This window comes from Limnohabitans sp. Rim28 (genome assembly GCF_000293865.2).
Classification (GTDB): domain Bacteria; phylum Pseudomonadota; class Gammaproteobacteria; order Burkholderiales; family Burkholderiaceae_C; genus Limnohabitans_A.
Genome location: NZ_ALKN02000002.1, coordinates 113,064 through 228,101 on the forward strand (window position 1 = coordinate 113,064; position 115,038 = coordinate 228,101).

The window sequence follows — 115,038 nt, forward strand, 5'->3', positions numbered from 1 at the left end:
CGCTTTGGCCCTGGCCGACCGCCACGCCAAGGGCGGCTGCGAGCTGTTTGTGTTCCATGCCGACGCAGCGCACACCCTGGTGGCCCTGAACAATGGTCTTCCCGTCCCGGGTTTCGACATCATTGGCCTCAAAAGCGAGATCAAATCGGCCATCCAACTGTTTCGGGACATCAAAAAAGAAGAATCCATTCGCATCGTGGGCAATGTGAACTGGCTGGAAGGGATGGAACCGCTGTCACCCAACCAGGCCTTTGCGGATTGCCCAGCACATGTCTGCATCCAGCCGATGAACCGCTGGAAAACCGTGTCGCTTCAAATCGGGCTGATCGGATTCGTCGTTTTGATGGGTGTTGGCGCATACAGCCTGTACCAGGACCAAGCACCAGCACCCGTGGCCAATGCCATGCCCGAAGATCCCAACCTGAGCTATGAACGCGATTTGAGCCAGGCATTGCTGCGTACCGCACCCACGGGATCGGCCATGATGCAGCAATGGACCGCCACCATCCAGTCCCTGCCGGTGACGCTGGGTGGCTGGACGCTGAAAACCGTCAAATGCCGTGCAGATGCCTGCAAGTCCGACTGGAAGCGCCACCACGGCAGCTACGCGGATTTCAGCCATGCGGCCCAGATGGCGCTGGGCGTGTCTGCCTTTGAGACATCCGGCAAAGACCTCGAGGACCCTGTGGTCTCGGTCATGCATGCGCTCCATCCCGTCAAGTCTGAACGCCTTCAAAGGCCCACACTGCCGCACGTCGACCAGGCTCAGCGATCGCTAGGCACCTTGTTACAAGACCTGCTCTTGCTGGGCGCACGCAAAGCCGTCTTGAGCGAATTCAAACTGTTTGGATCGAGTACCGCGGTGCCGGTAAAAAACCTGCGCGCGCCAGTTTTGGTGGCCGAATTCAAGCTGGAAGCCGATCTGTGGTTGCTCGATGAAATCGACTTGCCCCATTACGTCGTCCCCGAGGGCATGGAACTTCAAGTTTTGATTGACGGCTCCTCAGGAAAAAAAGAGGCTCACTATGGTTCATTCATCTTATCGGGGGCTGTTTATGCCAACGCAGTCCCCCATTGACAACACCCGCCAGGCGATCGCTGCGGCGGCCCTTTTGCTGTGCATGCTGACGCCCGCCTGGGCCACCAACAGCGACATGTCACCGGCGCGCGCGGGACCCGACATCGGCGCTGCTGACACCGCTGCGACCCATCTGCGCATCTCGGATTTGGTGATGAAGGAGAAGAAAAGTCGCGAACTCGAACTCCAGCGCAAATTGCCCATGACCGGCCCCACGACGCCCGTGGCAGGCCCCAGAGCCAACGACAGCCCGGGCCTGAAACGCGATTCAAACCGTCCTGTTATCTGGTCCTTGACGGGCGCAGCGGGCAGCTACCAGGCCGAGGTCGTTTGGCAAAATCGTCTGCTTGTCGTGTCTTCCGATCAGGCCAGTGTCCCGCAGTTGGGGACACTGGAATACATGGATGAAACCGGGATTTACATCCGTCCGGGGCGCAGGCATCGGCTGAACAAGGCCTGGCTGGACGCTGACGGCTTGCTGGTCCTGTCATCGCCGCGCGAGGGTCAGGCCGCCCCCATCCTGGTAGAGGTGCCCACCAACATCTCACTTGTACGCCCTGCATTGCTCAACGCGGCCCATCTGCCCAGCGCCATGCCGGTGAGCCTGCCAGCGAAACCCTTGGCAAGCCAGCCTGTCCCCTGGGTTTTGGCTTCGGGTGAAGCGATATCCGGCAATGTCGACCTCAGCCCGCCGAAAAAATTGGACCTGCAGCCCCCGATGAGCGCTCCTGCAGCGGCCGCAGCCCTGCCTCTCAAAAGCCCCACTGCTGGCCAAAACAGCAGCAAATAAATCCGGGAATGCACGCCCATGAATGATCTCGACAAGCTTTCCAACAGCGATCAGGTCCGGCACCTTTGGCGCTTGTCCGATGTCCCTGAGCACAGCGAAGTGCTGACATCGCTGGAGACAGAGTATCCAGGCGGCGCGCCCACCTCGACCGCGCCAGAAACCGTTTGCATTGCCAATGCGGCCAAAGAAGTATTTCTGATCTCGACGCCAGCCGCCTTGCATGGCCCCTTGTGGTTTCACAAATTTGCGCTCATCCAAAAGGCCGGCTTCACCTACGCTGACTGCCTGACGGCCGAACCCGATGTGCTGGAAATGCTGGCCCTGGGCATTCATGCGCAAGGACAACAAGCCAAAAAAGACCAGGCCGAGGATGCGCGTGTCAAATCGAGTCTGGTGAACGAGTCCGGGCCCCTGTCGTGGTTCAAGAAAATGATCGCCACCTGCCACGAAATGGGGGCCAGCGACATCCATTTCGAAGTACGGGACAGCAGCACGCGCATCCGCGTGCGCCACGATGGCGTCATGCGGCACGTCATGAGCATCCCCAGCAACGTCGTGCTCGACGGCTTGTCCGCCAGTTTCACCGTCCTTGCCGAAGAGCGCTCGCGCTCCGAGGTGGCCTTCAATGCACAGGCTGCACAGGCCTGCATGATCCCTTTGACCTTTGACGCAGAGAACATCAATTTGCGCTACCAAAGTCATCCGGTGGTGAGCGGCGTCGATGTCACCCTCAGGATCCTCAAAACATCCGTCAGCACGAAATCCGAATTGATGACGCTGGACAAACTGGGCTATACCCCACAACAGGTGGAGTTGCTGGAACTGGCCAGTGGTTCAGCCAATGGTGGCGTCTTTGTTTCGGGCGTCACAGGCTCAGGTAAAACCACGACGCTCAACGCCATGCTTCGCGCGATTGCCACGGAGGGCATTCGCAAGGTCATCTCCATCGAAGATCCTGTGGAGTATGTGGTCCCGGGGGTTTCGCACTTTTCGATTCAAAGGCAGTCCAACAGCGACACGGGCAAAAATCCTTTTTTGGGTGCCATGCTGGCATTTCTGCGCATGGACCCCGATGTCGGCATGGTGGGTGAAGTCAGGGACAATGTTTCAGCACAAATTGTGCAAGCAGCGATCCAGACCGGACACAAGATCTTCTCCACTGTCCATGCCACGTCTGCGCTGGGCATCGTCTCTCGCCTGAACTCGCAGGCCATTGCCCTGCCCCGGGACACCCTGTGCGGACCCGAATTCATTTCTGCGCTGGTCTACCAGGTCCTGGTCCCCAAAAACTGCCCGGCCTGCAGCCGACCCGCCACACAGGTCATGAAGCCCGCCGAACTGGCACCCTATGCAGAATTTTTCGATCTGAACATGGACGCCCTGATGTGTGCCAGCGATGGCGGCTGCCCCCTGTGCCGGGTCAAGGGTCTGGACTACAACGGCAGTCTGCGCGCCGGCGTCAAAGGGGTCAAAGTGGGGGCAGAGGTGATTGTTCCCGATGAGCCCCTGCTGCAACTGCTGTCGGCAGGCAAGGACATTGAAGCCAGAAACCACTGGCGCAGCCAACGCACCGCCCGATTTGACGATGCCGACACCTTGGGCAAGGAGGCTTGGGGACATGTGCTTTATGACATGTCCAGAGGACTCATCGACCCGTTCTATTTTGAAAAAATCTTTGGTCGACCCAGCCTGTTCAGGCAGGCCGCCCGAATACGCGCCTGAGGTGTGATGTGCCATGAACACGCTCGGCCTGTCCCTGATCGACTCACTTCGCCTGTGGTCTGCACGCCGCAGCCTCCGGCGAGAGCGGAGTGCTTTTTATTTCGACCTTGCCAGCACCTTGGCAGATCGGGTGCCACTGTTTTCAACCTTCCGCAAATACGAGTCGCGTGCCAGACGTCGCGCGCCCCATATGGCCGTGGTTTACCTGCACATGGCGCGTTCGATCCAACAGGGCTCGCTGGCCGATGCACTGGAAGGTGTGGCCAGTTCCATGGAAAGGATTGTGCTGGATGCCGTCCAGACCGGCGGCGATGAAAGCATGGCCAGAGGCCTGGCGTTCTTGTCTGAAACCGTGGACAAAACAGAACGCATGCAGGACGCCGTGCGCAAGGCCGTCACCTACCCGGTGCTGTTGCTGATTGTTTTTTCGCTGATGTTGGTCGGTTTTTCGAAATTTGCAGTTCCGGTCCTGGTCGAACTCATACCGCCGCAAAACTGGCCCCCCATGGGCCAGGTCTTGTATGCCCTCACCCAGTTCATCGAGCACTTTGGGTTGTTGGCCCTGGTGGTCGTGCTGGGCGCCATCGCCGCTTTCTTGTGGTCATTGCCCAACTGGTCGGGACCCTCACGTGTGCGTGCAGACACGCGCGTGCCTTATTCGATTTACAGGGATTACCAGGGGGCCATCCTGATCCTGGCACTGTCGTCTTTGATGCAAGCCCAGGTCTCCTTGCATGCTTCACTGGAACGCGCCCTGCGTTACAGCAATCCGTGGATGCGCTGGCACCTGCAATGGATTCTCAAGCGTTTGGCCAAAGGCGACTCACGGGCCTTTGGCACGGCTTTCCAAACCGGGCTGCTCTCGCCCAATCTGGAAGACCGCGTGCAGGACGCCTCCGAACGTTCAGACCCGGTGGCTGCCTTTGTGCGCATTGGCAACAGTTCGGTCGACCTGACGGTCAGAGATCTGGAGCGTTCGGCCAGGGTGCTCAACATGGTGCTTCTGGGCATCTGTGGGGTGCTGCTGGCCATCATGATGATCGGGTTTTTCTCCACCGCGTTCTCGCTTGAAAATTCGCTGCGGGAAAGCACAAGCCAATCGGTCGGGCGCTGAATCGGGCGTCTGAAATCAACCATGAATTCCAACCAAAACCCCCACGAATCCCGCATCTCCAAACCCCGTTGCGCCAACGCTGCGCCGAACAACCGGGGGTTTACGCTGTTCGAAATGAGCATTGTGGTGGCACTGGCCACGACCGCCATCGTGCTCAGCCTGCAGTACTACAGAAAGCAGGCGCTGATCGATCAGGCCCATATCCTCGCGCAGCAGTACAAAAAGCTCAACGCAGCGATCGGAACCTACATGACGGTCTACTACTATGAGCTGCGCAATCTGCCAGCGCAATGCAGCATCCTGGCCTTGCGGGAAGGCAGCGCACCCACGCAATCCCCCCCGACACAAGCTTGCAGCCTGACACTGCCGCAGCTGGACGATCAGCTGGCACAGATCCCCAACGCGCTTGGCTTCAAGCTCGCCAATGCGCTGCAACCGACGCTGGCAGAACTTGTCGGTCTGGGCATCCTGAGCAAGGAAACCTCGGACATCCCGCCGTTTCCGCACCACAACACCGTCTACAACGCCCAACGCGAATTTGAACGCTACCGCTTTGCCTTCCTGATCGACCATGCCTGCGTGGGCGCGCCGCGCATCCCCTTGCCAGACAATCTGCCGCCCTGCGCTGACACCAACCAGGACTTGCGCTCACTGGTTTTCAACACCCAACCCTATTTCGGACTCAATGCCGGACATGCCGCGCAGCATGCCCATTTGATGGGTGAGGTGATGGTCAAGGCCGGCGCAGACGCGGCCATGACCACCAGCGCCACCCCGCTCCCGGGTGAGCTCTATGGCCATCGGGCCTCTTGGCAATTGAGAAACCCGATTCGCAGCCGCACAGATCAAGGCAAGGATCAAGGAACTGATCAAGACAAAGATCCAAGCAAGGACCGAGGCATGTTCAACATGGTGGCGATGATGAACGGCTTCGGCGCTTCGGGCTTTTTGCAGTTCACGCGCCGCGATGGCTCTTTGTGGCCGACCGACCACTGGAATTTCAACAAGAAAAATCTGCACGATGTGGCCCGCCTGGAATCTGCAGAAGGCGACTTCGGCGACAAGCTGGCCATTCCCTACAAGGTGCTGGGCACCTCGTGTGCGACCGACAGAAAGGCAGAAGAGATCAACCCAAAGGAGGGCATCAACGGCAAACTGGATGGCATTGCATTTGACCGTGCAGCCAAAGCCATGCTGATCTGCGACAACGGCAAATGGTTGCACAGCCGCGGCAAAGGCGCTGCGAATTGGGAGGACTACATTGACGTCATGATCAAGGCCGATCATGACGACCTTGGGATGAAGTTCAGCTGGACTGTGACCTCACCCGAAGCCGCGACACGGCCTACAAAAACAGCATTCAACATCCCAACAGACTCCGATGAGTGGAAAACCACCTCCGGGTTTCATGTGAACACAGGCCTCGATCCCGGCCAGTGGGGCATGCCCTTGGTCCTTGAAGCCAACACCCGTGGCCAGCGAAAAATGATAGAGGACAGCTGGTGCCACTACTCGATGGGGCTGGTGGAAACCGCCAGTTTGGGGGGTGCATTGGTCGGCGTCGTTGTCGGGGTAGGCACCTATGGTGTTGTCACCAGCCTAGGGGTTTTCAGTGGCGGCGGGGGCATCGGCGGCGGCGGAGGCCTTGTGGCCACGGCCGGCCTGGGTCTTTCTCAGAACTGGTGCGTGGACAAAAACCGGCAATGGACCCCCATCGCCCAAAAGCCCGAGCACCAGCTGAGCGTTGATCCCACCAGCAAAAGCTGGATTTTGCGCAGCGACATGCACAAGGGCGGCGTTCTGACCGTCCGCTTTCACAAGCTGTATCAGTGAGGCTCGGCAAGGCATAAAATAGTGTCCGCGCTGCAAAACACCCTGGCGCCGCCGCTGATCCCGGTTGGGTACCGATGCTTGTTTTTTTCAATGGAACACCCCATGTCTTTGTTTTCCGCCGTCGAAATGGCCCCCCGCGACCCCATCCTGGGTCTGAACGAACAATTCAATGCCGACACCAACCCCAACAAGGTGAACTTGGGCGTCGGCGTGTACTTCGACGACAACGGCAAACTGCCCCTGCTTCAATGTGTGCAGGCGGCTGAAAAAACCATGATGGCCACCCCGTCAGCCCGTGGTTACTTGCCGATCGACGGCATCGTGGCCTATGACAACGCCGTCAAGGCGCTGGTGTTTGGTGCTGACTCCGATGTGGTGAAGTCTGGCCGCGTCTCCACCGTGCAGGCCATCGGCGGCACAGGTGGGCTGAAGATCGGCGCCGACTTCCTGAAGAAGGTCAGCCCCCAAGCCAAAGTGCTGATTTCCGACCCCAGCTGGGAAAACCACCGCGCCATCTTTGTGAATGCCGGTTTTGAAGTCGATACCTATGCCTACTACGACGCCGAAAAACGGGGCGTCAACTTCGAGGGCATGCTGGCCAGCCTCAACGCGGCAGCCCCCGGCACCATCGTGGTGCTGCACGCCTGCTGCCACAACCCGACCGGCTACGACATCACCGCCGCCCAATGGCAACAAGTGATTGCCGTGGTCAAGGCCAAAGGTCTGACGGCCTTCCTGGACATGGCCTACCAAGGCTTTGGCCATGGCATCGCCGAAGATGGTGCGGTGATCGGCCAATTCGTGGCCGCAGGCCTCAACATTTTTGTATCCACCTCTTTTTCTAAGAGCTTCAGCCTGTACGGCGAGCGCGTGGGCGCCCTGTCGGTGGTGGCCAACGACAAAGAAGAAGCCTCGCGCGTGCTGAGCCAGCTCAAAATCGCGATCCGCACCAACTACTCCAACCCACCCATCCACGGTGGCGCGGTGGTGGCGGCTGTGTTGAACAACCCTGAGCTGCGCGCCCAGTGGGAAAGCGAACTGGCCGAAATGCGTGTGCGCATCAAGGCCATGCGCCAAAAACTGGTGGACAGCCTCAAAGCCGCTGGTGTTCAGCAGGACATGAGTTTCATCACCACCCAGATTGGCATGTTCAGCTATTCGGGCCTGACCAAAGACCAAATGGTGCGCCTGCGCAGTGAGTTCGGGGTTTACGGCACCGATACCGGCCGCATGTGCGTGGCAGCGCTCAACAGCAAAAACATCGATTACGTCTGCGCGGCCATCGCCAAAGTGGTCTGAGTTGACGCCCATCAAGTCTGACTTTCAGCTTGAGACCGCCCCAGACGGGGCGGTTTCTTTTTGGTCGGTCCGGGATGTGACTGTTGATTAGGGTGCGAACTCAAAAAATACCCCAGGGTCTCCTGTAGTATTGCTGCACCGCATCATTTTGTTGCAAGGAAAACTGTCAAATGCTTTACCAGATCTTCGAAACGCAACGCTCGATCATGGAACCTTTTTCCGATCTGGCACAAGCAGCGGCCAAGCTGTACAGCAACCCCTTGAACCCCATGGCGCAAACGCCTTTGGCCCAACGTGTGTCGGCGGGTTACGCCCTGATGCACCGCCTGGGCAAAGACTATGAAAAGCCCGAATTTGGCATCAAGACCGTGAAGGTCAATCGGGTCGACGTGGCCATCCACGAGCGCATTGAGATCGACAAGCCTTTTTGCGAGTTGCGCCGTTTCAAGCGCTTTTCCGACGATCCAGCCACCTTGACCCTGCTCAAAAGCCAGCCGGTCGTGTTGATCGTGGCCCCCTTGTCGGGCCACTACGCCACCTTGCTGCGCGACACCGTCAAAACCATGCTGCAAGACCACAAGGTCTACATCACCGACTGGAAAAATGCCCGCTTGGTGCCTTTGTCGGATGGTGAGTTCCACTTGGACGACTACATCAACTACGTGCAAGAGTTCATTCGCCACCTGCAAGCCACCTATGGCCATTGCCATGTGGTCAGCGTTTGTCAGCCTACGGTGCCGGTGTTGGCCGCCGTGTCCCTGATGGCCAGCCGTGGCGAGAAGACCCCGCTGACCATGACCATGATGGGCGGCCCCATCGACGCGCGCAAGTCACCCACCTCGGTCAACAACCTGGCCACCAACAAGAGTTTTGAGTGGTTTGAGAACAACGTGATTTACCGTGTTCCGGCCAACTTCCCAGGTGCAGGTCGCCGTGTGTACCCGGGCTTTTTGCAGTACACCGGCTTTGTGGCCATGAACCCCGACCGCCACGCCAACAGCCACTATGACTTCTTCAAAGACCTGATCAAGGGTGACGACGCCAGCGCCGAAGCCCACCGCAAGTTCTACGACGAGTACAACGCCGTTTTGGACATGGACGCCGATTACTACCTGGAAACCATCCAGACGGTGTTTCAGGACTTCAAACTGGTCAACGGCACTTGGGACGTCAAAGGCGTAGACGGCAAGGTCGAGCGTGTTCGCCCACAAGACATCCGGGGCACTGCGCTGATGACGGTCGAAGGCGAGCTGGACGACATTTCTGGCTCTGGGCAAACCCGTGCAGCCCAAGACCTGTGCAGTGGTGTGCCCGCCAGTGAGCGCCAGCACTTGGAAGTTGAAGGCGCGGGTCACTACGGGATCTTCAGTGGCCGCCGCTGGCGCGACATGGTTTACCCACAACTGGTCAAGTTCATCTTGAACCATGTGCCCAAAACGGCCCCCAAAGCGCCTGCGATCGTTCAGCCCAAGGCCGTCGTCAAAACTGCAGCAAAGACCGCAAAAAAGACCCTCGCAAAGGCCGCGCCAAAAACCGTCGCCAAGCCTGTCGCCAAACCCAAAGCGCCCGTGAAAGCGGTGGCGGTCACCAAGCCTAAAGCGTCGGTCAAAACAGCCTGGGTTCAGCCCGGCAAAAAAGCATAAGCTTCATGCCCGCTTTGCCCCAAACAGCGCCTGAGAACCAGGCGCTTTTTCTATTGCTGAACGATGCGCTGCCCCAAACCCAGTGCACACGTTGTGGCTATCCGGATTGCGCTGCCTATGCCCGCGCCATGGCCCAAGGACAGGCGGCCATCAACCAATGTCCGCCGGGCGGTCAAGAAGGCATTGAACGTCTGGCTGCGCTCACAGGTCGGCCCGTTTTGCCACTCAACCCCGAGCACGGCACAGAAGGCCCACGCCACGTGGCCATCATCGACGAGGCCTGGTGCATCGGCTGCACGCTGTGCATCAAGGCCTGCCCAACCGATGCGATTTTGGGGGCCAACAAACTGATGCACACGGTGATTGAACCTTGGTGCACAGGCTGCGAGCTGTGCATTCCGGTGTGCCCGGTGGACTGCATTGCGCTGGAGAACGTGACGGACACGCGCACAGGCTGGGCCGCCTGGTCTGCACCAGCGGCACAGACCTCACGCGCGCGCTATGCATCACGTCAGAAACGGCTGGTGCGAGAAGAGGCCGTCCAACAAGCCCGGCTGATCACCGAGGCCGAACACACCTTGGCCGACTTGACTGCCCACACCAAGGGCGCAGACAAGGCGCCCGAAATGGACCGCAAGCGGACCATCATCGAAGCAGCGCTGGCCAAAGCCAAAGCCCGCCAGACGGGAGCCTGACGGGCTTTTGTGGAGACGACATCAGAGCCAAGGCTCTGAGCCTCATTCCTTCAGTGCGACGTTGCAGCCAAAGCAGCAAATGCTTGGACCACCTCTGGCGGCGCCTGCACCAACTCGATCAACACGCCCTCACCGCCAATCGGGAATTCATCGCTGGCCTTGGGGTGCAAAAACGTGATGTCAAACCCGGCCGCGCCCTTGCGGATGCCACCGGGTGCAAAGCGCACGCCTTGCGCCGTGAGCCACGCCACCGCCACGGGCAGATCATCGATCCACAGACCGATGTGGTTCAGCGGCGTGGTGTGCACGGCGGGCTTTTTCTCGGGGTCCAGCGGCTGCATCAGATCGACCTCGACCTTGAAGGGGCCGGTGCCGATGGCGCAAATGTCTTCGTCCACGTTCTCACGTTCGCTTTTAAACGTGCCGGTCACTTCCAGGCCAAACATGTCCACCCAGAGTTTTTGCAGACGGGACTTGTCAGGCCCGCCGATGGCGATTTGCTGAACGCCCAGCACTTTGAAGGGGCGGTCCATTTATTCGAACTCCACGATCATCTGGTCCACCGTGAGCGACTCGCCTTTGGCGGCCACCACCTTCTTGACCACGCCATCGGCAGCGGCAAACAAAACGTTTTCCATCTTCATGGCTTCGATCACGGCCACACGCTCGCCCGCTTGCACCTTTTGGCCGGGTGTCACCGCGACGTCCACCAGCAAACCAGGCATAGGCGACAACACAAATTTGCTCAAATCGGGTGGCGCCTTGTAAGGCATGAGCTGGTGCAACTCCGCCATGCGAGGCGACATCACCAGCGCTTCAATGCGCGTACCGTTGTGCTGAACTTGCAAAGCCAAAGGATTTTTCAAAGTGCCACGCTCAACCTGAGCGGTGAAGGGCTTGCCATTGCAAGTGCCCACAATGCGGATATCGTTCAAACGCGAGTTGCTGGCAATGGCATAGGTTTTGCCATTCACCGCGATGCGTGCTTCACCGTGCTTGCCCACGAATTCATCGACATGCACGGGCACATAACGGTTCTTGCCCTCTTTGCCCAACTCCACCACGGCATAGTCTTGACCCACTTGCACGTCGTAGCCCGGCAACTGGCCACTCAAGCCTGCAGCGCGCTCGCGTGACTTGCGGCGCACAAAGGCCGCCAAAGCCGCCAAGAAGTCGTGGTCGTCATGCGGCACGTCTTCGGCTCGGAAGCCCTGGCTGTACTGTTCGGCGATGAAGCCGGTGTTGAAATCACCCGACACAAAACGCGGGTGCGCCAACAAGGCCGCTTGGAACGGGATGTTGGAGCTGATGCCGCGAATCACAAAACCGTTCAAGGCTTCGCGCATCTTGGCAATCGCCTCATTGCGGTCTTTGCCGTGCACGATGAGCTTGGCGATCATCGAGTCGTAAAACATCGGGATCTCGCCACCGTCTTGCACACCGGTGTCCACGCGCACGCCATACAGGTCTTGAACATTGCCCTGGAACATGGTTTGCGTGGGCGTCTGGAAACGCACCAAACGTCCGGTAGACGGCAGGAAATTGCGGAACGGGTCTTCAGCGTTGATTCGGCATTCGATAGACCAGCCATTTCGCTTCACATCGGCTTGGCCAAAAGCCAGTTTCTCCCCAGCAGCGACGCGGATCATCTGCTCCACCAAGTCGAGGCCCGTGATGGCTTCGGTCACCGGGTGCTCGACCTGCAAGCGGGTGTTCATCTCCAGGAAATAAAAGCTTTGGTCCTTACCGACCACAAACTCCACCGTGCCGGCCGACTGGTATTTCACCGCCTTGGCCAGTTGCACCGCCTGCTCGCCCATGGCTTTGCGGGTGGCCTCGGAGATGAAAGGCGACGGGGCTTCCTCGATCACCTTTTGGTGACGGCGCTGAATCGAGCACTCGCGCTCGTTCAGGTACACCACGTTGCCGTGGCTGTCGCCCAGCACCTGGATTTCGATGTGCCGCGGCTCCTCAACGAACTTCTCGATGAACACGCGGTCATCGCCAAAGCTGTTGCGTGCTTCGTTGCGGCAGGAGGTGAAGCCTTCGAAGGCTTCCTTGTCATTGAAAGCCACGCGCAGGCCTTTGCCACCACCGCCCGCCGACGCCTTGATCATCACGGGGTAACCGATGCCTTTGGCGATTTCGACAGCCTTGTCGGCGGTTTCAATCGCATCGTTCACGCCGGGAATGCAGTTCACACCCGCAGCACCCGCCAGTTTTTTGGACTCGATCTTGTCGCCCATGGCGGCAATCGAGAAGTGACGTGGGCCAATGAAAGCGATGCCCTCGTCCTCGCAGCGCTTGGAGAACTCGGCGTTCTCGCTCAAGAAACCATAGCCGGGGTGAATGGCTTGGGCGCCGGTCGCCTTGGCTGCCGCGATGATTTTGTCGGCCACGAGATAAGACTCGCGCGATGGCGCGGGGCCAATCAACACGGCCTCGTCGGCCAATTGCACATGGCGGGCTTCTTTGTCGGCTTCGGAGTACACCGCCACGGTTTGGATGCCCATCTTGTGGGCGGTGGCGATGACGCGGCAAGCAATCTCACCACGGTTGGCAATCAGAATTTTGGTAAACATGTTCTTCTTCTCCTTCGGGCTTACAGCGGAATGTTCCCGTGCTTGCGCCATGGGTTGTCGAGTTTTTTGTCTTTGAGCATCACCAAGGAACGGCAGATGCGTTTGCGTGTTTCGTGCGGTTGAATCACGTCGTCGATGAAGCCGCGAGCACCCGCCACAAAGGGGTTGGCAAAACGGGCTTTGTATTCGGCTTCTTTGGCGGCCAGCTTTTCCGGGTCGCCCTTGTCTTCACGGAAGATGATTTCTACCGCGCCCTTGGCACCCATGACCGCGATTTCGGCGTTCGGCCAAGCGAAGTTGACATCGCCGCGCAGGTGCTTGGAGGCCATCACGTCGTACGCACCACCATAGGCTTTGCGGGTGATGACCGTGATTTTCGGCACGGTGCATTCGGCATAGGCGTAGAGCAACTTGGCGCCGTGCTTGATGATGCCGCCATATTCTTGTGAGGTGCCAGGCATGAAGCCGGGCACATCCACAAAAGTGACCACGGGGATGTTGAACGCGTCGCAAAAACGCACAAAACGGGCAGCCTTGATGGAGCTCTTGATGTCCAAGCAGCCGGCCAAAACCAGCGGCTGGTTGGCCACAATGCCCACGGTTTGACCTTCCATGCGGGCAAAGCCGATCAGGATGTTTTTGGCGTAGTCGGGTTGCAACTCAAAGAAGTCGCCATCGTCCACGGTTTTGACGATGAGTTCCTTCATGTCATAGGCTTTGTTGGGGTTCTCGGGCACCAAGGTGTCGAGGCTCATGTCCATGCGGCCTGATGGGTCACCGCTGGCGCGCACCGGCGCTTTTTCGCGGTTGTTGAGCGGCAGGTAGTTGTACAGGCGGCGCAGCATGAGCAGCGCTTCCACATCGTTCTCGAACGCCATGTCGGCCACACCGCTCTTGGTGGTGTGCGTCAGGGCGCCGCCCAGCTCTTCGGCCGTCACTTCTTCGTGCGTCACGGTCTTGACCACTTCGGGACCGGTCACAAACATGTAAGACGTGTCTTTGACCATGAAGATGAAGTCGGTGAGCGCTGGCGAATACACCGCACCACCGGCTGAAGGCCCCATGATCATGCTGATCTGCGGCACCACGCCACTGGCCATGACGTTGCGCTGGAACACGTCGGCATATCCGCCCAAGGACGCAACGCCTTCTTGAATACGCGCACCACCCGAGTCGTTCAAGCCGATCACAGGCGCGCCGACCTTCATGGCTTGGTCCATGACTTTGCAAATTTTCTCGGCGTGTGTCTCGGACAAAGCGCCGCCATAGACGGTGAAGTCTTGGCTGTACACAAAAACCAAACGGCCATTGATCATCCCGTAGCCGGTGACCACGCCATCGCCGGGAATCTTGTTGTCCTGCATGCCAAAGTCGGTGCAGCGGTGCTCGACGAACATGTCCCACTCTTCAAAGGTGCCTTCGTCCAGCAGCACTTCGATGCGCTCACGGGCGGTGAGCTTGCCTTTGGCGTGCTGCGCGTCGATGCGCTTTTGCCCGCCGCCCAAGCGTGCCGCTGCGCGCTTTTTTTCCAGTTGTTCAATGATGTCTTGCATGGTGGCTCTCTCTTTTCTTCAGGAAGATGGACGAATTAACCCTGCGCCTCAACTTTTCGATTCATAGGCGCTGAGCAATTGACGGGCAGCCGTCGAAGCGGCCACTTGACCCGCTGCGACTTGTTGGCTGAGTTGGGGCAGTAACGTTTGCACACGCGGTTGCGCCCGAAAGTTGTGTTTGAGCCCGGCGTCGATGCGCTCCCACATCCACGACAGGGCTTGTTGTTGACGGCGCAGGGCCAAACGCCCGTTGGACGTTTGCAGACCTCGGAACTCGCTGACTGCAGCCCAAAAACCATCGACGCCCTGACCCAGCAAAGCACTGAGCTGCACCACTTTGGGGTGCCACTGCGTGGTATCGGCGTGCGCATGGCCTGAGCCGCCGTGCATACCGAGAAGCTGCAAGGCGCTGGTGATTTGAAGCTCGGCGCGGGTGGCTGCGATGGCGTCGATGTCGGCCTTGTTGATCACCACCAGATCGGCGATCTCCATCACGCCTTTTTTGATGGCCTGCAAATCGTCGCCCGCATTGGGCAGTTGCATGAGCACAAACATGTCGGTCATGTTGGCCACGGCGGTTTCGCTTTGGCCCACGCCCACCGTCTCGACGATCACCACGTCATAGCCTGCCGCTTCGCAGACCAGCATGGACTCGCGGGTTTTTTCGGCCACGCCGCCCAATGTGCCGCTGCTCGGACTGGGACGGATGTAGGCGCGTTCGTGCACGCTGAGCAATTCCATGCGGGTCTTGTCGCCCAGAATCGAGCCGCCCGACACGGTGCTGGACGGGTCGACTGCCAACACCGCCACACGGTGGCCTTGGCCAATCAGGGACAAGCCCAGCGCCTCGATGAAGGTGGACTTGCCCACGCCCGGCACGCCGCTGATACCGAGCCGGAATGCATGGCCCGTGTACGGCAGCATGGCCGTGAGCAAGTCGTCGGCCAAGGCGCGGTGGTCGGTGCGGGTGGATTCGAGCAGCGTGATGGCTTTGGCCATGGCACGGCGCTGCCCGGCAGCGTTGCCGTGCAACAAGCCGTCGAGCAACTGCGGAGGGTTCACCCGATGGCCTTTTTGATCTGCTCCAGCACATCCTTGGCGCTGACCGGAATCGGGGTGCCGGGGCCGTAGATGCCTTTGACGCCCGCTTCGTACAGCATGTCGTAGTCCTGGCGAGGAATCACACCGCCCACGAACACGATGATGTCGTCAGCGCCCTGTTTTTTCAGCTCGGCAATGATGGCGGGTACCAAGGTTTTGTGGCCAGCGGCCAAGGTGCTCACGCCCACAGCGTGCACGTCGTTTTCAATCGCCTGGCGAGCGCACTCTTCGGGGGTCTGGAACAGCGGGCCCATGTCCACGTCGTAACCCAGATCGGCAAACGCAGTGGCCACCACTTTGGCCCCACGGTCGTGGCCATCTTGGCCGAGTTTGGAGATCATCACGCGGGGGCGGCGACCCTGCGCGTCGGCAAAGGCGGCGATGTCGGCCTTGAGCTGGTTCCAGTATTCCATGGTGTCTCCCACGTTTTCGCCGTCGTCATAAGCCGCGGCGTAAACGCCTGTGACCTTTTGCGTGTCGGCCCGGTGGCGGCCAAAAGCCTTTTCGAGCGCGTCTGAAATTTCACCCACCGTGGCGCGCAAGCGCACCGCCCGAATCGACAAGTCCAGCAGATTGCCTTGGCCCGATTCGGCCGAAGCGCTCAAAGCGTCCAACGCGGCTTGCACCTTGGCGCTGTCGCGGGTGGCGCGGATCTGGGTCAAGCGCTCGATCTGGCCGTCACGCACTTTGACGTTGTCAATCGACAAGGTCTCGATCGGGTCTTCCTTGGCCAGCTTGTATTTGTTCACGCCCACGATGACGTCTTTGCCCGAATCGATGCGCGCCTGCTTTTCAGCCGCAGCCGCTTCGATTTTGAGCTTGGCCCAGCCGCTGCCCACGGCTTTGGTCATGCCGCCCATGGCTTCAACTTCTTCGATGATGGCCCAAGCCTTGTCGGCCATCTCTTGGGTCAGGCTCTCCATCATGTAGCTGCCAGCCCAGGGGTCAATCACGTTCGTGATGTGGGTCTCTTCCTGGATGATGAGCTGCGTGTTGCGGGCGATGCGCGAGCTGAATTCGGTGGGCAAGGCGATCGCCTCGTCAAACGAATTGGTGTGCAGCGACTGCGTACCGCCAAACACCGCCGCCATGGCTTCGATGGTGGTGCGCACCACGTTGTTGTAGGGGTCTTGCTCGGTGAGCGACCAGCCAGACGTTTGGCTGTGCGTGCGCAGCATCAGGCTCTTGGGGTTTTGGGCATTGAAGCCCTTCATGATGCGGCACCACAGCAGGCGCGCTGCGCGCATCTTGGCGATCTCCAGATAGAAGTTCATGCCCACCGCCCAGAAAAAGGACAGGCGACCGGCGAACTCGTCCACATCCATGCCCTTGGCAATGGCGGTCTTCACATACTCCTTGCCGTCGGCCAGGGTGAAGGCCATCTCGAGCGCTTGGTTGGCGCCCGCTTCTTGCATGTGGTAGCCCGAGATCGAGATCGAATTGAACTTCGGCATGTTTTTGGCCGTGTATTCGATGATGTCACCGATGATCTTCATCGACGGCTCGGGCGGGTAGATGTAGGTGTTGCGCACCATGAACTCTTTCAGAATGTCGTTCTGAATCGTTCCCGACAGCTTGTCTTGCGACACGCCCTGCTCTTCGGCCGCCACCACGTAGCCGGCCAGCACGGGCAATACCGCACCGTTCATGGTCATGGACACGCTGACCTTGTCCAGCGGGATTTGGTCAAACAAGATCTTCATGTCCTCGACCGAGTCGATCGCCACGCCGGCCTTGCCGACGTCGCCCGTCACACGCGGATGGTCGGAGTCGTAGCCCCGGTGCGTGGCCAAGTCAAACGCGACCGACACACCCTGCCCGCCTGCAGCCAGCGCCTTGCGGTAAAACGCGTTGGATTCTTCGGCCGTTGAAAAACCAGCGTACTGGCGGATGGTCCAGGGGCGCACCGCGTACATGGTGGCTTGTGGGCCGCGCAAAAAGGGCTCAAAGCCCGGCAAGGTATTGGCGTAAGGCAGCTTGGCGGTGTCTTCGGCGGTGTACAGGGGCTTGACGACAATGCCGTCGGGCGTCTTCCAGTTCAGGGCGTTCACATCGCCACCGGGGGCGGATTTGACCGCTGCTTTTTGCCAAGCTTCCAGATTGGAGGCGTTGAATTCAAAGGATTTAGACGTCATGGCGCTGTGCTTTCGGGTCAAAGATGGCTGTGCCGGATTTTGGCAGCTTGCGGCTGCCTACCGGCTTACAGGTACCGTGATTCATAATTATTGATGCAGAATATTTTAACCGGCTTACAATTCAGCATCTGAAACGCCTGAAATACCTTTCGACCACGCTTATAGACCAGTTCTCTGATTCGCACCCCACACAGCCATGTCCGCACTGTCCCTCGCCCCCCGCGCCCTGTACGAAGAAGTTGCCGAACTGTTGCGGCAGCGAATTTTTGCGCGCGAACTGGAGCCCGGCAGTTGGATCGACGAGTTGCGCATCGCAGAAGCCCTGGGCATCAGCCGCACCCCGCTGCGCGAAGCCCTCAAGGTGTTGGCCGCCGAAGGCTTGGTGACCATGAAGGTGCGCCGGGGCGCTTATGTGACCGAAGTCAGCGACAAAGACCTGCGCGATGTTTATCACTTGCTGGCCTTGATGGAATCAGACGCCGCCCGCGTGGTGGCGCAAAACGCCAGCGCCGAGCAGATGGCTCAGATCAGCGCCTTGCACCAAGAGCTGGAAAAAGCCACCCATGACCGCGACCGTTTCTTCGAAATCAACGAAGCTTTTCACATGTTGCTGCTGGAATTGGCCGACAACCGCTGGCGCGACCAGATGGTGGCCGACTTGCGCAAGGTGATGAAACTCAACCGCCACAGCTCCTTGTTCAAAGAAGGTCGCATTGAGCAGTCCCTGTCAGAGCACCGCGCCATCGTTCAAGCCTTGACCGAGCGCCAAGCCGAGCAGGCGGCAGAGCGCATGTCGGCCCACTTCATGAACGGCCTGCAGGCAGCCCAGTAAGCGATCCACCTCAACAGGCTTGCACACCCTGGGTCGCTGTCAGCAGATCAGCCCGCCTCCCGCATCGCTTTGCCCAAACCTTCCGCGCCCTTGGCCAGCAGGGTGTCGGCGGCGTTCAGGCGATCCCGCGTCTCACGGTTTTGGCTGAGCTTGGCCTTGCCCTCGATGCGTTGGATCTGCACCTGAACGCCGACCACCGCCTTGAGCATCTGGGCCATGTAATCGGGCGGCGAATCGCCCATCTTCCAGGGGCGGGGCTCGGAAGCCTCATGTTCACGGGTCAGCCGTGCCACGACGCCACGGACAAACTTTTCCTCGTCCATCACCGTCAGCCGGCCATGGACATGCACAACTTCGTAATTCCAGGTGGGCACCTGCCGGTGGGTTTCATGCTTGCTGGGATACCAGTTGGGCGAGATGTAGCTCTCGTTGCCGCGAAAGATGACCAGCACATCCGCACCGTCCTGGCATTCCTGCCAGACAGGATTGGCGCGGGCCACATGCGCCGTCAGCAACCCATGCGCACCCTGGCTGGGGTCAAACTCAAAGGGAATGTGGTTGGCGTCCAAGCCGTCGGGCCCCAGCGTGACCAATGCGCCCAGGGGGTGTTCCCGGATGATCGTGTGGAGATCTTGCGGATTTTGGATGAGGAAATGGGCGGGGATGTACATCGGGTCGGCTCAAATGGTGAATCGGCAGAGGGCAGCATCTTGCCATCGAATCTCAGTCGGTGACCACTGCACCCCGCGCCAGCGCAGCGCGGGCCAAAGCCCAGACTTCACGCGGCGGCAAGGGTTTGAGCTTGTGGTCGCTCCAGACCTGACGCCACAAACGCCCACCGCGTTGCCCGTGGTACAGGCCCAACATGTGACGGGCAATGGCGTACCAAGGGCAGCCGTCTTCGGCAAAGGCGCGTTCCATGTAGGCCACCATGGCCTCCTCCACCGCTTCGCGGCTCGGCGCTTCGTAGACATCGCCGTAAAAAGTGGCGTCCCAGCTGCCCAATAACCAAGGGTTGTAATACGCCTCGCGCCCGACCATCACGCCGTCGGCGTGCTGCAGATGCTGCGAGATCTCTTGGTTGGTTTTGATGCCGCCATTCACGACGATCAGCAGCCCTGGAAAGTCTTTTTTGAGTTGGTAAGCCAGTTCGTAACGCAGGGGTGGGATTTCGCGGTTTTCTTTGGGCGAGAGGCCATCGAGCCAAGCGTTTCGGGCGTGCACGATGAACACCTTGCAACCGGCTTCGCTCACCGTGCCCACAAAGTCGCGCACAAAGTCGTAGCTCTCGATGCGGTCAATGCCGATGCGGTGCTTCACGGTCACCGGCACGTCCACCACATCAAGCATGGCTTTTACGCCGTCGCCCACGGTGCGCGGCTCATTCATCAGGCAAGCGCCAAATGCGCCGCGCTGCACACGGTCCGACGGGCAACCACAGTTGAGGTTGATCTCGTCGTAACCCCACTCTTGACCCAGCTTGGCCGCGTGGGCCAAATCGGCCGCATCGCTGCCGCCCAGTTGCAGGGCCACGGGGTGCTCTTCTGCATTGAAGCGCAGGTGCCGCTGCACGCTGCCGTGGCGCAAAGCACCCGTGGTCACCATCTCGGTGTAAAGCAAGGTGTGGCGGGTCAGCAGGCGGTGGAAAAACCGGCAATGGCGGTCGGTCCAATCCATCATGGGCGCCACAGAAAGACGCCAGCGTTGGGGTTCGGGGAAATGCATGGGGTTGATTATCCTTGCCTGGCTGCGGGCTTGAAAACACAGCGTATCCACCCATTTCAACTGGGCGTTTCATCAAAACGGGTCTTGAGCCTGACAATGACTGCTTGAGCAAGGAGAAATCGAGATGGGTGATGCAACGATGTGGTGGGTATTGACCGGTGTCTTGGTGGTGCTGGAGTTGGTGACCGGCACTTTTTATTTGCTGATGCTGGCCTTGGGCGCCGCAGCTGGCGCCTTGGTGGCCATGGCAGGTCTCGGCCTGAACACACAATTGGTGACCGCCGCCATTGTGGGCGGCTTGGGGGCTGTACTGCTGGGCCAATGGCGTCAACGACAAACCACCACGCCACAAGAAGCCCAAGACCAGCATCTGGACCTGGGTGCGACTGTGCAGGTCGATGCTTGGGATGCGCAAGGCACAGCGCAAGTCAAACACCGGGGTGCTGCGTAGACCGCCGTGCTGGCTCCAGGTCAGATCGCCGTACCCGGCATTTACCGCATCCAGACCATGGCGGGCAACCGCTTGGTTCTGGAAAAAATCTGAGCACAGAATTCTCAACATCAATCAGGGAGATCAATCATGGAAATCGCTGCCGTCCTCGTGATCATCGCGGTCTTGTTCATCGTCAAGACCGTCAAGGTGGTCCCTCAACAAGAAGCCTGGGTGGTCGAAAGGTTGGGCAAATTCCACGCGAGTCTGGCCCCTGGCCTCAACTTCGTGGTGCCCTTTGTGGACAACGTGATCCAGAAACACAGCCTGAAAGAAATTCCGCTGGATGTGCCCAGCCAGATCTGCATCACGCGTGACAACACGCAGCTGCAGGTCGACGGTATCTTGTACTTTCAAGTCACCGACCCCAAGCTGGCCAGTTACGGCTCGTCCAACTACATCGTGGCGGTGACGCAACTGGCCCAAACCAGCCTGCGCAGCGTGATCGGCAAGCTGGAGCTGGACAAGACCTTTGAAGAGCGCGACATCATCAACGCCCAAGTGGTCCATGCGATCGACGAAGCGGCGCTCAACTGGGGCGTGAAAGTGCTGCGTTACGAGATCAAGGACCTGACACCACCCAAAGAAATCTTGCTGGCCATGCAGTCCCAAATCACGGCCGAGCGTGAAAAGCGTGCCCTGATCGCGGCCTCCGAGGGCCGCCGTCAGGAACAAATCAACATCGCCACGGGCGAGCGCGAGGCCTTCATTGCCCGCTCTGAGGGTGAAAAGCAAGCCGCCATCAACAAGGCCCAAGGCGATGCCGCCGCCATCACCGAAATGGCCAATGCCACGGCGCAGGCGATTGAGCGGATTGCCCTCGCCATCCGACAACCTGGCGGCGAACAAGCCGTGCAACTGAAAGTGGCCGAACAAGCGGTGCAGGCCTATGCCAAGGTGGCGCAAGACGCCAAGACCACGCTGATCGTGCCGGGCAATATGACCGAGGTCTCGGGCCTGATCGCCTCGGCCATGCAGATGGTGAGCACCGGCAAACAAGCAAGCAGCTGATCGCAGCTTTACAGACGCAAAAAACCCGCCAAGGCGGGCTTTTTGGGGGGTGCTGCTTGCGCATCAACCCATGTGCAAACCGCCGTTGACGGCAAAGTCAGCGCCGGTGGTGTAACTGCCGTCTTCGCTGGCCATCCAAGCGATGATGGAAGCGATCTCACTCGGCTTGCCCAAGCGCTTGACCGGCACGGTGGCCACGATCTTTTCCAAAACGTCAGGACGGATGGCGTTGACCATGTCGGTGCCGATGTAGCCAGGCGACACGGTGTTCACCGTCACGCCTTTGGTGGCCATCTCTTGGGCCAAAGCCATTGAGAAACCGTGCATACCGGCTTTGGCGGCCGAGTAATTGGTCTGACCGGCTTGGCCTTTTTCGCCGTTGACCGAGCTGATGTTGATGATGCGGCCCCAGCCTTTTTCGACCATGTCGGCAACCACTTGCTTGGTCACGTTGAACATGGAGTCCAAGTTGGTGTTCATCACGGCTTGCCAGTCTTCACGCGTCATCTTCAGGAACATGCGGTCCTTGGTGATGCCAGCATTGTTCACCAGCACATCAATGCTGCCATGTTCGGCTTTGGCCTTGGCAAAGGCTTCGACGGTGGAGTCCCAGTCGCCCACGTTGCCGACCGAGGCGTAAAAGGTGAAGCCCAAGGCTTTTTGCTCGTCCAGCCATTTGGTGAAGTCACGGGTCGGGCCGCAACCGGCGATGACCTTGAAGCCTTCTTGGTGAAGGCGCTGGCAAATCGCGGTACCGATACCGCCCATGCCACCTGTGACGTACGCTACTTTTTGACTCATGGCTGTCTCCTTTTGTGTGTGATGAAAAAACGATTAAACGCGCTCGATGGCCAGGGAAACGCCCATGCCACCCCCGATGCACAGTGCAGCCAAGCCCTTTTGGGCCTGGGTACGCTGCATTTCGTGCAGCAAGGTCACCAAAATGCGGCATCCAGACGCGCCGATGGGGTGACCGATGGCGATGGCCCCGCCGTTGACGTTGACCTTGGCCGGATCGATGTCCAGCGCCTGGTTCACGGCGCAAGCTTGCGCGGCGAAGGCTTCGTTGAGTTCGAACAGGTCAACATCTTGGGCTTTCCAACCCGCACGGGCCAGCGCTTTTTGCGAAGCCGGCACCGGGCCCATGCCCATGGTGGCCGGGTCGAGGCCGCTGGTGCCGAAAGCCACAATGCGCGCCAAGGGTTTGAGGCCCAAGGCAGCGGCCTTCTTGGCCGACATGACCAGCACAGCGGCAGCGCCATCGTTGATGCCCGAGGCGTTGCCCGCCGTCACGCTGCCCGCCTTGTCAAAGGCTGGGCGCAAACCGGCCAACACTTCCACGGTGGTTTTCTTGTTGATGAACTCGTCGGTGTTGAACACCAGCGCATCGCCCTTGCGCTGAGGGATCAGCACGTCGACGATTTCGTCCTTGAATTTGCCCGCGTCTTGCGCGGCAGAGGCTTTGCGCTGGCTGCCTGCGGCCAGGGCGTCTTGCATGTCACGGGTGATGCCATGGGCCTTCGCCACGTTTTCGGCGGTGATGCCCATGTGGTACTGGTTGTACACATCCCACAGGCCATCCACGATCATGGTGTCGGTCATTTTCCAGTCGCCCATGCGCTGGCCGTCGCGGCTGCCATTCAAAACGTGTGGGCTGGCGCTCATGTTTTCTTGGCCACCAGCGATCACGATGTCGCTGTCACCCCATGCCACCGCTTGCGCGGCCAACATCACGGCCTTGAGGCCCGAGCCGCACACGGCGTTGATGGTCAGGGCCGGGGTTTCTTTGGCCACACCGGCTTTCATCATGGCTTGGCGGGCGGGGTTTTGACCCACGCCTGCGGCCAGAACCTGGCCCATGATGACCTCACCAATGGCGTCCACGGGCAAACCGCTGCGCTCCAACAAACCCTTGATGACGATGCTGCCCAACTCGGTGGCGGGGGTTTTGGCGAGCGTGCCACCAAATTTGCCCACGGCTGTGCGAGCGGCTGCGACGATGACGATGTCTTCCATTTTTGTCTCCAGTAAAAATCAATCAGGCTTTGGCTTTGACGTAGCGGCCGGGGGCTGCTTCGATGGCCTTGTATTTCGCGGCTTTGCCATAGGTTTTGGGGGCGGCAATTTGTTTGCCCGCATGACCCTTGAGCCAGTTGGACCAATCGGTCCACCAGCTGCCGGGCACCTCTTTGGCGCTGCCAATCCAGTCGTTCACATCGGCCGGGAACTTGCTGCCTTCGCTCAACCAGTGGCTGCGCTTTTGGGCCGCAGGCGGGTTGATGACACCGGCAATGTGACCCGAGGCGCCCATGACAAAACGCTTTTTGCCAGGCAGCACTTGCGTGCTGGCATAAGCGCCGCCAATGGGCACGATGTGGTCTTCGCGTGAGCCGTAGATGTAGACCGGCATGTCAACCTTGCCCAGATCAATGGCCTCGCCGCAAACTCTGACCTTGCCGGGTTGGACCAAGTTGTTTTCGAGGTAGGTGTTGCGCAGGTACCAAGCGTAGAAAGGGCCTGGCAAGTTGGTCGAGTCGCTGTTCCAGTACAACAGGTCAAACGGCGGCGGTGTCTCGCCCTTGAGGTAGTTGCCCACCACATAGTTCCAAACCAGATCGTTGGGGCGCAAAAAGCTGAAGGTGGAGGCCAGGTCTTGGCCTTTGAGCAAACCGCCTTGGCCCATTTGCTGCTCGCGGAACTTGACGAAGTTCTCGTCAATGAACACATCCAGAATGCCGGTGTCGATGAAGTTGATCAGCGTGGTGAGAAAGGTGGCGCTGGCCACAGGTTTTTCACCCCTTGCAGCCAACACGGCCAAGGCGGTCGACAAGATGGTGCCGCCCACGCAAAAGCCCAAAGCATTGATCTTGGGTGCGCCCGTGATGGCCTGCACCGTGTGGATGGCCTCAATGGCGGCGTGCTCGATGTAGTCGTCCCAGGTCTTTTGCGCCATCGACTCGTCAGGGTTGCGCCAGCTCACCACAAAGGTGCGGTGGCCTTGGCTGACCGCATACCGGATGAGCGAGTTGGTCGGCTGCAGGTCCAGGATGTAAAACTTGTTGATGCAGGGTGGCACCAACAAAAATGGCTTTTCGTAGACCTTGGCGGTGAGTGGTTTGTATTCGATGAGCTGGAAAAACGCGTTCTCAAAAACGACCGCACCTTCGGTGGTGGCGACGTTTTTGCCCACTTCAAACAGGCTCTCGTCGGTCATGGACACATGGCCCTGTTGCATGTCGTGCATCAGGTTTTGCACGCCTTTGGCAATGCTCTCGCCCTGGGTTTCGATGGCTTTCTTTTGCGCCTCTGCGTTGAAGGCCAAGAAATTGCTGGGCGCGGCGGCCGCCACCCATTGCTCAATGCCAAAGCGGATTCGGGTACGGGTTTTCTCGTCGGCATCGACCGCGTCGGCCAAACCCATGAGGGTGCGGGCGTTGAGCAAATAGCTTGCAGCATTGAAAGCGGCCATCGGGTTGGAGGCCCAGGCCTCACCCGAAAAACGGCGGTCCTTCACTTGGAGGCTGTTTTGCAGACTTTGATTCCACAAATCAGAAGCGTCTTTGAAGTACTGTGCTTGAAGGTCTTGCAGCTTTTGAGGTGAAAACTTGACCATGGGCGTTGCCTCTGGCCCAGATTTCAAGCCCCCTAAGTCGATGGTCTGAAAATGCCGCATGGCTTCACCCCAACTTTTCGTGAGCTGGCTTTGAAAACCTTCACCCATTTGGGACCAAAATTCCGGGGTAGCAGCGCTCATGACAGGTCTCCTGAATCCACATATTTGTGTAATCTATGGAACAGAGTATCTTTCAATTTGATGTCACCTAAATTACAACTGGAAAAAAGATGTACTTGATCGTCATTGCTTGGCTTTATGTCACTTTGCTGATGGCCTTGGCCGAAGCTTTCAGTTCACAGGGCAGCGTCCTGGGCGCCATCATCACTTTTGTGCTCTATGGCCTTTTACCGATGGGCTTGGTGGTTTACCTGATGGGAACCCCATTGCGGCGCAAAGCGATCCGAAAATCCGAACAATTGGCCCGGGATGCGTACGAGGCCTCCAAGACGCCAGTCGGCTCAAGCCCCCAACCAGATGCAGGCGGCCATGCGACCGCTTTGCCCGAGAGCACGGCTGTCCCTGCGGTGAGAAAAGAAGAGTTGCGGCTGTGAAACAGTGCACCAAACAGGTGCCCCATCATTGCCGTGAACATGTCGAACACCCAAGGCCTGCAAACGCAGGCGGGCCAAACCCGCCAAATTGGCCTTGAACTGGCCATTCGACTGCGCTTCAAACATCGACCGAATCGCTGCCGAACCGTCGTCAAAGGCGTGCAGGACGTCTGCCCCGACCTCAAAAGCATCTGGACCGATGCACGGCCCCAACCAAGCCATCACATGGGACACATCACAGCCGGCCTGGGACAAGTCCGAGATCAGGGTCTCCAGAACACCTTGGCCTTGTGGTCCTGCCAAACCCCGCCAGCCCGCATGGGCTGCAGCCACCCACTGGCCTTTGGCATCACACAGCAGCACCGGCAAACAATCGGCCACCATGATGGCGCAAGCCACCTGTGTCCCTTGGGTCCAGCAGGCATCGGCCACCGAACCATCCGGGCTGGCACCGGACAGATGGACGGAATGGACGCCATGCACTTGTTTTAAAAAAACGGGGCGCCTGCCCAACAAGTGCGTCAAATGATCCCGGTTGGCTTGAACATGTGCGGGCACATCACCGACGTGGTCACCCAAGTTCATGCTGTTCCACGGTGCTGCTGATGCCCCTGCCTCGCGGTTGGTCATGACCGCTTGGACGCGGTCGGGCGCTGGCCAATTCGGCCTTATCCAACGGGCAGGAAAATGGTTCATCTGGAAAATCATAAGGCCAGCGCCGCCGAAAAATCTGGTTTTATTGTGTAATTGCCCAATGAGTCACATTGCCCAAGCTGATGCGCCTGAGCTGCCTTGGATCGCCGAGGGGGAGGCCCTGCCCTGCCCAGACAGGGCTTGGGGTGCGAACGCACCCGCTCCAGGCTTGCTGGCTGCGGGCGCTGATTTGTCTGCGGCCCGACTGCTGGAGGCTTACAGCCAGGGTATTTTTCCGTGGTTCAGTGAAGGCCAACCTGTGCTTTGGTGGAGTCCAGATCCCCGCATGGTATTGATGACCTCTCAATTTCGTCTGCACCGGTCCTTGCGCAAATCTTTGCAGCGCTGGACCTTGACCCCCGGATTTGAACTCTGCTTTGACCGAGATTTTCCGCAAGTGATTCGACAATGCGCGGCCTCTGCCCGCCATGGCCAAAAGGGCACGTGGATCGTGCCCCAGATGGTCGAAGCTTACGAGGCACTTCATCAAAAAGGTTGGGCCCACAGCAGTGAAGTCTGGCATCAGGGCCATCTGGTGGCAGGTCTTTACTTTGTCAATTTAGGGCAAGCCGTCTTTGGCGAATCCATGTTCACCACCATCACGGACGGCTCCAAAATGGCCTTGGCCAATTTGGTGAGCGCCTGTCTGCAAAATGGTGTGCATGCCATCGACTGCCAACAAAACACCGGGCACTTGGCATCACTGGGCGCTCAGGAAATGCCGCGTAGCCACTTTTTGGCTGAGGTTCAACAAGCGCTTGATGGGCCGGCCATCGATTGGCGATCTCAGACCTTGAATTGGCAAACCCTCCAGTCTTTGAAAGGTTGTCAGTGACCCACCTCAAAGATTTACCGCTTCAAGCCCTGCAGTTTTATGCCACGGCCCCCTATGCCTGCAGTTACCTGCCAGAACGCTCGGCTCGTTCCCAAGTGGCGACACCCAGCCACCTGATTCAAAACGAGGTCTATTCAGATTTGGTCTCTCAAGGCTTTCGCCGAAGTGGACTGTTCACATACAGGCCCTACTGCGATGGTTGCCAAGCCTGCCAGCCCCTGCGTGTCCTGGTGTCTGACTTCAAGCCCGACCGCAGTCAACGCCGTGCAGCACTGGCCCACCAAAATTTGCGTGCCCGGGTCTTGGACTTGCATTTCAATGATGAACATTACGCGCTGTATTTGAACTACCAGAACTCGCGCCACCCAGGCGGCGGCATGGACCACGACAGCATTGACCAATACAGCCAGTTTTTGCTGCAAAGCCGCGTCAACTCCCGCATCGTTGAATTCAGAGAGCCCGACGAAGGTGAGCACTTGGGTACGCTCAAGATGGTCAGCATCGTAGACGTCCTCAACAATGGCTTGTCTGCGGTGTACACCTTCTACGACCCGGATGCAAAGGCCAGCTATGGCACTTTCGGGGTTCTGTGGCAGATTCAACAAGCCGTCCAACTGGGCTTGGATTATGTCTACCTCGGTTACTGGATTGAAGACAGCCCCAAAATGAACTACAAGTCTCGGTTCAAGCCCAGCGAGCTGCTGATCAAGGGGGAATGGATACCCATGGCTTGACGTCCTGCACACTGTGCCGAGCTTGTAAAACTTGCGTAATTTCACAGTGTAAAATTATGGTGCATCTGAAGTACACGATGAAAAAAGACCCAGCGCTCACCTCCACGCCCACCATTCAGGTCATTGAACGCATGTTCACCCTGATCGATGTTTTGGCGTCCCGGGAAGAGGCCATCTCACTCAAAGAGATCAGCCAAAAAACAGGTCTCCACCCTTCAACAGCCCACCGCATTCTGAATGACTTGGCCTCAGGCCGATTTGTTGACCGTCCGGAAGCTGGCAGCTACCGCTTGGGCATCCGCTTGCTGGAACTGGGCAATTTGGTCAAAGGTCGTTTGAATGTCCGAGACGCAGCCTTGACCCCCATGCGTGAGTTGCACAAGTTGATCCAACAACCCGTCAATTTGAGCATGCGCCAAGGCGATGAAATCGTGTACATCGAACGCGCCTACAGCGAACGCTCTGGCATGCAGGTGGTGCGCGCCATCGGGGGGCGAGCGCCCTTGCACCTGACCTCGGTGGGCAAGCTTTTTTTGGCGGCCGATGACCCCTTGCGCGTGCGATCGTATGCCGCTCGCACGGGCTTGTCTGGCCAAACGCGCAACAGCATCACGCAGTTGCAAGTCCTGGAAAGAGAGCTGACACGGGTGAAACAGTCGGGTTTTGCGCGCGACAACGAGGAACTGGAGTTGGGCGTTCGGTGCATTGCAGCCGGCATTTACGACGACCAAGGCAAGCTTTTGGCAGGCTTGTCCATCTCGGCCCCGGCCGACCGACTGGACGAAAGCTGGTTACCCAAATTGCAGGAAACTGCAAGGGCCATTTCCAGCACCTTGGGTTATCCCATCGCGCCCTGAGAAAAGCGCTGACCAAGGGTCAGGCAGACGGCAAGCCCCAGTCGGCTTCAGCCCGGCAAATATTGACGTGGAAGCGACTGACCTGAATGCAGGGGCGGCTTGCTTTCCAGCCAGTTGCGAACCCGTTCAGCATCACCCAAGCGGCTGAGTTTGCCGGCCGAATCCAGAAAAACCATGATCAGCTTTCGGCCCGATACCTGGGTTTGCATGACCAAACAGCGGCCAGCTTCTGAGATGTACCCGGTTTTTTGTAAGCCGATGTCCCAAGCCGGATTCTTGACCAAACGGTTGGTGTTGTTGTACTGCAAAGTGCGGCGTCCCACTTCGACTTCACGGCCATGAGAAGTTGACAACTCACGCAGCATGGACTCTTTGTAAGCCACCGAAACCAACACCGCCAAATCGCTGGCGCTGGATTGGTTGCGGCTCGACAAGCCAGTGGGTTCCACATAGCGCGTGTCTTTCATGCCCAATTGCTTGGCGCGCATGTTCATGCGGTCGACAAAGTGATCCATGCCGCCTGGGAAAGTGCGTCCCAAGGCATTGGCCGCACGGTTTTCACTGGACATGAGAGACAGGTGCATCAAATCGCCCCGACTCAGAACGGTGCCCACCGCCAAACGTGAAGAACTGCCTTTTTCGGTGTCCACATCGTCTTGTGTGATTCTGATCGGCTCGTCCATGGAGAGCTTGGACTCGGCAATCACCAAGCCTGTCATCAGCTTGGTCAAAGAGGCGATGGGCAAAACCGCCTGGTCGTTTTTGCGGTACAACACCTCGTGGGTGTCTTGGTCAACCACCAGCGCCACACTGGAGTGCAGATCCAGCGCGTCCGATGTGGCGTGCAAACCTGCCATTTGTCCAAAAGAAGCACGAACTGGACGCGCTTGCTGTGCACTGTTGAGGTTGCTGCGCTCAAGGCGCGCCTGTTTGACTGCAGACGGGGCATTTTTGGCCGACTTGCCGGCTGACTTGTTGGCCGATGGTTGGGCCCCTGGCGCCTTGGCTCTTTGCACCGAACTGTTTTTAGATGCTGTGCTCTTGGCTTTGGCTTTGGGGTTGTCTTGGACCTTGGATTTGGCGGTTTGACCCTTGTTCACCGCCGCAGGCTTGTCTTTTTTCTTTGAAGATGAATCCGCCGATTTTTGGGCTGTTTGGCCAGATTGGGCGTGCACCTGGGTGGCCGACAAACCCAGCGACAACAGCACCATCAACAGCATGGCACCAAAACTCGGCTTAACGCGCATTTCGGCAAAGTTTGAAAGGAGAGCGGTGTTCAATGGCGCATCCTGTGAGTTCGTTGTGCGGTTCAAAGGCTGTAGTGTATACAAATAAAAAAGTCACGCAAGAACAATAACTTGCGTGACTTTATTGAAGCCAAGTGATACTTACAAAGAACTCAATTAACCTTGGGCCGCCACCCGATCGGCCTTGCTTTGCAGTTTATTGAGCGCACTCAAGTAGGCTTTGGCTGAGGCCACCACGATGTCCGGGTCAGACCCCACGCCATTGACCACTCGGCCACTGTTTTGCAAGCGAACGGTCACTTCGCCTTGACTCTCGGTGGACCCGCTGATGGCATTGACGGAATAAAGCACCATTTCAGCACCGCTTTTGACTTGCGACTCGATCGCTTTGAGAGAGGCGTCCACGGGTCCGTTGCCATCGGATTCGCTGCGTACCTCTTTGCCCGCAATGGTGAAAACCACCGCAGCATGGGGCCGTTCGCCCGTTTCGCTGCGCTGCGACATCGACACAAAGCCATATTGCTCTTTTTCTGTGGTCACACTTTCATCGCTGACCAAGGCCAGGATGTCTTCGTCAAATATCTCACTCTTGCGGTCGGCCAATTCCTTGAATTTGGCAAAGGCGTTGTTGATTTCGGTTTCGCTGTCCAGCGTGACGCCCAAATCTTGCAAGCGCTGCTTGAAGGCATTGCGCCCGCTGAGCTTGCCCAAGACGATCTTGTTGGTGGTCCAGCCCACGTCTTCTGCACGCATGATTTCATAGGTGTCGCGCGCCTTGAGCACACCATCTTGGTGAATGCCCGAGGCATGGGCAAAAGCGTTGGCGCCGACGACGGCCTTGTTGGGCTGCACCACAAAACCGGTGGTCTGACTGACCATCCGGCTGGCAGCCACGATGTGGCTGGTGTCAATGCCGATGTCGAGGCCAAAGTAATCGCGGCGTGTTTTGACCGCCATGACCACTTCTTCGAGCGAACAATTGCCCGCACGTTCGCCCAAGCCGTTGATGGTGCACTCCACCTGGCGTGCGCCGCCGATCTTCACACCGGCCAGGGAGTTGGCCACCGCCATGCCCAAATCGTTGTGGCAATGCACGGACCAAATGGCTTTGTCCGAATTGGGGATGCGCTCGCGCAAGGTGCGGATGAACTCACCGTACAACTCGGGCACGGCATAGCCCACCGTGTCGGGCACGTTGATGGTGGTGGCACCCTCGGCGATCACGGCTTCGAGCACGCGGCACAAAAAGTCCATCTCGCTGCGGTAACCGTCTTCCGGGCTGAACTCGACATCACCCACCAAATTGCGGGCAAAACGCACCGACTGCTTGGCCTGCTCAAACACCTGATCGGGTGTCATGCGCAGCTTCTTCTCCATGTGCAAGGGCGACGTGGCAATGAAGGTGTGAATACGGCCGCTGTTGGCGCCCTTCAGGGCTTCTGCAGCTCGCGCAATGTCCCGGTCGTTGGCGCGGGACAAAGAACAGATGGTGGAATCTTTGATGGCATCGGCAATGCTTTTGACCGCCTCGAAATCACCGTTGGAGCTGGCTGCAAAACCGGCTTCGATCACGTCCACGCGCAGACGCTCCAGCTGGCGTGCAATGCGCAGCTTTTCGTCACGGGTCATGGAGGCCCCCGGCGATTGCTCGCCGTCGCGCAAAGTGGTGTCGAAAATAATCAGTTTGTCAGTCATGTTCACTCCTGGTCAAAAACCCGCAAGTCCAAGCAAAAATGCAAAAGGCCCGATGCGGATGGCATTCGGGCCTTTTGGGAAAATGTTTGCGTGCGCTACACATCCCGCCCGTGAGGCGCTAGCAGTAGTGCAAACAAAGAAAAATTCATACAAATACTTTAGCACAGTTCAAAACCCCAACTGTCCTGCAGCGGACATCACTGATGCAAGCCGCGCTCATCCGGCTCATCGGTCGAGGTACTGATCATGCTGGTGGGCTGGCCTTTGGCTTTGCGCCAGATATAAAGGACATAGCCACTCAGTCCATAGGCCACAAACAAACCAAACAAGATTGTTGGTGGATCGATGTTCACGGCCGCAATGCCCAATGCCACCAAAACCAAGGTCGCAAACGGCACACTTTTTTTCATGTGCATGTCCTTGAAACTGTAAAAAGGCACATTCGTCACCATGGACAAACCGGCAAACAGACAGACCGAAAACATGCCCCAAGACACAGCCTTGGGTGACACAGCGTTTTCAAACATGATCCAGACAAAGCCCATCACCAAAGCCGCTGCTGCAGGCGACGGCAAGCCCTGAAAATACCGTTTATCGACCACACCGGTGTTCACGTTGAAGCGGGCCAAACGCAGTGCAGCACAGGCGCAATAGACAAAGGCCGCAATCCAGCCCCATCGGCCCAACTCTTGGAGGGTCCAGACATAGGCAATCAACGCAGGCGCTGCGCCAAAAGACACCATGTCGGACAGTGAGTCCATTTGCTCGCCAAACGCGCTTTGGGTGTTGGTCATGCGGGCCACGCGACCGTCCAAACTGTCGAGCACCATGGCACTGAAGATGCCCACTGTCGCCAATTCAAAACGGCCATTGATGGCCATGACGATGGCGTAAAAACCAGCAAAGAGCGCCGCCAAAGTGATCATATTGGGCAGCATGTAGATGCCCTTCGAGGGCTTGCGCACAGGCGCCAGAACCTCGGAGTCTTCTGCGACTGCGTTTGCGTTGGTTTTACTCATCGTCCATTCCTGTTTTGGTTTGTTGGCGCCATCCCTGTCAGTCAAGTTTAAGGCAGACCGAGCGCCCAAGAAAAAGGCCACCCAAGTGGCCTTTTCCAATCTTGCCCAAGTGGCCGATCAGTTGCGTGTCTTGTCGACCAGCTTGTTCTTGGCAATCCAAGGCATCATGGCGCGCAGTTGGGCGCCCACGACTTCGATGGAGTGCTCGGAAGTCAAGCGACGACGCGCGGTCATGCTGGGGTAGTTGGTCTTGCCTTCCAAGATGAACATTTTGGCGTATTCACCCGTCTGGATGCGCTTCAAGGCATTGCGCATGGCGACGCGCGACTCCTCGTTGATCACCTCAGGACCTGTCACGTACTCACCGTACTCGGCGTTGTTCGAGATCGAGTAGTTCATGTTGCCGATGCCGCCTTCGTAGATCAGGTCCACGATCAGCTTGAGTTCGTGCAAGCACTCGAAGTAAGCCATTTCAGGGGCGTAACCGGCTTCCACCAAGGTCTCGTAACCCATCTTGATCAGCTCAACCGCACCACCACACAGAACAGCTTGCTCGCCGAACAAGTCGGTCTCAGTCTCTTCTTTGAAGTTGGTTTCGATGATGCCGGCTTTGCCGCCACCGTTGGCCATGGCGTAGCTCAAGGCCAAAGCGCGGGCCTTGCCGCTCTTGTCTTGGTGAATCGCGACCAGGTGGGGCACGCCGCCGCCTTGGGTGTAGGTGTTGCGCACGGTGTGGCCAGGGGCCTTGGGGGCCACCATCCACACGTCCAGATCTTCGCGGGGCACAACTTGGTTGTAGTGCACGTTGAAGCCGTGGGCGAATGCCAACGAAGCGCCTTGTTTGATGTGAGGGGCCACGTTGTTGTTGTAGACCTCGGCGATCATTTCGTCGGGCAACAAGATCATGACCACGTCAGCGGCTTTGACCGCATCGTTGACTTCCATCACGGTGAGACCGGCTTTGCCGACTTTGTCCCAAGAGGCGCCGCCTTTGCGCAGACCGACCACCACTTTGACGCCGCTGTCGTTCAGGTTCTGAGCGTGGGCGTGGCCTTGTGAGCCGTAACCAAGAATGGCAACAGTCTTGCCCTTGATGACGCTCAAATCACAATCTTTGTCGTAAAAAACTTTCACAGGGTTCTCCTTAGGAATAAACAGTTTCAAGAGTTGAGTTTAGACGCGCAAGATGCGCTCGCCGCGCCCGATACCGCACGCACCCGTGCGCACGGTCTCCAAAATGGCACTGCGGTCGATCGCCTCCAAAAAGGCGTCGTTCTTCGATTGGTCACCGGTGAGCTCAATCGTGTAGCTCTTGTCGGTGACATCAATCACACGGCCACGGAAGATGTCGGCCATGCGTTTCATTTCTTCGCGCTCCTTACCCACGGCGCGCACTTTGACGAGCATCAGCTCGCGTTCGGTGTAAGCGCCTTCGGTCAGGTCGACCACCTTGACCACCTCGATCAGGCGGTTCAGATGCTTGGTGATCTGCTCAATGACATCATCCGAACCCGTGGTCTGGACGGTCATGCGCGACAGGCTGGGGTCTTCGGTCGGGGCCACGGTCAAGGACTCGATGTTGTAGCCGCGGGCCGAAAACAGCCCCACCACGCGGGACAAGGCGCCCGCTTCGTTTTCAATCAATACAGCGATGATGTGTTTCATGTGTGATTCCTCTTTTCGCCGCCCTCCCCTGCGCACGGTAATGCGCAGGCTTGGCGGGCAATAGATTCGTCCAGTGGGATTAATTAAAGATCTTCAGCGCCCATCAGCATCTCGGTGATGCCTTTGCCTGCCTTGACCATGGGGAACACGTTTTCAGTCGGGTCCGTACGGATGTCCAAGAAAACCGTGCGGTCCTTGAGCCTGCGTGCTTCGCGCAAAGCAGGCTCCACATCCTCTGGCTTTTCCACCAAAATGCCGACGTGGCCATAGGCTTCGGCCAACTTCACGAAGTTGGGCAAAGCATCCATGTAGCTGTGGCTGTAACGACCGGAGTAATCAATCTCCTGCCACTGTCGCACCATGCCCAAGTAACCGTTGTTCAGGGCAACAACTTTGATGGGCGTGTTGTATTGCAGGCAGGTCGAGAGCTCTTGGATGCACATCTGCACCGAGCCTTCACCCGTCACGCAATAGACCTCGCTGTCGGGCTTGGCCAGCTTGATGCCCATGGCATAAGGAATACCCACGCCCATGGTGCCCAGACCGCCGGAGTTGATCCAGCGGCGCGGCTCGTTGAACTTGTAATACTGGGCGGCCCACATCTGGTGCTGGCCCACATCGGAGGTGATGTACGCGTCAGCATCCTTGGTCATGTCCCACAAGGTCTCGATGACCTTTTGCGGCTTGATGACCAGGCTGTTGTCGCTGTCGTACTTCATGCAATCGCGGCTGCGCCAGCCTTCGACGGTTTCCCACCACTGTGCCAGCGCCTGGCTGTCAGGCTTGAGACCGGATTCCCGGATCATGCCCATCAGCTCGATCAACACGTCTTTGACATCGCCTACGATCGGCACGTCGACCTTGACGCGCTTGGAAATGCTGGAGGGGTCAATGTCGATGTGAATGATCTTGCGTTCGTTTTGCGCGAAGTGCTTGGGGTTGCCAATGACGCGGTCGTCAAAGCGGGCCCCCACGGCCAACAAAACGTCGCAGTTTTGCATGGCGTTGTTGGCCTCCAGCGTGCCGTGCATGCCCAGCATCCCCAGAAAACGCCGGTCATTGGCCGGAAACGCGCCCAAACCCATCAAGGTGTTGGTGACCGGGAAGTTCAACATGTCCACCAGCGCCCGCAACTCGGGGCTGGCGTTGCTCAGCAACACACCGCCGCCGGTGTAGATGTAGGGGCGCTTGGCCGACATCAACAGCTGCATGGCCTTGCGGATCTGACCGCCATGACCCTTGCGCACCGGGTTGTACGAGCGCATCTCGACCTTGTCGGGGTAGCCGTTGAACATCACTTTGTTGAACGACACGTCCTTGGGCACGTCCACCACCACCGGGCCGGGGCGGCCGGTGCGCGCAATGTGGAAGGCCTTTTTCATGACCTCGGCCATGTCCTTGGCGTCTTTGACCAAGAAGTTGTGCTTGACGATGGGGCGTGTAATGCCCACGGTGTCGCATTCCTGGAAGGCATCGAGGCCAATGGCCGCAGTGGGCACCTGACCACTGATGATGACCATGGGAATGCTGTCCATGTAGGCGGTGGCGATGCCGGTGACGGCATTGGTCAGTCCGGGTCCGGAAGTGACCAGAGCCACACCCACCTCACCCGTGGCACGGGCATAGCCATCGGCCGCGTGCACAGCGGCTTGTTCGTGGCGCACCAGCACGTGCTGAATGGTTTCTTGTTTGTAAAAAGCGTCGTAGATGTGGAGCACGGCCCCACCGGGGTAGCCCCAAACAAACTGAACGTTTTCGGCCTGCAGTGCTTTGACCAAAATTTCAGCCCCACGCAGCTCTTGACCAGAGGAAGCGACGGACGCAGCGGATGCCATTTCGGCTTTATTGATTTCCATATATTCAACCTTTGTGAATTTCTCTAACGAAAAACCTTGGGTGCCCCTGGGCGCGACTCTTGTGAAGTGGCTTTGGGACTTGAGACCACAGACATGGGCACCAAACTGTAAAAGTGCCGGACGGTGATCCGTTTGCTTTTTTTCAATTGCAACCCGCGATTATCGCACTGTTATGAAGCAGACGAACCTTTCCGATTCGCGGGTCACTTGTCGATGCCATAATCTAAGGCACCTTTGGGGTGCGCCAACCCGCCCCCAAAGCCCCATCACCAAAGGACACAGCATCGCTGTTCAACAAGTTGGCCTCGGATCTAGAACTGTCTGACTTTCTGAAAAGCGCGGAGAAAAAGGCTTTCAAAAGAGCCTGTTACCACGTCCGGGATGAAGAAGCGGCCTTGGACATTGTCCAGGACAGCATGATCAAGTTGTGCACCAACTATGCGGACAAGCCCCTGTCCGAAATCCCCCTGTTGTTTCAGAGGATTTTGTCCAATACTGTTCTGGACTGGTTCCGACGCCGAAAGACGCGCAACGCCCTGTTTTCAAACCGGGATGACTTTGAAAACGACGAAAGTCCCGGTCACTTTGAGTCTATTGAGGTCCTGCCAGGGGACACCGACTTACCATCCCAGCAAAGCGCTGAATCGATGGTGTCTGGCATGCAAACCGTTGCACAAATAGAAAAGGCCGTCATGAATTTGCCTGCTCGTCAACGAGAAGCCTTCCTCCTGCGTTATTGGGAGGAACTGGATGTGTCTGAAACCGCTGCAGTGATGGGGTGCTCTGAGGGCAGCGTCAAAACCCATTGCTCCCGCGCCATTTTGGCACTGAATAAAACCTTGTCAGACCAAGGCATGAAGCTATGAAAAACCCCATCACCCACACTGCAGACATGGACCTTTGGGGCCACAATTTCACTCAGCAACTGGACTTGGCCACCCAAAACATGGGCCACGACATCAGCGAGCGCCTGCGGATTGCCCGTGTCCGGGCCCTTGAGTCTCGCCCCGCCCCCATGCGTTTGATGCGTTACCGCACAGCACTTCAGACCCATGGTTCGCTCTCGAGTCCCGGCGATGAAGGTTTGAACCTGTGGCGCATCCTCGCCTCTGCCTTGCCCTTGGTGGCACTGGTCATGGGCCTCATTTTGGTGCAAGCCGTCCAGCAAGAACTCACGGAATCCGACATTGCCTCCATTGACTCTGCACTTTTGCTGGACGACCTGCCCCCCGACGCCTACACCGACCCGGGCTTTCTGCAATTCCTGAAAGTCCAACTGGTCCAGCCTGGCCGACATGATTGAACGGGTCTTGCACCGGCTGGGTTCTGCCATACAGCCGCCCTCCTCTTCCCCCCAGCGGCCCCAGCTGTGGCTGTGTGGCTGCTTGGCTTGGGGCTTGGTGCTGGCTGGCTTGCCTGCGCTGGCACAAAACCCTTCGTCCAACGCCTCCGCATCGGCCCCTGCAACGGAAACGGTCAGAGCTGACACCAGCACCCCAGCGCCGACAGCGCCCCGCACAGAACCCTCTATGGCGACTGAACAGCGCGCAGCGCCAGCGCCAGACCAACCGGCTGAAGAATCTCGTGCCTGGGCCTCGTTGAGCAAAAGACAAAAACAAGCCTTGCTGCCCCTGAACAACAAATGGGACGAGTTGACCCCCCAGCAAAAACAAAAATGGTTGATCTTGGCACGGGGCTTCTACCAGCTGAGCGACCCAGAACAAATGGTTTTGCACGCGCGCATGCGGGATTGGGCCGCACTCAGCCCACGCCAACGCAGCCTGGCGCGCTTCAACTTCAACACCACCCAGTCCTTGTCCATTGAAGACAAACGCGCGCAGTGGGAGGCCTATCAGCTATTGTCAGAGGCTGAAAAAGACAAACTCAGCACCGGCATCAAGCCCCCCTTGAAAAGTGGTGCGCGCAGCACAGCCCCACCCCATAAGCGTCTGGTGAAACCACCTGCCTTGCCGGCCGAAGGCAGCCGCATTTTCCAAACCATAGCGCCCCGCCAGCCGGTTCACCCCAAAACCCTGCTGCCGCAACCCGCTGACGTCACATCCAAATCTTCATGAGCCCGCGCAAGCCTGCCACCTCCAAGCCCGACGCCACGGCCCCCACACCCCGAGTTAGCAAGCCCCTTCAAGCGCCCTCTCTCAAGCGGCGCATGGCTTGCTGGTTGTATGAAGGCATGCTGCTATTCGGGGTCGTCTTCATTGCGGGTTATCTGTTCAGCAGCCTGAGTCAGACCCGCCACGCCTTGGACAACCGCCCTGGCCTGCAGGCCTTCCTTTTTTTGGTGCTGGGCATTTACTTCACCTGGTTTTGGCACCGGGGCCAAACCCTGGCCATGAAAACCTGGCACGTCAAAGTCGTCAGTGCGCAAGGTTTGCCCCTGAGCCAAAGGCGCGCCTTGCTGCGCTACGTGTTGAGCTGGATGTGGTTTTTGCCTCCCCTGCTGCTGACCATCCCTTTGGGTTTGCCTCCTGGCTCGATCGGTTTGCTCATCTTTGTCTGGATATTTGTATGGGCCTGGCTCAGCCGCTTTCATCCCCAGCGCCAGTTCTGGCACGACGCTTGGGCGGGCACCCGATTGGTTTCAGCCCTCTGAAAAGCCCATGAACCCGCCTCTTTCACCCCAAGCAAACCCGCCCGCTTTTTCGCTCTGCGTCTATTGCGGCTCCAAACCCGGCAAACACGCTGAGTTTGCGCAAATCGCAGTACAAGTGGGCACCTGGATCGGCGCGCACGGTGGACAACTGGTCTATGGCGGCGGGCGCAACGGCCTGATGGGCCTGGTGGCCGAGGCCACCATGGCGGCAGGCGGCACGGTGGTCGGCATCATCCCCACCGCCTTGGTCGAAAAAGAGTGGGCCCACCACGGTTGCACCGAGCTGCATGTGGTGGACACCATGCACGAACGCAAACGCTTGATGGCAGACAAGGCCGACGCCTTTTTGGCCTTGCCCGGCGGTATAGGCACGTTTGAAGAATTGTTTGAGGTCTGGACCTGGCGACAGTTGGGATACCACGACAAGCCCGTGGGCATCTTGAACAGCTTGGGCTATTACGACGGCTTGATGGCCTTCATCGGCCAAGTGCTGGACCAAGGCTTCATGGCCGACTGGCAAACCGAACTGATCACGCTGGGCACCGAGCCCGAAGCGCTGCTGCAAAGCTTGGTGCAAAAAGCGGGCTTTTCACCCCGCGCCAACGTTGAGCTGATTTGAGCCACTGACAAAAGCGCGGTGGCTTTAGCACCACCCTCATCGAATGCCCCAAGCAGGCCTTCGCATCAAGGCCCTACATTCAACCGATCAGATCGCGGTTTCGTCCTGCTCGCCAGTGCGGATGCGCACCACGCGCTCGACCGAGGTCACAAAAATCTTGCCGTCACCGATCTTGCCGGTACGTGCCGCCTTGATGATGGCGTCCACGCAGCTGTCCACATCGTCGTTTTTCACGACCACTTCAACCTTCACTTTGGGCAGAAAGTCGACCACGTACTCGGCACCACGGTACAACTCGGTGTGGCCTTTTTGGCGACCAAAACCCTTGACTTCGGTCACTGTCAAACCGGTCACACCGCATTCAGCCAAAGCTTCGCGGACTTCTTCCAGTTTGAAAGGTTTGATGACGGCGGTGATCTGCTTCATGAGAAAAATCCTGAAAAGAGTGATTAGGCGCGAAACTTGTTGGTCATAGGATAACGCCAATCCTTGCCAAAACTTCGGTGCGTCACGCGAATGCCCACAGGGGATTGGCGGCGTTTGTACTCGTTGAGCTTGATCAGGCGGGTCACTTTTTCCACATCGGCCCGCTCAAAGCCGTCGGCAATCAGCGCTTCCACACCCTCATCGTTTTCCATGTAACGCTGGATGATCGCGTCCAGCACCTCGTACGCAGGCAAGCTGTCCTGGTCTTTTTGGTCCGGGCGCAGCTCGGCGCTGGGCGGGCGGGTGATGATGCGCTCGGGGATCGGCTGGCTGCCCGTGCCATAAGGGTCATTCAGGTTGCGCCAGCGGGCCAGGTCAAACACGCGGGTTTTGACCACGTCCTTGATGACCGCAAAACCGCCCGCCATGTCGCCATACAGCGTGCAATAACCGGTGGCCATCTCGCTCTTGTTGCCGGTGGTCAACACAATGGCCCCGGTCTTGTTGGACAGCGCCATGAGCAAGGTGCCGCGAATGCGGGCCTGGATGTTCTCTTCGGTGGTGTCTTCTTTCAGGCCCTCAAACTGGGCCGACAGCGCCTGTTTGAAGCCGTCAAACAGCGGCGCGATCGAGATCTCGTCATAACGCACGTTCAATCGCTTGACCATGTCACGCGAATCGATCCAGCTGATGTCGGCCGTGTAAGGTGAGGGCATCATCACCGCGTGGATCTTGTCGGCCCCGATCGCGTCCACCGCAATCGCCAGCACCAGCGCCGAATCGATGCCGCCCGACAAGCCCAAAATCGCGCCCTTGAAACCGTTTTTGCCCAAATAGTCGCGCACGCCCAGGACCAGCGCGTCCCACAGCTCGGCATCGGCACTGGCCAAAGGCACCAAGGCATCGGCTGCCGCGGTCAGTGCCACGCCATTCGGTCCCACCGCTGCCTGCACCGCCAAATCGGCTTCGCGGAAGCCCTCGGCCCGCGCCACGGGTTCGCCCTGGGCATTGAGCGCAAACGAGCGTCCTTCAAAAATCACCTCGTCCTGGCCGCCCACCAAATGCGCATAAATCAAGGGCAAACCCACGTCGCTCACGCGTTCGCGCATGCGCTGCTCGCGTTCAGGGCCCTTGCCGGCATGGAAAGGCGAGGCGTTCAGCACCGCCAGCAGCTGTGCGCCCGCGTCGCGCGCCAGGCGGGCTGGCTCGTCAAACCAGGCGTCTTCGCAAATGAGCAAGCCCACACGCACGCCTTCGACCTCGAACACACCCACGCCATGGCCGGGCGTGAAATAACGGCGCTCGTCAAAGACTTGGTAGTTGGGCAGCTCGCGCTTGTCGTAAGCACAGACCACCTGCCCCTCGCACAGCACGCTGGCGCGGTTGTGGCGGCGTGTCACCGCCACGCTGCGGGTGCGCAGACCACCGCCTTCGGGGTGGCCCACCACCACATGCAAACCTTTTAACCCAGCCAGTTCGCGGGCCACTGTTTTCAGGGCATCATCGCAGGCGTCAATGAAGGCGGGGCGCAGCAACAAGTCTTCGGCCGCATAGCCGCAAATCGACAGCTCGGGCGTCAGCACCAGGCGCGCACCCTCGGCATGTGCCCGGGTGGCGAAGTCGATGATCTTGCGGGCATTGCCCGGCATGTCACCGACGACAAAGTTGAGCTGGGCCACACGAATTTGGAGAGTCATACAGGTGCTGGAAAATGTGAGCTTGAATTATGTCACCCGGGTGCAAGACGACCTGGGCGCCATCGCGCCTGAAGCCTGGGACGGCTTGCTCGCCCGGCAGGACGCCCCATCCCCCTTCATGCAGCATGCCTATTTGTCGGTCATGCAGACCAGCCAATCGGCCGCCCCTGAGACCGGCTGGACGCTGCAGGTCATCAGCCTGTGGCGCGGCACCCCGCAAGGCGATGTGTTGGCCGCCGCCTGTCCGCTGTACATCAAGACCCATTCGCGCGGCGAATACGTGTTTGACCACGCCTGGGCCGACGCCTACCAGCGCCACGGCCTCGACTATTACCCCAAAGCCCTGGTTGCCCCGCCCTTCACCCCCGTGCCTGGCAGCCGCTTGCTGGCCGAATCTGAAGCTGCCCGCCAGGCCCTGCTGGCCGCCTTGCTGGACATTTGCCAAACCCACAACATCCCTTCGCTGCACATTTTGTTTGGCAGCCCGAACGACCTGCAGGCCTGCGAACAAGCCGGATTGCTGCAGCGCGACCAAGTGCAGTTCCATTGGCAAAACCAGGGTTGGCAGGACTTCGATGACTTTTTAGCCAGCCTGACGCAAGAAAAGCGCAAAAAAATCCGGCAAGAACGCCGCAAAGTGCAGGAGGCGGGCGTGACGTTTCGCGCCGTGCGCGGCCCCGACATGACGGACGGCGACTGGGCCCTGCTGCTGCGCTGCTACCAGCAAACCTATTGGGAACACGGCAACCCGCCCTACCTGACCCCGGCATTTTTTGAGGCCATGCGCAAGGACATGGCGGCCAACTGGCTGCTGTTTGTGGCCGAACACGCGGGCCAGCCCATCGGCATCAGCCTGATCGGCCTGCACCTGGACGCCCAAGGCCAGCCCGAAGTGGCCTATGGCCGCTATTGGGGGGCCCTTGCCCGGGTGGACTGCCTGCACTTTGAAGCTTGCTACTACCAGCCCATCGAATGGTGCATACAGCACGGCCTCCAGCGTTTTGAAGGCGGCGCACAGGGCGAACACAAAATGGCCCGCGCCCTGCTGCCCACCCCGACGCACAGCGCCCACTGGCTGGCGCACCCGGCGTTTTCTGAGGCCGTTGCGCGGTTTCTGGAGCGGGAAAAAGCGGGGGTGGAGAACTATCTTGAAGCGCTCAACCAGCACTCACCGCTGAAGCAAGCCAAGCAGCCTGCCAAGGCCACCTGGCCCAGTCTGTAAGCGGCACCTTCAGGTCCGACACCTGCCCCCAGCCCTACAGACACATTCTGTCGTTTCGACTTGGCCACTGGTTTGTCTCACCTCAGCGAGCCAATCACTGCGGTTTTTTTAGGGACTGGAACAGCCGCCCCCAGCGATGGGCAACACACTGACGAGTGCCGTGGCCACATAGGGAGCGGGTACCTCAGCGGTGATGGGGACGTTGCTGGCGGCGAATTGGAGCACCAGCACAGTGGGACTTGTGACCACAGGGGTGATCAAAGCCAGATTGCGGGTTTCATGCCCTGAGAGAGAGGCCTCTGGCCCTTGAATCACACGCCAACTGTAAAAGTTGATTTGCGCGTTCAGTTCGAGGCCCTGCGCGCTCAACAACAGCGGAACACCAGAATTGCAAATAGACGCCTGCGGTTGAATGCGCAGTTGGGTGGTGTTTGGCCCTTGAATGAGTGAATCGATGGGCACCGGGTTGGGTTGTACCCGCAAGGTGCGCTGGTAACTCACTTGTTGCCCAGCTTCGTTCAGTCCTGCCAACTGCAGACGGTACAGGGCGTCGGTTTTCACATCTTGTTCGGAGTAAACGAACACGCTGCATTCCCAAGTGCTGCCGCCAGAACCTCCAGGCGATGAACTGGTGGCGGGTGTTGGGGCCACCCTGTCGTTTTTGACAGCACTGGCGCAATCGGCATTGAGCAGCACCAAAACCGGTTGATCAGGCGACAAAGGCGTGATGGACCAGGACATGCTTTCCAAGCGGTACTTGACGCTTTCAAGTGTGCCTTGAACAGCGGTGGACTCGCGTGCCGTGAGGACCACTTCGGACCCACTGTTGGCCGAAATGCTGCCACCACCCTCTCCACCGCAAGCCAGCAGCATGATGGCAGCTGCAATGGTGCTGAACGCCCTCAGCGCAAGGGGTGTTGGATGGTGGCGTGACTGGAAGCTTGTAAACGCTTGGCTCATCAACGGTTCGCTTTCTGAAAAAGATGCGGTGGCAGACCCGGGCAAGCCATGGTCTTCTTTGGCATCACTTTTGTCAGTGCGCGTGCGCACATTGCCAAACCCCTCAAAACAGCAGTGCGGGGGTCAGTGATGGCATTCACGCCACAACGGCGACATCACCCCGTTCAAAGCACTTGACTGTCCATGCATCAAAAAACGCCTGCGCGGCGCAAACCGGGCAGGCGTTGTGGGGATGTCAACGGCCTCCATCAGAAGCCGTTGAGCCAGGCGCTCAAGCCTTTTTGTAGTTGGCGATGCCGTCCATCAGTTCTTTGGCGGCAGACTCGACGCCTTCCCAGCCCTTGACCTTGACCCACTTGCCTTTTTCGAGGTCTTTGTAGTGCTCAAAGAAATGGGCGATTTGCTTGAGTTGCAGTTCGTGCACATCGGCCAGGGCCTTGATGTTGGCGTAGATGGGCAGGATTTTTTCGGTGGGCACGGCCAAAATTTTGCCGTCCATGCCACCTTCGTCTTCCATCAGCAAGATGCCAATGGCACGGCACGACACCACCACGCCTGGAGGCAGTGGGAAGGGAGTCATGACCAACACGTCGACCGGGTCGCCGTCACCGGCGATGGTCTGGGGCACGTAGCCGTAGTTGGTGGGGTAGTGCATGGCGGTGCCCATGAAGCGGTCCACAAACAAGGCGCCGGACTCTTTGTCCACTTCGTACTTCACAGGGTCGGAGTTCATCGGGATTTCGATGATGACGTTGAATGCATCGGGCACTTTGCTGCCGGGGGTGACTTTGTTCAGGGACATGGTGTCTGCTTTAAAAAGTGAAGAAAAATCGTCAATCCTAGGGATTAACCCCGATTTTACTTTCACCGGGCTTTCGAAATCCAAGGTGTTTTGGCCCAGCCCACAGCGCGGCCCCCAGCGCGGCCGCCAACTCGGCCCACCCTGGCGTGCGCCCATGGCCCGCCGAGCGGGGCCAACCCATCACCTGTCTCTTGCGTGATTTCCAAGGCAGCCCCACGGCCGACAATGGCGGCATGCAACACAACTTCATTGCCAACCAATCGACGCCCGCCCTGGCCGGGCAGACCCTCGACGTGATCGATCCGTCTGACGGGCAGGTGTTTGATCAAATCCCGCGCAGCCAGGCGGTCGACATCGACCAAGCGGTTCAAGCTGCACGGTCTGCTTTCAACGGACCGTGGGGTCGGCTCACGGGCGTGGAACGCGGTCGTTTGCTGATGGCCTTGTCGCGCAAAGTGACCGAACATGCCACGGAGCTGGCCAGCCTGGAGCAACGCGACTGCGGCAAGCCCACCCGCCAGGCGGCCGCCGATGCCGTGGCGCTGGCGCGGTATTTCGAGTTTTATGCCGGGGCCTGCGACAAGCTGCACGGCGAGACCCTGCCCTATCAAAACGGCTACAGCGTGCTGACTTGGCGCGAGCCGCATGGTGTGACGGGCCATGTGATCCCTTGGAACTACCCGATGCAAATTTTTGGGCGCAGCGTGGGTGGTGCTCTGGCTGCTGGCAACGCCTGCGTGGTCAAACCCGCCGAAGACGCCTGCCTGAGCCTGATCCGCGTGGCGCAGCTGGCGGCCGAGGTGGGGTTTCCGCCGGGGGCCATCAACATCGTCACCGGCTACGGCCACGAGGTGGGCGACGCCCTGGCCCGCCACCCCGGCATTGACCACATCAGCTTCACGGGCAGCCCCCGCGTCGGGACATTGATCCAGCAAGTGGCCGCCGAGCGGCATTGCCCGGTCACGCTGGAGCTGGGTGGCAAAAGTCCGCAGATCATTTTTGACGATGCCGACCTGGACGCGGCCATTCCGGTGGTGGTCAACGCCATCGTGCAAAACGCTGGCCAGACCTGCAGCGCGGGCTCACGCGTCTTGATACAGCAAGGCATTTACGAGCCAATGCTCAAGCGCCTGGGAGAAGCTTTTGGCCGCCTGCAAGTGGGCTCTGCCGCCATGAATCTGGACCTGGGACCTTTGATCCGCGCCAGCCAGTTGGAGCGGGTCACCGGCTTTTTGGACCAGGCCCGCGCCGACGGCATCGCCACCGTGGCCCAAGGGCAAATTGCGGCGGGCGTGCCTGCGGGCGGTTTTTACCAGGCCCCCACTTTGCTGCGCGATGTGCCGGTGATGCACCGCTTGGCGCAAGAAGAAGTCTTTGGCCCGGTGCTGTCGGCCATGGCCTTCAAAGACGAGGACCACGCCGTCGAATTGGCCAATGCCACCGAGTTCGGGCTGGTGGCGGGCATCTGGACGCGCGACGGCGGGCGGCAGTTCCGCATGGCCAAGCGTGTGCGCAGCGGCCAAGTGTTCATCAACAACTACGGCGCAGCCGGCGGGGTAGAGCTGCCCTTTGGGGGTGTCAAGTCTTCGGGTTATGGCCGCGAAAAGGGCCTGGAAGCGCTGCTGGGCTTCACCACCCTCAAAACGGTGGCGATTGCGCACGGTTGATGTGCGGCTGAGCCCCCATAACCACCCTTGACCATGCTGCCTCATGGGAGAGACAGCTCGGGCACAATCGCTGGCTATGTCTGAACGCGTTATTCCGCTGGTTGACCAGCGCCATCCCAGCTTGCCTTTGCCCACAGTCTTGGCGGGCCAAGACTTGAGCAACTTGCCGCTGGACGGGTTGCGCCGCCCGCTGACCGATTTGCGCATCAGCGTGACCGACCGTTGCAACTTCAGGTGCAGTTACTGCATGCCCAAAGAAGTCTTTGACAAAGACTATGCCTACTTGCCGCACAGCCACCTGCTGAGCTTTGAAGAAATCACGCGCATTGCCACCGTTTTCGTGGGCCGGGGCGTGCGCAAAATTCGCCTGACGGGCGGTGAACCACTGCTGCGCAAGAACATCGAAATCCTGATCGAGCAACTGGCCGCGCTGCGCACTCCCGACGGCCAGCCGCTGGATTTGACGCTGACCACCAACGGTTCGCTGCTGGCGCGCAAGGCGCAAAGCCTGAAAGACGCCGGGCTGCAACGCGTGACCGTGAGCCTGGACGGGCTGGACGACGCCGTTTTCCGGCAGATGAACGATGTGGACTTTCCGGTGGCCGATGTGCTGGACGGGATCGAGGCTGCACAAGCGGCGGGCCTGGGGCCCATCAAAGTGAACATGGTGGTCAAGCGTGGCACCAACGAGCACGAAATTTTGGCCATGGCCCGGCATTTCCGGGGCACGGGCATCGTGCTGCGCTTCATCGAATACATGGACGTGGGCGCGACCAACGGCTGGTGCATGGACGAGGTGTTGCCCAGCGCCGAAGTGGTGCGCCGGCTGCATGCCGAGCTGCCGCTGGTGCAACTGGACCCGGCTGCCCCCGGCGAGACCGCCGAGCGCTGGGGTTATGCCAACGCCCAAGGCGAGCATGACCCGTCGCTGGGCGAGATCGGCGTGATCAGCAGCGTGACCCAAGCGTTTTGCGGCGACTGCAACCGCGCCCGCCTGTCCACCGAAGGCCGCCTGTACCTGTGCCTGTTTGCCAGCCAAGGCTATGACTTGCGGCAGTTGTTGCGCGACCCGGCGCAAAGCGACCACACGCTGGCCGCCACGGTGGACGCCATCTGGCGCGGACGGACTGACCAATATTCGGTGCTGCGCAGCCTGCGCGGCCCCGACACCGCCAACGGCCCCGGCCGCCGGGTGGAAATGAGCTACATCGGAGGCTGAACGCCATGAACCACCACGCACCGGGCATCACCGGCCTCATCCTCGCAGGTGGGCGCGGCTCCCGCATGGGCGGCACCGACAAGGGTTTGCAAAACTTCCACGGTCTGCCCTTGGCTTTGCAAACCTTGATGCGCTTGCAGGTGCAAAGCCTGCCCCTGCAAGAGGTGATGATCAACGCCAACCGCAACTTGGCGGCCTATGAATCGCTGGGTGTGTCCGTTTGGCCTGACAGCATCGACGGTTTTGCGGGTCCTTTGGCGGGCTTCCTCACGGGTCTGGAACGCTGCGAAACGCCGCTCTTGCTCACCGTGCCTTGCGACTCGCCACTGTTTCCGCTCGATTTGGTGGAGCGCTTGGTGCAAGCGCTGCAAGACCAAGACGCCGACCTGGCCATGGCCGCCGCCCCCGAAGCCGATGGCACGGTGCGCCCCCAACCGGTGTTTTGCTTGCTCAAGCTGGATTTGCTCGAAAGTCTGGTCAAGTTCACCCAAAGCGGCGGCCGCAAGATTGATGCTTGGACCGCACAACACCGCTGCGCGATCGTGCCCTTTGACCTGCCTGGCGACAGCCCGCATGCTTTTTCCAACGCCAACACACTGGCCGAATTGCAGCAACTCGAATCCCTTTGAAACGTGCCGCACGGCAGCGCCGTGCCCCATCGCCATTGCCACAGCCATGACCACCCCAGCCCTGTCCATTGATCAGATCGCCGAACGCCTGCAAGGCTATGACCCACAGGCCTTGTCGGCCAGCCAGGTCAACGCGTTTTTGGCCCAATTGGTGCAGCCCGTGCGCGAACAAGACACCGTGCCGCTGATGCACGCCCACGGCCGCATCCTGGCGCAAGACGTGGTCTCGCCCATCAGCGTGCCGCCGCATGACAACTCGGCCATGGACGGCTATGCCCTGCGCGGGACTGAACTGCAAGCCGGACAAGTGACGCACTTCAAGGTCGTGGGCACCGCCTTCGCTGGCGCCGCTTGGCCAGGCACGGTGCAAGCAGGTGAATGCGTGCGCATCATGACCGGGGCCATCATGCCCACAGGCTTGGACACCGTGGCACCCCAAGAACTGGTGCAAGTGGATGGCGACACCGTGCGCATCCCGCAAGGCTTGCTGCAAGCCGGCGACAACCGCCGCCTTTTGGGAGAAGACCTGATGGCGGGCCATGCCGCCTTATCGGCCGGGACTCGTTTAACGCCCGCTGCCTGCGGCCTGCTGGCCAGCCTGGGACTGCCCACAGTCACCGTTTGGCGCCGACCCAAAGTGGCTTACTTTTCAACCGGCGACGAAATCCTGAGCTTGGGCGAAGCGCCCCGCGAAGGCGCGGTGTACGACAGCAACCGCTACACCGTGGCGGGCCTGGTGCAGGCGCTGGGTTGTGAGCTGATCGACATGGGTGTGGTGCGCGACGACCCCGCGGCTTTGGAGCAGGCTTTTAGAGATGCCGCCGTGCAGGCCGACGCCATCATCACCAGCGGCGGCGTGAGCGTGGGTGAAGCTGATCACACCAAGGCCATGATGAAAAAACTGGGCGATGTGGCGTTTTGGCGCATCGCCATGCGCCCCGGCCGCCCCATGGCGGTAGGCCGCATCACGCAGGGCGATCGCTCGGCCGTGCTGTTTGGCTTGCCGGGTAACCCGGTGGCGGTGATGGTGACCTTTGCGGCCTTTGTGCGCCCCGCCCTGCAGCAGCTCATGGGCTGGCAAGCACCGCAATTGCCCCTGCTCAAGGCCAAAAGCACCGAGGCCTTGCGCAAAAAACCCGGCCGCACCGAATACCAGCGTGGCGTTGTCAGCACCAACCCAGCAGGCCAGTTGCAAGTCAGCATCACCGGCAACCAGGGCTCGGGTGTGCTCAGCTCCATGGTGCAAGCCAACGGCCTGATCGTGCTGGGCCACGCCCAGGGCAACGTGGCTGTGGGGGATGAGGTCGATGTGATGATGTTTGACGGGCACCTGTGAACGGTGCCCTTGCTCACAACAAAAAAGCGGCCCAGGCCGCTTTTTTGTTAAGTAGCCGTGGCTTCACACCACACGCTCCAAAGTCGCTCAATGCGCTGCCGCTTCGTGTGGCGTGTCGTGCGCCACCGATTTGTTGGGGCCGGGCACCGACTTGCGGGCCAACAACGAATACATGGTGGGCACCACAAAAATGGCCAACAGCGTGCCCAAACTCATGCCGCCCACAATCACCCAACCAATTTGCGTGCGGCTCTCGGCACCCGCACCGGTGGCCAGCGCCAGCGGCACGGCGCCGAGCACCATGGCGCCAGTGGTCATCAAGATGGGCCGCAGTCGCTGGGCAGAAGCCTTGATCAAAGCCGCTTGCATCACCATGCCCTGCTCGCGCAACTGGTTGGTGAACTCCACAATCAAAATGCCATGCTTGGTGATCAAACCCACCAGGGTGATCAGGCCGATTTGGGAATACACATTGAGCGAGCCACCCGTGTACTTGAGCGCCAGCAGCGCACCGATCATGGACAGGGGCACCGACAGCATGATCACAAAGGGATCGATGAAGCTCTCAAACTGCGCCGCCAGCACCAAAAAGATGAACAGCAGCGCCAAGACAAACACAATGACCAAGGCCCCTTGCGAGTTTTTGAATTCGCGCGAGGTGCCGTTCAGCTCGGTGGTGTAGCCCGGCTTGAGAACCTTGGCAGCGGTGGTGTCCATGAAGTTCAGCGCCTCGCCCAAGGAGTAATCCGGCGACAAGTTGGCCGTGATGGTCACCGAGCGGCGTTGACCAAAATGGTTCAACTCACGCGGGGCCACACTTTCGCGCACTTTGACCAAGCTGGACAAGGGCACCATGGTGTCGTTGCGGCCCCGCACCTGAATCACGTCGATGTCATCGGGCGTGTTGCGGGCCGAAGGCAGGGTTTGCACAATCACGTCGTACTGTTCGGCATCGCGCTTGTAGCGCGTGACCACGCGACCCCCAAGCATGGTTTCAATGGTTCGTGCCACCACATCCACACTCACGCCCAACTCAGCGGCCTTGGTGCGGTCCACCTCGACCCGCAGCTCGGGTTTGTTCAGACGCAAGTCCACATCGGGTGACAGGATGCCTGGGTTTTTGGCAATTTCATCCATCATCTGACGTGCGATCGCGTTCAAATTCTGGTAACTGTCCGAGGTCTGGATCACAAAGTTGAGGGGCCGTTCGCGAAAGCCCTGCCCCAAAGAGGGCGGCGTGATGGGGAACGCATTGATGCCCGGCAGGCCGTTGAACTTGGCACCCAACTCACGTGCGATTTCGAGCGTCGTGCGCTGCCGTTCGTCCCAGTCCACGGCGCGGTACACCACGGTGCCTTGACCGACGGTGGGGTTGCCCAAGTTGGCAAAAATGCGGTCAAACTCGGGGTACGCTTGACCCATCTTTTCGAGCGATTTGGCGTAGCGATCGGTGTACTCCAGGGTCGAGCCATCCGGGGCATTGATGGTGGCCAAAATCGTCCCTCGGTCCTCCAAGGGGGACAGCTCTTGCTTCATGGTGGGGTAAATCACGCCAATGCCAATGCCCGAGGCCAGCATGACCAACACCACCACCCAACGCGCACGGCTCAAAATCAGGGTCAGCAAACGCTCATAAGCCGAAGACAGGCCCGTCAGCCACTTTTCCATCGAACGGTCGAACCAGCCGGGGTTGGGGTTGTGCCTGAGAAATTTGGAACTGAGCATGGGCGCCAAGGTCAGCGCCACAAAACCCGAAACAATCACAGCGCCCGCCAAGGCCAGCGCAAACTCGCCAAACAACTTGCCCGTGCGCCCCGGCGTGAAAGCCAGAGGGGCGAACACAGCCGCCAGCGTCATGGTCATGGCAATGACGGCAAAGCTGATTTCACGCACACCCTTGATGGCGGCAGAAAACGGGTCCAGGCCTTCTTCAATGTGCCGGTAAATGTTTTCCAGCACCACAATCGCGTCGTCCACCACCAAACCAATGGCCAAAACCAGCGCCAGCAAGGTCAAGGTGTTGATGGTGAAGCCCGCCAAAGCCATCATGGCGAAAGCGCCGATCAAACTGACGGGGATGGTGATGATGGGGATGATCGAAGCGCGGAAGGTGCGCAAAAAGACAAAGATCACCAAGGCCACCAAGACCACCGCTTCCGCAATGGTGTTGAACACGCTTTTGATCGACCGGTCAATGAAAACCGAGTTGTCGTTGGCGATGTTGATGACCATGTCACCCGGCAAGTCCGCCTTGAGCTTGGGAATCATCTCGCGCACGCCCGCTGACAACTCCAAGGGGTTGGCCGTGGCTTGACGGATGACACCCGCTGAGATGGCCGATTGACCGTTCAAGCGAACGGTACTGCGGTCGCTGGCCGCGCCTTCGCGAACTTGGGCCACATCCCGCAGCTTGACCGAAAACCCGTTGATGTTTCGGATCACGATGTCACCGAATTGCCCTGCACGGTTCAGATCGGTTTGCGCAGAAACGCTGAATTCTCGGGTGGACGATTCGATCCGGCCCGCTGGCAGCTCCAGATTGTTGCGGCGGATGGCGTCCTCGACATCTTGTGGCGTCAATTTGTAGGACGACAGGCGTGCATGGTCCAAAGACACCAGCATGGCGTATTTGCGCTCACCAAAAATGCGCACATCGGCCACGCCCGTCACGGTTTGCAAGCGCGGCTTGACCACACGGTTGACCAAATCGTTGATCTGCAAGGCATCCAGGGTGTCGCTGGAAAATGCCAACCAGATCACAGGGAATGCGTCAGCCTCCACTTTGGCGATGACGGGCTCTTCCACCGTTTGAGGCAATCGGTTACGCACACGCGCCGTGCGGTCACGCACTTCAGCGGCTGCCGTGTCGGCGTCTTTTTCGAGGCGAAAACGCACGGTGATTTGCGATTGTTCGGCTCGGCTGATGGAGGTGATGACGTCCACCGCGTCAATGCCGGCAATCGAGTCTTCGAGGGGCTTGGTGACTTGGGATTCGACCACTTCTGCAGAAGCGCCGACATACCGCGTGGTGACCGTGACGGTGGGCTCATCGATCTTGGGGTACTCGCGCAGTGACAGACTTTTGAAGCTGACCGCGCCAATCAGCACAATCAACATCGACATGACCACGGCCAATACAGGCCGCCGGATGGAAACTTCAGCGAGTTGCATCTGCGCCCCTCAGGCAAGGGTTCGGACCCGCCATGTCGGCGTTCTTGCCAGGACCTTGACCAGGCTTGCCAGCACCCCCTGGGCGTTGCCCCATTGGGCTGGCACCAGCACCAGCACCAGCGCCTGGACGTGGGCCTTGGGCACCCGCGGCGGCTGGCGCAGCACCCGGGCCACCTGCACCGGGGCCACCTGCACCGGGACCACCTGCACCGGGCGGACCACCAGCGGGTCTGCCCCCACCGGGTTGAGACAAGTCAACCACCCGAACCACAGTGCCATCTTTTTGCAAACGCTGGTGACCGGCTGTGACCACGGTGTCACCTGCCGACAAACCTTCGAGAATTTCCACCTTGCCGGGCAAACGCAAGCCCACTTTGACCACGACGCGTTCCGACACTTTGACATCGGGCTTGTCGCCTGCAACGATCTTGACCACAAAAGTACGACCCCCTTGCGGAATGATGGCTTCTTCTGGAATGACCAGCGCGTTTTCGCGCGAACCGAACACCGCATTGACGCGGGCAAACATGCCCGGGCGCAGTTGCTGCTGGCGGTTGTCAATGCAACCGCGCACGCCCACCGAGCGTCCGTTGGCATCGATCAAAGGGTCCACCGCCTGAATGATGGCGCTGAAGGGTCGGCCTGGCAGGGCATCAACGGTCAGCTGGGCTTTTTGACCGGCACGGATCTTGGCCTGAAAACGCTCGGGCAGCCTGAAATCGAGCAACACGGCGTCGATGTCCTCGACGTTGACCATGTCCGCGCCGTCTTTCAGGTAATCACCCACGTTGATTTGTTTGAGGCCGGTGATGCCATCAAAAGGCGCCAGCACCTGCAAACGTTGCAAGGTGGCTTGCGCCAAAGAGAGCTTGGCGCGCGAGACCTCCAGCGCCGCACTGCTTTCATCCAAAGACCGTTGGCTGATGAAGTTTTGAGCCACCAAATCCTGGTTGCGTTTGTGGTTGGCCTCGGTGATGGACAGCTCTGCGCGGGCTTGGGCCAGCTGGGCCTGTGGCAGCTGGTCGTCAAACTGCACCATCAACTGGCCCTTGCGCACCCGCTGGCCATCGTTGAAGAAAATTTGTTTCACGCGTCCGCCGACTTCGGGGCGCAGCATCACCCCTTGCCTTGAACGCAAACTGCCCACCGCTTGGGTCTCGTCCACCAAGGTCATGCTCTCGACCTTGGCCACCTCAACCGAAGTGGGGCGTGCGGGTCCACCACCTGCCGCAGGCCCGGCGCCCGGCGCAGCGGACGCAGTGGCTGTCTTGCCAGCTTCAGCATCTGGGGCCTTGTTTTGCCACCACCAAGCGGCTCCAGACGCCATGGAAATGCCCAAAATTGCCAAAACTGTGTATTTCTTTTTGTAAGCCATTCGAATCTCTCTCAAATTGCAAGCCGCAAGACCGTGCCAATGTAACAGCGCAAAGGCAATTTCCCTACTGTTGGTGGGGGGTTGTTGGGCGGTCTTGGGGGGACCAGGCTGCGCCAACAGACCCTCGACTTAGGCCGTGCTGGAGCGCCCCAAAGCTTTGTCTACGCCTTGATTGGCCAAGGCGTCGGCCCGCTCATTGCCAGGATCGCCGTTGTGGCCTTTGACCCAGCGCCAATCGATGCGGTGTCCCGAAGACGACACCACGGCGTCGAGTTTTTGCCACAAATCGGCATTTTTGACCGGTTGTTTGGCTGCGGTGCGCCAGCCCCGCGCTTTCCAGCCGTGGATCCACTCGGTGATGCCTTTGCGCACGTACTCGCTGTCTAAATAGAGCGTCACCTGGCAAGGCCGCTTGAGCGCGGACAGGCCTTCAATGACCGCCATCATTTCCATCCGGTTGTTGGTGGTGTTCAGCTCGCCGCCAAACAACTCTTGAACATGCTGGCCCGATTGGAGCCGAACCCCCCATCCCCCTGGGCCAGGGTTGCCTTTGCAGGCGCCATCGGTGTGAATTTCAACGGAGGTCAAATGCGGTCTTTCTCGGTCAAAGGTCGGCTGACCAGGTTGTCGGAACGGGCAACGGGCGCGGTTGCGACAGCGGGCGATCGTACCGTGCGCCAAGCCCTGGATGGCAAAAGTCGGCCAGCAGGTACGCGCTTGGTGGCCAACAACAGGTAGACCCCACCAAAAATGGGCCACCAGCGCTCGCCAGCGGTTTCCATCCAAAGCCATCGCTGCATCCAAGCCTCGGTGGCGAATGCCGGTGTCCACCCCCCAAAGCGGCTGACTTGAACTTCAAACCCCAACAAACGCAGCCAGTCGCGCAGGCGCCGGTATCCGATGAGGGGCTGCGCCGGGTTGGACAAGATGCGGCGTTGGCCACCCCGCGTTCGACGCCAACCCCAAGCACTCATGGGATTCAGGCCCGTGATCAACACCTGCCCCTCGGGAATCAACACCCGCTCGACTTCACGCAAACAGGCGTGCGGGTCGGCCGAGCGCTCCAGCGTGTGGGGCAAGACCACCAGATCCAGGCTGTCGGCCTGCCAAGGCCAAGAGCGGCTGTCCAACCACACATCGGGGTTGAACCCCGCAGGTGGGACTGTGCTGGACCATTCGAACTCCGCGCAGGCTTGCCAGCGGTGGGGCATGCGATTTTGGCGCAAGGCTTGCAGCTCGGGCCAGCCCAACTGCACCGCGTGGTAGCCAAAGACGTCGGCCAACAACTGGTCGGTTTGGGCTTGCTCCCAAGCCAACAAGCGTGAAGCCACCGGCTGACCCAAAGAGGCCAACCAAGCGGTCGTGGGGTCTTGGCTTTCTATAATGAAAGGCTCCATGAAACTCATAGCCCTGCCCGCTTTCGCAGACAACTACATTTGGTTGTTGCACACAGACCGACATGCCCTGGTGGTCGATCCTGGCGACAGTGCGCCTGTGCTGGCTTGGATGCAAGAACATCCAAGGGTGGAATTGGACACGATTCTAGTCACGCACCACCATGCCGACCACACGGGTGGCTTGTTGGCCTTGGTGGCTCAAACAGGTGCGCGCGTGTTGGGTCCGGCTTTGGAAAAAATGCCGGTGGCCTCGCAAGGCCTTCAGCAAGGCGACCGCTTCGATTGGCAAGGCTTGGGTTTTGACACGCTGGAAGTGCCTGGACACACCTTGGGACACCTGGCTTTTTGGGCCCAGCCACACCAGCAAGACCCGATCCTTTTTTGTGGTGATACCTTGTTTTCAGGGGGATGCGGTCGCTTGTTTGAAGGCACACCGGCCCAAATGTTGGACTCATTGGACCGGTTGGCCGCGTTGCCGGGCGACACCCGGGTGTGTTGCGCCCACGAATACACCTTGTCCAATCTACGCTTCGCACTGACGGTCGAACCCGACAACGCCGCATTGCGATCTCATTTTTCGTGGTGCACCCGGCAACGCGAACAAGACTTGCCGACGCTGCCGGTGGCGCTGCACACCGAACGTGCCATCAATCCTTTCTTGCGCAGCCGTGAGCCTGCTGTCGCCGCTGCCGTGCACCAGCAAGACCCTCTGGCTTTGGACGATGTGTCCACCTTTGCGGCTCTGCGCCAATGGAAAAATATTTTTCGATGAACTTGTTTTCCTTCACTTTTGCCAGCATCTCCCGCCTCCACGGGAGCTTGTTGTTGGCTGTGCTCCTGAGTGGGTGTGCGACCACCTCGCCCACACCCACAGCAGACCGCTCGCCCGCTCAGACTGCACCCACAGCGGCCGAAGCTGATCGAGCCCCATCGGTCCCTAACGCGCCTGTTTCGGCACCATCGGCACAGGCTTCGGTTGCGCCATCATCAGACCGCGCTGTCGATCTGAAAGCCAATGCCCTGATGGGTCTGCAAGCTCAAACCGACATTTGGGAGCGGATCCGCATGGGTTTTGCCATGCCCGATTTGGACAACGATCTGGTGCGCAACCGCGAAGTTTGGTACGCCAGTCGGCCAGATTATTTTTTGCGCATGACCGAACGCTCAAGGCCCTATATTTTTCACATCGTTGAAGAGCTAGAACGCCGCAAAATGCCCACCGAGCTGGCACTGCTTCCCTTCATCGAATCGGCCTTCAACCCCCAAGCCGTCTCCAGTGCCAAAGCCGCAGGCATGTGGCAGTTCATGCCGGCCACGGGCAAATACTTCGACCTCAAACAAAATCTGTTCCGAGACGAGCGCCGCGACGTGCTGGAATCCACGCGCGCTGCGCTGGACTACCTGCAAAAGCTCTACAACATGTTCGGCGATTGGCATCTGGCCCTGGCGGCTTACAACTGGGGGGAAGGCAGTGTAGGCCGTGCCCTGGCCCGCAACCGGGCACAAGGCAAGCCCTTGACCTACAGCGACCTGCGCATGCCCGATGAAACGCGGTTTTATGTGCCCAAGCTGCAAGCGGTGAAAAACATCATTGCCCAGCCTGAGGCTTTCAAAACCGTCTTGCCACTGATTCAAAACCACCCTTTTTTCAAGAGCGTCCCGATCGACAAAGACATCGATGTGGAGATGGCCGCCAAACTGGCCAATGTCAGCTTGAAAGACTTCAAGGCCCTCAACCCGGCCATGAACCGCCCGGTCATTTTGGCGGCAGGTACCCCCCAAATCTTGCTGCCTTGGGACAATGCCACCGTGTTTGAAAACAACCTGCAGTCGCACAGGGACACCCGCTTGTCATCTTGGACCGCCTGGTTGGCACCCCGCACCATGAAGGCCGAAGACGTCGCCAAAGAAGTCGGCATGTCTGCCGAACAGCTGCGGACAGTCAATGGCATTCCACCGCGCATGTTGGTCAAGGCGGGCTCCACTCTGCTGGTCCATCGTCCACACCAAAAGGAAACCAATGTGGCCGAACATCTGGCCGACAACGGGCACTTGCTGCTGGCGCCTGAGGTGGTGCTTCGCAAGGTGTTCATCTCGGCACGTCAAGGCGACACCTTGGCCTTGTTGGCGGCGCGGCACGGTGTGACCGCCGCCAACTTGGCCACCTGGAACGACCTGAAACCCAACGCCAAGTTGACTGCGGGCAAGAAGCTGGCGGTGTTGGTGCCCTCCAAAGAAACCCGGCGTTTGGGCAAAACAGCCCCGACAGCTGGCCAAGGGAAAAAGCCAAGTTCTGTTAAAACCAAACCTGCCTCAAAGTCCACACAACGCAGGGCCCAGCGCTGAGCCCAAAGCTTGGGGGACTCAGCCCCCCATGCGCACCCTGATCCGCTGGGGATTTTGAGCGCTGTTCGCGAAAAAGTTGGTGAATGTGCGATCGGGCAAAATCCGCGTCGGGGCGGTGACGCCCTTCAAACCCGCATGGGCTTGCCAAGCACGGTTGACCTCCGGGCCTCGAATCAGGCCATCCACCGCATAAGACTCACGCAGCTTTTCAAAGGCGCCCAAATAAGCGGCGCGGTCCCAGGACCAATGGCTGGGTGGCACAGTCTTCAAAATGTCCGTGAGCCCGGCAGAGGGCAGCCATTTCAGCGCCAGCACCACCGCATCCGTCAAAGCTTGAACACGTTCGGGTTGGCGCTGCAAAAAGTCCGCGTGTGCAAAAAGACTGGCTCCCGGCACAGCGCCACCCAAGACCTGGCGTGTGCCTGCAAGGGTACGCGTTTCACCCAGCAAACGGATTTCATTTTTTTGCTCGAGCCAGTGCATGATCGGATCGGGATTGCACAAAGCATCGATGCTCCCGGCACGCAATGCATCCAACACCCCCGTTGATGAACCGACCTCCACAAACACGACTTCATCCGTGGAAAGCCCATGGCGCCTGAGCCACTGACAAGCCATCCAGTGGGTGGTGGAATCGAGCGCCGAGATGCCCAAGCGCGCACCACGCAGATCGGCAAAGGATTGCCAAGACTTGCCGCCTCGCGTGCTCCCGCCCAAACTGACTTGTGGGGTTCGGCACATCTGAACAAAGCTCATGAACGGCTGCCCTTTTTGGTGCAAACCAAACAAATGCTCATACGCACCCGCCATCACATCGGCTTGGCCGGTCAGCACACTTTGCAAAGCTTGAGCCCCAGATTCGTGGGTTAGCCATTCAACCTGTATGCCCGTCAAGCGAAAGAACCCCAGGTGTTCGGCCACCGTCAAAGGCAAGTGATACAGGCTTTGATTCGCGGCCAACGCCAGCTTGATGCGGGTCAAGGGCCGCGCAGACTCAGTGGGTATCGCACTCAGGCTCGACACCGCTGTCAGCGAGCCCATGGCCGCCAACAAAAGTGAACGACGCGTGCGATGGTCTGGCGACACCAGTGATGCTCCTGAAGTTAGAGCATGGAGCTTAGTCAATCGCGATGGATTTGCCATCGGGAATGTTCCCAAGCGGGTTTTCACGGAGTCCCGGAAATGGCGTGGCCAGACTTGCCGCCACTCTGACCTGTCGCAGTGCCTTTGCGCACAGGCCCTGGTGTCCGTTCAGCGCCGATCGACCAGCGCGTGGGCGATGGTGCCCAAGTCCACGTATTCCAGCTCGCTGCCTGCGGGAACGCCCCGGGCCAGGCGCGTCACGCGCAAGCCTTGTTGGCGGATCATTTCAGAAATCACATGGGCGGTGGCCTCACCCTCGGCGGTGAAGTTGGTCGCCAAGATCACCTCGGTCAACACGCCATCGCCTACACGTTGCTTGAGCTTGGCCAGGCCAATGTCGTGCGGGCCAATACCGTCGAGCGGGCTGAGCTTGCCCATCAGCACAAAGTACAAGCCCCGGTAAGTGCCCGTGCGCTCGATGGCCGATTGGTCGGCCGGGGTTTCGATCACGCACAGCTGGGTGCGGTCACGGGTGTCGTCCAAGCAGGTGTCGCACAGCTCGGCCTCGGTGAAGGTGTGGCAACACGCACAGTGGCGTATTTTTTGCACTGCGTTGTCCAGTGCCGAAGCCAATTGCCGGGCCGTGGCCCGGTCGTTTTGCAGCAGCTGAAAAGCCATGCGCTGGGCCGACTTGATACCCACCCCTGGCAAGCCCTTGAGGGCCTGCACCAGTGTGGCAAGGGCGTGGGTGTCGGCCATGTTCAAGTGGTCAGAAAGGCAGCTTCATGCCCGGTGGCAAACCGGCAGTGAGCTTGCCCATTTTTTGCTGCGAGACTTCTTCGGCCATGCGCACGGCGTCGTTGAAGGCGGCGGCCACCAAGTCTTCCAGCATGTCCTTGTCGTCGGCCAGCAAGCTGGGGTCGATGGTCACTCGGCGCACGTTGTGCTTGCAGGTCATCAGCACCTTGACCATGCCGGAGCCGGCTTGGCCTTCTACCTCGACGAATGCGAGTTCGTCTTGGGCTTTTTTCAGGTTGTCCTGCATGGCTTGGGCTTGTTTCATCAAGCCAGCGAGTTGTCCTTTGTTGAACATGGGGTTTCCTTCGGTCAAAGTGGGTGTCGGGGATGGAGTAAAAATCAAATGACTTGGATGCTGCCGGGCACGATTTTGGCCCCGAAGTCACGCACCATGGCCTGCACCAGTGGGTCGCTTTCAATCAGCGCCTTGGCCGCCAGCATTTGCTCCGCGGCTTGGACGGCCAGACGCCGGGCAGGGCTGTCGGTCACGGCGCCAATTTCGACGCCGAGCTGGACATGGCCATGGCCGGCAGCTTGCAAAGCCGTTTGCAAACGCTCGCGGCTGGCGGCGTGGTTCAGGGTCTCGCGCTCCACGCGGAGCTGCCAATGACCTGCATCGCGACCCAAAAGTTGGGACTGCAGGGCCAATTCGCGCACCAAGGCCGTGATGGCGTCTTGGTCCATGAGGCCTTGCACCACTTCAAACCAAACATCGCCTTCTGGCGTGGTCTGCACAGCCGCGGGTACAGCCAACGTAGGCACATCGGCGCGCACAGAAGGCATGACCTCACGCACGGGCAAAGACCGCAAAGCGGGCGCTGCATGGGGCACCTCTTGCACAGGCTCATGCTGGACAGGCGGGTGGATGGCCCCGGCATCGGCATGGTCGGTGGTGTCGGGCCAATCCTCCCATGGGGGCGTCTCGGACAGGGTCGGCTCTGACGCAGTGGGCACAACCGGCACGGCATGGGCCCGGCTGATGACAGGCTCCACTGCGGGCGATGACACCAGCGGCGTGACCGCCGGTGCCGCCTTCGGGGGCGTCACCTCACGGGGTGGGGCTGTGACTGGCGCTGCGGGTCGGGTGGGCTCAGGGGTGGCCCGAGGGCTGGTCAGCGGGCTTTTTTTTTCCGCCAATCCCGCTTGGGGCTTGAAAGCCAACAAGCGCAACAGCACCATGGTCAGCGCCGCGTATTCGTCTGGGGCCAAACCCAGCTCTGTGCGTCCGTGCAGACACAGGCTGTAGAGCAATTGGGTTTCTTCGGCGGGCATGGCTTGTGCCAAATCGGCCAATCCCTGGGTGTCAGGATCGTCACCGTCTTGCGCCATGCTGGGGACCATCTGCATCACGGCCATGCGCTGCAGCAGCATGGCCATGTCTTCGAGCGTGGCGGCAGCCGACACGCCTTGCAGGCGCAAGGCGTTGATCTGGTTCACCACGGCTGCACCGTCGCCCTCGGTCAAGGCGCGGATCATGTGCATGACATGGCTGCGGTCCACGCTGCCCAGCATCTGGCGTACGCCGGCCTCTTGCAATTGGCCATTGCCAAAAGCAATGGCTTGGTCGGTCAGGCTCAGGGCGTCGCGCATGGAACCGCGCGCAGCGCGGGCCAACAGGCGCAAGGCCAAAGGCTCGGCGCTCAGCTGCTCTGCGGCCAGTACCTGGGTCAGGTGTTCAAACACCGTCTCGGGAGCCATGGGGCGCAGATTGAACTGCAAGCAACGCGAAAGCACCGTCACGGGCACTTTTTGCGGGTCGGTCGTGGCGAGCACGAACTTCAAATACTCAGGGGGTTCTTCGAGGGTCTTCAACATCGCGTTGAACGCGGTGTTGGTCAACATGTGCACCTCGTCAATCATGAAGACCTTGAAGCGCCCTTGCACAGGCTTGTACACCGCCTGCTCTAGCAAACTTTGCACCTCGTCCACGCCACGGTTAGAGGCCGCATCGAGTTCGGTGTAGTCCACAAAGCGCCCGGAATCAATGTCGCGGCAAGCTTGGCACACACCACACGGCTCGGCGGTAATGCCCCCCTGCCCGTCCACGCCCTGGCAGTTGAGCGACTTGGCCAAAATGCGCGACACGGTGGTTTTGCCCACCCCCCGGGTGCCGGTGAATAAATAGGCATGGTGCAGGCGTTGCTGCACGAGGGCATTGGTCAACGCTTGAACCACGTGTTCTTGCCCCACCATTTCGGTGAAATTGCGGGGGCGGTATTTGCGCGCAAGAACGAGGTAAGACATGGGGCTTGATTCTATCGGGCTCCGCAAGCCGGCCCGGCTGAATGGATCTGGATCTCTTTGCACCCCATGGCGAGCCATGACTCGGCTCAAAGAAAGAGAGAACAGCCCGAGAGAAATACAGACTTTGGCGTTGGTGCAAGCCCAAGCTCGCCTACAATTGAACCCGACGGGCCTTCCCGCATGGTGAAGCGGCCAACCGGGTCAGGTGGGGAACCAAGCAGCCCTAACTGTGAATCCAGTGCCGGGGTCAAGGCTCGTCACCTTTTTTGTCGTTCAAGACCTGCGCCCAGGCCTTCCTTGTGTAACGACCCAACCCTCCGCACGCTCTGGCCGTGCAAGGGTTTTCCTTAATCCCATCAAGCCAAACGACGCCCCAAAGTGGCGAAAGAGCGCTTTTTGTCGTTGTTGACGCCGATGCGGGGAGCGGCTGTGCGAACAGCGCTGGTCAACATGTCAGCCACCAACACATCTGCTCGGGCGTGAGGGCCGTGCCGGTCGGTTTCGAAAGCCAAACGGGTGGTATTGGCCATTTGGGCCACGAAATTTTGCGGGTAATCCCTGACGGAAAATCCACGCAGCGTCATGACTTTCATGAATGCGTTGGCGGCCTCTTCGATGGCACGCTGGTATTCTTGGCTGGCTTCTGGCGTCATGTCGACCTCTTGGGTTGGATTGAATGTTTGACCCATCCTCAACGCAGCAGTTCAGGCGTTCGATGACACGACATGTGTGAAATTGTTACAAATTTGTCAAAATACTTTGACCCGCCCGCCATCCACTGGCCAAACTGGCCGTCAACAAGTAGCCCCCCGTCGGGGCTTCCCAATCCAACATTTCCCCTGCGCAGTAAACGCCCGGGCGGCTGAAGACCATCAATTCAGGGGTCAAAGCTTCCAAAGCGACCCCTCCCGCCGTGCTGATCGCCTCCGCTATGGGACGCGCTTGTTTCAAAGGCAGCTTTAAACTTTTCAGCAACAAGGCCAACGCATGTGGATCGGCCAACTGTTCTGCAGAACACAGCTCATGCACCAAACCCACCTTGACGCCGTCGATCCCCAGGCGACTCTTCAAATGGCTGGACAGGCTCCTGCTGCCTCGCGGCCAGCAAACCCCGGACAAGACTTGCTCGGGGGTTTTGTGGGGGAGTAAATCCAGCACCAGATGGGCTGCGCCTCGGTTCAAGTCTTCGCGCAAATGTGCGCCCGCAGCGTATATCAGGCTGCCCTCCACACCCGTGTCGGTGACGACAAACTCGCCTTGCCTTGAAAACCTGGGCGGTGCATCCAGGGCTTGATCGGAACCCGCATCCACCCGCAAAACCACAGATTTCACAGGGTGGCCCGAAAACTTGGTTCTGAAAAAATCAGTCCAACCCATGCCCTCTCGGCCCAGCACATCGAAACCACAATTGGCCGCTTGCAAGGGCACCACGGCCACCCCTTGTTCAGCCAAAACCGGGACCCAAGCACCATCGGAGCCCAAATGCGGCCAACTGGCGCCCCCCAAAGCCAACAAAGTGGCTTGGGCTTGAACGCGTTGAAAGCCTGTTGGGCCAGTGGGTTCAAACACCAATTGTTGACCTGCCCAACCTCGCCAGCGATGCCGCATGTGAAATTGCACGGGCACCCCTGCTGCCGGGTGCCGCAGGCGTTGTAGCCAAGCCCTGAGCAGGGGCGCCGCTTTCATCTCTTGGGGAAATACACGGCCAGAGGTGCCCACAAAAGTCTGGACACCCAAAGATTCAGACCAATCCCGAATTGCCTGCGCATCCATGTCGTCTAACCAAGTGCCCACTTGCGATTGGCGTTGACCAAAACGCGTCCGAAACAGATCGATTGGCTCTGAATGCGTCAGGTTCAATCCGCCCTTACCGGCCAACAAAAATTTGCGCCCCACCGAAGGCATGGCATCAAACAGGTGCACCGAAACCCCTGCCTGAGACAAGACCTCGGCGGCCATCAGTCCTGCGGGTCCACCTCCCACAATGGCCACATCCACCTGCAGCAAGGGGGCCCCCACATCATCGGGGGTCAAACTTAAAAGAGTCATGGGTGTGCAACTTGTCCACCACATTCAAAGGAACGAACGCAGCAGCTTTCTGTCAAAATAGATCAACTTTAGCCGCAACTACATTGTTCATAAGGAAAAGGCCATGGCCAGCGATCTGATCAAACACATTACCGACGCCACTTTCGAAGCCGACGTGCTCCAGTCCGGCCAACCCGTGGTCGTTGATTTCTGGGCCGAATGGTGCGGGCCTTGCAAAATGATCGCCCCCATCCTGGACGAAGTGGCCACGGCCTACGAAGGCAAACTGCAAATCACCAAAATGAATGTGGACGACAACCGCGACATCCCCGCCAAATTCGGCATTCGTGGCATTCCTACACTCATGATCTTCAAAGGTGGTCAGCTCGCTGCCACCAAAGTGGGCGCCATGAGCAAGTCCCAATTGACCGCATTCATCGACCAACAACTGGCTTGATGCGTTCAAACCGTCCGGCTTGACCTGACGGACCCCGCGCAACCGGGCCTTGATGGCCCGGTTTTTTCTTTTCAGGGCCGCACGAAAACCTGTCATAATTTCCAGCAGGCAACCCGAACACGGGACAGCGCCAAGACTGCCGGAAGCACAAGCCCCCAACCCCGGGCGGCATCCGGTTCAGAACATTCCACCCGGTTATCTTCTAAAACGGTTCACAACGAACCGATTCGCCACAGGCCCATTCCCATGCATTTGAACGAACTCAAGGCACTCCATGTGTCCGAACTCCTGAAGCAAGCTGACACGCTCGAAATTGAGAACACAGGTCGGATGCGCAAACAGGAGCTGATGTTTGCCATCATCAAAAAACGCGCCAAAGCGGGCGAGCAGGTCTTTGCCGACGGCGTGCTGGAAATCTTGCCGGACGGTTTCGGCTTTTTGCGCAGCCCCGACTCCAGCTACACCGCTTCTACGGACGACATCTACATCAGCCCCAGCCAGGTGCGCCGCTTCAATCTGCACACGGGCGACATGATCGAAGGCGAAGTGCGCATCCCCAAAGACGGCGAGCGTTACTTTGCCCTGACCAAGCTGGACCAAGTCAATGGCGACTTGCCAGAGAACAACAAACACAAGGTCATGTTCGAGAACTTGACGCCTTTGTTCCCCAAAGAGCAGATGCGTCTGGAGCGTGACATCAAGGGTGAAGAAAACATCACCGCCCGCGTGATCGACATCATTGCACCCCTCGGCCGTGGCCAGCGCGCCCTGATCGTCGCGCAGCCCAAGTCGGGCAAAACGGTGATGATGCAGCAAATCGCGCACGCCATCACCGCCAACTACCCCGATGTGCACCTGATGGTGCTGTTGGTGGACGAGCGCCCTGAAGAAGTGACCGAGATGCAACGCAGCGTGCGCGGCGAAGTCATCTCCTCCACCTTTGACGAACCCGCTTCGCGCCACGTCCACGTGGCTGAGATGGTGATCGAACGCGCCAAACGCTTGGTCGAGTTGAAAAAAGACGTGGTCATCCTGCTGGACTCGATCACCCGCTTGGCCCGCGCCTACAACAACGTGGTGCCTTCATCGGGCAAAGTGCTCTCGGGCGGTGTGGATGCCAACGCGCTGCAGCGCCCCAAGCGCTTCTTTGGCGCAGCCCGCAATGTGGAGGAAGGCGGCAGCCTGACCATCATCGCCACGGCGTTGGTGGACACCGGCAGCCGCATGGACGAGGTGATCTTTGAAGAATTCAAAGGCACGGGCAACTGCGAAATCCACCTCGAGCGCCGTCTGTACGAAAAACGCGTGTTCCCAGCCATCAACCTCAACCGCAGTGGCACACGTCGCGAAGAGTTGCTGTTGCAGCCTGAAGTGCTGCAAAAGACCCGCATCTTGCGTCAATTCATGTACAACATGGACGAAATCGAAGCGATGGAAATGGTCTTGAAGAGCATGAAGGCCACCAAGAACAACTCCGAGTTCTTCGACATGATGCGACGCGGCGGCTGATACCCTATAATCTACGGTTTTGCGGAAAGTGCTCTCAGATAGGCTGAAGAGTGGCTACCGTAGCGCAAATAAAAGGATTTCCCCATGAAAGACGGCATTCACCCTAATTACCGTGAAGTTTGCTTCCAAGACATGTCCAATGGCTTCAAGTTCGTGACACGTTCATGCGCCAACACCAAAGAGATGATCAAAATGGAAGATGGCCGCGAGCTGCCTTGGTACAAGTTGGACACGACCAGTGAGTCGCACCCCTTCTACACCGGCACGCAAAAGTCGGTCGACAACATGGGCGGCCGCGTGGAGAAATTCCGCAACCGTTTCGGCAAGACCACCACCATCGCCAAGTAATTCGCGCATTGGTGTTCCCCAAAAGGGCAGCCCGGGCAACCGGCCTGCCCTTTTTGCATGGCGGCTTGCCGCATGCTGTCCAAAACAGGATGCATGGTTTTTAAAATATGCTCCACTGATCCAGCCATCACCCACCCGACTTCAGCCTTGTCCGTGAACCAAACCACCCCTGCCATCGTTGCCCAAAGTGCTGTACGGCGACTGCCACGTCTGGCTTTGTTGCTGCTGTGTGCGGCTTACGTGCTGTCTGGCTTTTGGGGACGCGAGCCTTGGAAATCACAAGACTTAGAGGCGCTGGGCTACATGCTCCAACTGGCGCAACCAGCGGCTGGCGAAATCGCCAATTGGTTCCGCCCCAGCTTGATGGGCCAGCACGACCCTCAATTGGCCCTTTTGCCTTATTGGCTGGGTGCTGTCTTCATGTTTGGCGCCCCCGCCGGTTGGGAAGACGCCTTTGCGCGCATGCCTTTCATCGCCATGTTGGCGCTGACCTTGGCTGCGACATGGTATGCCGTGTATGCCTTGGCACGACACCCTGCAGCCCAACCTGTGGCCTTTGCGTTTGGCGGTGAGGCGAAACCAGCGGATTACGCCCGCGCCTTGGCCGATGGCGGTTTGCTGGCCTTGTTGGCCTGCCTCGGCTTGGCCAGATTGGCCCATGAGGCCACCCCTGCACTGAGTCAGCTGTGCTTTGCCTCCCTCATTTTTGTGGGTTTGTCGACCCTGCCCCGTTGGCGTTTACACAGTGGCATTGCCATGGGTGTCGGCATGCTTGGCCTCACGCTTTCTGGCGCGCCCAGCGTTGCCCTGTGGCTGGGCATTGGCGGCTCCGTATTGAAAGCCCTCGGACAAAGCGACCCCACGCAGGCGCGGCTTCGCATGCTCGATCTGGGCTTGTTGGCTTTGCTGTGTCTGCTGTGCATCACCACCGCGGGCTACCTCGATCTTTGGCGGTGGCGTGTTGTGCCACACACCTTGTTGGACCTGGATGTGCTGGCCAAACTGTTGGTGTGGTTCACATGGCCCGCTTGGCCCTTGGCCGCGTGGTCTTTGTGGCGCTGGCGACTCCAGCTGTCGCGTGGCTGGCGCTTCCCGCATTTGGCTTTGCCCTTGTGGTTCATCGTGGTCACAGTCGCTGCCACTTGGTTGACCGGCATGTCCGACAGGGCCCTTTTACTGGCGCTGCCAGGAATTGCCGCTTTGGCTGCTTTCGCTTTGCCTACGTTGAGGCGCAGCTTGGGTGCGCTGATTGACTGGTTCACACTCTTGTTTTTCAGTTTTTGCGCATTGACCATTTGGGTGGTTTGGATCGCCATGCAAACTGGATTTCCAGCCAAACCCGCTGCCAACGTTGTCAAACTGGCGCCTGGTTTTTTACCGGAGTTTTCCGTCCTCACGTTTGGTTTGGCTTTGCTGGCCACGCTGGCCTGGGCTTGGCTGGTGAAGTGGCGCATCGGCCACCACCGTGCAGCCATCTGGAAAAGCATGGTCTTGCCAGCAGCAGGCGCCGTGCTGTGCTGGCTTCTGCTCATGAGCCTGTGGCTGCCCCTGCTTAACTTTGCGCGCAGTTACGTCACCATGGTCCAAAAAGTACAAATGGTCACGGGAACTTCCCCTTGCTTGCAATATGCAGGCATCACGCAAGCACAAGGCGCTGCACTTTTATTTCACGCACAAGTCCGCCTCCAAGCGGCCCAAGCAGCCGGCAGTGACTGCCCATGGCTGGTGATCGACGAACGCAACTTGCCCCTGCTGGAGGACAAACTCAAAGCATGGGGGTGGGTCCAAGCCGCCAAAGCAAAAAGGCTCGGCGACCGCAGTGAAAGCTTGTTGATTTTTCGACCACACCCCGACAAGTTGAGTCAGGTTCCCAGCGCAACGGCATCGGTTAACCAATAAGCCATGTCTGAACTGCGAACCATCAGCCGTCACGCAGGCACCGTGCTGGTGGGCCAACTGGCCGTCATGTCCTTTGGCGTCGCGGACACCATCATCGCGGGCCGCTACAGCCCCCATGCACTGGCGGTGCTGTCCCTGGCATCGTCCATTTACATCAGCATTTATGTCGCGCTCAACGGCATGTTGCAAGCCTTGCTGCCGGTCTGGGCCGAATTGCACGGCGCCAACCGACCCCTCGACATTGGCCGCTCCGTGCGTCAAGCCCTGTACATCGCCTCGGGTGCTGCCGCTTTAGGCATGGCCGGCTTGTTGTTTCCAGATCCATGGCTGTCGTGGACCCAAGTGCCCCCTGAACTGTGGCCCGATGTCCGCTCGTATTTGCGCGTCTTGGCGGTCGCCTTGGTGCCGTCTTTGCTGTTTCGCATGTACAGCACCCTGAACCAAAGTTTGGGCTATCCCCGTTTGGTGACCTGGTTACAAGCCGGTGCATTGCTGGTCAAGATCCCGCTGTCCGTGGTCTTGACATTTGGCATGGGCGATCAGGCAGGCATGGGTGTGGTGGGTTGCGCCTGGGCCACCTTGGCGGTCAACACCCTGATGATGTTGACCGGCCTTTGGCTGCTGAAAACCCAAGACATTTACCGCCCCTATCAGCTGTGGCGATGGCCAGAAAAAGTGCAATGGCCTGTCATTCGACATTTTTTGCGCATGGGCATCCCGGCGGGCCTTTGCATCATGGTGGAAGTCACATCGTTTACTTTGATGGCCTTGTTCATCGCCCGTTTGGGCTCGGTCGCCTCGGCCAGCCACCAAATTGCAGCCAGTTTGGCGGCCGTGCTCTACATGGTGCCCCTGGCTTTGGGCATCGCCAGCAGTGCGAGAACGGGGTATTGGTTGGGCGCGGGCGATGCACGCCGTGCACGCCAAGCGGCCGGTATGGGCATTGGCCTGGCCATTGGCGCGGCGGTCTGCTGCGCATCTCTTTTGCTGCTGTTCCGCGACAGCATTGCCCAAGCCTTTACCAACGACCCCTTGGTGGCAAAAGCCGCCGTGGTTTGGCTGGGCTGGGTGGCCCTGTACCACCTGGCCGATGCGTTGCAAGCGGTGTGCGCCTACTTGTTGCGCTGCTACCGCATCACCATTGCGCCCTTGCTGATCTACGCCGCATTCTTATGGGGTTTCGGTCTTTATGGCGGGTACCTTTGGGCCTACGACAGCAGCGCCCTGGATGGTTGGTTCAGTTGGACGGCCCGTCCAGCGGTTGATGCCTTCTGGATCAGCAGCAGCTTGGCGCTGGCCACTGTATCTCTGATGTTTACCGCCCTGTTATGGCGCGCGACCAAAAACCCAGAAAGCCACATCTGACAGGCAAGCCCTTACTTGCAGCCAAACGTCTAAAAGTCATCAAAGGGTCACAATCAGAAAGGACATTAGTGATCAAGAACATAAGGGATCGCCATGTCTACATCCGATGCCATCAATGAAGTCCAAATGCGTCAACTGCGAGAGGATTTGCTCGACAGCATGGACGAGGAATTAGAACTCGAACTGGACGACAGATGGGGGGCTGACCAAGCCGCCAACGACGCCCAGGTGGGCGATCGGATTCGCTACTTCCGAGAGTTACTGCGCCTGCAATCCGAATTGGTCATTCTGCAAGACTGGGTGGTCAAAACCGGCCACCGGATGGTCGTCTTGTTTGAAGGCCGCGACGCGGCAGGTAAAGGCGGCGTCATCAAACGCATCACGCAACGACTGAACCCACGGGTTTGCCGAGTAGCCGCGCTGCCTGCGCCCAACGACCGTGAAAAAACACAATGGTACTTTCAGCGTTACATCTCACACCTGCCCGCAGCCGGTGAGATCGTTTTGTTTGACCGAAGCTGGTACAACCGCGCAGGTGTTGAAAAGGTCATGGGCTTTTGCAATGACGAAGAATACGAAGAATTTTTTCGATCAGTACCCGAATTCGAAAAAATGTTGGTGCGAAGCGGCATCCAATTGGTCAAGTACTGGTTTTCAATCACCGACGATGAGCAACATGCCCGCTTTCTTGGGCGAATCCACGATCCACTGAAACAATGGAAACTCAGCCCCATGGATTTAGAAAGCCGCCGCCGCTGGGAAGACTACACACGCGCCAAAGAAACGATGATTGAAAGGACCCACATTCCCGAGGCACCTTGGTGGGTTGTTCAAGCCGTTGACAAGAAAAAAGCACGCCTCAACTGCATTGACCACTTTTTAAACCAAGTGCCTTACCACGAAGTTGAACACGCTGAAGTCAAATTGCCGGGCCGCGTCCGTAACCCAGATTACATCCGCCACCCGGTGCCCAAGGACATGATCGTGCCAGAAAAATACTGAAACATTCATGGATTCAAAAGATCGACCTGAAGGGTATCACCGAACAAAGAAATCATAGGCCCAGCCCGGTCAGTGGGTACGTGCTGAAGCCGCTGATCGGCGTCTTCAATTACCGGGAGGGCTCAATCAACTCAAAAGAGAAAGAACCTCTCTTGACGTTGACCATCACAGCTCGAACATCGGACGCACCCGGCACGATCAAGCGAGTGACATTGCGCAAAGGTTTTTTCTCCAGTGTGAACGGTTGATCGATCTTGAATTGGTGACTGTCTCCGTGCACGACCAACACTGGCTTTCCCCAACGCTGAGCTAGAGGCAACAAGGTGCCACCGATGCTTTGACGAAAACCCGACCAGCCCGGGAAATCCTCCCAAGCTGTTTTTCCCTCCAAAACATCCGCCTGAAATGAAACAACCATCGCATCGGCCTGCATCTGAATCGCTTGCTCAAAGCTGGCCCGAATCCAAGCCACATTGGCGCTATCGCGTTCAAAAAATTCATGAACCGCTGCCTTATCGCGGCTCTCCAAATTGTTGTTGCTACCCACCACGTGCAGCGTTACGAACAACACCTTGTCGTGAATCCATCGCATGTTCTCAATGAACTTGCCATGCTGAGGATGCACACTGGACTGGTTGAGGACGGTGATGGGCTTGGAGCCTAAGGACAAGCCAGACGTGAAAAACATCTGCCGAATCGTGTCCAAGCGCTCCAATGGGTCAAAACTTCCATTGTTGACACGATGGCAGTCTGTCCATTCGTTGTCACCAGGTGTGTAAACCACAGCGCCTTTGAATTGCTGGAAGTGTTTTTTTTGTTGCGCAAACTCTTCATCACTGCAAAGTGATGAACCCGACTTGATGTCTCCCACATGAACAGAAAAAGCAGGCCCTATCTGGTTAATTCGGTCAATCAAGGCTCTGTAAGAAGGACCCGATTTTTCTGGTGCTCCATAAGGCAAATCTCCCAATGCCACAAAGGAGAAAGCAGATTGCCCAAAGCTTGCGGTTGAAGTCAACACCCAGACCAAAGACCCACAAATAAATCTCAAGATTTTCAACATGGCTGGATCAAATAAATAACTAAAACACAAAAATAGAAGTCATCGCATCGACAAGACAACCCAATTCAAATCGAAAAAAATTGACCCAAGGCTACGTCCCCATGGCCAGCTTAAGAAATGCTTGCTCAATGTCAAGTGCCGTCAGTCGCAGGTGCGGGTTACTCGATTCGCTGCCAGCGCGTCCCGCATCCAAATCCAGCTGAAACCCGTCACGCTCAGGCCAAACGGCATTGAGCATGTCGAATCCCGCATCAAAAATCATTGACTCTGCCTGCTCAATCAAGCGCTGAGAGCGCCCTGTTTTTGACAATACCAGCACAATCTTATTGCTGACTGAGCGTGTCTTGGCCAGCCGCCGGGCCAAGGCCAAAGTCGGGCGCAAGTCATCCAGGGAAGTACCCGTTGGCAAAAAGACCACATCGCTTTCTTGACTGACATCCTCAGTCAGCTCATCTGCCAAACCACGTGTGTCGACCACCACCAAGTCATAACCTGAAACTGTCTTGCGTAACTTCTTTAAACTTTTAAAAGCCCGGGCCTCAATTTCAGGTTCGATGCCATGACGCATCCGCAAAGCACTCCATTCAACGCAAGTCAATTGCTCCAAATCAAAATCACCGATCAACACTTTGTGCTTTTGACGGGCAGCAGCCACTGCCAAAACTCGCGCCAATGTGCTCTTACCCACGCCGCCCTTTTGTCCGATGAATGAAACGATTCTCATGGTGAATTCAGCTTTAAAAAAGGCAACCAACGGCCATTACACAGTCTTAACCAAGGACAAGGCTTGCAAGGCCACATCAAATGTTTTGGCTTTTCCCATGTAGTAGCGGTCTAAGCGCCACTCCTGCAAGATATCCATGGCCAATTGAAAATCCGCACTGTTCAGCAAGTAAAGATCTTTGACCGAAAAATCAACCTCTTCAACCAAAGACAAGATCAGGTGAGAAAAAATCTGCGCTGTTTGATCTTGTGGTTCTTGCTCAATCAGCAAACGAACTTTTTTGATGGCACGCATTTCAGGCTCTCTTAAAAAAATCCCTATTGTGAATGTCGTGAGTTCATTATTTATGAAACTATTGCGACCAAGGCGTGACAAAAGATGGGGGAGATTTTCAATTTCCAAGCGCCTTCCTTGAATCTTAGTATTGGTTGCAGCTGGACACCTGCGTCATGCGGTTGACACGCTCAGTGCCCATGATCCCAAGAAATGAAAAGAGACCTGCAACTCATTTATTTCAACGCTGGAGGTGGCCACCGTTCTGCAGCGATCGCACTCCAAGAGGTGATGGCTCGTTCGCATCCCGAGTGGACGGTCCACTTGATCAACCTTTTCGATGTGATTGACCCCGAACACTACTATCAAAAATTGACGGGCTTTGCACCTGAGGATCTGTACAACCTCCGGCTGAAAAGAGGCTGGACAAGAGGACTGGCAACAGAACTCAAAATTTTCCAAGCCATGATTCGGCTTAGCCTGCCAAAGCTCAAAAATAAACTACAACTTTTTTGGCAAGCGACCCGACCCGACATGGTGGTCTCACTCGTTCCCAATTTCAACAAAGTCATGTACCAAGCATTGACAGAGGCGTTACCCAAAGTGCCCTATGTCACCGTCATCACAGACTTGGCAGACTACCCGCCCAACTTTTGGATAGAACCTGGCCAGGGCCAGCACATCATTTGCGGGACAGAATTTGCTGCGTCACAAGCTTTGGCTTCAGGCTACGAACAAAAATGGATCACCAAAACATCAGGCATGATTTTGCGGCCTAGCTTTTATCGAAAACAGGAAGTCAATCGACTGTTGCACTACAAAGAATTGGGGCTTGACACAGATCGCCCAACGGGTCTTGTCATGTTTGGTGGTAATGGGTCCAATGAAATGCTCAAAATCTCCAAAGAACTATCTGCCCATCAGTTGATATTCATTTCGGGACACAACACCGATTTGACCAAAAGAATTGAGTCACAAACCACACTGGCGAGACACGTTGCCATGGGGTATGTCAAATATATGGATCACGTCATGCAGTTGAGTGATTACTTTGTGGGCAAACCAGGACCTGGTAGCTTGAGTGAAGCCGTGCACATGGGCTTGCCGGTCATCACATTTCGCAGCGCTGCCACCATGCCTCAGGAACGCTACAACACAGTTTGGGTGCAAGAAAACAAGCTCGGCAAAGTCATACCCTCGATTCGAGAGTTGCGCTGTGCAGTTGAAGATCTTCTCAATGATCTACCGTTATTTCAACTCCATGTGCAAAAAATCAACAACACCGCTGTTTACGAGGTCGTTGAAGCCTTGAGTCGCATCATGCACAACAGCAGTGGGCAAGTTTTGAACAGCGATGCACCACAAAACTGATGTACTCAAACTGAACCACATAGATCACGAAAATTTCTTTCATCACGCTGTCACAGCCATCCGTGATATTGGGTTGATCACTTCAGTTGAAAGAAAGCATGACTGCTCCACTCAAGAAAGTACTGATCGTAGGAAGCGCCCCAGACGCAGTCAGAGCTTCTGAATGGGATACGTCCTTATTTACAAACACCCTTGTCATCAACAATGCTTGGAAAGCTTTTGCGTCATGGGATACGCTCATCTTTCCCGAAGATTTCCCCCAAGATAACCGTCCTGCATCGACTCAAATAGGTGGTAGGAGAATAGTGACCGCCAAAGAATTTGTACCTGCACAAAACGACTTTGGTGGCTTTGTTTATGCCGGCGGAACCATGTGCTTCACAGCAGGCTATTGGGCACTTGGTGCACTTCAACCCGATGTCATTGCCTACCTGGGGTGTGACATGGTTTACGAAGCACAAGCGGGCAGCCAGACTCATTTTTATGGGCAAGGCAATGCAGACCCCTTAAGACCCGATGTCACGCTGCAAAGTCTGGAAGCCAAGTCGCTGCGATTGCTTGCATTGGCTCAAGACCAGGGCTGTAGCGTTGTGAACTTATCTCAGCGTCCAAAGTCTCGATTGATGGTCCCCAGGGTCACGCTGCAAGCGCTTCAAGACCGTGACTACAAACCCAAAAAATTACCCATCAGCACACAGGCCGTCAAAGCTGCGCTGTTGGCTGAATCGCAACTGGGTTACTGGGTGCCTTCTGGAAAATACTGGGAGGAGATTGAAAGATTCGACAAACTCAAACTCAGTCACATCGACTCGCTTTGGCTGGCTACTGCTACACACACAGAATGCCAAGCCGCATAAACGCATGCACAGCACATCAACAGGAATCATGCAATGAGCACTTCAAGATCGATCGTTTCACAACTCAAGCTGGAACCTGAATCCATATTGGCAGATAACGGCCTGCGATACAAATTCAAAGGTGGTGGATCACCGTTCCAAGATTCCGCCAACATGTCCACCATGAGTTGCTACCGCTGTGGACTTCACAAATCTCGGGCACTGGGCGTCTTTGTACGCTTATTGAACCAACGCTCGTTTGTGTGTCAAGACTGCTGCAACAAGCCCCGTTCATCACCGGCTCAGTCTGGCATGCGCAGCAAAGACTGCCCCATTTGAATACGAGCGCCTAACGTAACCCCATCCGCTCACTTCAACCCGGCTGAAGCCATTGTTAAAGGATGTATGTTGCATTTTTTGAAAGAATCAAGATTTCATTTTTTGAAGGGCCAGTAACAAAGCTTGTCCCGCTTGATCTAGAGTTCCGTTGTTAGAAATCTCAATCACCCCCTGGGGCACCAAAAAGGCGCTTGCACGGACGATCCGTTGTTGGATTTGTTCGGGCGTTTCGCGCTGGCGCTGGATCAGGCGTTGCAATAGCGTCGCCGGGTCGGCGGTGATGTGCACCACTTGCAGGCCGGGGTGACTTTGCAAGGCTTGGGCCAAATGGCCGCGTGAGCCGTTGACCAACACCCAGAGTCCTTGTTGTAGGCCTGCCAACTCTGTCCGGCGTATGCCGTAATGCAAACCGTTGGCATGCCATGACAGGGCAAATGCGTCTTGGCTGCGCAATGTTTCAAATCCTTGCTCATCGGTCTCTTCATGCACTTCGCCTCCAGCTGCTGCGGGCCGTGTGATTGTGCGCCGGGCCCAATGCACAGGCATATCTTTGGGCAAGTGCTTGCGCAACCAAACAAGCACACTGTCTTTGCCTGCACCCGATGGGCCCATTACATAAATAAGTCGTGAGTTCATCCGAGCAAATCCATGGTCTCCAGTAACTCAAAATCGGCACCGGCTTGGGGTTCAATGAACAGTGCGATCTGCGCAAAACGGCACTCTGGCAGTGTTTCGAAACGCGCTTGTGCGGCTAGGAACAAGGCGGCTTTGACCTCAGGCGAGTACTTTCCGAGGGGACCACTCAAGGAGAGGTGAAACTGAAAGTGATCCAGCACCCACGGGTAGCCCCACGCCAGCAACAAGCGGTCTTGTTCGGGCGTCAGTTGCGCTTGACGGCGTCTTGCCAACTCGGCATCAGACAATGGCTGGGCCAGAGGGTGCAGCTCTTGCACGCAGGCGGCAGCAGTGGCGTTCAGCTGGGCCAAGTCACCTTGAGGGCGCAGGGCCAAAAAACCACCTTGGTCGCTGACCCGCAGCGGCGCCAGGTCAAATGCGGGCCAGCGTTTGGAAAGCGCTTGCATGGCGTTGCGCAGGGCATCCAGACTTTGCCCGCTGGCCAAAGTAAAAGGTGCTTTAAGGGTGGCGTGCCAGCCGTAGCGGCGCGGGTCGGCGGTCAGGGTTTGCAATTGGGCCGGGGCTACGCCAGCAATGTCAGGCAAGGCATAAGTCGCCCCGCTGGCCGCGCAGCGCCCAAGCCATTGGCTGCCCGCTTCCCACCAGTCGCCGTAGACCTTGGGCACAAAATACACCGCGCAGCGGTGGGGCAAAGGGAGTTCAGAGTTCATCGTTTTTCACCGTCAAGGTCACGCGGTCGCCTGCAAACCAAGCCAAAGCAAATTCAATGGGCACGCCCCCGGGGTCCACGTTCACGCTGCTGACCAGCAGCACTGGCCGCGTGTGCACTTGGCACAGCAGGGCCGCTACATCGGGGCTGGGCAGGCGGGCGCTGATGCGGCTTTCTTGTCGCTGGTAATCGTTCACGCCATGCTGAGCAAAGGCTTCGGTGATCGATCCGCTTTGGGCCACGGCATCTGCCAGTCCCGAAAAACGTGGCAACGGAAAGTAACGTTCGCTCACATGCAGGGGTTGCCCAGCGCCTTCGCCCAGCACTTGCAGGCACAGCAAGGGGCTGCCTACACCCACCTTGAGCGCTTGGGCTTGATCGGCCAGGGCCAGCACCGTGCGCGATTGCAAGATTTGCAAGCCCCCGCGCACACCCGCTTGGGCCAGGTTTTGCCGATAGCGTGTGCGCTTGCCCAGCGCCAAGTCGACCGCAAACGCCTCGACAAACGTGCCGCGCCCTTGTGTGGCGCGAACCAAACCGCGTTGACCCAAATGGGCCAAAGAGCGGCGAATGGTGTGGCGGTTGACGCCGAACTGCTCGGCCAAAACATGCTCAGAAGGCAAGCGTTCACCGGGCGTGTAGTGGCCTTGCCCAATCGCATTGGCCAATTGCTGTGCAATGCGCGACCAGTAACTGTCGCGCTCAGGTTGCGTAGCTCCCGCTTCTTCGTGATGCGGTGACTTGAGCGCTAAAGACGTGGCCAAAGAAGTCTCCAAAGAGGTCAACAAAAAAGATGCAGTTTTGTCATGAAAGCTACACATGGATTGTCTAAGCTCACAACTGTGTTTGAGTTGTCTAGACAAGCGACAGGGTGCCACAACGATGTTTCAATCATTTGACAATGCCCACATGCAACGGCCGACCACCCGTCCCGAGTGGATGGCTTTGCTGGCCCGAGCGCCGCAAAAACTGCTGGACGGTGCATTGCCCGCAAACACTGGCGCATCGCCGCAATGGCTGCGCAAACCCGAAACCGGTTTGATGATGGTGCAGGGCCGTGCAGGCGGCACGGGCGAGCGGTTCAATTTGGGCGAGATCACCGTGACCCGCTGTGCTTTGCGCTTGGCAGATGCAGATGCACAAGCCCCAGTGGGGGTGGCCTATGTGGTGGGGCGCAACCACCGACATGCACAACTGGCCGCGATGGCCGATGCCCTGTTGCAAGACCCGGCGCACCGCGAGGCGCTGGAAGAAAAGCTGTTGAAGCCGGTGCGTGAATACCTGCAAAAGCAGCAGTACTTGCGCCACGAACGTGCCCAGACCACCAAGGTCGACTTTCTCACCGTGGCCCGCGAAGCCGGCCATGGTGACGGCGTGGGAGAAGAAGCATGAACACCCCCATCATCAACGCCCCCGATTTGCAAAACATCGTGGCGGGGTTTGACCATGAGGCCTTTGGCAGCCAAACGGTGTTCCGTGTGGCGCTCGATGCTTTGTCGCATCCTGGCCGCGTGTTCGACATGCCCCTTGAAACCGCATTGCCGCGTGAGGGCCATGGCGCGGCAGCGGCCTTGTTATTGGGTTTGCTGGACGCCGACACCACCTTGTGGCTGTCCCCAACTTTGGCCAGCAGCGATGCGCCGGTCTGGTTGCGCTTTCACACTGGCTGCCAGATCGTGGCCGAGGCAGCGGCTGCGCAGTTTGTATGGGTGGCGCAAGGTGACGACATGCCCCAGCTGAGCAGCCTGCAATTGGGCAGCGACGCTTACCCCGACCAATCGGCCACTTGCGTGCTCGAAGTCGACAGCCTGCAGGGCGATGCCGGAGGCTGGCGCTTGCAAGGCCCCGGTATTCCGTCAGCGCGAAATGTGCACGTCCTCGGCTTACCCAGCGATTTCGCGGCGCAATGGACCGATAACCACGCCAGTTTCCCCAGGGGGGTGGACGTGTTTTTGAGCACCGCAACCCAAATGGCGGGCTTGCCGCGCACCACCCGCATCCTGATTGATTCGGAGTCATGACATGTACGTTGCCGTCAAAGGCGGGGAAACCGCCATCCTCAACAGCTACAAGTTGCTCGCCGCACAACGCCGTGGGGATCCTTTACAGCCCGAGCTCACCGTGAGCCAGATCTGTCAGCAGCTCAAGTTGTCGGTGGACCGCGTCATGACCGAAGGCTCGGTGTACGACCCAGAGTTGGCTGCGCTAGCCATCAAGCAAGCCAGTGGCGACTTGGTCGAGGCCATCTTTTTGCTGCGTGCCTACCGTGCCACTTTGCCGCGTTTGGGCAACACCTGCCCGCTCGACACCACGCACATGCAGCTGGACCGTCGCATCTCGGCCACCTTCAAAGACTTGCCCGGCGGGCAGGTCTTGGGCCCAACTTACGACTACACCCAGCGCCTGCTCGACTTCAGTTTGCTGGCCGAGGCGCAAACACTGGACAGCGCAGCAGGTGCTGAGCAAACAACGCCGACAGCGACCACGGCCCCCGTATCCGTTCCCCGTGTGGTGGACTTGCTCAACCAAGAAGGCTTGATCGAAAAATTTAACCCACTGGCGGGAGACCCCGCACCCTCCGATTTGACGCGTGAGCCGCTGCGCTTTCCGGCCGGTCGCGCCACCCGATTGCAAAACCTGGCACGGGGTGACGAGGGCTTTTTGTTGGCCATGGCCTATTCGACCCAGCGCGGTTATTCACACACCCACCCTTTTGTGGGCGAGGTGCGCTTGGGCCAAGTGGCGGTCGAGATTGAACCCGAAGAGCTGGGATTCGCCATCTCGATTGGTGACATCGAGATCACAGAGTGCGAGATGGTCAACCAATTTGGCGGCAGCAAGACCGAGCCCCCAAAATTCACCCGCGGCTACGGTCTGGCCTTCGGTCACAGCGAGCGCAAAGCCATGGCCATGAGCTTGGTCGACCGTGCCTTACGTTCCGACGAGTTGGGCGAAGCCATCGAGTCGCCCGCCCAAATGCAGGAATTCGTTCTCTCGCACAGCGACAGCTTGGAGGCCTCAGGCTTTGTACAGCACCTGAAGTTGCCGCACTACGTTGATTTTCAGTCTGAGCTGGAGCTGGTGCGCAAGATGCGCTCGCAGCGCCATGAGCAGCAAGTTGTGCCCACTCATGCCACCCCAGCCGACACCCGCCTGAAGGAAACCCCATGAATTCCCCCAGCGAATCGCCAGCAGTGGCTGACCTGAGCGAAGCCTTGCCGCAGCGCACCGCGCCTGACGTGAACTTCGCGTACTTGGACGAGCGAACCAAACGCATGATCCGCCGCGCCATCTTGAAGGCCTTGGCCATCCCGGGTTACCAAGTGCCGTTTGGTTCGCGAGAGATGCCTCTACCCTACGGCTGGGGGACGGGCGGTATCCAGGTCACCGCTTCGGTGATTGGCCCGCAAGACGTGCTCAAGGTCATTGACCAAGGCTCGGACGACACCGTCAACGCGGTCAACATCCGCCGCTTTTTTGAGCGCACAGCGGGCGTGAACACCACCACCCGCACGCATGAGGCGACGCTGATCCAGACGCGCCACCGCATTCCCGAAAAGCCCTTGACCGAGGGCCAAATCATCGTGTACCAAGTACCGGTGCCCGAGCCCATGCAGCGCCTGGAGCCACGCGAGACCGAAACCCGCACCTTGCACGGCTTGGCCGAATACGGCTTGATGCATGTGAAGCTCTACGAAGACATCGCCCGCTATGGCCACATCGCCACCACCTACGACTACCCGGTCACGGTGAACCAGCGTTACATCATGTCGCCCTCGCCGATTCCGAAGTTCGACAACCCCAAAATGCACATGAACCCGGCGCTGCAGCTGTTTGGCGCTGGCCGAGAAAAGCGCATTTACGCAGTCCCGCCTTACACCCCGGTTGAAAGCTTGGCGTTTGATGACTACCCGTTCGAGGTGCAAAAGTGGAACGCCGCTTGTACGCAGTGCGGCGCCAACGACTCGTTCTTAGATGAAGTCATCATCGACGACTCGGGCGCTCGCATGCATGTGTGCTCTGACTCGGATTACTGCCAAACCCGTCAGGACGACGCAGTCAACGTGAGACTCGCAGCGACGGGAGAGTTGGCGACATGAGCCTGCTGATACGAGAAGCCACCGAGGCCGATTTGCCCGCTGTGCTGGCCTTGTATGCCCAGCCTGCCATGGACAACGGCAAGGTGTTGACACTTGATGAGGCCAAATTGTTGCTAGCCCAGTTTCGTCAATACCCCAGCTACCGTTTGTGGGTGGCCTGTGAGCTTGCATCCGATTGTGCCAACGATGGCGCAGTGGTGGGTACTTATGCCTTGCTCATCATGCACAACTTGGCCCACCAAGGTACGCCCTCGGCCATCGTCGAAGACGTGGTGGTCTGCACCGAGCAGCAAGGCCAGGGCATTGGCCGACACATGATGCAGCACGCGCAGCAGCAAGCCCAGGTGGCCGGTTGTTACAAGCTGGTGCTGTCGTCCAACCAAAAGCGCGCTCGCGCCCATGCCTTTTACGAGTCGCTGGGTTTTCAGCGGCATGGCTTCAGTTTTGTGATCAGGATTTGATATGGATACCCTGGACGACACACTGACCCAATTGCCGCTTTTGCGCGTGCGCGGCGTGGGTAAAAGTTATGGCGATCGCATAGCCCTGCACAGCGCCAGCTTCGACTTGTGGCCTGGCGAGGTCATGGCCGTGGTCGGCGAATCAGGTTCGGGTAAAACCACCTTACTCAATGCGATTGCCGCACGCAGCCGCCCCGATACCGGGCAGGTTGAATTTTTAAGCCGTGACGGCCAATTACAAGACATTTACCGCATGACCGAAGCCCAACAACGCTTGCTGGCACGCACCGACTGGGGCTTTGTGCACCAAAACGCGGCCGATGGCTTGCGCATGGATGTATCGGCCGGGGCCAATGTCGGTGAGCGCCTGATGGGCCTGGGCGAGCGGCATTACGGCAAGCTACGCCATATCGCGCAAGAATGGTTGCAACGGGTAGAGATTGACCCGGATCGTATCGATGATGTGCCGCGCACCTTTTCAGGCGGCATGCGCCAGCGCCTGCAAATTGCACGCAATCTGGTCACCCAACCTCGTTTGGTGTTCATGGACGAACCCACATCCGGCTTGGATGTGTCGGTGCAAGCGCGGCTTTTGGATTTGCTGCGCCAACTCACACGCCAAATGCAATTGGCTGTGGTCATCGTCACGCACGACCTGGCCGTGGCCCGCTTGTTGGCACACCGCATGATGGTCATGCAAGGTGGCCAAGTGGTCGAAGCGGGGCTCACCGACCAGCTGTTGGACGACCCGCAACACCCCTACACCCAGTTGTTGGTGTCGTCCGTCTTGCAACCTTGAACTTGAGAGAGCTCTTTATGCTGCAAATGAAACAGGTGTCCAAGCGCTTCACGCTGCACCACCAAAATGGCGCGAAACTGCAAGTGCTGAGTCAAGTGGACCTGTCGGTGGGCTCAGGCGAATGTGTGGTGCTCGACGGCCCCTCGGGTATGGGCAAGAGCACTTTGCTCAAACTCATCTATGCCAACTACCGCGCCACCAGTGGTCAAATTGAGGTGCGCCAAGCCAATGGCCGCGTGCTGGACCTGACACAAGCTTCGCCCCGCGAGTTGGTGCGCATGCGCCGGGACACGGTGGGTTATGTCAGCCAGTTTTTGCGCGTGATCCCCCGGGTTTCGGCACTCGACGTGGTGGCAGAGCCCTTGATCGAAGACGCGACTGACCAGCCCGAGGCGATCGAATCCGCGAGAGAACAAGCCCGTGTATGGATGACCCGCCTGCGCATTCCCGAGCGCTTGTGGCACCTGCCGCCCGCCACCTTTTCTGGCGGTGAACAACAACGCATCAATATCGCCCGCAACATGATCAAGCCACGCCCCATTCTTTTATTGGACGAACCCACCGCTTCGCTCGATGCGGCCAACACCCAGACCGTGGTGGACTTGATCCGCGAGGCGGTCGGTCGCGGTGCTGCACTGGTGGGCATCTTTCATGACGCGCATGTGGGGGCCGCAGTGGCCACACGCCGTGTCGACATGGCCCAGTTCAGGAGCGCCACATGAGCGACGTCGTGTTCAAAAACGCGCGTCTGGTGTTGCCCACCGAAGAGGTGCTGGGCAGCGTCGCGGTCAAAGAAGGGCGCATCCAATCGGTGGACCAGGGTGCTGCGCTGGACGCGCAAGGCTGGGACTTGGAGGGCGACTACCTCATGCCCGGCTTTGTCGAGATGCACACCGACAACTTCGAGCGTCACCTGATGCCTCGGCCCAAAGTGCAGTGGGCCGAGATGCCCGCTTTGATCGCACACGACGCCGAAGTGGCGGCCGCTGGCATCACCACCGTGTTCGATGCACTGGGCGTGGGCGATGCCGACCCCGAAAGCCTGCGCGGCAGCACTTGGGACACGGTGATCAAGACGATCGAGCTGTGCACACAGCAAAACCTGCTGCGGGCTGACCACCATTTGCATGTGCGCTGCGAGCTGCCTGCGCCCAATACGATTGATTTGTTCAAGCCCTTTCACGGCCAGCCGCGCCTATCGCTGATCTCGTTGATGGACCACACACCAGGTCAGCGCCAGTGGGAAAACATCGACGTGGCGCGGGTTTACTACACCGGCAAAAAAGGTTGGTCTAATGAAAAATTTGAACGCCAGGTGAGTTTGTCGGCCGAATTGCAAGACCGTTATGCCGAGCCACACCGCGCTTTTTTTGTGGACTACTGCCGCAGCCACGGCATCGCTTTGGCCAGCCACGACGACACAACCGCGGCTCATGTTGAACAAGCCCACGCAGAAGGCGCGAGCATGTCGGAGTTCCCGACCACTTTATTAGCTGCACGTGCCGCGCACACGCATGGTTTGCTCAATGTGATGGGCGGTCCCAACGTGGTTCGGGGTGGCTCGCATTCGGGCAACGTGGCGGCGTCCGAGTTGGCCAGTCATGGCTTGCTCGACATTTTGTCGTCCGATTACGTGCCGGGCAGCATGCTCAGTGCGGTGATGCGGTTGGTGGACGAGGGCATCTTGAGCTTGCCCCAAGCCGTGGCCACCGTCACACACAACCCCGCGCAAGCCACGGGCCTGAAAGACCGGGGCCAAATCGCTCCAAGTTTGCGAGCTGATTTGATCCAGGTGCGCGTAGTAGAGATGGCCCATGGCCAACGCCATGGGGTGGTGCGAGCGGTGTGGCGAGAGGGCGTGCGGGTTCTTTAATGGCCTTGGGCTTTGAAGGCGACATGACTTGTCACGGTTATTTCATGCATCGTTCATAAACTGTCATTTTTCTTGAACGCCTTGCCCATGCACAACGATTTTCTACGCCCAAGCTTGTCACTGCTTGTATTGGTCTTGGCTTTTGGCTTGAGCGCTTGTATGCCGCGCCAGTTGCTGGTGAATGGCGCGGCCGATGCTTTGACGGTGCAAGGCCAAGCCGAAGAAGAGGACATCGGTTTGGCGCGTGAGGCCAGCGCTTTTTATCTGAAGTTGTCTGAGTCTTTGTTGCGTCAGACACCAGGGCACTTGGCTTTGGCTGAATCCGTGGCCTCCGGATTCACTCAGTACGCCTATGCGTTTGTGGCCACGGATGCCGAACGCATGATGAATACAGATGCCAAGGCCGCACACCAACTCAATGAACGCGCCAGGCGGCTTTACCTGCGGGCCCATCGGCATGCCATGTCCGCGTTGGCGCGATCCAACCCAGGCTTGATGGCGTCTTTGGCCAAGCCCTCGGCCACGCAACACGTTCTCCTTCAGCCTGACCAATTGGGCGTGGCTTTTTGGGCTGCAGCGTCTTGGGGTGCATACATTGCCTTGTCCAAAGATGACCCTGACGCCGTGGCCGACTTGCCCTTGGCGGTTCGGCTGGCTGAAAGCGTTTGGCGCACTTCACCAAGCTTTGGTCAAGGCGCAGCCGCCAGCCTCATGGGCAACTTTGAAGCCGCCCGGCCCGGAGGCTCCATGACCAAGGCTGCGGCTTACTTCGATGAGGCCATTCAGGCAGGGGGCGGAAAAAACCCAGGCCCTTTGGTGGCCAAAGCCGAAGCGATTGCTCAGCCCACGGGTGATCGCACAGCTTTCGAAGCGCTGCTGCAAAAAGCTTTGTCTGTGAGCGCCAAACGGTACGACTTGACCAGCCAGATCATGCGTCAACGTGCGCAGTGGCTGCTGGACAGTGTGGATGATCTTTTTTGAATGGATGGACCGATGCGTTGGATGCAACCCCCCTTCTGGAAAAAATGTACCAGCGTCGCTTTGCTGGGCTTGCTGATGCTGAGCACCTCTTGGACCCAAGCAAATGAAAAGTCATTGCGCATTGGTTCTTTGGTGCCGAAAAATTCCTTGTACCACCGACAGTTGCTCGACATTGCGGACAGCTGGCGCACAGCGCAAGGTGCGGGTGCTAAATATTTGGTCTATCCCGATGGCAGCCAAGGCGGCGAGGCAGAGATGGCTCGCCGCATGCGCATTGGGCAGCTGCAGGGGGCCTTGTTATCGGTGGTGGGCTTGCGCGAAATCGAACCCTCAATCGCCGCCTTGCAGTCCATGCCCCTGCTTTTTCGCAGCTGGGAAGAAGTCGATTACGTGCGCGAAAAAATGCGCCCGGCCATGGAAAAAAAGTTCCTAGAAAAAGGCTTTGTGGTTTTGGCTTGGGGCGATGCGGGTTGGGTACGGTTTTTTTCCAAAGAAGCAGCCATCAGGCCCGATGACTACAAACGCATGAAGTTTTTTGCATGGGGCTCCGAGCCGGACCAGCAATCCATCATGAAAAGCCTAGGCTACACACCCGTGCCTTTGGAGACGACCGACATCTTGCCCGCGATTCAGACTGGCATGATCAATGTGGTGCCTTCCACACCTTACTTTGCATTGGCCAGCCAGGTTTACAACTCCGCACCGCACATGCTAGAGATCAACTGGGCGCCGATTGTGGGCGCCTTGGTGGTGACAAGAAAAGCTTGGGACAACATGTCGCCATCTGTTCAACAGGCCGTTCGGGCTGCCAGTGACAAAGCCGGTGCGCAAATTCGCACCAAGGCTCGACAAGAGGTGGAAGAAGCGGTCGATGCCATGAAAAAACGCGGGCTCACGGTCCACAAACCCAACACCGAGCAAATGAAAGAGTGGAACGACTTGGCCGAGAAGCTTTACCCGCGCATCCGCGGCACGATGGTGCCCGCTGAAACCTTTGACGAGGTGATGGGTCACGTTAAAACCTTTCGCGCTGGCAAACCCAAGTGAAACGCTGGTTGGACGCCCTGAAGCGCACCCCAGGGTGGGTGCGATTGGATGAGACCATCGCCTCGGCAGCTTTGTCGCTGATGGTGTTGATTCCGGTCCTTGAAATTTTGATGCGGCCCTGGATGGGCAGTGGCATTGAAAACGCACCTGTGCTGGTGCAGCACTTGGGGCTGGTGTTGACCATGTGGGGTGCTTTGGCAGCGGAGCGTTACGGCCACTTAACGACCTTAGGCGGCAGCGGTTTAACAGACACAAACGCCCCCAAACCCTTGGCCTATGCCATGGGCAACGGCTTGGCGGCGCTGGTCTGCGGCATGTTGGCCATGAGCAGTTGGCTTTTGGTGGCCAGCGAGCGTGAGGTGTCACAGGTTTTGGCCTACGGCATACCGACTTGGTGGGTACAGGCGAGCATGCCTTTAGGCTTTGCGCTGTTGGGGTTCAAATTAGGCGCACGATGTTCTGGCAGCACGTCTCTTCGCGGTTTATTGGGTGTGCTTTTGCCTTTGTGCGGTGCGGCTTTGGTGGCGCAGTTCGACGGCACAGGCGTGCCTTTATGGCCCTGTGTCTTGCTGTTGGTGATGGCCCTTCTGGCCGGCGCCCCCATTTTTGCGGTCTTGGGCGGCTTGGCTTTGGCCTTGTTTTGGCAAGACGGCACCCCCTTGGCGACCGTGGCTTTGTCGCATTACCAAATCACCGTGAACCCGTCCTTACCTGCATTACCTTTGTTCACATTGGCGGGTCTGGTGTTTGCGCGAACGGGGGCCGCGAAGCGCTTAGGGAACTTGTTTGTGGCTCTCATGGGCCAAGGCACCACGGGCACCGTGGTCGCCACAGCGCTGCTGTGCTCTTGTTTTACGGCCTTCACGGGGGGCAGCGGTGTGACCATCTTGGCCTTGGGGGGCTTGTTGCTGCCTTTGCTGCGCAACGCCGGATACCCTGAGGGACGCGGCATCAGCTTGGTCACGAGCGCCAGTGCTTTGGGGGTGTTACTGGCGCCGTCGGTGCCGCTCATAATGTACGCCATCATCGCCCGTGTACCCATCCACACCATGTTCTTGGCAGGCTTGGTGCCTGCACTGGTCATGGTGATGTTTTTGTTGGTATTTGGTGGCTACCTGCGCCGCACACCTGCGAACAACGCTGCGGTCTATTCGGTCCAGCCAGCGGCAAAGCCAGCACTGTTTTGGCCTGCCGTCTGGGCAGCCAAATGGGAAATTTTGGCGCCTGTGGTGGCCATTGGTACTTTGGTCAGCGGCTTGGCAACACCGACCGAAAGTGCTGCCGTGACCGCGTTGTATGCCATCTTGACCCAAGCCTGGGCGCACCGAGAGTTGGGCTGGCGCTTGTTGGGCAAATGCCTGAGTGAGTCGACCCAAATCATTGGCGGCGTCTTGTTGATTTTGGGGATGGCCTTGGCCCTGACGAATTTCCTGATCGACGCCGGGATACCGGATGCGGCCATTGAAGCGGTGCAAACGGCCATTCCCAACAAGTACGTGTTCTTGTTGGCGCTGACGGTCTTTTTGTTGCTGGCCGGAGCGCTTATGGAAATCTATGCCGCCATTGTGGTGCTGGTGCCTTTGCTCTTGCCTGTAGCCATGAGTTACGGCATCGACCCGGTGCATTTCGGCATTGTGTTCTTGGCAGCCCTCGAGATGGGTTTTCTGTGTCCGCCCGCGGGCATGAACATTTACTTCTCGTCAGCCATGTTTGGCAAACCCGTTCGCGAGGTGGCAGTGGCGGTGCTACCTGCTTTGTTGGCCATTTTCTTGGGCACGTTGGCCATCGCGTCTGTGCCATGGTTGGCCACTGGCTTGCCAGACCTATTGAAGGCATGACATTCAATCTTCCCAAAGGTGTCAAAGGCCTGTCACAAAGTCTATACAGACTCTCGGCCAATAGATATACGTCGGAGTTCAAATGGCCTTGCGAATTCAAAACCTCAACAAGCATTTTGCCAACGGCAAACATGCATTGCGCGACATCGATCTGAACATTGCCGACGGCGAAATGGTCGCTCTGATCGGTGCGTCGGGTTCGGGTAAATCCACCTTGCTGCGCATGGTGGCGGGTTTGTTAGTGGCCGATGCCGGGCCTGGCTCACTCATTGAAGTGAATGGCCAATGCGTTCAACGAGAAGGTCGCATCGTCAGCGACATCCGCAGCATTCGATCGCAAGTGGGTTTTGTATTCCAGCAGTTCAACTTGGTGGACCGTTTACCCGTTTTGACCAACGTGCTGGTTGGGCGCTTGCACACCATGCCTTGGTTGCGCGGTGTGATGGGCTGGTTCAATGCGCAAGAGCGTTCAGCCGCCTTGGCCGCTTTGGAGCGTGTCGGCATCTTGGACTGCCACAAACAGCGTGCATCGACTTTGTCCGGGGGACAGCAACAACGTGCAGCCATTGCCCGCACCTTGGTTCAGGGGGCCAAGTTGGTCTTGGCCGACGAGCCTATTGCCTCATTGGACCCAGATTCCTCACGCAAGGTGATGGAGATTTTGTCCACCATCCAACGTGAAGACGGCCGCACCGTGATCGTGTCTTTGCATCAAGTGGACATGGCCATTCGCTATTGCCCCCGAGTGATCGCGCTGAACCAAGGCCAAGTGATTTACGACGGCCCTGCTGCGGCCCTCACACCAGCTTTGCTGCGTGACCTGTATGGCATGCAAGCCGACGAGTTTTTGAGTGGCAGCGAGTTGTTGCAGTCTGCGCAGGCTCAAATACCCTCCCCTGTTTTGGCATGGTCCAACAATTTGGCACAAGCCGCCTGATTTTTTCTTTTTACAACCCATTGGAGCTTTCTCATGTTCAAGAAAACCCTCGCTGCTTTGGCCATTGGCCTCAGCTTCACCGCCGCCATGGCCCAAGAGATCAATTTCGGCATCATTTCCACAGAAGCCACACAAAACTTGAAAGCCGACTGGCAGCCCCTACTCGACGACATGGAAAAGCAAACCGGCCTGAAGGTCAAGGCCTTCTTTGCCCCGGATTACGCCGGCATCATCGAAGGCATGCGCTTCAACAAAGTGCAAATGGCCTGGATGGGCAACAAATCGGCCATGGAAGCGGTGGACCGCTCCAACGCTGAAGTGTTCGCCCAAATGGTCAACGCAGATGGCACACAAGGCTATTACTCGCACCTGATCGTGCACAAAGACAGCCCACTGAACAACCTAAACGACATGTTCAGAAACGCCAAAAACCTGAGTTTTGGAAATGGCGATCCCAACTCTACATCTGGTTTTTTAGTGCCTGGCTTCTATGTTTTTGCCCAGAACAAAGTAGATGTTCGCACGGCTTTCAAGGTTTCTCGCAGTGCCAACCATGAAGCTAATGCCTTGGCTGTTGCGAATAAGCAAGTAGATGTCGCAACAAACAACAGCGAGAACTTAGAGAAGTTCAAAGATCGTCAAGCTGCCAAATTCAATGACCTCAAAATCATTTGGACTTCACCCTTGATTCCGTTGGATCCCATGGTCATGAGCAAAAATTTGCCAGAAGCAACCAAATCCAAAATCAAAACCTTTTTTTATAACTACGCCAAAACCGATGCCCGTGAGAAAGAGATCGTGATGAAGATCTCCAAGTTGTCGGGCTTCAAGGCATCGACCAACGAGCAACTCAAGCCGATTCGTCAGTTGGATCTTTTTGCACAGCGCAACAAAATTGATGGTGACACCACCATGTCTGCCGCTGAAAAGCAAACCAAATTGTCAGACATTGACCAAAAATTGGCCGCACTGAAGTAATTTGGATGCGTCTGGCTGCGGGCTCCTCAGTGCATGTGTGTGTGTTGAGGAGTCGCATTGATTGGGGCTGCTGGTTTGGCCCACTTGTTTTGAATTGAGCCCTATGTCATCAGTCACCCACTCTCCATTGCACGACTTAGCCCATACGGCAGCACCCAAGCGCAGTCTGACTTGGTACATGTCGTGGGCCTTCTTGCTTTTGTTGCTGGCGGCTTCTTGGAAAGGTGCTGACATGCGCCCAGCCGAGTTGTTCCGTGATTCGGGCAACATGAGCCAATACGCTGCAGAGTTCTTTCCCCCGAATTTCCGGCAATGGCGGATGTACGTCGACGAGATGATCATCACTTTGCAAATTGCTTTGTGGGGTACAGTTTTGGCCGTGGTGACTGCGGTGCCATTGGCACTCTTGGCGTCATCCAACATCGTGCCATGGTGGGTGTATCAACCTGTGCGTCGTTTGATGGACTCGTTTCGCGCCATTAACGAAATGGTTTTTGCCATGCTCTTTGTGGTGGCGGTAGGCTTGGGACCGTTTGCGGGTGTGCTGGCCTTGTGGATCCACACCGCAGGCATTTTGGCCAAGTTGTTCTCTGAGGCGGTGGAGGCGATCGACCCCCAACCCGTGGAGGGCATTCGGTCCACCGGCGCATCGGCAATGCACGAAATTGTTTACGGTGTGATACCGCAAGTCATGCCACTGTGGATCTCATTCACACTTTACCGATTTGAGTCCAACGTGCGATCTGCATCTGTAGTCGGTATGGTAGGCGCTGGCGGTATCGGCGTTGTTTTGTGGGAAATCATTCGCGGTTTTCAATACGCCGAAACTTGCGCTGTGATGCTGATCATTATTGTGACGGTGAGCATTATTGACCTTGTGTCCGCTCGTATTCGCAAGTTCTTCGTATGAGGTGAACCATGTCACTCACATTGTCAGAAGTGATTAGTTTGCTTGAGCGCCGTGGACAAATTCAGTACGGCATGGAAGCAATAAACCAACTCGAGCACGCGCTGCAGTGCGCGGACCTGGCAGAAAATGCTGGCGAAACACCTGAAATCGTCGTGGCATCATTGCTTCACGACTTGGGGCACTTACTGGTTGAAACCCGTGATGAGCAACAAATGCAAAAGACAAAGCAGGATGACTTACACCAATACATCGCACTGCCATTTATCCGTAGCCTGTTTCCGGCCGCGGTATTGGAACCCATCCGCATGCATGTGGATGCCAAACGATACCTCTGCCTGATCGATCCAAGTTATTGGGCCAGTTTATCGGCCGCATCAAAACACAGCCTGGAGCAGCAAGGGGGGGTGTACAACGTGGCTGAAGCCTCAGCCTTTATTGCGCAGCCTTATGCAGCTGAATCTGTGCGACTGCGCCGTTATGACGACTTGGCCAAAGTGCCTGCAAAGGCAGTGCCTCCCTTGTCTTATTACAACTCCCACCTCAATAAAGTAGTTTTGAAATCTGCTTGAGTCTTGCGCCTGCTGTTGCAAGCCCCGTTCACCATCGGCTCAGTCTGGCATGCGCAGCAAAGACTGCCCCATTTGAATACGTGCACCTGACACCACGCCGTCGGCCCATTCAAACCCAGGTGGTACAAAAATCAAAATGGTGGACCCATGCTCAAACCAACCCATTTCTTGCCCCTTGGCATACAGAGCATCGCAAGGCATCTCGTTGGGCCCCCGGTAACGCAGATTCAACAACACATCCACCGCGTGTAAACGCATGCTCGCGACCAAAACAGCTGCTACGGGCACGATCAAAAATGGAACGCCGGTTTCTGTCTGCATGTGCAACACAGCCCGTTCATTTTTGCAAAACAACTCGGCCACCCGCTTGAGCGCTACCGGATTCACGTTCCAAGTGTCACCTGACACATAGGTCACATGCTTCAAATGGACATGGTGGGGCGCATGAAAACGGTGGTACATGCTGCTGGTCAAGCGCAACGTCACATAGGAACCGCCCTCCAGAACAGCGGGCCAATGCTGGCATCGTTCAGAGGCTCCCACCAGAGATTGCAACTGGTAAGGAAACCCCTTGGCCTGATACACCTGCCCTTGGGTGATGGTCCCGCACTCCCCCACGATCGCATCACAAGGTGACGTGAAACATGCAGGATCTAGATTGACGAGCCTCGCTCCAGGTTTGAGTTCACGCGTGAAACAAGCGTGCAGACTGTCAAATTTCTCATGTTTCGCATCACTCAAATCCAGATCACTGAACATGCGCCATACCGCCATGGACGATTTGACCACCCAAGGATGTCGGATCTGACTCCACCAGCCCATGAAACGGGTCAGTGTGATGCGCGGGATACGGTTGGTCAGCAAAAAGTTGAGGTCTTCTTGAATCATCCACTTTTGAAAAATTTGGCGAATCTTCATCATGTTGTCACTCAATTTGAATAGAAAGAAAGTTCATTGACTCAAGGAAATCAACGTGATCACCACTTGGATAGGACTGGGCGCTTTGGGCGCTTTGACCACTCTGGCGCCGGCCATACGTCAAAGAATTCAACTTTCGCGGGCCAAACACCGATCTTTGGCAGGACATTCGAAAATGGCCAAACGTCTGGCTCGGTTGTTGCCCGGCTACAGTTTTGACGACAGCAGTTTTTTTGCTTGTGATGGCGCACCCACGCAGGTTCAGGCCCAACGCCGAGCTGCCTTCATGGGTCTGGCCAACACCTTGCAAAATCGCCACCCACTGAGCATCCAAGCTTCGGCACAGGCACGGAGCAACATCTCTGACATGCAATTCATTTCGGCGTACCGGGTGCCTTTTCAATTCAGTCCCATGGTCAGAGAGCATCTGAAAGTCGGCTCTTTCTTGCAGTCTGCCCAAGGCGTTCAGGTCACCGATTTGGACGGCCAGGTTTTTTACGATCTGACAGGTTCTTACGGCGTCAACGTGTTTGGCGCAGACTTTTACAAAGAAACCATGCAACTGGGCATGGCCCGAACCCAAGAGCTGGGACCGGTTTTGGGCTCGTATCACCCTGTTGTGGCGAGCAACGCGGAGCGACTCAAAGCCATTTCGGGTTTGGACGAGGTGTCTTTTCACATGTCCGGAACAGAGGCTGTCATGCAAGCCGTCCGGTTGGCCAGGTACCACACACGTCGCAAAAACATTGTGCGGTTTTGTGGTGCATACCATGGCTGGTGGGAAGACGTGCAACCGGGCCCTGGCAACCCCATGCCACCTCGCGAAACCTTCACCCTGAGTGACATGAGCGAGCGAAGCTTGCAGGTGCTGCGCACGCGAAAAGACATTGCTTGCGTGTTGATCAATCCTTTGCAGGCTCTGCACACCAATGCCAATGCGCCCGGTGATTCGACTCTGGTGGACAGCAGCCGACGGGCAAGCTACGACCGCGAGGCCTACACCACTTGGCTCAAAGCATTGAGAAAAGTATGTACGGAGCGGTGCATTGCACTGATCTTTGACGAAGTCTTCTTGGGATTCCGTTTGGCAGCTGGTGGCGCTCAAGCTTATTTTGGCGTTCAAGCCGACATGGTCACTTACGGCAAAACACTGGGCGGCGGTTTTCCGGTTGGCGTTGTGTGCGGGAAGCACGAATGGATGCGCCGGTTCAACGAAAAACGTCCCGCTGACATTTGTTTTGCCCGAGGCACCTTCAACGCACACCCGGCTGTCATGGGTGCCATGTCGGCATTTCTGGACCAACTCGACACACCAGCAGTTCAAGCCATTTACCACGGCCTGGACGAACGATGGAATGCGCGTGCAGCCCTTTTCAACAGCACCATGACGGCGAATGGATTGCCCTTTCAAGTGGCCAACATGTCCAGTGTTTGGACGCTTTTTTACACACAGCCCAGCCGTTACAACTGGATTTTGCAGTACTACCTCAGGCTGCATGGATTGGCGCTCAGTTGGGTGGGTACGGGTCGAATGATCTTCAGCCTCAACTACAGCGATGAAGATTTTGACGCTGTCATGCAAAGGTTTGTACAGGCTGGTCTGGAAATGCAGCGTGACGGATGGTGGTGGCATGCACCCATGATCACCAATCAATCCATTCGCCGTCGCATCCTCAAAGAAACATTGTTTCGTTGACCCATCCTCAACGCTCAACCGCTGAAGGTTGAGCGTTGAAAAATCACTCAACGGCTGATGTGGAGATCTCTGTCGGCAAAACGCTCACCGCGCAACAGTTGCAACGGCGCTTTGTGGTACAGATAAATGTCGTGAAAAGGATCGGTCAAAATTTTGGTCATCCAGACCAAGCCTGTCTGGACATCATGCAAAAAGAACAAATGCACGGTGCGGAACAGCAAAGCGCCGATCCCCAAATAAAGCCAAGCGAATCCAACCGCCCGCATGTACTCCAACAAAGTCTCATGCGCTGGCAATATACCCATGAAGCCTGGATTCATGAATATGGCCAAGGGCAACAATGCCCAAACACTCAACAGCACAACTTTGCGGCGCAGGTTGTAGCCCACCTTGATGTCTTCTTTGAACTCGTTGGTTGCCTCGTTGACATGGTCATAGCCCAAGGGTTCAAAGAAAAAATGTCCCGCTTGACGTGATGTCATCGACACCAGCCAAGCCAATAAAGCCGCTATGGCTGGATCCACAAACATCAATCCATAGGCCACCACAAAGGCCGTCGCACTGAGCAGGTGCAAGGACTGATTGATCCGGCAATGGTGGTAATAGCGGTGATCGTCCCAGCGCTGAACACGCAATGATTCCAAAAATTCTTTCACACGAACCCCTCTTGATGAATGTGACCGAATGATGATCGCTGAGTGTTAAAAATCAGTGACAGCCTTTGTTGTCATCAAATTGTTAAATGCTTCACCCAATATCAGGGGATGTACGAATCAAATCATGACCCCTACTTGGTTGAAAACATTGAGCCGCTCAACCCCAGCTTGCGCATCGCAGTGGTCACAGAAACTTGGCCACCAGAGGTCAATGGTGTAGCGCTCACGCTCTCGCGATTGGTGCAAGAGTTGAGTTTGCGACAACACACCATTCAGCTCATTCGTCCCAAGCAAACACCAAGTGAGACCGGCACGAGCCGAGAGGGCTGGACAGAACTCTTGCTCAAAGGCATGCCTATTCCACGCTACCCTGAACTCAAGTTGGGATTTCCAAGCAAAAAATCACTCATTCAGGCATGGACACAAAAGCGGCCTGACATTGTTCACATTGCCACAGAGGGCCCTTTGGGTTGGTCAGCCTTGCAAGCCGCCAAGGTTTTGCGCCTACCGGTTTCCTCCGATTTCAGAACCAATTTTCAAAGCTACAGCAAACACTATGGCGTAGGCTGGCTACAAAAGCCGATCGTGGCTTACCTGCGTAAATTTCATAACCGCACACACTGCACGATGGTCCCAACACAGGCGATGCGCGAACAACTTCACCAACTGGGGTTCGACAATCTGCACACCGTTGGCCGAGGTGTCAACACCACTTTGTTTCACCCAGATAAACGCAGCCCCGATTTACGTCGGCAGTGGCAAGCCGATGATGAAACCATGGTTTTGTTGTCAGTCGGACGACTGGCTGCAGAAAAAAATCTGGACCTGACCATCAAAACCTACCAAGCACTTTTACAAAACAATCGGAAAGTCAAACTGGTTTTTTGCGGTGATGGCCCTTACCGCGCCAAGCTTCAAGCCGAATGTCCAGACGCGATCTTCATGGGCATGTCAACACAACCGCAACTGGCCGTCGCGTATGCCAGCGCTGACCTGTTTCTTTTCACCAGCCTGACCGAAACATTTGGCAATGTCACACTGGAAGCCTTGGCCAGTGGCACACCTGTGCTGGCATTTGACTGTGCTGCCGCCAAAGAGGTCATAGAAGACGGGCGCAACGGTTGGCTGGTACACAATGAAGACGCGCAGCTTTATGTCTTGCGCGCTTTGGACATCAGTCAGCACATTCAAAATTTAAAAGACACTCGAAAAAACGCGCACACCAGCGTCCTCAAGTGGGAATGGAATGAAATTGCCTTGCAAGTGGAGCGTCTTTTCCGCCAAGTTCTGTCCACCTGTTCACGCAGCTGAGGCGGGTGGCCGCAAAGACATCAGCCAAGGGGCTGCAGCCATCCACAAGGGCAGGCTCATCAACACCATGGTGGTGAACAACGACCACTCCCAAGACACCATGAAGCTGTATGCCGCCAACATCATCAGCACACTCAAATTTTCATTGAAGCCTTGCACAGCGATGGATCGGCCAGCCGACATGCTTTTTTTCCCACGTCTTTGCAACATCGCATTCATTGGAATCAACAGCATGCCACCCGACCAACCCGCCAAGACCAGAACAGGAATCACCACCCATACATCCCGGATGAACGCCAGGCACGGCATCAACACCGCCAAAAGCAAAGCCCATCGCAAGGATTTGCGTGACTTGAAACCCTCCCGCTTAAGTGCCGCCATGATGGCGCCACCCATCACACCCAAGGCCACCACCCCTTGAAGATATGCACCTTGCTGTAAATTCAAGCCACCCTGCGTTTGCGCCCAAACCAAAACGACAAATTGCAGCACCGCGCCAACACCCCAACTCAGAGTGGTCACACGCAAAGACACCCCTCCTAAAGTATCAGCCCACAGTTGTCGGTTATTTCTCCAAAATGGAAGCCATCGGACATCACGCCAGGCCAAAGCATGGGGAACCTTGGGCTCCGTGGGCAGAATCCCTGAATTGCTGATTGCAGACAACCCATACAACAACCCAACGACGGCCAAGCCTGAAACCAATTCGGTTTGCACCAACCATGCAGGCCTGTCTTGAATACCCAACAGATCCATCAAGCCCGGATTTGCGCTGCCCATGCCGATCAACCAACCCCCTAAAACAACGCCACCCAAGATGGACAGCACCATCGTGACTTCGACCCAGGCATTGGCCTGAACAAGCCGCGATGCAGCCACAGTTTCGATGACCAGACCATACTTTGCGGGTGCATAAACTGAAGCGGCCAATCCAGTCAGCGCGAAGGCCAACAAAGGATGCATGCCCATCAACAAGCTCAAAACGGCCAAGATCTTGAGCAAGTTCATCACCGACATGACGTCTCGCTTTGAAAAGCCATCGGCCAAGGGGCCCACCCAACTGGCCATCAAAACATACGACAAAGTGAAAGCAAACTTGAGTAACGGCGCCCAATAACCGGGGTAAGCCTGCTCTTGTAAAAAGCAAACGCCCAGCACCAGCAGTGCGTTGTCGGCTAATCCACAGAAAAACTGGGCCAGGATCAGCCAAAAAAAACCCTTAGGCATTCACAGCGTTACCCGGTGAATTTGCTTCCATGTCTGACGCAAAATCCAACCATTGCGCCAAATCATTTCGGCGACCCACACCTTGGTAGGCAATGCCCAATTCACTCAAAGCCTCAGGGTTGTAGAGATTTCTACCATCCAAGATGAAGGGTTTGTTCATCACCGCTTTCATCGCAGCAAAGTCCGGGTTGTGGAAATTTTTCCATTCAGTCAACACCATCAAAGCATCTGCACCTTCCAGCGCCTGCATATCGGTGGGCGCCAGTGAGAAGTTCTCCAAGATAGCGTTATCTGAACCCAAGTCTTGCTGCAAAGCCAAAAGAGCATGCTCACCCGCAATGGGATCAAAGGCACACACTTCAGCGCCAAGCTCCAAAAGCTGACGAATCACCATGCGACTGGGTGCTTCGCGCATATCGTCCGTGTTGGGCTTAAAGGCCAAGCCCCAAATCGCAATTTTTCGACCCCTCAAATCCATGCCAATGCGCTGGACCAAGCGGTCTACCAAAACCGTCTTTTGTCGCTCATTCACCAACTCTGTTGCAGAAACCACGGCCATCTTGTGACCATAGGCCTTGGCCGTACTCACCAAGGCTTGCGTATCCTTTGGAAAGCAACTGCCGCCGTAACCGCACCCGGCGTACAAAAAGCTGTGACCGATGCGGCTGTCGGCACCGATGCCACGGCGAACATGGTCAACATCGGCATCCAAGGCATCTGCCAAGTTGGCGATTTCATTCATGAATGAAATCCTGGCAGCCAGCATCGCATTGGCAGCGTATTTGGTCAATTCGGCACTGCGCACATCCATCCAAACTGTGCGGGCATGGTGACGGTTGAAACTGGCATACAGATCGCCCATCATGCGCTGGCTTCGTGCTTTGTGAGGGCCATCGTTCAGACCCACAACAATCCGGTCTGGGCGCATGAAGTCATCGATGGCCGCGCCTTCTTTGAGGAATTCTGGGTTAGAAATGACATCGAACAGGTCCATCGACATGCCGCGGTGGGTCAATTCATGCGAAATTGCCGCGCGAACCTTGTCTGCCGTTCCCACTGGAACCGTTGACTTGTTCACCACCAACTTGAAGCCCTTGATATGGCGACCGATGGTGCTGGCCACCGACAACACATGGCCCAAATCAGCAGAGCCGTCTTCCGTGGCGGGTGTACCAACCGCAATGAAAATAATGTCGCCATGCTCAATGGCCTCACAGGCATCGTGAGTGAATCGAATGCGGCCATCGGCCCTGTTACGGTGGAGCAGGTCTTTCAAGCCAGGCTCGTAGATCGGAACTTCGCCATCTCGCAAGAGTTTGATCTTTTCTTCATCCTTGTCCATGCATAAGACTTTGAAACCCAAGTCAGCCAGACAAGCGCCAGTGACCAAGCCCACGTAACCCGATCCAATGACTGTGATTCGCATGACAACACTCCTGAAATAAAAGGAGATGTTGCTGGCCACCTGTTAAAGAGGCGTGTCAAATCAATGATGAATTGATGAATCTGAGTTCAAGCCTGTTCAGGCAAAACTCTGGTGTGAGGGAAGGTCAACTGAAATGTCGATCCCCGTCCCAACTCGCTTTCAATGCGCAGCTCGCCACCATGACGCTGCATCACATGCTTGGCAATCGCCAACCCCAAACCCGTGCCGCCTGTTTCCCTTGAGCGACTTCTGTCAACGCGGTAAAAACGCTCAGTCAGACGCGGCAAATGTTCGGCTGCAATTCCGGGACCGGAATCTTTCACTGCAAAGACCCACCCCTCAGGCTTGTGCGTCCAGGTCAGTTCAATCAAGCCACCCAGTGGTGTGTAACGCACCGCATTGGTCACCAAATTGGACACAGCGCTCATCAACTCCGACCGTGAGCCCAGCAATTGCACATCTGGAACGGGCTCCAGCACCAAATGGTGCGCTGCTCCACCCAACTTGTTCGCCATACCCTCCGACAAGGCCGTCGAATCCATCACGACTTGGGACATCAACCAAGTCAATGACACCTTCTCGTGAAGACCGGGGGGCTGACTGCCCTCAAGCTGAGACAAAGTCAACAGATCAGCCACCAACGACTGCATGCGGTCCGATTGGACTGACATGTGCTGCAAATAATTTTGTGTCTGCTGCGTGTCCAGTGGCAATGATTGGAGGGTTTCGATGAACCCACTCAGTACCGTCAAAGGTGTTCGAATCTCATGGGACACATTGGCCACAAAATCGCGCCGCATGGCATCGGCCTGAGCCATAGCGGTGATGTCGCGCGTGAGCAAAAGCATGCGCCCTTCCCCGTAAGCATGCAAATGAACCGACAACTTTTGGGTGTTCACCATAGAGCTGCTACGCCCCTCAATGACCACCTCAGAACCATGAACAGACTGCGCAAAATAACGTGCAAAAACAGGATCACGCACCAAATGAACGATGTGCTGCATGCGGTCTTTGACAGCGTCTAAACCCAAGTGCGAGGCAGCTGTGCTGTTACACCAATCAATTCGGGCTTCTTCGTCCAACAAAATGACGCCGTTGGGGGAAGCTTGGATGGCCGACAAAAAATCGACCAAACGCCCCTCATGCAAAGCGGCTAATTTTTCTTGTTGTCGCAACAAACGAACAACACGCGTGGCCATGTCGAGCCAAAGACCTTGCCATGGCGGATCATGACGCAGAGTTCTGGCACTGAGCCACCGGTCGAATCGGTCAACCTTCCAGGAAAAGTTCAGGGCATATGCACCAACAGCCACCAAAGCAGCCAAACAAGCCCCTAACTCACCCCCCAAAAACCATCCAGGCATTGCAGCCAAGAAAACGATGAACAGCAATTCAATGATCGCAAAAACCATGCGCAACTCGAATTCAAACGGAGGGATTTGGGGTGAAGCGGTAACCAGCGCCTCGCACAGTTTCAATCATGCTGCCAGCATCGCTCAACGACTCACGCAAACGTTTGACGTGGACATCCACCGTACGTTCTTCGATGTACACATGGTCACCCCAAACTTTATCGAGCAAAGCACCACGGCTGTGTACACGCTCCGGATGGTGCATGAAAAAGTGCAAAAGCTTGAACTCGGTTGGCCCAATCTTCAAGGGCTTATCCGCGAGACTGACACGGTGGGTGTCAGCGTCCAACTGCAAGTCGCCCATTTTCACCAAGCCACCGGTTGCCTCTGGCACACGGCGACGCAAAACTGCCCGAATGCGAGCCAACAATTCGCGCGGCGAAAAGGGTTTGACGATGTAGTCATCAGCGCCCGCATCCAGTCCCGCCACACGGTCGGCCTCGTCACCACGGGCGGTCAGCATCAAAATGGGCACGGCTTTGGTCCGCGCCGAAGCGCGCCACCGACGCGCCAAAGTCAGACCACTTTCGCCCGGCAACATCCAGTCCAGCAAGATGACATCGGGCAAAATTTCGTTCAACTCACGTTGTGCAGTTTCAGCATCTATCGCCCAAATGGGCTGGAAACCGTTGTGCTTCAAGTTGACGGCAATCAGCTCCGCAATGGCGGGCTCGTCCTCAACGATCAGGATGCGGGGTAGTGTTCTCATTGAACCGCTTTTTCAATTTCTGTCAGGGCCGTGTGGCGAACATCAGCGCCCTTGACGACATAGATCACGAACTCGGCAATGTTTTTGGCATGGTCACCGATGCGCTCAATGGCTTTGGCCACAAACAACAAATCCAGGCTGGCCGAAATGGTGCGTGGGTCTTCCATCATGTAAGTGACCAATTTGCGCATAAAGCCGTTGAACTCGGCATCGATCAAATCGTCTTCTTTCAAAATGACCAGGGCTGTGGACACATCCAAACGGGCAAAAGCGTCCAGGGCTTTGCGCAGCAAACCGGTGGCCAAGTCTGCCGCAACGCGCAGTTCAGAAGCCGGTAGATTGCGCGGGCTGCCTTGCTCCAAAATCAACTTGACCATGCGGGCAATGCGCTCTGCCTCGTCACCCGCACGCTCCAGATTGCCGGTGATCTTGGAGATGGCCATCAGCAACCTGAGATCGCGCGCTGTCGGTTGACGGCGGGCAATGATAGATGCCAATTCAGCATCGATTTCAACCTCTAATGAATTGACTTGCTTTTCGGTGGCCACCACTTGGTCGGCCACTTCAGAGCTGAACTGCGCCAAGGCGTAAACCGCATGCCGCGTCTGTGACTCGACCAAACCGCCGAGTTCCAGAACGCGAGAGGAGACGCTTGTGAGCTCGGCGTCGAATTGGCTAGAAATGTGCTTGTCCATGTGTCTCTCCTGATCAGCCGAATCGGCCAGTGATGTAGTCTTCGGTTTCTTGCTTGACGGGCTTCATGAAAATCTGTTCGGTCACACCAAACTCCACCAACTCACCCAAATACATGTAAGCGGTGAAGTCAGACACCCGCGCCGCCTGCTGCATGTTGTGGGTCACGATGGCCACGGTGTAGTCTTTCTTCAACTCGCTCACCAACTCTTCAACTTTGGCGGTCGAAATCGGGTCCAGCGCCGAGGTGGGCTCGTCCAGCAAAATGACTTTGGGCTTGACCGCGACAGAACGTGCAATGCACAGACGCTGTTGCTGGCCACCGGACAAAGACAAACCGCTTTGGCTGAGTTTGTCTTTGACTTCGTTCCAGATGGCAGCCTTGGACAAAGCCCACTCCACACGGTCGTCCATATCAGAGCGGCTCAGGTTTTCATACAGACGAACGCCGAACGCGATGTTGTCGTAAATGGACATGGGGAACGGCGTGGGCTTTTGGAACACCATGCCAACTTGCGCACGCAACAGGTTCAAGTCTTGTTTTTTGTCCAAGATGTTGGTGCCATACAGGTTGATTTCACCCTCTGCACGCTGGCCTGGGTACAAGCTGTACATGCGGTTGAGCGTGCGTAACAGGGTTGACTTGCCGCAACCCGAAGGACCGATGAAGGCGGTCACTTTGTTCTCGGCGATGTTGAGATTGACGTCTTTCAGGCCCTTGAAGGTGCCGTAGAAAAAACTCAGATTGCGAATTTCAATCGCGTTCTTAAGAGGTGTTTGCGTGGTGTTGGGCATGTTGAAACCTTGTCTTTCGATCAAACTTTGACTTTTTCGCGGAAGAAAACGCGGGCCAAGATGTTCAGGGCCAGCACGGTCAGGGTGATGAGCAATGCGCCCCCCCAAGCCAACTGAATCCAGTTTTCATAGGGGCTCATGGCGAATTGGAAGATCACCACCGGTAAGTTGGCCATGGGCGCGCCCATGTTGGTGCTGTAAAACTGGTTGTTGAGGGCCGTGAACAACAAAGGTGCTGTCTCTCCGCTGATGCGGGCCAAGGCCAACAACAAGCCGGTGATCACACCGCTTTTGGCTGCACGCAAGGTCACCATGGTGGAAACCTTCCAACGCGGCGCACCCAAAGCAAAGGCCGCCTCGCGCAAGCTGCCGGGCACCAAACGCAGCATGTTCTCGGTGGTGCGCATGACCACCGGGATCGCGATCAATGACAGGGCCAAACTGCCGGCATAGCCCGAAAAATTACCCACGGTGGCCACCGCAATCGCATAAACAAACAAACCCAACACAATGGACGGAGCAGACAGCATGATGTCGGTCACAAAGCGGGTGAATTCAGCCGTTTTGCTGGTGTCGCCGTATTCGGTCAGGTAGATGCCCGCCAAAATGCCAATGGGTGTGGACACGGCGACTGCCAAGCCCACGATCATCAAGCTGCCCACAATGGCGTTGCGTAAACCACCGCCTTCAGAGCCGGGCGCTGGCGTATCGTTGGTGAACAAAGTCAATTCAAGTGCTGCCAGTCCATTGGAAAACAGCACAAACAAAATCCACAACAAAGCCACCAGCCCCAAGCTCATGGCGATCATGGACAAGGTCAAACCAATCAAATTGGTGCGCTTGCGGCTGCGGTAAAGGGGGGAAGATTCCATCAGCATGGTGTGGCTCGATTCAATGAAGTTTGAAGGTCCTGGCAAAAGTCGCGGGTCATCGGTTGCCTTTGGCTTTTTCGGTGCGGATGATCAGCCACTTGGCCATGGCCAAGACCACGAAAGTGATGCAAAACAAGAGGAAGCCCAAAGCGAAGAGTGTGTTGAAGTGCAAGCCCTCAGCCTCGCCAAATTCGTTGGCCAACACCGAGGCGATCGAAGTGCCCGGAGAAAACAAGGAGGTGGGCATGCGGTTGGCGTTGCCAATCACAAACGTCACGGCCATGGTCTCGCCCAAAGCACGGCCCAAGCCCAACATGATGCCGCCAATCACACCGGTTTGGGTGTAGGGCAACACCACCTTGCGCACCACTTCCCATGTGGTGCAACCCAAACCATAAGCCGACTCACGCAAGATGGGGGGGGTGATTTCAAACACATCGCGCATCACGGCGGCCACAAAGGGCAGCACCATGAAAGACAAAATGATGCCGGCCGCCAAAATGCCCAGGCCGTTGGTGGCACCACCAAACAACCAGCCCACCATGGGCATGCCGCCCAACACCGACTGCAAAGGCACCTGCAAATAGTCGGCATACACCGGCGCGAACACAAACAAGCCGAACATGCCGTAAATGATCGACGGCACAGCCGCCAACAACTCAATGGCCGTGCCCAATGGGCGACGCAACCAGACCGGGCAAGTTTCTGTCAAGAAAACAGCAATACCAAAAGCCAGGGGCACCGCAATCAGCATGGCCAAACCAGCGCTCAACACAGTGCCGACGATCGATATCGCGGCACCAAATTCTTGGTTGATGATGTCCCACTCCACGTAGAACAAAAAATGGGCACCAAACTTGGCAAATGTCGGCCAAGCGTTGACAAAAAGAGAAACGATGATGCCCACCAAGGCGATCAACACCAGCAAAGAAAACGACTGGGTGGTCCGGTGAAAAACAACGTCTTGCAAACGTTGACGCTTGGCAACAACGACCATGTTGGCACTGTGCGCTTCGGATGCAGTCGATGATTGTGTGGTGTTCATGGTCTTATCGGCAGACATACAAAAAATTGAACCTGATTTGAAAAACAAACCACCGACAGTCGTGAAGAATGTCGGTGGTCAAGGGTCAGTTCAAACAACCCTGCAAATCATCACTTGGTGTTGACCTGGTTCCAAACACGTTGACGGATCTGATTGGTCAAAGAATCAGGCAGTGGCACGTACTCGAGTTCCAGAGCCATTTGCTTGCCATTTTTGAAGGCCCAGTCAAAGAACTTCAACACTTCTGCAGACTGTGCTTTGTCAGCGGGCGTCTTGTACATCAAAATGAAAGAAGCTGTGGTGACAGGGTAAGACTTGGCACCAGGCTGATCCACGATGGACAGACCCATGCCAGGAACGCTGAACCAGTCGGCACCAGCAGCCGCAGCAGCAAACGTCTCGTCGTCAGGCATCACGTAGTTGCCGGCCTTATTTTGCAGAGCCATCACAGCAATGTTGTTTTTCTTGGCGTAAGCGTATTCCACATAACCGATAGAGCCTTTGGTGCGGGACACGTTGGCTGCAACACCCTCGTTGCCCTTGCCACCCACGGATGTAGGGGCTGGCCACTTGACCGCAGCGCCCTTGCCCACGGTGTCCAACCACTCTTTGCTGACGGTAGACAGGTAATCGGTCCAGTTGAAGGTGGTGCCAGAACCGTCAGCGCGGTGCACCACGGTGATGGTGGTGTCAGGCAAACGCTTGCCTGGGTTCAAAGCGGCCAACTTGGGGTCGTTCCATTTGCTGATCTTGCCCATGAACATTTCGGCCAACACAGGACCGGTCACGCGCAAGTCGCCCTTACCAAAACCGTCCAGGTTAAAGATTGGAACTGTGCCGCCGATGATGGCGGGGAACTGCACCATGCCGTCTTTGTCCAGGTCAGCACCGCTGACAGGCGCGTCTGTGGCACCAAAAGCCACCGTCTTGGCGCGGATCTGACGGATACCGCCGGAAGAGCCAATCGACTGATAGTTCAAGCCCACGCCAGTTTCTTTTTTGTAGGCTTCAGCCCACTTGGCGTAGATAGGGAAAGGGAATGTAGCGCCAGCGCCGGTGATGTCGGCAGCCCATGTGGTGGCTGCCACAGCGCTCAGACCGATGGCGGCCACGAGGGATTTAAATTTCAGCATTTCAGCTCCTGTTTCAGGTTCAAAAGAATTCTTATCAACAGCCTGTTTGCTGTTGATTGACCTGACTTTAGCCGCCAATTGTGACAAGTTTGTGTCAAAAAACCTTGATTTAAATGGCAAATAACGGGTACTCGAAGGGCCTGCTGGCCAAAAACTGAACTTTTTAGCCTTGCACTGAGCTGCTTTGCATCAAAACCAGAGCTTATGGCTTTGGGGCGCATGCTTCGCAGCCCCGTTTGCCCCAAGGTCAAAAAACTCATGGCTTTCTCGCTATGTGATCAGCATATCGCCGCCAGGCACCCAGGCCAGAGACCCAGGGTGGATCAGGCCCCTTGTGGTCACTGCGGTCGCCTCGTTCTTTGCCAGCGTGACTGTCGTTGAACTGGGCTTGGGGCAAGACTTTCATCCATTGCTCAAGCTGATCATCTGAATCAAAGACCTTTGGGCCCTGAATGTTCCAGATGGAAAACGAGCGCGTGTCGCGGCATGGGGTTTTATGTAAAAACCATTGAAAGCCACCGACGACCTGCTCCCGGTCAGATGGCCCAGCTGGGCATCAGCGTCCCATCAGAACCACATGGGGTGGCGAGAAGACGTGCGCGGCTGCACGGATACAACAGCTTTATCCGCTGGATGGATGAAGAAAGTACGTCCATGAAACGCAACTTATTTCAAAAGAATAAACCTCTGCCCGTGTTGTTGCAGAAAGCGCAATGCCAAGATTATTTATTCAGCCCTTTTAATCGTCACACAAATGAAACAACCGCTCTGTAAATTGAAAGATCCTTAACTCGGAGCAACTTTTCATGTCTCACTCATTCGACCCCATTGACAACACATCCAACAATGAGCACTTCCAAGAAGTGCTTGACAATGCACTGAGCAGCCCTTCACGCCGTTCTATTTTGCGCGGCGGCTTGGGCCTGGCCTCCATGTTTGCTTTGCCCATGTTGCCCGGTTGCGGCGGCTCCTCCGCAGCAAGCAATACATTGCCCGCTTTGGCCAGCAGCACCTTGCTGAAGTTCACGCCGGTTGCCAAGAGCATTGCCGACCAAGTATGGGTTCCCGCAGGCTACACCGCCAAAGTCCTGCATGCCACTGGCGACACCATCAAAACAGGCGTTGCGGCCTACTCCAATGCAGGCACCGACGACGCTGAAAGCTGGGCCAACCGCGTGGGTGACCAGCATGACGGCACTGAGATTTTCTACATCGGCTCCAACGGCAAATCCAAAGGCAGCTACAGCTACGCATCCGGCGACAAAGCCGTGCTGGCCGTCAACAATGAAAGCTCGGCAGAAGCGCACTTGCTGCATCCGACAGGCCAAACCTCTGGCGCTGCCATCGGTAAAAAATTCGACCAGTTCGGCAGCTGGCCTTTGGGTGTTCGTCCCGCGTCTGAATCCATCAAAGAAATTCTGTCGCACGGCGTCACGCTGGTGGAAGTGAACTTGGACGCGAGCGGCAAGCCCACTGGCTATAACGCGACATCGTCCTTGAACCGCAGAATCACACCTGAGACACCCATGAATGTCACGGGCCCTGCTGCTGAGCTGGCGAACTTGAAGGCCATGATGGTCACCAAGTTTGACCCCACGGGCGCCACAACCCGGGGCACGCTGAACAACTGCGGCACCGGCATCACCCCTTGGGGCACCTTGATCACTTGTGAAGAAAACTGGGCCACCTACTTCACCATGCCAGCGGGCTCTACGGTGCCCACTGACGCCAAGTTGATCGCCTCGCGCGCACGCTATGGTGTTCAGACCACCGCCACTTCCGCCACGGCCACCACCTCGCGCACGCAAGGCTGGCACACGGTGACCGACGCAGACCCCACCTCCAGGTTTGCGCGTTGGAACGTGTCCGCATCGGGTGCCAGTGCGGCGGCTGACTTCCGCAACGAGCCACAAACCTTTGGCTACAACGTTGAAATCGACCCGGCCAATCCAAGCTCGGTGCCTGCAAAACGCATGTCCATGGGCCGCTTTGCCCACGAGGCCGCCGTTTGCGGTGTCCCTGTGATCGGCAAACCCTTGGCCTTCTACATGGGCTGCGATTCCCGCAACGAATACATCTACAAATTTGTCAGCACCAAGACCTGGGACGCAGCCGACATCGGCGGCGGCATTGCAGCTGGCGACAAATACCTCTGCGAAGGCAAGTTGTACGTTGCCAAATTCGACGCCACGGGCAAAGGTGAGTGGTTGGAGCTGAGCATCAACAACCCTTTGATCAAGGCTGCATCTTTCGGCTTCACCAGCCAAGCCGAAGTGTTGGTGCACACACGGGTTGCCGCTGACGCCGCAGGCGCCACCAAAATGGACCGACCAGAGTGGGGCGCGGTCAACCACGCCAACGGCGAGATCTACTTTGCATTGACCAACAACAATGCATCCAACAGAACGCCTGCAAAGACCGATGCTGCCAACCCCCGCGCTTACAAAGACAACGACGGACTGGGTCGTGACGGCAATCCCAACGGCCACATCATCCGTTTCAAAGAAACCAACAACATGGCAGAAGCCACCACCTTCACCTGGGACATTTTCTTGTTTGGCGCTGAAGAAGATGCGGCTGCAGCCAACGTCAATATTTCTGGCCTGACTGCAGCCAACTCTTTCTCCTCACCAGACGGTCTGTGGTTCAGCAAGTCCACCGGCATTTGCTGGATCCAGACCGACGATGGCGCTTTCACCGACGAAACCAACTGCATGTTGGTGGCCGCTGTACCGGGCACTGTGGGCGATGGCGGTGCCTTCACCGTCAGCAACACCATGACCGTGGCCAACGTTGCCACGACCATGACCCAAAACACCTTCGTGGGCGGCATCTTGGGCGAGTCACGCTTGCGCCGCTTCTTGGTCGGCCCCAAGGGCGCAGAAGTCACGGGCATCACCGAGACGGCTGATGGCAAAGCGATTTTTGTCGGCATTCAGCACCCCGCTGAAGAAGCCACAGCCTACAACGACGTCAGCAAGGGCGTCTGGCCCACCAACGCCAGCAACGGCGTGGGTGGTGTTTACGGTGCAGGCTCCCGTGCTCGTTCGGCCACCATCGTCATCACCAAAGACGACGGCGGCAAGATCGGTCTGTAATCGAGTGGACAGGTGGATTGACGGCGAGGGCTGTTGCCTCGCGTTAGCCACCTGACTGCTACAGAAGGACAAACCCACCCTCACTTGGATGATTCCTCGTGGGGGTTTTTCTTTTTTCCCATCTGCAGTTCACATGTTTTCGTCTCAAGCATTTTTAACGCGGTCATTCTCGGTGCTCGTTGTCGCATTTTTTTTGGTGGCCTGCGGCGGTTCAGGGTCAGGGCCTGATGCCACCACAGTCCCTGGCGCACAGACACCACCTGCTGACGGTGCGGTCGTACTTAAAACGCCTGTTTTGTCTTTCAACGACACGGGCCTTGACGTAACCGATGGCGTCACAAGCAACGGCAGGTGGGGTGTTGAAAGCGCAGGCATCGATTGGGAATTTTCGCTGGACCAAGGCAGCAGTTGGACGCGCGGATCTGGCGCTTCTTTCGCTGTGACAGGAGACGGCGCCAAAGTCATTTGGGTCCGCGCACGGGACGATGCCGGCAACAAGTCTGAGATCGTGCGCGTCAACTGTGTTTTAGACACGACACCACCCGCTGCTTTGGGCGTTGCCGGCCAAACCGAAGGGTTCACCAACAGCTTGAGACTCTCGGGTATAGAACCCGGTGCGCGCTGGGAGTATTCGCTAGATGAGCAACGCTCATGGGCTCCTGGTCAATGCAGCGCGCTGGGCATTTTGGGCAACAACCTGAGCCGCATCTGGTTGCGTCAATTGGACTTGGCCGGCAACGCGTCTGGCGCCCAAGCTTTTGACTTGAAAAGCCCGACACTGGTCGCCCACGAGGCGTCAGGCAACCCATTGCAACCCAGTGTTTTGACGACGGGCTTGCAGACCTATTTGATCCATGGCGTTGTGGTGCGCGGAGATGCAGACTATGTCACTTGGAACATTCCCAAGGGTCAAAAGGTGCTGTCGGTCAAACTGGTGCAGTACGTGTCGGAAGATGCGATCGCCTTTTATGCATTGCAACGCAACAAGGTGTTTGACGCGGGCATCGATGTGTCGCGCATGCTGGTTTACGGCCACATGGGACCCAGTGATTTGGGGCGCAATGTGTTGGCCAATGTGCCCAAGTCGCAACTGGGTGAAGGTGCCATGACGCTGTGGTTCCAGCAAACCGGCCCCTTACCCACTCAGTATGCGATCGAAGTGGTGTTGGCCCCTGCAGATTGATTCAACAGCCTGAATGTGGCACTGACCATTAACGAAATTGCCACTTCACACCCAAGTTCAGCCTGTTGTTTCGTGGCTCGTAAGTGCCTCTGTCCACCCCAACCAAACTCACCCAATGGACATCCGAGTCGTCCACCCAAGTCCAGCGTGCATAGGGTTCGAGTTCACCTCGACGGGTTTGGAGCTTCTGACTGATTTGAAAGTAAGCACCCTTGCGCTGGGTATTGGTCACATCTTGCAAACTGGTATTCACTTGTGACAAGCGTGACACATGCTCTCCCCACAAGAGCCAGCCTGCGTCGACTGTCCAACGCTGATCACCAAGCGATTGCCAACGCACGGGCAACCACACTTGGGTTGACAGGCGGTCATAGCCACCAAAACCCAGGCTGGTGGTGCCACGCAAAAAATTAGCATGACTGTGCAAAGCCAAGCCGACCTGCCACTGAGGTTGGGATGTGGATGCTCTGAGCGCTCGCCAGCGGGTGTCGACGTTCAGCACCGAATCCAAACGCCCCGACGGAACGCTGTTGTAAGTTTGCAAGCCAACATGCGCATCGGCCTCCAAGGTGTAGGCGCCCAAACGCCGGCTTTGCCAGTGCAAGCCCAACTCAGGGCCTTTCAAGTTCATTTGCGGTTCGCTGTAATCCTGCCATCCAGCGCTCAGCTGCCACCCTCCCAAAGGGCCATCGGTCTGCGCTTGGGCCGAACCGATAGCCCCCAAAACCCACCCTGCTGCGCAAAGGCTCAGTGTGTGAGACACACCGAACAGACCCACACACCGAACGCCGCCAACCATTGAGAACATGAAAGCCCTTTCAACACCGTCAAGCCATTGTTCTGCAAGTGTTTGACAGCTTCACGACAAAGGTCATGCAATGCATCATCTTGGGCTTTGACCCATCAGTTCGTTTTTGTCATTCAAATGACACATTGACACCCCACAATTCCATATTCATCGAATCAAAGAAACGGAATCGCCATGAAAGTCGGAATCAACGGTATGGGCCGCATTGGCCGTTTGGCCTTGCGTGCGGCCATGGGCGCAGCCGAGCGCCAACTGGACGACCCGCGCGCAGGCAACCGTCTGGAGGTGGTGCACCTGAACGAACTCAAGGGCGGCGCAGCGGCCACCGCGCATTTGCTGGCCTTTGACAGCGTACAAGGCAAATGGCGAGAGCGCATCGAGGCAGAGGGAGACAGCCAGATCCGAATAGGTGAGCGCACACTCTCATTTTCTTCTCACGCCAACCCGGCCGACATCCCTTGGGGCGACCTGGGCGTGGATGTGGTGCTGGAGTGCACCGGCAAGTTTTTGACGCCCGAAACCATCCAAGGCCACTTGGCCCGGGGTGCCAAACGCGTCATCGTGGCAGCGCCCATCAAGTTGGGCGATGTGCTGAACATCGTGGTGGGCATCAACCACACGCTCTACAACCCGGCCAGAGACCGCATCGTCACGGCCGCATCCTGCACCACCAACTGCCTGGCTCCGGTGGTCAAAGTCGTGCACGAAGCCATTGGCATCAAGCATGGCCAAATCACCACCATCCACGACCCAACCAACACCAACTTGGTGGTGGACGCGCCACACAAAGACCTGCGCCGCGCCCGCAGCGCCATGGTGAGCCTGGCCCCCACCACCACCGGCAGCGCCACGGCGATTGCCCTGATTTACCCCGAGCTCAAAGGCAAGCTCAACGGCCACGCGGTGCGTGCCCCAGTGCTCAATGCGTCGCTCACCGACTGCGTGTTCGAGATGAAACGCGAAACCAGCGCCGAAGAAGTCAATGCCTTGTTTGCCGAAGCCGCACGCGGCCCACTGGCGGGCATTTTGGGTTACGAGGAACGCCCCTTGGTGAGCGTGGACTACGCCCGCGACACACGCAGCGCCATCGTGGACGCGCTGTCCACCATGGTCACCGACGGCACGCTGCTCAAGATCTACGCCTGGTACGACAACGAAATGGGCTACGCCTGCCGCATGGTCGATTTGGCCTGCCACATGAACGAGGTGGGCATCTGAGATGAACGCGGCTGAACGCCATGACGGCATCGTCACCGCCGCAGAGCGGAACTACGGCATCGTGACCGCCGCCTATTGGGGCTTCACCCTGACCGACGGCGCTTTGCGCATGTTGGTGCTGCTGCACTTTTACAAGCTGGGTTACTCCCCGTTCACGCTGGCCTTTTTGTTCTTGCTCTACGAAGGTGCGGGCGTGCTGGCCAACCTGATCGGCGGCTGGTTGGCAACGCGCTTTGGCATTGCCCGCATGCTCACGGTGGGCTTGGTCACACAAATCATCGGCTTTGGTTTGCTCTCGGCCTTGCAACCGGACTGGACAGCGGCCATGTCGGTGGCCTGGGTGGTGCTGGCGCAAGGCATTTGCGGTGTGGCCAAAGACTTGACCAAGACCGCCAGCAAGTCGGCCATCAAGATCACCCAGGCGCAAGCCAAAGACACGGGCAACGGCCAACTCTTCAAGTGGGTGGCCTGGTTCACCGGCAGCAAAAACGCCATGAAGGGCTTTGGATTTTTTTTGGGTGGTTTGCTGCTCGAGACGCTGGGTTTTCAGGGCTCGCTGTGGGCCATGGCCGGCCTGCTCGCCTTGGTGCTGCTGGGTGTGGTGACCAGCTTGCCGCCCATGATGGGCAAGAGCAAGCCTTCTGGCTCGGCCAAAGAGTTGTTTGCCAAAAACCCGGGCATCAACGCTTTGGCCGCCGCGCGCGTGGCTTTGTTTGGGGCGCGTGATGTGTGGTTTGTGGTGGGCGTGCCGGTGTTCTTGTATTCGGTGGGCTGGACCTTCACCATGGTGGGCGGCTTTTTGGCGGCCTGGACGATTGGCTATGGCTTGGTGCAGGCGCTGGCGCCACAGATCGTGCGGCGCAGCGCCGATGGACTGAGCCATGAGGTGCCTGCAGCGCGTTGGTGGTCGGCCGTGCTGGCGGTCATTCCGCTGGGCATTGCGGCAGCCGTGTGGCTGCAAGCGCCGCAACTGGAATGGTGGGTGGTGGGGGGGCTGAGTTTGTTTGGCTTTGCTTTTGCCATCAATTCGTCGGTGCACAGCTATTTGGTGCTGGCCTATGCCGGCTCTGAAAAAGCGGCCGAAGACGTGGGCTTTTATTACGCGGCCAATGCGCTGGGCCGCTTCATGGGCACCTTGTTGTCGGGCTTGCTTTACCAATGGGGCGGCTTGTTGTACGCGCTGCTGGGCTCGGCCCTGATGCTGGCGGCGTGCTGGCTGGCCACGCTGCGCTTGCCCATGGGCCTGCTGACACACAGCGCTGCAGAAAAGGTGGCACCATGAACCCGGTATCTTTATTCAGCGTCATGGACGAGGACGTGGCCGTCAAGGCCTTGGCGGCGTTGGCGCAAAGCTCGCGCCTCAAAGTGTTTCGCGCCATTGTGGGCGCGGGGCCCGAGGGCGTTCAGCCCGGGCAACTGTCTGCAGCGCTCGACATTCCGGCCAACACACTGTCGTTTCACCTCAAAGAATTGCACCACGCCGCCTTGGTCAGCGTGCAACGCGAAGGCCGCTTTTTGCGCTACCGCGCCGACCTGAGCGCCATGCAAAGCCTGATGGACTTTTTGACCGCCCACTGCTGCCAAGGCGTGCCTTGTGGCGATATGCTCAATTTGGCTTGCGAACCAGCCCGCTGCTGAAGATGAAAGCCGAGCACAAAGGAAACTTTGTCTGGCTCTTCATCCAACTTTCATTCTTCCGTCACATAATCTGCACCTTCACTGCCCACCCACATCGCCGCCCATGCAAACCCGATCCCTTTACGCTGCCATTGACTTGGGTTCCAACAGTTTTCGCTTGGAAATTGGGCAAATGGACCTTGGCCAACTGCGCCGTGTGGAATACATCAAAGAAACCGTGCGCCAAGGCAACGGTCTGGATGCCGACCGGAACTTGACGTTGGAAGCCATGGAGCGCGGTTGGGAATGCTTGGCCCGCTTTGGTGAGCGCATTGCGGGCTTCAAACCCAGCCAGGTACGTGCCGTGGCCACACAAACCTTGCGCGAAGCCCGCAACCGGGATGTGTTTTTGGCCAAGGCCAAACAGATTTTGGGTTTCCCGATTGAAGTCATTGCCGGCCGCGAAGAGGCGCGCTTGATTTATTTGGGCGTTTCACACCTCTTGCCGCAATCTGCTGAACGTCGATTGGTGGTGGACATTGGTGGCCGTTCAACCGAGATGATTTTGGGCCAGCAGGAAACCGCCAGCACGATGGAGTCTTACCGGGTGGGCAGTGTGGCTTGGTCCATGAAGTACTTTCCGGATGGCTTGTGGACCGCATCCAGCTTCAAGGCCGCCGAAATCGCAGCCAAAGCGGTTTTGGACGAAGCCCAAATATTGTTCAGCAAGGACCAATGGGACCGCTGCTACGGTTCATCGGGTACGGTGGGCGCGGTAACGGACATACTGAGCGCCGCGGGATGGCCAGAAGGCCAAGTCACACGTGACGGTTTGGCTTGGCTCAAAGAGCGATTGATCAAAGCCCAAAAAATGGACAACCTCCGCTTGGAGGGCATCAAGGAGGACCGCAGACCCGTCATTGGTGGTGGTTTGGCCGTCCTGCAAGCGGTGTTTGACTTGTTGCAAATCAACGAAATGCACGCCGCACAAGGGGCGCTCAGGCACGGGGCTTTATACGACTTGATTGACCGTGAAAGCACGCACGATGTGCGGTCTTCGATGGTGGATTCCCTGGCGCAACGTTTTGGCGTTGACAAATTGCAAGCAGATCGCGTTTCAAAGACTGCGCAAATGGTTTTGTCGTCCTTGCTGGCCACAACGGTTGCCGGTATGGAAGGCGATCACCAGCGCTTGTTCAAAAAACTGCACTGGGCATGCCAAGTGCATGAAACAGGCATGCGCATTTCGCACAGCGATTACCACAAGCATGGCGCCTATATTTTGGACAACACCGACCTGCCCGGCTTTACTTTGGACGAGTTGCACCGCTTGAGCCAACTGGTGCTGGGGCACCGCGGCAAATTGCGCAAACTCGACTCAGAATTGGAAGACCTCAGCTTTGTGCAACAACTGATGGCCTTGCGCTTGGCGGTCATTCTTTGCCACGCTCGGCGCGACCCGGATTTGTCTGGCTTGCAATTTGAGTTCAATGCCGCACGGCGAACGGCCCAAGTGAACATCGGTGCCGAATGGGCAGAGCTTTGGCCTCAATCCGCCCATTTGCTGCGCGAAGAAAAGTCGGCTTGGCAAAAAACAGACTGGGCCTTTGGGGTGTATCTGGACTGAGTGCTGGATCACACTTGACCATGCCAACATGAGCGACAGTGTGCTTGTCAATTGATTTTTAACGGTATAAACTGTATGCACCGTTAATTTCAAGGTATACACACCATGGCACAAACCCCCTCGAACACGGCCGCTCAAAAGCGCCCTGTCACCAAGACCACCCCAGCTGCGGCAGCCCCCAAAGCTGTGAAAGCTGCGTCCAAGCCACCGGCCAAGCCTGCGACCAAGACCCCAGCCAAATCGGCCGCGCCTGTTGACAAGACGGTCATCCCTCCAGCCCCAACGGCAGCACCAAAAACAAGCACGACACCCGCCAAGCCTGCCAAGGAAAAAAAGGTCAAAGTGGTGCGTGACAGCTTCACTCTGCCCAAAACCGAGTTGCTGCAAATTGCCGACATGAAAAAACGCGCCATGGCATTGGGCGTTGAAGTGAAAAAGAGCGAGTTGATCCGTGCAGGCCTTCAAGCACTGAGCACCATGACCGACGCGCCTTTCAAGAAAGCGCTGGGCAACGTGCCCACCATCAAAACCGGCAGACCCGCCAAGGGCTGATCAGCCTCAGAGCATCT

The 115,038-nt window shown here is 57.6% G+C and carries 110 protein-coding genes and 1 other RNA gene (2 of these 111 running past the window's edge); 60 read left to right on the forward strand and 51 right to left on the reverse strand.

Going from position 1 to position 115,038, the window contains the following annotated elements; genetic code table 11:
• The 8 genes from pilO2 to rsxB all read left to right on the forward strand — a co-directional run.
• Positions 1–1,078 carry the 3' portion of a type 4b pilus protein PilO2 gene (gene pilO2 / locus B472_RS03090; RefSeq protein WP_019425284.1) on the forward strand. 173 nt of this gene lie to the left of the window's left edge, so the window shows 1,078 of its 1,251 coding nt (coding positions 174–1,251); its start codon lies beyond the left edge, outside the window; it ends in the stop codon at positions 1,076–1,078.
• Positions 1,056–1,868 carry a hypothetical protein gene (locus tag B472_RS03095; RefSeq protein ID WP_019425285.1) on the forward strand — a complete coding sequence of 271 codons (813 nt, stop codon included), beginning with the start codon at positions 1,056–1,058 and terminating at the stop codon, positions 1,866–1,868. The genes pilO2 and B472_RS03095 overlap by 23 nt, the downstream gene beginning before the upstream one ends.
• A gap of 18 nt (positions 1,869–1,886) precedes the next feature.
• Positions 1,887–3,590 (forward strand): GspE/PulE family protein, encoded by a 1,704-nt coding sequence (locus B472_RS03100; RefSeq protein WP_026039187.1) that lies wholly within the window; start codon positions 1,887–1,889, stop codon positions 3,588–3,590.
• Positions 3,591–3,603: 13 nt separating this feature from the next.
• Positions 3,604–4,704: a type II secretion system F family protein gene (locus B472_RS03105; protein WP_019425287.1), complete on the forward strand. Its 1,101-nt coding sequence runs from the start codon at positions 3,604–3,606 to the stop codon at positions 4,702–4,704.
• Between the two features lie 21 nt (positions 4,705–4,725).
• On the forward strand, positions 4,726–6,537 hold the full coding sequence (locus B472_RS03110; protein WP_019425288.1) for a hypothetical protein: 1,812 nt from the start codon (positions 4,726–4,728) through the stop codon (positions 6,535–6,537).
• Positions 6,538–6,639: 102 nt separating this feature from the next.
• Entirely contained in the window at positions 6,640–7,836 is a 1,197-nt protein-coding gene (locus B472_RS03115) for an amino acid aminotransferase (protein WP_026039188.1), read from the forward strand.
• A 170-nt stretch (positions 7,837–8,006) separates the two neighbouring features.
• Complete coding sequence (locus tag B472_RS03120; protein WP_019425290.1) at positions 8,007–9,479, forward strand: polyhydroxyalkanoate depolymerase; 1,473 nt, start codon at positions 8,007–8,009, stop codon at positions 9,477–9,479.
• Between the two features lie 5 nt (positions 9,480–9,484).
• Complete coding sequence (rsxB, locus tag B472_RS03125) at positions 9,485–10,174, forward strand: electron transport complex subunit RsxB (RefSeq protein ID WP_019425291.1); 690 nt, start codon at positions 9,485–9,487, stop codon at positions 10,172–10,174.
• A 50-nt stretch (positions 10,175–10,224) separates the two neighbouring features.
• Here the strand turns inward: rsxB and B472_RS03130 are convergent, their stop codons facing one another.
• From B472_RS03130 to scpA, 5 genes are read right to left on the reverse strand one after another with little or no spacing between them, the layout of a single operon-like run.
• Positions 10,225–10,707: a VOC family protein gene (locus B472_RS03130; protein WP_019425292.1), complete on the reverse strand. Its 483-nt coding sequence runs from the start codon at positions 10,705–10,707 to the stop codon at positions 10,225–10,227.
• Positions 10,708–12,756, reverse strand: coding sequence for an acetyl/propionyl/methylcrotonyl-CoA carboxylase subunit alpha (locus B472_RS03135; protein ID WP_019425293.1), 2,049 nt, complete (start codon positions 12,754–12,756; stop codon positions 10,708–10,710). It lies immediately after the preceding gene.
• A 20-nt stretch (positions 12,757–12,776) separates the two neighbouring features.
• On the reverse strand, positions 12,777–14,309 hold the full coding sequence (locus B472_RS03140; RefSeq protein ID WP_019425294.1) for an acyl-CoA carboxylase subunit beta: 1,533 nt from the start codon (positions 14,307–14,309) through the stop codon (positions 12,777–12,779).
• Positions 14,310–14,357: 48 nt separating this feature from the next.
• Positions 14,358–15,371, reverse strand: coding sequence for a methylmalonyl Co-A mutase-associated GTPase MeaB (gene meaB / locus B472_RS03145; protein ID WP_019425295.1), 1,014 nt, complete (start codon positions 15,369–15,371; stop codon positions 14,358–14,360).
• Positions 15,368–17,545, reverse strand: coding sequence for a methylmalonyl-CoA mutase (gene scpA, locus B472_RS03150; protein WP_019425296.1), 2,178 nt, complete (start codon positions 17,543–17,545; stop codon positions 15,368–15,370). Before scpA ends, meaB begins: the two co-directional genes overlap by 4 nt.
• Before the next feature lie 196 nt (positions 17,546–17,741).
• On the opposite strand from scpA, the gene B472_RS03155 reads away from it, so the two are divergent.
• Positions 17,742–18,377 (forward strand): GntR family transcriptional regulator, encoded by a 636-nt coding sequence (locus B472_RS03155; RefSeq protein ID WP_019425297.1) that lies wholly within the window; start codon positions 17,742–17,744, stop codon positions 18,375–18,377.
• Between the two features lie 47 nt (positions 18,378–18,424).
• On the opposite strand, the gene B472_RS03160 is transcribed toward B472_RS03155, so the two are convergent.
• On the reverse strand, positions 18,425–19,048 hold the full coding sequence (locus B472_RS03160; RefSeq protein ID WP_019425298.1) for an FMN-binding negative transcriptional regulator: 624 nt from the start codon (positions 19,046–19,048) through the stop codon (positions 18,425–18,427).
• 52 nt (positions 19,049–19,100) lie between these two features.
• On the reverse strand, positions 19,101–20,102 hold the full coding sequence (dusA, locus tag B472_RS03165) for a tRNA dihydrouridine(20/20a) synthase DusA (protein WP_019425299.1): 1,002 nt from the start codon (positions 20,100–20,102) through the stop codon (positions 19,101–19,103).
• Positions 20,103–20,226: 124 nt separating this feature from the next.
• On the opposite strand from dusA, the gene B472_RS03170 reads away from it, so the two are divergent.
• Positions 20,227–20,553 carry a hypothetical protein gene (locus tag B472_RS03170; RefSeq protein ID WP_019425300.1) on the forward strand — a complete coding sequence of 109 codons (327 nt, stop codon included), beginning with the start codon at positions 20,227–20,229 and terminating at the stop codon, positions 20,551–20,553.
• Positions 20,554–20,682: 129 nt separating this feature from the next.
• Positions 20,683–21,603, forward strand: coding sequence for an SPFH domain-containing protein (locus B472_RS03175; protein ID WP_019425301.1), 921 nt, complete (start codon positions 20,683–20,685; stop codon positions 21,601–21,603).
• Positions 21,604–21,666: 63 nt separating this feature from the next.
• Here the strand turns inward: B472_RS03175 and phbB are convergent, their stop codons facing one another.
• The 3 genes from phbB to phaC are packed head-to-tail and all read right to left on the reverse strand — an operon-like array spanning position 21,667 to position 25,357.
• Positions 21,667–22,404: an acetoacetyl-CoA reductase gene (gene phbB / locus B472_RS03180; protein WP_019425302.1), complete on the reverse strand. Its 738-nt coding sequence runs from the start codon at positions 22,402–22,404 to the stop codon at positions 21,667–21,669.
• Positions 22,405–22,437: 33 nt separating this feature from the next.
• On the reverse strand, positions 22,438–23,619 hold the full coding sequence (locus B472_RS03185; protein WP_019425303.1) for an acetyl-CoA C-acetyltransferase: 1,182 nt from the start codon (positions 23,617–23,619) through the stop codon (positions 22,438–22,440).
• A 22-nt stretch (positions 23,620–23,641) separates the two neighbouring features.
• Positions 23,642–25,357, reverse strand: coding sequence for a class I poly(R)-hydroxyalkanoic acid synthase (phaC, locus tag B472_RS03190; RefSeq protein ID WP_026039189.1), 1,716 nt, complete (start codon positions 25,355–25,357; stop codon positions 23,642–23,644).
• Positions 25,358–25,446: 89 nt separating this feature from the next.
• Between phaC and B472_RS03195 the strand changes: the two genes are divergently transcribed.
• Positions 25,447–25,770, forward strand: a complete 324-nt coding sequence (locus tag B472_RS03195; RefSeq protein WP_026039190.1) for a hypothetical protein — start codon at positions 25,447–25,449, stop codon at positions 25,768–25,770.
• Here B472_RS03195 and pgeF read toward each other — a convergent pair.
• Positions 25,678–26,466 (reverse strand): peptidoglycan editing factor PgeF, encoded by a 789-nt coding sequence (pgeF, locus tag B472_RS03200; RefSeq protein WP_116798577.1) that lies wholly within the window; start codon positions 26,464–26,466, stop codon positions 25,678–25,680. The two genes, B472_RS03195 and pgeF, sit on opposite strands and share 93 nt — an antisense overlap.
• Before the next feature lie 58 nt (positions 26,467–26,524).
• On the opposite strand from pgeF, the gene aat reads away from it, so the two are divergent.
• The 3 genes from aat to B472_RS03215 all read left to right on the forward strand — a co-directional run bounded on the left by aat (position 26,525) and on the right by B472_RS03215 (position 28,889).
• On the forward strand, positions 26,525–27,298 hold the full coding sequence (gene aat / locus B472_RS03205; RefSeq protein ID WP_019425306.1) for a leucyl/phenylalanyl-tRNA--protein transferase: 774 nt from the start codon (positions 26,525–26,527) through the stop codon (positions 27,296–27,298).
• Complete coding sequence (locus B472_RS03210; RefSeq protein WP_019425307.1) at positions 27,295–28,032, forward strand: arginyltransferase; 738 nt, start codon at positions 27,295–27,297, stop codon at positions 28,030–28,032. The genes aat and B472_RS03210 overlap by 4 nt, the downstream gene beginning before the upstream one ends.
• Positions 28,033–28,109: 77 nt before the next feature.
• The gene (locus B472_RS03215) at positions 28,110–28,889 is read left to right on the forward strand and encodes an IclR family transcriptional regulator (protein ID WP_026039192.1); all 780 of its coding nucleotides are present in this window, start codon (positions 28,110–28,112) and stop codon (positions 28,887–28,889) included.
• Positions 28,890–28,936: 47 nt separating this feature from the next.
• On the opposite strand, the gene B472_RS03220 is transcribed toward B472_RS03215, so the two are convergent.
• The 6 genes from B472_RS03220 to B472_RS03245 form a co-directional block, all read right to left on the reverse strand.
• A complete protein-coding gene (locus B472_RS03220) occupies positions 28,937–30,109 on the reverse strand; it encodes a serine hydrolase (RefSeq protein WP_019425309.1) in 1,173 nt (390 codons plus the stop codon).
• A gap of 183 nt (positions 30,110–30,292) precedes the next feature.
• Positions 30,293–31,831 (reverse strand): 2-isopropylmalate synthase, encoded by a 1,539-nt coding sequence (locus B472_RS03225; RefSeq protein ID WP_019425310.1) that lies wholly within the window; start codon positions 31,829–31,831, stop codon positions 30,293–30,295.
• A 197-nt stretch (positions 31,832–32,028) separates the two neighbouring features.
• Complete coding sequence (gene pssA / locus B472_RS03230; protein WP_026039193.1) at positions 32,029–32,850, reverse strand: CDP-diacylglycerol--serine O-phosphatidyltransferase; 822 nt, start codon at positions 32,848–32,850, stop codon at positions 32,029–32,031.
• A 117-nt stretch (positions 32,851–32,967) separates the two neighbouring features.
• Entirely contained in the window at positions 32,968–33,984 is a 1,017-nt protein-coding gene (gene ilvC / locus B472_RS03235) for a ketol-acid reductoisomerase (RefSeq protein ID WP_019425312.1), read from the reverse strand.
• Positions 33,985–34,023: 39 nt separating this feature from the next.
• Positions 34,024–34,515: an acetolactate synthase small subunit gene (gene ilvN / locus B472_RS03240; RefSeq protein WP_019425313.1), complete on the reverse strand. Its 492-nt coding sequence runs from the start codon at positions 34,513–34,515 to the stop codon at positions 34,024–34,026.
• A gap of 83 nt (positions 34,516–34,598) precedes the next feature.
• Positions 34,599–36,371, reverse strand: a complete 1,773-nt coding sequence (locus B472_RS03245; RefSeq protein WP_019425314.1) for an acetolactate synthase 3 catalytic subunit — start codon at positions 36,369–36,371, stop codon at positions 34,599–34,601.
• 299 nt (positions 36,372–36,670) lie between these two features.
• Here B472_RS03245 and B472_RS03250 point away from each other — a divergent pair, with 299 nt between their 5' ends.
• From B472_RS03250 to B472_RS03270, 5 genes are read left to right on the forward strand one after another with little or no spacing between them, the layout of a single operon-like run.
• On the forward strand, positions 36,671–37,237 hold the full coding sequence (locus B472_RS03250) for an RNA polymerase sigma factor (RefSeq protein WP_026039194.1): 567 nt from the start codon (positions 36,671–36,673) through the stop codon (positions 37,235–37,237).
• Entirely contained in the window at positions 37,234–37,674 is a 441-nt protein-coding gene (locus B472_RS03255) for a DUF3619 family protein (protein WP_019425317.1), read from the forward strand. Before B472_RS03250 ends, B472_RS03255 begins: the two co-directional genes overlap by 4 nt.
• Positions 37,667–38,446: a DUF3106 domain-containing protein gene (locus tag B472_RS03260; RefSeq protein ID WP_019425318.1), complete on the forward strand. Its 780-nt coding sequence runs from the start codon at positions 37,667–37,669 to the stop codon at positions 38,444–38,446. Before B472_RS03255 ends, B472_RS03260 begins: the two co-directional genes overlap by 8 nt.
• On the forward strand, positions 38,443–38,982 hold the full coding sequence (locus B472_RS03265) for an RDD family protein (RefSeq protein ID WP_019425319.1): 540 nt from the start codon (positions 38,443–38,445) through the stop codon (positions 38,980–38,982). The genes B472_RS03260 and B472_RS03265 overlap by 4 nt, the downstream gene beginning before the upstream one ends.
• Positions 38,983–38,989: 7 nt before the next feature.
• Positions 38,990–39,601: a TIGR00730 family Rossman fold protein gene (locus B472_RS03270; RefSeq protein ID WP_019425320.1), complete on the forward strand. Its 612-nt coding sequence runs from the start codon at positions 38,990–38,992 to the stop codon at positions 39,599–39,601.
• Between the two features lie 87 nt (positions 39,602–39,688).
• On the opposite strand, the gene B472_RS03275 is transcribed toward B472_RS03270, so the two are convergent.
• Together B472_RS03275 and B472_RS03280 are read right to left on the reverse strand one after the other, a co-directional pair.
• Positions 39,689–40,027 carry a P-II family nitrogen regulator gene (locus B472_RS03275; RefSeq protein WP_019425321.1) on the reverse strand — a complete coding sequence of 113 codons (339 nt, stop codon included), beginning with the start codon at positions 40,025–40,027 and terminating at the stop codon, positions 39,689–39,691.
• Between the two features lie 23 nt (positions 40,028–40,050).
• A complete protein-coding gene (locus tag B472_RS03280; RefSeq protein WP_019425322.1) occupies positions 40,051–41,724 on the reverse strand; it encodes an NAD+ synthase in 1,674 nt (557 codons plus the stop codon).
• 4 nt (positions 41,725–41,728) lie between these two features.
• Here B472_RS03280 and B472_RS03285 point away from each other — a divergent pair, with 4 nt between their 5' ends.
• Positions 41,729–42,946, forward strand: a complete 1,218-nt coding sequence (locus B472_RS03285) for a GNAT family N-acetyltransferase (RefSeq protein WP_019425323.1) — start codon at positions 41,729–41,731, stop codon at positions 42,944–42,946.
• Positions 42,947–43,054: 108 nt separating this feature from the next.
• Here the strand turns inward: B472_RS03285 and B472_RS03290 are convergent, their stop codons facing one another.
• The gene (locus B472_RS03290; RefSeq protein ID WP_133176061.1) at positions 43,055–43,906 is read right to left on the reverse strand and encodes a hypothetical protein; all 852 of its coding nucleotides are present in this window, start codon (positions 43,904–43,906) and stop codon (positions 43,055–43,057) included.
• Between the two features lie 271 nt (positions 43,907–44,177).
• Positions 44,178–44,708: an inorganic diphosphatase gene (gene ppa, locus B472_RS03295; RefSeq protein ID WP_019425325.1), complete on the reverse strand. Its 531-nt coding sequence runs from the start codon at positions 44,706–44,708 to the stop codon at positions 44,178–44,180.
• 233 nt (positions 44,709–44,941) lie between these two features.
• Here ppa and B472_RS03300 point away from each other — a divergent pair, with 233 nt between their 5' ends.
• The 4 genes from B472_RS03300 to glp all read left to right on the forward strand — a co-directional run bounded on the left by B472_RS03300 (position 44,942) and on the right by glp (position 49,559).
• Entirely contained in the window at positions 44,942–46,375 is a 1,434-nt protein-coding gene (locus tag B472_RS03300) for an aldehyde dehydrogenase family protein (protein ID WP_019425327.1), read from the forward strand.
• 76 nt (positions 46,376–46,451) lie between these two features.
• Positions 46,452–47,594, forward strand: coding sequence for a GTP 3',8-cyclase MoaA (gene moaA / locus B472_RS03305; protein WP_019425328.1), 1,143 nt, complete (start codon positions 46,452–46,454; stop codon positions 47,592–47,594).
• A 5-nt stretch (positions 47,595–47,599) separates the two neighbouring features.
• On the forward strand, positions 47,600–48,223 hold the full coding sequence (mobA, locus tag B472_RS03310) for a molybdenum cofactor guanylyltransferase MobA (RefSeq protein WP_019425329.1): 624 nt from the start codon (positions 47,600–47,602) through the stop codon (positions 48,221–48,223).
• 46 nt (positions 48,224–48,269) lie between these two features.
• Positions 48,270–49,559, forward strand: a complete 1,290-nt coding sequence (gene glp / locus B472_RS03315) for a gephyrin-like molybdotransferase Glp (RefSeq protein WP_019425330.1) — start codon at positions 48,270–48,272, stop codon at positions 49,557–49,559.
• 87 nt (positions 49,560–49,646) lie between these two features.
• Here glp and B472_RS03320 read toward each other — a convergent pair whose 3' ends face one another.
• The 4 genes from B472_RS03320 to B472_RS03335 form a co-directional block, all read right to left on the reverse strand.
• Positions 49,647–52,730 (reverse strand): efflux RND transporter permease subunit, encoded by a 3,084-nt coding sequence (locus tag B472_RS03320; RefSeq protein ID WP_019425331.1) that lies wholly within the window; start codon positions 52,728–52,730, stop codon positions 49,647–49,649.
• On the reverse strand, positions 52,717–54,105 hold the full coding sequence (locus tag B472_RS03325) for an efflux RND transporter periplasmic adaptor subunit (RefSeq protein ID WP_019425332.1): 1,389 nt from the start codon (positions 54,103–54,105) through the stop codon (positions 52,717–52,719). Before B472_RS03325 ends, B472_RS03320 begins: the two co-directional genes overlap by 14 nt.
• Positions 54,106–54,234: 129 nt before the next feature.
• Positions 54,235–54,693: a ribonuclease HI gene (rnhA, locus tag B472_RS03330; RefSeq protein WP_019425333.1), complete on the reverse strand. Its 459-nt coding sequence runs from the start codon at positions 54,691–54,693 to the stop codon at positions 54,235–54,237.
• Entirely contained in the window at positions 54,690–55,502 is an 813-nt protein-coding gene (locus B472_RS03335) for a class I SAM-dependent methyltransferase (protein ID WP_019425334.1), read from the reverse strand. The genes rnhA and B472_RS03335 overlap by 4 nt, the downstream gene beginning before the upstream one ends.
• On the opposite strand from B472_RS03335, the gene gloB reads away from it, so the two are divergent.
• The gene (gloB, locus tag B472_RS03340) at positions 55,501–56,274 is read left to right on the forward strand and encodes a hydroxyacylglutathione hydrolase (RefSeq protein WP_026039196.1); all 774 of its coding nucleotides are present in this window, start codon (positions 55,501–55,503) and stop codon (positions 56,272–56,274) included. The genes B472_RS03335 and gloB overlap by 2 nt on opposite strands.
• Complete coding sequence (locus B472_RS03345; RefSeq protein WP_019425336.1) at positions 56,271–57,848, forward strand: transglycosylase SLT domain-containing protein; 1,578 nt, start codon at positions 56,271–56,273, stop codon at positions 57,846–57,848. The genes gloB and B472_RS03345 overlap by 4 nt, the downstream gene beginning before the upstream one ends.
• Before the next feature lie 18 nt (positions 57,849–57,866).
• Here the strand turns inward: B472_RS03345 and B472_RS03350 are convergent, their stop codons facing one another.
• The 4 genes from B472_RS03350 to dnaX all read right to left on the reverse strand — a co-directional run bounded on the left by B472_RS03350 (position 57,867) and on the right by dnaX (position 61,973).
• Entirely contained in the window at positions 57,867–58,934 is a 1,068-nt protein-coding gene (locus B472_RS03350) for an ABC transporter substrate-binding protein (protein ID WP_238147372.1), read from the reverse strand.
• A gap of 165 nt (positions 58,935–59,099) precedes the next feature.
• Positions 59,100–59,690 carry a recombination mediator RecR gene (recR, locus tag B472_RS03355; protein WP_019425338.1) on the reverse strand — a complete coding sequence of 197 codons (591 nt, stop codon included), beginning with the start codon at positions 59,688–59,690 and terminating at the stop codon, positions 59,100–59,102.
• Between the two features lie 10 nt (positions 59,691–59,700).
• On the reverse strand, positions 59,701–60,024 hold the full coding sequence (locus tag B472_RS03360; protein ID WP_026039198.1) for a YbaB/EbfC family nucleoid-associated protein: 324 nt from the start codon (positions 60,022–60,024) through the stop codon (positions 59,701–59,703).
• Between the two features lie 44 nt (positions 60,025–60,068).
• Positions 60,069–61,973, reverse strand: a complete 1,905-nt coding sequence (dnaX, locus tag B472_RS03365; RefSeq protein WP_019425340.1) for a DNA polymerase III subunit gamma/tau — start codon at positions 61,971–61,973, stop codon at positions 60,069–60,071.
• 165 nt (positions 61,974–62,138) lie between these two features.
• Between dnaX and ffs the strand changes: the two genes are divergently transcribed.
• An RNA gene (gene ffs, locus B472_RS03370) (signal recognition particle sRNA small type) lies at positions 62,139–62,235 on the forward strand.
• A gap of 94 nt (positions 62,236–62,329) precedes the next feature.
• On the opposite strand, the gene B472_RS03375 is transcribed toward ffs, so the two are convergent.
• Together B472_RS03375 and B472_RS03380 are read right to left on the reverse strand one after the other, a co-directional pair.
• Positions 62,330–62,626, reverse strand: coding sequence for a hypothetical protein (locus tag B472_RS03375; RefSeq protein ID WP_192877846.1), 297 nt, complete (start codon positions 62,624–62,626; stop codon positions 62,330–62,332).
• 85 nt (positions 62,627–62,711) lie between these two features.
• Complete coding sequence (locus tag B472_RS03380; RefSeq protein ID WP_050995401.1) at positions 62,712–64,022, reverse strand: TIGR03862 family flavoprotein; 1,311 nt, start codon at positions 64,020–64,022, stop codon at positions 62,712–62,714.
• A 103-nt stretch (positions 64,023–64,125) separates the two neighbouring features.
• On the opposite strand from B472_RS03380, the gene trxA reads away from it, so the two are divergent.
• From trxA to ppk2, 6 genes are all read left to right on the forward strand, one after another.
• Positions 64,126–64,458 (forward strand): thioredoxin TrxA, encoded by a 333-nt coding sequence (gene trxA, locus B472_RS03385; RefSeq protein ID WP_019425343.1) that lies wholly within the window; start codon positions 64,126–64,128, stop codon positions 64,456–64,458.
• A 246-nt stretch (positions 64,459–64,704) separates the two neighbouring features.
• Complete coding sequence (gene rho, locus B472_RS03390) at positions 64,705–65,967, forward strand: transcription termination factor Rho (protein WP_019425344.1); 1,263 nt, start codon at positions 64,705–64,707, stop codon at positions 65,965–65,967.
• A gap of 84 nt (positions 65,968–66,051) precedes the next feature.
• On the forward strand, positions 66,052–66,315 hold the full coding sequence (locus B472_RS03395) for a type B 50S ribosomal protein L31 (protein WP_019425345.1): 264 nt from the start codon (positions 66,052–66,054) through the stop codon (positions 66,313–66,315).
• 57 nt (positions 66,316–66,372) lie between these two features.
• Positions 66,373–68,214: a hypothetical protein gene (locus tag B472_RS03400; protein ID WP_019425346.1), complete on the forward strand. Its 1,842-nt coding sequence runs from the start codon at positions 66,373–66,375 to the stop codon at positions 68,212–68,214.
• A gap of 3 nt (positions 68,215–68,217) precedes the next feature.
• Positions 68,218–69,579, forward strand: coding sequence for an MATE family efflux transporter (locus tag B472_RS03405; protein WP_019425347.1), 1,362 nt, complete (start codon positions 68,218–68,220; stop codon positions 69,577–69,579).
• Positions 69,580–69,672: 93 nt separating this feature from the next.
• Entirely contained in the window at positions 69,673–70,581 is a 909-nt protein-coding gene (gene ppk2 / locus B472_RS03410) for a polyphosphate kinase 2 (protein WP_019425348.1), read from the forward strand.
• A gap of 109 nt (positions 70,582–70,690) precedes the next feature.
• Here the strand turns inward: ppk2 and B472_RS03415 are convergent, their stop codons facing one another.
• The 3 genes from B472_RS03415 to B472_RS03425 form a co-directional block, all read right to left on the reverse strand.
• Entirely contained in the window at positions 70,691–71,644 is a 954-nt protein-coding gene (locus tag B472_RS03415) for a metallophosphoesterase (protein ID WP_019425349.1), read from the reverse strand.
• Between the two features lie 91 nt (positions 71,645–71,735).
• A complete protein-coding gene (locus B472_RS03420) occupies positions 71,736–72,398 on the reverse strand; it encodes a ParA family protein (RefSeq protein WP_019425350.1) in 663 nt (220 codons plus the stop codon).
• A 6-nt stretch (positions 72,399–72,404) separates the two neighbouring features.
• Complete coding sequence (locus B472_RS03425; protein ID WP_238147373.1) at positions 72,405–72,770, reverse strand: hypothetical protein; 366 nt, start codon at positions 72,768–72,770, stop codon at positions 72,405–72,407.
• Positions 72,771–72,854: 84 nt separating this feature from the next.
• On the opposite strand from B472_RS03425, the gene B472_RS03430 reads away from it, so the two are divergent.
• Entirely contained in the window at positions 72,855–74,012 is a 1,158-nt protein-coding gene (locus B472_RS03430; RefSeq protein WP_019425352.1) for a glycosyltransferase, read from the forward strand.
• 98 nt (positions 74,013–74,110) lie between these two features.
• Positions 74,111–74,869 carry a hypothetical protein gene (locus tag B472_RS03435; protein WP_026039201.1) on the forward strand — a complete coding sequence of 253 codons (759 nt, stop codon included), beginning with the start codon at positions 74,111–74,113 and terminating at the stop codon, positions 74,867–74,869.
• A gap of 405 nt (positions 74,870–75,274) precedes the next feature.
• Here B472_RS03435 and phnN read toward each other — a convergent pair whose 3' ends face one another.
• The 3 genes from phnN to phnF are packed head-to-tail and all read right to left on the reverse strand — an operon-like array spanning position 75,275 to position 77,296.
• Positions 75,275–75,823: a phosphonate metabolism protein/1,5-bisphosphokinase (PRPP-forming) PhnN gene (gene phnN, locus B472_RS03440; RefSeq protein ID WP_040505708.1), complete on the reverse strand. Its 549-nt coding sequence runs from the start codon at positions 75,821–75,823 to the stop codon at positions 75,275–75,277.
• The gene (locus B472_RS03445) at positions 75,820–76,533 is read right to left on the reverse strand and encodes a DUF1045 domain-containing protein (RefSeq protein WP_019425355.1); all 714 of its coding nucleotides are present in this window, start codon (positions 76,531–76,533) and stop codon (positions 75,820–75,822) included. Before B472_RS03445 ends, phnN begins: the two co-directional genes overlap by 4 nt.
• The gene (gene phnF, locus B472_RS03450) at positions 76,523–77,296 is read right to left on the reverse strand and encodes a phosphonate metabolism transcriptional regulator PhnF (protein WP_238147374.1); all 774 of its coding nucleotides are present in this window, start codon (positions 77,294–77,296) and stop codon (positions 76,523–76,525) included. The genes B472_RS03445 and phnF overlap by 11 nt, the downstream gene beginning before the upstream one ends.
• 118 nt (positions 77,297–77,414) lie before the next feature.
• Here phnF and phnG point away from each other — a divergent pair, with 118 nt between their 5' ends.
• The 15 genes from phnG (at position 77,415) to B472_RS03525 (ending at position 91,025) form a co-directional block, all read left to right on the forward strand.
• A complete protein-coding gene (gene phnG / locus B472_RS03455; RefSeq protein WP_019425357.1) occupies positions 77,415–77,924 on the forward strand; it encodes a phosphonate C-P lyase system protein PhnG in 510 nt (169 codons plus the stop codon).
• Positions 77,921–78,553, forward strand: coding sequence for a phosphonate C-P lyase system protein PhnH (gene phnH, locus B472_RS03460; RefSeq protein WP_019425358.1), 633 nt, complete (start codon positions 77,921–77,923; stop codon positions 78,551–78,553). The genes phnG and phnH overlap by 4 nt, the downstream gene beginning before the upstream one ends.
• 1 nt (position 78,554) lies before the next feature.
• Positions 78,555–79,703 (forward strand): carbon-phosphorus lyase complex subunit PhnI, encoded by a 1,149-nt coding sequence (locus tag B472_RS03465; protein WP_019425359.1) that lies wholly within the window; start codon positions 78,555–78,557, stop codon positions 79,701–79,703.
• The gene (locus tag B472_RS03470; RefSeq protein ID WP_019425360.1) at positions 79,700–80,632 is read left to right on the forward strand and encodes an alpha-D-ribose 1-methylphosphonate 5-phosphate C-P-lyase PhnJ; all 933 of its coding nucleotides are present in this window, start codon (positions 79,700–79,702) and stop codon (positions 80,630–80,632) included. The genes B472_RS03465 and B472_RS03470 overlap by 4 nt, the downstream gene beginning before the upstream one ends.
• A complete protein-coding gene (locus tag B472_RS03475; RefSeq protein WP_019425361.1) occupies positions 80,629–81,093 on the forward strand; it encodes a GNAT family N-acetyltransferase in 465 nt (154 codons plus the stop codon). The genes B472_RS03470 and B472_RS03475 overlap by 4 nt, the downstream gene beginning before the upstream one ends.
• A gap of 1 nt (position 81,094) precedes the next feature.
• Positions 81,095–81,892: a phosphonate C-P lyase system protein PhnK gene (phnK, locus tag B472_RS03480; RefSeq protein WP_019425362.1), complete on the forward strand. Its 798-nt coding sequence runs from the start codon at positions 81,095–81,097 to the stop codon at positions 81,890–81,892.
• 17 nt (positions 81,893–81,909) lie between these two features.
• Entirely contained in the window at positions 81,910–82,614 is a 705-nt protein-coding gene (phnL, locus tag B472_RS03485; protein ID WP_019425363.1) for a phosphonate C-P lyase system protein PhnL, read from the forward strand.
• Positions 82,611–83,765 (forward strand): alpha-D-ribose 1-methylphosphonate 5-triphosphate diphosphatase, encoded by a 1,155-nt coding sequence (locus B472_RS03490; protein WP_019425364.1) that lies wholly within the window; start codon positions 82,611–82,613, stop codon positions 83,763–83,765. The genes phnL and B472_RS03490 overlap by 4 nt, the downstream gene beginning before the upstream one ends.
• 87 nt (positions 83,766–83,852) lie before the next feature.
• Complete coding sequence (locus B472_RS03495; RefSeq protein WP_081504907.1) at positions 83,853–84,746, forward strand: TRAP transporter TatT component family protein; 894 nt, start codon at positions 83,853–83,855, stop codon at positions 84,744–84,746.
• A 12-nt stretch (positions 84,747–84,758) separates the two neighbouring features.
• Entirely contained in the window at positions 84,759–85,793 is a 1,035-nt protein-coding gene (gene dctP, locus B472_RS03500) for a TRAP transporter substrate-binding protein DctP (protein WP_238147375.1), read from the forward strand.
• Positions 85,790–87,631 carry a TRAP transporter large permease subunit gene (locus B472_RS03505; RefSeq protein ID WP_019425367.1) on the forward strand — a complete coding sequence of 614 codons (1,842 nt, stop codon included), beginning with the start codon at positions 85,790–85,792 and terminating at the stop codon, positions 87,629–87,631. The genes dctP and B472_RS03505 overlap by 4 nt, the downstream gene beginning before the upstream one ends.
• An 82-nt stretch (positions 87,632–87,713) precedes the next feature.
• Positions 87,714–88,568, forward strand: coding sequence for a phosphonate ABC transporter ATP-binding protein (phnC, locus tag B472_RS03510; RefSeq protein ID WP_019425368.1), 855 nt, complete (start codon positions 87,714–87,716; stop codon positions 88,566–88,568).
• Between the two features lie 33 nt (positions 88,569–88,601).
• Entirely contained in the window at positions 88,602–89,546 is a 945-nt protein-coding gene (gene phnD / locus B472_RS03515) for a phosphonate ABC transporter substrate-binding protein (protein ID WP_019425369.1), read from the forward strand.
• A gap of 103 nt (positions 89,547–89,649) precedes the next feature.
• Positions 89,650–90,456, forward strand: coding sequence for a phosphonate ABC transporter, permease protein PhnE (gene phnE / locus B472_RS03520; protein ID WP_026039204.1), 807 nt, complete (start codon positions 89,650–89,652; stop codon positions 90,454–90,456).
• 8 nt (positions 90,457–90,464) lie between these two features.
• Positions 90,465–91,025, forward strand: a complete 561-nt coding sequence (locus B472_RS03525; RefSeq protein ID WP_026039205.1) for a phosphonate degradation HD-domain oxygenase — start codon at positions 90,465–90,467, stop codon at positions 91,023–91,025.
• 39 nt (positions 91,026–91,064) lie between these two features.
• Here B472_RS03525 and asd read toward each other — a convergent pair whose 3' ends face one another.
• Positions 91,065–91,946, reverse strand: coding sequence for an archaetidylserine decarboxylase (gene asd, locus B472_RS03530; protein WP_238147376.1), 882 nt, complete (start codon positions 91,944–91,946; stop codon positions 91,065–91,067).
• Positions 91,947–92,118: 172 nt separating this feature from the next.
• Here asd and B472_RS03535 point away from each other — a divergent pair, with 172 nt between their 5' ends.
• Entirely contained in the window at positions 92,119–93,639 is a 1,521-nt protein-coding gene (locus tag B472_RS03535) for an aminotransferase class III-fold pyridoxal phosphate-dependent enzyme (protein ID WP_019425373.1), read from the forward strand.
• Positions 93,640–93,686: 47 nt separating this feature from the next.
• Here B472_RS03535 and B472_RS03540 read toward each other — a convergent pair whose 3' ends face one another.
• Positions 93,687–94,295, reverse strand: a complete 609-nt coding sequence (locus B472_RS03540; RefSeq protein ID WP_019425374.1) for a hypothetical protein — start codon at positions 94,293–94,295, stop codon at positions 93,687–93,689.
• Positions 94,296–94,430: 135 nt separating this feature from the next.
• On the opposite strand from B472_RS03540, the gene B472_RS03545 reads away from it, so the two are divergent.
• Entirely contained in the window at positions 94,431–95,606 is a 1,176-nt protein-coding gene (locus B472_RS03545) for a glycosyltransferase family 1 protein (protein ID WP_040505739.1), read from the forward strand.
• On the opposite strand, the gene lplT is transcribed toward B472_RS03545, so the two are convergent.
• The 10 genes from lplT to B472_RS16905 all read right to left on the reverse strand — a co-directional run bounded on the left by lplT (position 95,595) and on the right by B472_RS16905 (position 105,178).
• Positions 95,595–96,833: a lysophospholipid transporter LplT gene (gene lplT / locus B472_RS03550; protein ID WP_019425376.1), complete on the reverse strand. Its 1,239-nt coding sequence runs from the start codon at positions 96,831–96,833 to the stop codon at positions 95,595–95,597. The genes B472_RS03545 and lplT overlap by 12 nt on opposite strands.
• Entirely contained in the window at positions 96,826–98,259 is a 1,434-nt protein-coding gene (locus B472_RS03555; RefSeq protein WP_019425377.1) for a UDP-glucose/GDP-mannose dehydrogenase family protein, read from the reverse strand. The genes lplT and B472_RS03555 overlap by 8 nt, the downstream gene beginning before the upstream one ends.
• Before the next feature lie 86 nt (positions 98,260–98,345).
• The gene (phoR, locus tag B472_RS03560; protein WP_019425378.1) at positions 98,346–99,671 is read right to left on the reverse strand and encodes a phosphate regulon sensor histidine kinase PhoR; all 1,326 of its coding nucleotides are present in this window, start codon (positions 99,669–99,671) and stop codon (positions 98,346–98,348) included.
• Positions 99,672–99,684: 13 nt separating this feature from the next.
• The gene (gene phoB / locus B472_RS03565) at positions 99,685–100,380 is read right to left on the reverse strand and encodes a phosphate regulon transcriptional regulator PhoB (RefSeq protein WP_019425379.1); all 696 of its coding nucleotides are present in this window, start codon (positions 100,378–100,380) and stop codon (positions 99,685–99,687) included.
• Positions 100,377–101,075, reverse strand: coding sequence for a phosphate signaling complex protein PhoU (gene phoU / locus B472_RS03570; protein ID WP_019425380.1), 699 nt, complete (start codon positions 101,073–101,075; stop codon positions 100,377–100,379). Before phoU ends, phoB begins: the two co-directional genes overlap by 4 nt.
• 13 nt (positions 101,076–101,088) lie before the next feature.
• Positions 101,089–101,868, reverse strand: a complete 780-nt coding sequence (gene pstB, locus B472_RS03575; RefSeq protein WP_026039208.1) for a phosphate ABC transporter ATP-binding protein PstB — start codon at positions 101,866–101,868, stop codon at positions 101,089–101,091.
• Positions 101,869–101,888: 20 nt separating this feature from the next.
• Positions 101,889–102,746 (reverse strand): phosphate ABC transporter permease PstA, encoded by an 858-nt coding sequence (pstA, locus tag B472_RS03580; protein ID WP_019425382.1) that lies wholly within the window; start codon positions 102,744–102,746, stop codon positions 101,889–101,891.
• 49 nt (positions 102,747–102,795) lie between these two features.
• Positions 102,796–103,785 carry a phosphate ABC transporter permease subunit PstC gene (gene pstC / locus B472_RS03585; protein ID WP_238147377.1) on the reverse strand — a complete coding sequence of 330 codons (990 nt, stop codon included), beginning with the start codon at positions 103,783–103,785 and terminating at the stop codon, positions 102,796–102,798.
• 110 nt (positions 103,786–103,895) lie between these two features.
• Entirely contained in the window at positions 103,896–104,918 is a 1,023-nt protein-coding gene (pstS, locus tag B472_RS03590) for a phosphate ABC transporter substrate-binding protein PstS (protein WP_019425384.1), read from the reverse strand.
• On the reverse strand, positions 104,912–105,178 hold the full coding sequence (locus tag B472_RS16905) for a hypothetical protein (RefSeq protein ID WP_133176062.1): 267 nt from the start codon (positions 105,176–105,178) through the stop codon (positions 104,912–104,914). The genes pstS and B472_RS16905 overlap by 7 nt, the downstream gene beginning before the upstream one ends.
• Positions 105,179–105,724: 546 nt before the next feature.
• Here B472_RS16905 and B472_RS03595 point away from each other — a divergent pair.
• A complete protein-coding gene (locus tag B472_RS03595) occupies positions 105,725–108,016 on the forward strand; it encodes a PhoX family phosphatase (protein ID WP_019425386.1) in 2,292 nt (763 codons plus the stop codon).
• A 133-nt stretch (positions 108,017–108,149) separates the two neighbouring features.
• The gene (locus tag B472_RS03600; protein WP_019425387.1) at positions 108,150–109,199 is read left to right on the forward strand and encodes a hypothetical protein; all 1,050 of its coding nucleotides are present in this window, start codon (positions 108,150–108,152) and stop codon (positions 109,197–109,199) included.
• Positions 109,200–109,227: 28 nt separating this feature from the next.
• Here the strand turns inward: B472_RS03600 and B472_RS03605 are convergent, their stop codons facing one another.
• A complete protein-coding gene (locus B472_RS03605; protein ID WP_133176064.1) occupies positions 109,228–110,007 on the reverse strand; it encodes a hypothetical protein in 780 nt (259 codons plus the stop codon).
• A 174-nt stretch (positions 110,008–110,181) separates the two neighbouring features.
• On the opposite strand from B472_RS03605, the gene B472_RS03610 reads away from it, so the two are divergent.
• The 5 genes from B472_RS03610 (at position 110,182) to B472_RS03630 (ending at position 115,021) form a co-directional block, all read left to right on the forward strand.
• Complete coding sequence (locus B472_RS03610; RefSeq protein WP_019425389.1) at positions 110,182–111,225, forward strand: ArsJ-associated glyceraldehyde-3-phosphate dehydrogenase; 1,044 nt, start codon at positions 110,182–110,184, stop codon at positions 111,223–111,225.
• A 1-nt stretch (position 111,226) separates the two neighbouring features.
• Complete coding sequence (gene arsJ / locus B472_RS03615) at positions 111,227–112,507, forward strand: organoarsenical effux MFS transporter ArsJ (RefSeq protein ID WP_019425390.1); 1,281 nt, start codon at positions 111,227–111,229, stop codon at positions 112,505–112,507.
• A 23-nt stretch (positions 112,508–112,530) separates the two neighbouring features.
• On the forward strand, positions 112,531–112,863 hold the full coding sequence (locus B472_RS03620; protein ID WP_019425391.1) for a helix-turn-helix transcriptional regulator: 333 nt from the start codon (positions 112,531–112,533) through the stop codon (positions 112,861–112,863).
• Positions 112,864–112,966: 103 nt separating this feature from the next.
• Complete coding sequence (gene ppx / locus B472_RS03625) at positions 112,967–114,469, forward strand: exopolyphosphatase (protein ID WP_019425392.1); 1,503 nt, start codon at positions 112,967–112,969, stop codon at positions 114,467–114,469.
• A 105-nt stretch (positions 114,470–114,574) separates the two neighbouring features.
• Complete coding sequence (locus B472_RS03630; RefSeq protein WP_019425393.1) at positions 114,575–115,021, forward strand: hypothetical protein; 447 nt, start codon at positions 114,575–114,577, stop codon at positions 115,019–115,021.
• 6 nt (positions 115,022–115,027) lie between these two features.
• Here the strand turns inward: B472_RS03630 and B472_RS03635 are convergent, their stop codons facing one another.
• A protein-coding gene (locus B472_RS03635) for a histidine phosphatase family protein (RefSeq protein ID WP_026039214.1) crosses the window boundary here: on the reverse strand, positions 115,028–115,038 show its 3' end. Its footprint extends 451 nt past the window's final position; only the last 11 of its 462 coding nucleotides appear in the window; its start codon lies off the right edge, out of view — the gene reads right to left on this strand; the stop codon is at positions 115,028–115,030.

Excerpts from the sequence above, each read along its gene's own strand:
- B472_RS03405 (WP_019425347.1), top strand. The coding sequence starts at position 68,218 with ATGTCTGAACTGCGAACCATCAGCCGTCACGCAGGCACCGTGCTGGTG.
- B472_RS03525 (WP_026039205.1), top strand. The coding sequence starts at position 90,465 with ATGTCACTCACATTGTCAGAAGTGATTAGTTTGCTTGAGCGCCGTGGA.
- B472_RS03130 (WP_019425292.1), bottom strand. The coding sequence starts at position 10,707 with ATGGACCGCCCCTTCAAAGTGCTGGGCGTTCAGCAAATCGCCATCGGC.
- B472_RS03445 (WP_019425355.1), bottom strand. The coding sequence starts at position 76,533 with ATGAACTCTGAACTCCCTTTGCCCCACCGCTGCGCGGTGTATTTTGTG.
- B472_RS03195 (WP_026039190.1), top strand. The coding sequence starts at position 25,447 with ATGTACTTGATCGTCATTGCTTGGCTTTATGTCACTTTGCTGATGGCC.
- B472_RS03610 (WP_019425389.1), top strand. The coding sequence starts at position 110,182 with ATGAAAGTCGGAATCAACGGTATGGGCCGCATTGGCCGTTTGGCCTTG.
- phnE (WP_026039204.1), top strand. The coding sequence starts at position 89,650 with ATGTCATCAGTCACCCACTCTCCATTGCACGACTTAGCCCATACGGCA.
- arsJ (WP_019425390.1), top strand. The coding sequence starts at position 111,227 with ATGAACGCGGCTGAACGCCATGACGGCATCGTCACCGCCGCAGAGCGG.
- B472_RS03415 (WP_019425349.1), bottom strand. The coding sequence starts at position 71,644 with ATGTTGAAAATCTTGAGATTTATTTGTGGGTCTTTGGTCTGGGTGTTG.
- dctP (WP_238147375.1), top strand. The coding sequence starts at position 84,759 with ATGCGTTGGATGCAACCCCCCTTCTGGAAAAAATGTACCAGCGTCGCT.
- B472_RS03160 (WP_019425298.1), bottom strand. The coding sequence starts at position 19,048 with ATGTACATCCCCGCCCATTTCCTCATCCAAAATCCGCAAGATCTCCAC.
- B472_RS03495 (WP_081504907.1), top strand. The coding sequence starts at position 83,853 with ATGCACAACGATTTTCTACGCCCAAGCTTGTCACTGCTTGTATTGGTC.
- B472_RS03395 (WP_019425345.1), top strand. The coding sequence starts at position 66,052 with ATGAAAGACGGCATTCACCCTAATTACCGTGAAGTTTGCTTCCAAGAC.
- B472_RS03430 (WP_019425352.1), top strand. The coding sequence starts at position 72,855 with ATGAAAAGAGACCTGCAACTCATTTATTTCAACGCTGGAGGTGGCCAC.
- B472_RS03155 (WP_019425297.1), top strand. The coding sequence starts at position 17,742 with ATGTCCGCACTGTCCCTCGCCCCCCGCGCCCTGTACGAAGAAGTTGCC.
- phoR (WP_019425378.1), bottom strand. The coding sequence starts at position 99,671 with ATGGTTTTTGCGATCATTGAATTGCTGTTCATCGTTTTCTTGGCTGCA.
- aat (WP_019425306.1), top strand. The coding sequence starts at position 26,525 with ATGAGTCACATTGCCCAAGCTGATGCGCCTGAGCTGCCTTGGATCGCC.
- B472_RS03380 (WP_050995401.1), bottom strand. The coding sequence starts at position 64,022 with ATGACTCTTTTAAGTTTGACCCCCGATGATGTGGGGGCCCCCTTGCTG.
- trxA (WP_019425343.1), top strand. The coding sequence starts at position 64,126 with ATGGCCAGCGATCTGATCAAACACATTACCGACGCCACTTTCGAAGCC.
- B472_RS03490 (WP_019425364.1), top strand. The coding sequence starts at position 82,611 with ATGAGCGACGTCGTGTTCAAAAACGCGCGTCTGGTGTTGCCCACCGAA.
- B472_RS03555 (WP_019425377.1), bottom strand. The coding sequence starts at position 98,259 with ATGCGAATCACAGTCATTGGATCGGGTTACGTGGGCTTGGTCACTGGC.
- ppx (WP_019425392.1), top strand. The coding sequence starts at position 112,967 with ATGCAAACCCGATCCCTTTACGCTGCCATTGACTTGGGTTCCAACAGT.
- B472_RS03320 (WP_019425331.1), bottom strand. The coding sequence starts at position 52,730 with ATGCAACTCGCTGAAGTTTCCATCCGGCGGCCTGTATTGGCCGTGGTC.
- recR (WP_019425338.1), bottom strand. The coding sequence starts at position 59,690 with ATGGCCGACACCCACGCCCTTGCCACACTGGTGCAGGCCCTCAAGGGC.
- ppa (WP_019425325.1), bottom strand. The coding sequence starts at position 44,708 with ATGTCCCTGAACAAAGTCACCCCCGGCAGCAAAGTGCCCGATGCATTC.
- pstS (WP_019425384.1), bottom strand. The coding sequence starts at position 104,918 with ATGCTGAAATTTAAATCCCTCGTGGCCGCCATCGGTCTGAGCGCTGTG.
- B472_RS03595 (WP_019425386.1), top strand. The coding sequence starts at position 105,725 with ATGTCTCACTCATTCGACCCCATTGACAACACATCCAACAATGAGCAC.
- B472_RS16905 (WP_133176062.1), bottom strand. The coding sequence starts at position 105,178 with ATGAGTTTTTTGACCTTGGGGCAAACGGGGCTGCGAAGCATGCGCCCC.
- gloB (WP_026039196.1), top strand. The coding sequence starts at position 55,501 with ATGAAACTCATAGCCCTGCCCGCTTTCGCAGACAACTACATTTGGTTG.
- rho (WP_019425344.1), top strand. The coding sequence starts at position 64,705 with ATGCATTTGAACGAACTCAAGGCACTCCATGTGTCCGAACTCCTGAAG.
- B472_RS03245 (WP_019425314.1), bottom strand. The coding sequence starts at position 36,371 with ATGGAAATCAATAAAGCCGAAATGGCATCCGCTGCGTCCGTCGCTTCC.
- B472_RS03325 (WP_019425332.1), bottom strand. The coding sequence starts at position 54,105 with ATGGCTTACAAAAAGAAATACACAGTTTTGGCAATTTTGGGCATTTCC.
- B472_RS03290 (WP_133176061.1), bottom strand. The coding sequence starts at position 43,906 with ATGAGCCAAGCGTTTACAAGCTTCCAGTCACGCCACCATCCAACACCC.
- scpA (WP_019425296.1), bottom strand. The coding sequence starts at position 17,545 with ATGACGTCTAAATCCTTTGAATTCAACGCCTCCAATCTGGAAGCTTGG.
- pstA (WP_019425382.1), bottom strand. The coding sequence starts at position 102,746 with ATGCTGATGGAATCTTCCCCCCTTTACCGCAGCCGCAAGCGCACCAAT.
- phnC (WP_019425368.1), top strand. The coding sequence starts at position 87,714 with ATGGCCTTGCGAATTCAAAACCTCAACAAGCATTTTGCCAACGGCAAA.
- phaC (WP_026039189.1), bottom strand. The coding sequence starts at position 25,357 with ATGAGCGCTGCTACCCCGGAATTTTGGTCCCAAATGGGTGAAGGTTTT.
- dnaX (WP_019425340.1), bottom strand. The coding sequence starts at position 61,973 with ATGTCTTACCTCGTTCTTGCGCGCAAATACCGCCCCCGCAATTTCACC.
- phnH (WP_019425358.1), top strand. The coding sequence starts at position 77,921 with ATGAACACCCCCATCATCAACGCCCCCGATTTGCAAAACATCGTGGCG.
- B472_RS03600 (WP_019425387.1), top strand. The coding sequence starts at position 108,150 with ATGTTTTCGTCTCAAGCATTTTTAACGCGGTCATTCTCGGTGCTCGTT.
- B472_RS03220 (WP_019425309.1), bottom strand. The coding sequence starts at position 30,109 with ATGCTGTTGATGGTGCTGTTGTCGCTGGGTTTGTCGGCCACCCAGGTG.
- phnN (WP_040505708.1), bottom strand. The coding sequence starts at position 75,823 with ATGAACTCACGACTTATTTATGTAATGGGCCCATCGGGTGCAGGCAAA.
- B472_RS03360 (WP_026039198.1), bottom strand. The coding sequence starts at position 60,024 with ATGTTCAACAAAGGACAACTCGCTGGCTTGATGAAACAAGCCCAAGCC.
- B472_RS03120 (WP_019425290.1), top strand. The coding sequence starts at position 8,007 with ATGCTTTACCAGATCTTCGAAACGCAACGCTCGATCATGGAACCTTTT.
- B472_RS03225 (WP_019425310.1), bottom strand. The coding sequence starts at position 31,831 with ATGACTGACAAACTGATTATTTTCGACACCACTTTGCGCGACGGCGAG.
- B472_RS03400 (WP_019425346.1), top strand. The coding sequence starts at position 66,373 with ATGGCGGCTTGCCGCATGCTGTCCAAAACAGGATGCATGGTTTTTAAA.
- B472_RS03475 (WP_019425361.1), top strand. The coding sequence starts at position 80,629 with ATGAGCCTGCTGATACGAGAAGCCACCGAGGCCGATTTGCCCGCTGTG.
- B472_RS03335 (WP_019425334.1), bottom strand. The coding sequence starts at position 55,502 with ATGGAGCCTTTCATTATAGAAAGCCAAGACCCCACGACCGCTTGGTTG.
- mobA (WP_019425329.1), top strand. The coding sequence starts at position 47,600 with ATGAACCACCACGCACCGGGCATCACCGGCCTCATCCTCGCAGGTGGG.
- phnD (WP_019425369.1), top strand. The coding sequence starts at position 88,602 with ATGTTCAAGAAAACCCTCGCTGCTTTGGCCATTGGCCTCAGCTTCACC.
- pgeF (WP_116798577.1), bottom strand. The coding sequence starts at position 26,466 with ATGAACCATTTTCCTGCCCGTTGGATAAGGCCGAATTGGCCAGCGCCC.
- B472_RS03270 (WP_019425320.1), top strand. The coding sequence starts at position 38,990 with ATGAACCCGCCTCTTTCACCCCAAGCAAACCCGCCCGCTTTTTCGCTC.
- B472_RS03620 (WP_019425391.1), top strand. The coding sequence starts at position 112,531 with ATGGACGAGGACGTGGCCGTCAAGGCCTTGGCGGCGTTGGCGCAAAGC.
- pstB (WP_026039208.1), bottom strand. The coding sequence starts at position 101,868 with ATGCCCAACACCACGCAAACACCTCTTAAGAACGCGATTGAAATTCGC.
- pssA (WP_026039193.1), bottom strand. The coding sequence starts at position 32,850 with ATGAGTAAAACCAACGCAAACGCAGTCGCAGAAGACTCCGAGGTTCTG.
- moaA (WP_019425328.1), top strand. The coding sequence starts at position 46,452 with ATGTCTGAACGCGTTATTCCGCTGGTTGACCAGCGCCATCCCAGCTTG.
- pstC (WP_238147377.1), bottom strand. The coding sequence starts at position 103,785 with ATGAACACCACACAATCATCGACTGCATCCGAAGCGCACAGTGCCAAC.
- B472_RS03535 (WP_019425373.1), top strand. The coding sequence starts at position 92,119 with ATGGCCAAACGTCTGGCTCGGTTGTTGCCCGGCTACAGTTTTGACGAC.
- B472_RS03260 (WP_019425318.1), top strand. The coding sequence starts at position 37,667 with ATGATTGAACGGGTCTTGCACCGGCTGGGTTCTGCCATACAGCCGCCC.
- B472_RS03255 (WP_019425317.1), top strand. The coding sequence starts at position 37,234 with ATGAAAAACCCCATCACCCACACTGCAGACATGGACCTTTGGGGCCAC.
- B472_RS03375 (WP_192877846.1), bottom strand. The coding sequence starts at position 62,626 with ATGACGCCAGAAGCCAGCCAAGAATACCAGCGTGCCATCGAAGAGGCC.
- ppk2 (WP_019425348.1), top strand. The coding sequence starts at position 69,673 with ATGTCTACATCCGATGCCATCAATGAAGTCCAAATGCGTCAACTGCGA.
- B472_RS03185 (WP_019425303.1), bottom strand. The coding sequence starts at position 23,619 with ATGGAAGACATCGTCATCGTCGCAGCCGCTCGCACAGCCGTGGGCAAA.
- B472_RS03265 (WP_019425319.1), top strand. The coding sequence starts at position 38,443 with ATGAGCCCGCGCAAGCCTGCCACCTCCAAGCCCGACGCCACGGCCCCC.
- B472_RS03175 (WP_019425301.1), top strand. The coding sequence starts at position 20,683 with ATGGAAATCGCTGCCGTCCTCGTGATCATCGCGGTCTTGTTCATCGTC.
- B472_RS03435 (WP_026039201.1), top strand. The coding sequence starts at position 74,111 with ATGACTGCTCCACTCAAGAAAGTACTGATCGTAGGAAGCGCCCCAGAC.
- B472_RS03110 (WP_019425288.1), top strand. The coding sequence starts at position 4,726 with ATGAATTCCAACCAAAACCCCCACGAATCCCGCATCTCCAAACCCCGT.
- B472_RS03465 (WP_019425359.1), top strand. The coding sequence starts at position 78,555 with ATGTACGTTGCCGTCAAAGGCGGGGAAACCGCCATCCTCAACAGCTAC.
- B472_RS03135 (WP_019425293.1), bottom strand. The coding sequence starts at position 12,756 with ATGTTTACCAAAATTCTGATTGCCAACCGTGGTGAGATTGCTTGCCGC.
- B472_RS03115 (WP_026039188.1), top strand. The coding sequence starts at position 6,640 with ATGTCTTTGTTTTCCGCCGTCGAAATGGCCCCCCGCGACCCCATCCTG.
- B472_RS03140 (WP_019425294.1), bottom strand. The coding sequence starts at position 14,309 with ATGCAAGACATCATTGAACAACTGGAAAAAAAGCGCGCAGCGGCACGC.
- dusA (WP_019425299.1), bottom strand. The coding sequence starts at position 20,102 with ATGCATTTCCCCGAACCCCAACGCTGGCGTCTTTCTGTGGCGCCCATG.
- B472_RS03275 (WP_019425321.1), bottom strand. The coding sequence starts at position 40,027 with ATGAAGCAGATCACCGCCGTCATCAAACCTTTCAAACTGGAAGAAGTC.
- B472_RS03215 (WP_026039192.1), top strand. The coding sequence starts at position 28,110 with ATGAAAAAAGACCCAGCGCTCACCTCCACGCCCACCATTCAGGTCATT.
- rsxB (WP_019425291.1), top strand. The coding sequence starts at position 9,485 with ATGCCCGCTTTGCCCCAAACAGCGCCTGAGAACCAGGCGCTTTTTCTA.
- phnL (WP_019425363.1), top strand. The coding sequence starts at position 81,910 with ATGCTGCAAATGAAACAGGTGTCCAAGCGCTTCACGCTGCACCACCAA.
- B472_RS03095 (WP_019425285.1), top strand. The coding sequence starts at position 1,056 with ATGCCAACGCAGTCCCCCATTGACAACACCCGCCAGGCGATCGCTGCG.
- glp (WP_019425330.1), top strand. The coding sequence starts at position 48,270 with ATGACCACCCCAGCCCTGTCCATTGATCAGATCGCCGAACGCCTGCAA.
- B472_RS03280 (WP_019425322.1), bottom strand. The coding sequence starts at position 41,724 with ATGACTCTCCAAATTCGTGTGGCCCAGCTCAACTTTGTCGTCGGTGAC.
- phbB (WP_019425302.1), bottom strand. The coding sequence starts at position 22,404 with ATGAGTCAAAAAGTAGCGTACGTCACAGGTGGCATGGGCGGTATCGGT.
- phoB (WP_019425379.1), bottom strand. The coding sequence starts at position 100,380 with ATGAGAACACTACCCCGCATCCTGATCGTTGAGGACGAGCCCGCCATT.
- B472_RS03170 (WP_019425300.1), top strand. The coding sequence starts at position 20,227 with ATGGGTGATGCAACGATGTGGTGGGTATTGACCGGTGTCTTGGTGGTG.
- B472_RS03470 (WP_019425360.1), top strand. The coding sequence starts at position 79,700 with ATGAATTCCCCCAGCGAATCGCCAGCAGTGGCTGACCTGAGCGAAGCC.
- B472_RS03100 (WP_026039187.1), top strand. The coding sequence starts at position 1,887 with ATGAATGATCTCGACAAGCTTTCCAACAGCGATCAGGTCCGGCACCTT.
- asd (WP_238147376.1), bottom strand. The coding sequence starts at position 91,946 with ATGATGAAGATTCGCCAAATTTTTCAAAAGTGGATGATTCAAGAAGAC.
- phoU (WP_019425380.1), bottom strand. The coding sequence starts at position 101,075 with ATGGACAAGCACATTTCTAGCCAATTCGACGCCGAGCTCACAAGCGTC.
- B472_RS03105 (WP_019425287.1), top strand. The coding sequence starts at position 3,604 with ATGAACACGCTCGGCCTGTCCCTGATCGACTCACTTCGCCTGTGGTCT.
- B472_RS03345 (WP_019425336.1), top strand. The coding sequence starts at position 56,271 with ATGAACTTGTTTTCCTTCACTTTTGCCAGCATCTCCCGCCTCCACGGG.
- phnG (WP_019425357.1), top strand. The coding sequence starts at position 77,415 with ATGTTTCAATCATTTGACAATGCCCACATGCAACGGCCGACCACCCGT.
- B472_RS03300 (WP_019425327.1), top strand. The coding sequence starts at position 44,942 with ATGCAACACAACTTCATTGCCAACCAATCGACGCCCGCCCTGGCCGGG.
- B472_RS03605 (WP_133176064.1), bottom strand. The coding sequence starts at position 110,007 with ATGTTCTCAATGGTTGGCGGCGTTCGGTGTGTGGGTCTGTTCGGTGTG.
- ilvN (WP_019425313.1), bottom strand. The coding sequence starts at position 34,515 with ATGAAACACATCATCGCTGTATTGATTGAAAACGAAGCGGGCGCCTTG.
- B472_RS03630 (WP_019425393.1), top strand. The coding sequence starts at position 114,575 with ATGGCACAAACCCCCTCGAACACGGCCGCTCAAAAGCGCCCTGTCACC.
- lplT (WP_019425376.1), bottom strand. The coding sequence starts at position 96,833 with ATGCCTAAGGGTTTTTTTTGGCTGATCCTGGCCCAGTTTTTCTGTGGA.
- phnK (WP_019425362.1), top strand. The coding sequence starts at position 81,095 with ATGGATACCCTGGACGACACACTGACCCAATTGCCGCTTTTGCGCGTG.